At 71.2% G+C, this 111618-nt stretch carries 105 protein-coding genes and 1 pseudogene (1 of these 106 only partly in view); 52 read left to right on the plus strand and 54 right to left on the minus strand.

Translation table 11 applies throughout. The features are described from left to right. Nucleotides 1–47: 47 nt before the first annotated feature. Nucleotides 48–500: a MarR family winged helix-turn-helix transcriptional regulator gene (locus KME79_RS19000; RefSeq protein WP_219545575.1), complete on the minus strand. Its 453-nt coding sequence runs from the start codon at nucleotides 498–500 to the stop codon at nucleotides 48–50. 62 nt (nucleotides 501–562) lie between these two features. Between KME79_RS19000 and KME79_RS19005 the strand changes: the two genes are divergently transcribed. After that, nucleotides 563–1684, plus strand: a complete 1122-nt coding sequence (locus KME79_RS19005) for an FAD-dependent oxidoreductase (RefSeq protein WP_148034061.1) — start codon at nucleotides 563–565, stop codon at nucleotides 1682–1684. Between the two features lie 233 nt (nucleotides 1685–1917). Continuing rightward, complete coding sequence (locus tag KME79_RS19010; RefSeq protein ID WP_219545576.1) at nucleotides 1918–2961, plus strand: WD40 repeat domain-containing protein; 1044 nt, start codon at nucleotides 1918–1920, stop codon at nucleotides 2959–2961. A 32-nt stretch (nucleotides 2962–2993) separates the two neighbouring features. Here KME79_RS19010 and KME79_RS19015 read toward each other — a convergent pair whose 3' ends face one another. Next, entirely contained in the window at nucleotides 2994–3593 is a 600-nt protein-coding gene (locus tag KME79_RS19015; protein WP_219545577.1) for a dihydrofolate reductase family protein, read from the minus strand. A gap of 173 nt (nucleotides 3594–3766) precedes the next feature. Between KME79_RS19015 and KME79_RS19020 the strand changes: the two genes are divergently transcribed. After that, a complete protein-coding gene (locus KME79_RS19020) occupies nucleotides 3767–4240 on the plus strand; it encodes a hypothetical protein (RefSeq protein ID WP_219545578.1) in 474 nt (157 codons plus the stop codon). Here the strand turns inward: KME79_RS19020 and KME79_RS19025 are convergent, their stop codons facing one another. Continuing rightward, nucleotides 4241–4495: a hypothetical protein gene (locus tag KME79_RS19025; protein ID WP_219545579.1), complete on the minus strand. Its 255-nt coding sequence runs from the start codon at nucleotides 4493–4495 to the stop codon at nucleotides 4241–4243. Nucleotides 4496–4642: 147 nt separating this feature from the next. Between KME79_RS19025 and KME79_RS19030 the strand changes: the two genes are divergently transcribed. Further along, nucleotides 4643–5797, plus strand: coding sequence for a DUF418 domain-containing protein (locus KME79_RS19030; protein ID WP_308248973.1), 1155 nt, complete (start codon nucleotides 4643–4645; stop codon nucleotides 5795–5797). A gap of 63 nt (nucleotides 5798–5860) precedes the next feature. Then, nucleotides 5861–6460: a TetR/AcrR family transcriptional regulator gene (locus tag KME79_RS19035; protein ID WP_219545580.1), complete on the plus strand. Its 600-nt coding sequence runs from the start codon at nucleotides 5861–5863 to the stop codon at nucleotides 6458–6460. Between the two features lie 4 nt (nucleotides 6461–6464). Here the strand turns inward: KME79_RS19035 and KME79_RS19040 are convergent, their stop codons facing one another. Genes KME79_RS19040 through KME79_RS19050 form a run of 3 tightly spaced genes read right to left on the minus strand, consistent with a single transcriptional unit; the run spans nucleotide 6465 to nucleotide 9645 of the window. After that, nucleotides 6465–7670, minus strand: a complete 1206-nt coding sequence (locus KME79_RS19040) for a CoA transferase (protein WP_308248974.1) — start codon at nucleotides 7668–7670, stop codon at nucleotides 6465–6467. Next, nucleotides 7667–8818 carry an acyl-CoA dehydrogenase family protein gene (locus KME79_RS19045; RefSeq protein WP_219545581.1) on the minus strand — a complete coding sequence of 384 codons (1152 nt, stop codon included), beginning with the start codon at nucleotides 8816–8818 and terminating at the stop codon, nucleotides 7667–7669. The genes KME79_RS19040 and KME79_RS19045 overlap by 4 nt, the downstream gene beginning before the upstream one ends. Before the next feature lie 32 nt (nucleotides 8819–8850). After that, nucleotides 8851–9645 (minus strand): enoyl-CoA hydratase/isomerase family protein, encoded by a 795-nt coding sequence (locus KME79_RS19050; protein WP_219545582.1) that lies wholly within the window; start codon nucleotides 9643–9645, stop codon nucleotides 8851–8853. A 95-nt stretch (nucleotides 9646–9740) separates the two neighbouring features. On the opposite strand from KME79_RS19050, the gene KME79_RS19055 reads away from it, so the two are divergent. Continuing rightward, entirely contained in the window at nucleotides 9741–10538 is a 798-nt protein-coding gene (locus KME79_RS19055) for an acyl-CoA thioesterase (RefSeq protein WP_219545583.1), read from the plus strand. Here the strand turns inward: KME79_RS19055 and KME79_RS19060 are convergent. Continuing rightward, on the minus strand, nucleotides 10522–11070 hold the full coding sequence (locus KME79_RS19060; RefSeq protein ID WP_219545584.1) for a YceI family protein: 549 nt from the start codon (nucleotides 11068–11070) through the stop codon (nucleotides 10522–10524). The genes KME79_RS19055 and KME79_RS19060 overlap by 17 nt on opposite strands. 59 nt (nucleotides 11071–11129) lie before the next feature. On the opposite strand from KME79_RS19060, the gene KME79_RS19065 reads away from it, so the two are divergent. The 6 genes and pseudogenes from KME79_RS19065 to KME79_RS44960 form a co-directional block, all read left to right on the plus strand. Continuing rightward, nucleotides 11130–11558 (plus strand): GNAT family N-acetyltransferase, encoded by a 429-nt coding sequence (locus KME79_RS19065; protein ID WP_219545585.1) that lies wholly within the window; start codon nucleotides 11130–11132, stop codon nucleotides 11556–11558. A gap of 75 nt (nucleotides 11559–11633) precedes the next feature. Then, nucleotides 11634–12455 (plus strand): hypothetical protein, encoded by an 822-nt coding sequence (locus KME79_RS19070; protein WP_219545586.1) that lies wholly within the window; start codon nucleotides 11634–11636, stop codon nucleotides 12453–12455. A 25-nt stretch (nucleotides 12456–12480) separates the two neighbouring features. Beyond that, a complete protein-coding gene (locus KME79_RS19075; protein ID WP_219545587.1) occupies nucleotides 12481–13071 on the plus strand; it encodes a hypothetical protein in 591 nt (196 codons plus the stop codon). A 98-nt stretch (nucleotides 13072–13169) separates the two neighbouring features. After that, complete coding sequence (locus tag KME79_RS19080) at nucleotides 13170–13577, plus strand: DUF2267 domain-containing protein (protein WP_148034047.1); 408 nt, start codon at nucleotides 13170–13172, stop codon at nucleotides 13575–13577. Between the two features lie 80 nt (nucleotides 13578–13657). Continuing rightward, complete coding sequence (locus KME79_RS44955) at nucleotides 13658–14266, plus strand: hypothetical protein (protein ID WP_246640086.1); 609 nt, start codon at nucleotides 13658–13660, stop codon at nucleotides 14264–14266. Then, nucleotides 14184–14591 (plus strand): annotated as a pseudogene (locus tag KME79_RS44960) (molybdopterin-dependent oxidoreductase); the annotation flags it as partial. The gene KME79_RS44955 and the pseudogene KME79_RS44960, both read left to right, overlap by 83 nt. 536 nt (nucleotides 14592–15127) lie before the next feature. Here KME79_RS44960 and KME79_RS19090 read toward each other — a convergent pair. Beyond that, complete coding sequence (locus KME79_RS19090; protein ID WP_219545588.1) at nucleotides 15128–16261, minus strand: L-talarate/galactarate dehydratase; 1134 nt, start codon at nucleotides 16259–16261, stop codon at nucleotides 15128–15130. Between the two features lie 149 nt (nucleotides 16262–16410). Between KME79_RS19090 and KME79_RS19095 the strand changes: the two genes are divergently transcribed. Beyond that, nucleotides 16411–17628, plus strand: a complete 1218-nt coding sequence (locus KME79_RS19095; RefSeq protein ID WP_246640087.1) for a serine hydrolase domain-containing protein — start codon at nucleotides 16411–16413, stop codon at nucleotides 17626–17628. Here KME79_RS19095 and KME79_RS19100 read toward each other — a convergent pair. Then, complete coding sequence (locus KME79_RS19100; protein WP_219545590.1) at nucleotides 17618–18331, minus strand: SIR2 family NAD-dependent protein deacylase; 714 nt, start codon at nucleotides 18329–18331, stop codon at nucleotides 17618–17620. The genes KME79_RS19095 and KME79_RS19100 overlap by 11 nt on opposite strands. A gap of 138 nt (nucleotides 18332–18469) precedes the next feature. Between KME79_RS19100 and KME79_RS19105 the strand changes: the two genes are divergently transcribed. From KME79_RS19105 to KME79_RS19115, 3 genes are all read left to right on the plus strand, one after another. Next, on the plus strand, nucleotides 18470–19402 hold the full coding sequence (locus KME79_RS19105; protein WP_219545591.1) for a hypothetical protein: 933 nt from the start codon (nucleotides 18470–18472) through the stop codon (nucleotides 19400–19402). A 66-nt stretch (nucleotides 19403–19468) separates the two neighbouring features. Continuing rightward, nucleotides 19469–20218 (plus strand): MerR family transcriptional regulator, encoded by a 750-nt coding sequence (locus KME79_RS19110; protein WP_148034040.1) that lies wholly within the window; start codon nucleotides 19469–19471, stop codon nucleotides 20216–20218. Further along, nucleotides 20215–20820, plus strand: a complete 606-nt coding sequence (locus KME79_RS19115; protein WP_219545592.1) for a hypothetical protein — start codon at nucleotides 20215–20217, stop codon at nucleotides 20818–20820. Before KME79_RS19110 ends, KME79_RS19115 begins: the two co-directional genes overlap by 4 nt. Here the strand turns inward: KME79_RS19115 and KME79_RS19120 are convergent. The 6 genes from KME79_RS19120 to KME79_RS19145 form a co-directional block, all read right to left on the minus strand. Continuing rightward, nucleotides 20817–21443 (minus strand): TetR/AcrR family transcriptional regulator, encoded by a 627-nt coding sequence (locus tag KME79_RS19120; RefSeq protein WP_219545593.1) that lies wholly within the window; start codon nucleotides 21441–21443, stop codon nucleotides 20817–20819. The genes KME79_RS19115 and KME79_RS19120 overlap by 4 nt on opposite strands. Further along, on the minus strand, nucleotides 21440–22051 hold the full coding sequence (locus KME79_RS19125) for a DUF998 domain-containing protein (protein WP_219545594.1): 612 nt from the start codon (nucleotides 22049–22051) through the stop codon (nucleotides 21440–21442). Before KME79_RS19125 ends, KME79_RS19120 begins: the two co-directional genes overlap by 4 nt. A 71-nt stretch (nucleotides 22052–22122) precedes the next feature. Next, nucleotides 22123–24630 carry a glycoside hydrolase family 9 protein gene (locus tag KME79_RS19130; protein WP_219545595.1) on the minus strand — a complete coding sequence of 836 codons (2508 nt, stop codon included), beginning with the start codon at nucleotides 24628–24630 and terminating at the stop codon, nucleotides 22123–22125. A 98-nt stretch (nucleotides 24631–24728) separates the two neighbouring features. Next, a complete protein-coding gene (locus tag KME79_RS19135; protein WP_246640088.1) occupies nucleotides 24729–25892 on the minus strand; it encodes a macrolide family glycosyltransferase in 1164 nt (387 codons plus the stop codon). Nucleotides 25893–25901: 9 nt separating this feature from the next. After that, the gene (locus KME79_RS19140; RefSeq protein ID WP_219545596.1) at nucleotides 25902–26429 is read right to left on the minus strand and encodes a hypothetical protein; all 528 of its coding nucleotides are present in this window, start codon (nucleotides 26427–26429) and stop codon (nucleotides 25902–25904) included. 32 nt (nucleotides 26430–26461) lie between these two features. Further along, nucleotides 26462–27448, minus strand: coding sequence for a hypothetical protein (locus KME79_RS19145; RefSeq protein WP_219545597.1), 987 nt, complete (start codon nucleotides 27446–27448; stop codon nucleotides 26462–26464). A gap of 135 nt (nucleotides 27449–27583) precedes the next feature. Between KME79_RS19145 and KME79_RS19150 the strand changes: the two genes are divergently transcribed. After that, on the plus strand, nucleotides 27584–29230 hold the full coding sequence (locus tag KME79_RS19150; protein ID WP_219545598.1) for a hypothetical protein: 1647 nt from the start codon (nucleotides 27584–27586) through the stop codon (nucleotides 29228–29230). Nucleotides 29231–29434: 204 nt separating this feature from the next. Here KME79_RS19150 and KME79_RS19155 read toward each other — a convergent pair whose 3' ends face one another. Genes KME79_RS19155 through KME79_RS19175 form a run of 5 tightly spaced genes read right to left on the minus strand, consistent with a single transcriptional unit; the run spans nucleotide 29435 to nucleotide 36074 of the window. After that, nucleotides 29435–30658, minus strand: coding sequence for an acyl-CoA dehydrogenase family protein (locus KME79_RS19155; RefSeq protein ID WP_219545599.1), 1224 nt, complete (start codon nucleotides 30656–30658; stop codon nucleotides 29435–29437). A 9-nt stretch (nucleotides 30659–30667) separates the two neighbouring features. Then, nucleotides 30668–31645, minus strand: coding sequence for an ABC transporter ATP-binding protein (locus KME79_RS19160; protein ID WP_219545600.1), 978 nt, complete (start codon nucleotides 31643–31645; stop codon nucleotides 30668–30670). Further along, nucleotides 31635–33515 (minus strand): dipeptide/oligopeptide/nickel ABC transporter permease/ATP-binding protein, encoded by a 1881-nt coding sequence (locus KME79_RS19165; protein WP_308248975.1) that lies wholly within the window; start codon nucleotides 33513–33515, stop codon nucleotides 31635–31637. The genes KME79_RS19160 and KME79_RS19165 overlap by 11 nt, the downstream gene beginning before the upstream one ends. Further along, entirely contained in the window at nucleotides 33508–34449 is a 942-nt protein-coding gene (locus KME79_RS19170; protein ID WP_308248976.1) for an ABC transporter permease, read from the minus strand. Before KME79_RS19170 ends, KME79_RS19165 begins: the two co-directional genes overlap by 8 nt. Then, nucleotides 34446–36074 (minus strand): ABC transporter substrate-binding protein, encoded by a 1629-nt coding sequence (locus tag KME79_RS19175; protein ID WP_219545601.1) that lies wholly within the window; start codon nucleotides 36072–36074, stop codon nucleotides 34446–34448. The genes KME79_RS19170 and KME79_RS19175 overlap by 4 nt, the downstream gene beginning before the upstream one ends. 139 nt (nucleotides 36075–36213) lie before the next feature. Between KME79_RS19175 and KME79_RS19180 the strand changes: the two genes are divergently transcribed. Further along, nucleotides 36214–36852: a TetR family transcriptional regulator gene (locus KME79_RS19180; RefSeq protein ID WP_148034025.1), complete on the plus strand. Its 639-nt coding sequence runs from the start codon at nucleotides 36214–36216 to the stop codon at nucleotides 36850–36852. Here the strand turns inward: KME79_RS19180 and KME79_RS19185 are convergent, their stop codons facing one another. The 3 genes from KME79_RS19185 to KME79_RS19195 are packed head-to-tail and all read right to left on the minus strand — an operon-like array spanning nucleotide 36853 to nucleotide 40652. Further along, nucleotides 36853–37761, minus strand: coding sequence for a rhamnogalacturonan acetylesterase (locus KME79_RS19185; protein ID WP_219545602.1), 909 nt, complete (start codon nucleotides 37759–37761; stop codon nucleotides 36853–36855). It abuts the gene before it with no gap. An 18-nt stretch (nucleotides 37762–37779) separates the two neighbouring features. Further along, a complete protein-coding gene (locus tag KME79_RS19190; RefSeq protein ID WP_219545603.1) occupies nucleotides 37780–39300 on the minus strand; it encodes a long-chain-fatty-acid--CoA ligase in 1521 nt (506 codons plus the stop codon). Further along, complete coding sequence (locus KME79_RS19195; RefSeq protein WP_219545604.1) at nucleotides 39297–40652, minus strand: PucR family transcriptional regulator; 1356 nt, start codon at nucleotides 40650–40652, stop codon at nucleotides 39297–39299. The genes KME79_RS19190 and KME79_RS19195 overlap by 4 nt, the downstream gene beginning before the upstream one ends. A gap of 209 nt (nucleotides 40653–40861) precedes the next feature. On the opposite strand from KME79_RS19195, the gene KME79_RS19200 reads away from it, so the two are divergent. From KME79_RS19200 to KME79_RS19220, 5 genes are read left to right on the plus strand one after another with little or no spacing between them, the layout of a single operon-like run. After that, on the plus strand, nucleotides 40862–41620 hold the full coding sequence (locus KME79_RS19200; RefSeq protein WP_148034021.1) for an ABC transporter ATP-binding protein: 759 nt from the start codon (nucleotides 40862–40864) through the stop codon (nucleotides 41618–41620). Then, nucleotides 41617–42327 (plus strand): ABC transporter ATP-binding protein, encoded by a 711-nt coding sequence (locus tag KME79_RS19205; RefSeq protein ID WP_219545605.1) that lies wholly within the window; start codon nucleotides 41617–41619, stop codon nucleotides 42325–42327. Before KME79_RS19200 ends, KME79_RS19205 begins: the two co-directional genes overlap by 4 nt. A gap of 2 nt (nucleotides 42328–42329) precedes the next feature. After that, nucleotides 42330–43211, plus strand: a complete 882-nt coding sequence (locus tag KME79_RS19210; RefSeq protein WP_219545606.1) for a branched-chain amino acid ABC transporter permease — start codon at nucleotides 42330–42332, stop codon at nucleotides 43209–43211. Beyond that, nucleotides 43208–44233, plus strand: coding sequence for a branched-chain amino acid ABC transporter permease (locus tag KME79_RS19215; RefSeq protein ID WP_219545607.1), 1026 nt, complete (start codon nucleotides 43208–43210; stop codon nucleotides 44231–44233). The genes KME79_RS19210 and KME79_RS19215 overlap by 4 nt, the downstream gene beginning before the upstream one ends. 6 nt (nucleotides 44234–44239) lie before the next feature. After that, nucleotides 44240–45526: an ABC transporter substrate-binding protein gene (locus KME79_RS19220; RefSeq protein WP_219545608.1), complete on the plus strand. Its 1287-nt coding sequence runs from the start codon at nucleotides 44240–44242 to the stop codon at nucleotides 45524–45526. 69 nt (nucleotides 45527–45595) lie between these two features. On the opposite strand, the gene KME79_RS19225 is transcribed toward KME79_RS19220, so the two are convergent. Together KME79_RS19225 and KME79_RS19230 are read right to left on the minus strand one after the other, a co-directional pair. Next, entirely contained in the window at nucleotides 45596–46492 is an 897-nt protein-coding gene (locus KME79_RS19225) for an NAD-dependent epimerase/dehydratase family protein (RefSeq protein WP_219545609.1), read from the minus strand. 22 nt (nucleotides 46493–46514) lie between these two features. Further along, nucleotides 46515–47078 carry an ArsR/SmtB family transcription factor gene (locus KME79_RS19230; protein WP_219545610.1) on the minus strand — a complete coding sequence of 188 codons (564 nt, stop codon included), beginning with the start codon at nucleotides 47076–47078 and terminating at the stop codon, nucleotides 46515–46517. Between the two features lie 121 nt (nucleotides 47079–47199). Here KME79_RS19230 and KME79_RS19235 point away from each other — a divergent pair, with 121 nt between their 5' ends. Then, nucleotides 47200–49716, plus strand: a complete 2517-nt coding sequence (locus tag KME79_RS19235) for a M28 family peptidase (protein WP_219545611.1) — start codon at nucleotides 47200–47202, stop codon at nucleotides 49714–49716. A gap of 212 nt (nucleotides 49717–49928) precedes the next feature. Here the strand turns inward: KME79_RS19235 and KME79_RS19240 are convergent, their stop codons facing one another. Both KME79_RS19240 and KME79_RS19245 read right to left on the minus strand, forming a co-directional pair. Next, nucleotides 49929–51425 (minus strand): M28 family metallopeptidase, encoded by a 1497-nt coding sequence (locus tag KME79_RS19240; protein ID WP_219545612.1) that lies wholly within the window; start codon nucleotides 51423–51425, stop codon nucleotides 49929–49931. A 217-nt stretch (nucleotides 51426–51642) separates the two neighbouring features. Continuing rightward, nucleotides 51643–53118, minus strand: a complete 1476-nt coding sequence (locus KME79_RS19245; RefSeq protein ID WP_219545613.1) for an alkaline phosphatase PhoX — start codon at nucleotides 53116–53118, stop codon at nucleotides 51643–51645. Between the two features lie 127 nt (nucleotides 53119–53245). Between KME79_RS19245 and KME79_RS19250 the strand changes: the two genes are divergently transcribed. Continuing rightward, entirely contained in the window at nucleotides 53246–54916 is a 1671-nt protein-coding gene (locus tag KME79_RS19250) for a DUF4434 domain-containing protein (protein ID WP_219545614.1), read from the plus strand. Between the two features lie 76 nt (nucleotides 54917–54992). Beyond that, nucleotides 54993–56345 (plus strand): trypsin-like peptidase domain-containing protein, encoded by a 1353-nt coding sequence (locus KME79_RS19255; protein WP_219545615.1) that lies wholly within the window; start codon nucleotides 54993–54995, stop codon nucleotides 56343–56345. On the opposite strand, the gene KME79_RS19260 is transcribed toward KME79_RS19255, so the two are convergent. The 4 genes from KME79_RS19260 to KME79_RS19275 are packed head-to-tail and all read right to left on the minus strand — an operon-like array spanning nucleotide 56337 to nucleotide 60776. Further along, entirely contained in the window at nucleotides 56337–57716 is a 1380-nt protein-coding gene (locus KME79_RS19260; protein WP_148034906.1) for a glycoside hydrolase family 5 protein, read from the minus strand. The two genes, KME79_RS19255 and KME79_RS19260, sit on opposite strands and share 9 nt — an antisense overlap. A gap of 2 nt (nucleotides 57717–57718) precedes the next feature. Then, the gene (locus tag KME79_RS19265; RefSeq protein WP_148034009.1) at nucleotides 57719–58537 is read right to left on the minus strand and encodes a carbohydrate ABC transporter permease; all 819 of its coding nucleotides are present in this window, start codon (nucleotides 58535–58537) and stop codon (nucleotides 57719–57721) included. Next, nucleotides 58534–59502 (minus strand): carbohydrate ABC transporter permease, encoded by a 969-nt coding sequence (locus tag KME79_RS19270; RefSeq protein ID WP_219545616.1) that lies wholly within the window; start codon nucleotides 59500–59502, stop codon nucleotides 58534–58536. Before KME79_RS19270 ends, KME79_RS19265 begins: the two co-directional genes overlap by 4 nt. Further along, nucleotides 59499–60776, minus strand: a complete 1278-nt coding sequence (locus KME79_RS19275; protein WP_219545617.1) for an extracellular solute-binding protein — start codon at nucleotides 60774–60776, stop codon at nucleotides 59499–59501. Before KME79_RS19275 ends, KME79_RS19270 begins: the two co-directional genes overlap by 4 nt. Before the next feature lie 161 nt (nucleotides 60777–60937). On the opposite strand from KME79_RS19275, the gene KME79_RS19280 reads away from it, so the two are divergent. Beyond that, nucleotides 60938–61951 (plus strand): LacI family DNA-binding transcriptional regulator, encoded by a 1014-nt coding sequence (locus KME79_RS19280; protein WP_148034006.1) that lies wholly within the window; start codon nucleotides 60938–60940, stop codon nucleotides 61949–61951. A gap of 40 nt (nucleotides 61952–61991) precedes the next feature. Next, the gene (locus KME79_RS19285; RefSeq protein WP_219545618.1) at nucleotides 61992–62489 is read left to right on the plus strand and encodes a DUF6789 family protein; all 498 of its coding nucleotides are present in this window, start codon (nucleotides 61992–61994) and stop codon (nucleotides 62487–62489) included. On the opposite strand, the gene KME79_RS19290 is transcribed toward KME79_RS19285, so the two are convergent. Further along, the gene (locus tag KME79_RS19290; RefSeq protein WP_219545619.1) at nucleotides 62459–63262 is read right to left on the minus strand and encodes an aminotransferase class IV; all 804 of its coding nucleotides are present in this window, start codon (nucleotides 63260–63262) and stop codon (nucleotides 62459–62461) included. The two genes, KME79_RS19285 and KME79_RS19290, sit on opposite strands and share 31 nt — an antisense overlap. Before the next feature lie 57 nt (nucleotides 63263–63319). Here KME79_RS19290 and KME79_RS19295 point away from each other — a divergent pair, with 57 nt between their 5' ends. Continuing rightward, nucleotides 63320–63685, plus strand: coding sequence for a nucleotide pyrophosphohydrolase (locus KME79_RS19295; protein WP_219545620.1), 366 nt, complete (start codon nucleotides 63320–63322; stop codon nucleotides 63683–63685). Nucleotides 63686–63711: 26 nt separating this feature from the next. Next, the gene (locus KME79_RS19300) at nucleotides 63712–66846 is read left to right on the plus strand and encodes an AfsR/SARP family transcriptional regulator (RefSeq protein ID WP_219545621.1); all 3135 of its coding nucleotides are present in this window, start codon (nucleotides 63712–63714) and stop codon (nucleotides 66844–66846) included. Between the two features lie 3 nt (nucleotides 66847–66849). Here the strand turns inward: KME79_RS19300 and KME79_RS19305 are convergent, their stop codons facing one another. Next, on the minus strand, nucleotides 66850–67272 hold the full coding sequence (locus tag KME79_RS19305) for an SRPBCC family protein (protein WP_219545622.1): 423 nt from the start codon (nucleotides 67270–67272) through the stop codon (nucleotides 66850–66852). 114 nt (nucleotides 67273–67386) lie between these two features. On the opposite strand from KME79_RS19305, the gene KME79_RS19310 reads away from it, so the two are divergent. Continuing rightward, on the plus strand, nucleotides 67387–68073 hold the full coding sequence (locus KME79_RS19310; protein ID WP_219545623.1) for a type I phosphoribosyltransferase: 687 nt from the start codon (nucleotides 67387–67389) through the stop codon (nucleotides 68071–68073). Here the strand turns inward: KME79_RS19310 and KME79_RS47430 are convergent. Next, on the minus strand, nucleotides 68070–68420 hold the full coding sequence (locus tag KME79_RS47430; protein WP_219545624.1) for a ClpX C4-type zinc finger protein: 351 nt from the start codon (nucleotides 68418–68420) through the stop codon (nucleotides 68070–68072). The two genes, KME79_RS19310 and KME79_RS47430, sit on opposite strands and share 4 nt — an antisense overlap. A gap of 150 nt (nucleotides 68421–68570) precedes the next feature. On the opposite strand from KME79_RS47430, the gene KME79_RS19320 reads away from it, so the two are divergent. After that, nucleotides 68571–69389 (plus strand): alpha/beta hydrolase, encoded by an 819-nt coding sequence (locus KME79_RS19320; protein WP_219545625.1) that lies wholly within the window; start codon nucleotides 68571–68573, stop codon nucleotides 69387–69389. Here KME79_RS19320 and KME79_RS19325 read toward each other — a convergent pair. From KME79_RS19325 to KME79_RS19340, 4 genes are all read right to left on the minus strand, one after another. Next, a complete protein-coding gene (locus KME79_RS19325) occupies nucleotides 69375–69869 on the minus strand; it encodes a hypothetical protein (protein WP_219545626.1) in 495 nt (164 codons plus the stop codon). The genes KME79_RS19320 and KME79_RS19325 overlap by 15 nt on opposite strands. Nucleotides 69870–69937: 68 nt before the next feature. Then, complete coding sequence (locus tag KME79_RS19330) at nucleotides 69938–71074, minus strand: aromatic ring-hydroxylating oxygenase subunit alpha (RefSeq protein ID WP_308248977.1); 1137 nt, start codon at nucleotides 71072–71074, stop codon at nucleotides 69938–69940. A 163-nt stretch (nucleotides 71075–71237) separates the two neighbouring features. Next, the gene (locus KME79_RS19335) at nucleotides 71238–71999 is read right to left on the minus strand and encodes an SDR family NAD(P)-dependent oxidoreductase (RefSeq protein ID WP_246640089.1); all 762 of its coding nucleotides are present in this window, start codon (nucleotides 71997–71999) and stop codon (nucleotides 71238–71240) included. Between the two features lie 267 nt (nucleotides 72000–72266). Then, nucleotides 72267–72725, minus strand: coding sequence for an ATP-binding protein (locus tag KME79_RS19340; protein WP_219545627.1), 459 nt, complete (start codon nucleotides 72723–72725; stop codon nucleotides 72267–72269). A 189-nt stretch (nucleotides 72726–72914) separates the two neighbouring features. Here KME79_RS19340 and KME79_RS19345 point away from each other — a divergent pair, with 189 nt between their 5' ends. Further along, nucleotides 72915–73211 carry a putative quinol monooxygenase gene (locus KME79_RS19345; RefSeq protein ID WP_246640090.1) on the plus strand — a complete coding sequence of 99 codons (297 nt, stop codon included), beginning with the start codon at nucleotides 72915–72917 and terminating at the stop codon, nucleotides 73209–73211. Continuing rightward, nucleotides 73208–74410 carry a helix-turn-helix domain-containing protein gene (locus KME79_RS19350; RefSeq protein WP_219545629.1) on the plus strand — a complete coding sequence of 401 codons (1203 nt, stop codon included), beginning with the start codon at nucleotides 73208–73210 and terminating at the stop codon, nucleotides 74408–74410. The genes KME79_RS19345 and KME79_RS19350 overlap by 4 nt, the downstream gene beginning before the upstream one ends. Nucleotides 74411–74711: 301 nt before the next feature. Here the strand turns inward: KME79_RS19350 and recQ are convergent, their stop codons facing one another. Then, nucleotides 74712–76520, minus strand: a complete 1809-nt coding sequence (recQ, locus tag KME79_RS19355) for a DNA helicase RecQ (RefSeq protein WP_219545630.1) — start codon at nucleotides 76518–76520, stop codon at nucleotides 74712–74714. Nucleotides 76521–76652: 132 nt separating this feature from the next. Between recQ and KME79_RS19360 the strand changes: the two genes are divergently transcribed. Further along, a complete protein-coding gene (locus KME79_RS19360; RefSeq protein WP_148033994.1) occupies nucleotides 76653–76898 on the plus strand; it encodes a type B 50S ribosomal protein L31 in 246 nt (81 codons plus the stop codon). Nucleotides 76899–76967: 69 nt separating this feature from the next. Then, on the plus strand, nucleotides 76968–77171 hold the full coding sequence (locus KME79_RS19365; RefSeq protein ID WP_148033993.1) for a DUF3040 domain-containing protein: 204 nt from the start codon (nucleotides 76968–76970) through the stop codon (nucleotides 77169–77171). On the opposite strand, the gene KME79_RS19370 is transcribed toward KME79_RS19365, so the two are convergent. From KME79_RS19370 to KME79_RS19380, 3 genes are all read right to left on the minus strand, one after another. Continuing rightward, nucleotides 77142–77399 carry a DUF6343 family protein gene (locus KME79_RS19370; protein ID WP_148033992.1) on the minus strand — a complete coding sequence of 86 codons (258 nt, stop codon included), beginning with the start codon at nucleotides 77397–77399 and terminating at the stop codon, nucleotides 77142–77144. The genes KME79_RS19365 and KME79_RS19370 overlap by 30 nt on opposite strands. A gap of 17 nt (nucleotides 77400–77416) precedes the next feature. Continuing rightward, nucleotides 77417–78121: a maleylpyruvate isomerase family mycothiol-dependent enzyme gene (locus tag KME79_RS19375; protein WP_219545631.1), complete on the minus strand. Its 705-nt coding sequence runs from the start codon at nucleotides 78119–78121 to the stop codon at nucleotides 77417–77419. Nucleotides 78122–78214: 93 nt separating this feature from the next. Then, on the minus strand, nucleotides 78215–78955 hold the full coding sequence (locus KME79_RS19380; protein WP_219545632.1) for a hypothetical protein: 741 nt from the start codon (nucleotides 78953–78955) through the stop codon (nucleotides 78215–78217). Between the two features lie 185 nt (nucleotides 78956–79140). On the opposite strand from KME79_RS19380, the gene KME79_RS19385 reads away from it, so the two are divergent. Further along, the gene (locus KME79_RS19385; RefSeq protein ID WP_148033989.1) at nucleotides 79141–80013 is read left to right on the plus strand and encodes a sugar kinase; all 873 of its coding nucleotides are present in this window, start codon (nucleotides 79141–79143) and stop codon (nucleotides 80011–80013) included. Here the strand turns inward: KME79_RS19385 and KME79_RS19390 are convergent, their stop codons facing one another. Beyond that, a complete protein-coding gene (locus KME79_RS19390; protein WP_219545633.1) occupies nucleotides 80014–82950 on the minus strand; it encodes a discoidin domain-containing protein in 2937 nt (978 codons plus the stop codon). It lies immediately after the preceding gene. A gap of 157 nt (nucleotides 82951–83107) precedes the next feature. Between KME79_RS19390 and KME79_RS19395 the strand changes: the two genes are divergently transcribed. From KME79_RS19395 to KME79_RS19425, 7 genes are all read left to right on the plus strand, one after another. Beyond that, nucleotides 83108–84097 (plus strand): LacI family DNA-binding transcriptional regulator, encoded by a 990-nt coding sequence (locus KME79_RS19395; RefSeq protein ID WP_219545634.1) that lies wholly within the window; start codon nucleotides 83108–83110, stop codon nucleotides 84095–84097. 93 nt (nucleotides 84098–84190) lie between these two features. Continuing rightward, nucleotides 84191–85531, plus strand: a complete 1341-nt coding sequence (locus KME79_RS19400) for an ABC transporter substrate-binding protein (RefSeq protein WP_246640091.1) — start codon at nucleotides 84191–84193, stop codon at nucleotides 85529–85531. Between the two features lie 3 nt (nucleotides 85532–85534). Continuing rightward, nucleotides 85535–86401 carry a carbohydrate ABC transporter permease gene (locus KME79_RS19405; protein ID WP_219545636.1) on the plus strand — a complete coding sequence of 289 codons (867 nt, stop codon included), beginning with the start codon at nucleotides 85535–85537 and terminating at the stop codon, nucleotides 86399–86401. After that, on the plus strand, nucleotides 86398–87330 hold the full coding sequence (locus KME79_RS19410; RefSeq protein ID WP_219545637.1) for a carbohydrate ABC transporter permease: 933 nt from the start codon (nucleotides 86398–86400) through the stop codon (nucleotides 87328–87330). Before KME79_RS19405 ends, KME79_RS19410 begins: the two co-directional genes overlap by 4 nt. Before the next feature lie 2 nt (nucleotides 87331–87332). Next, a complete protein-coding gene (locus KME79_RS19415; RefSeq protein ID WP_219545638.1) occupies nucleotides 87333–88844 on the plus strand; it encodes a glycoside hydrolase family 13 protein in 1512 nt (503 codons plus the stop codon). Between the two features lie 24 nt (nucleotides 88845–88868). Then, nucleotides 88869–89396 carry a carboxymuconolactone decarboxylase family protein gene (locus KME79_RS19420; RefSeq protein WP_219545639.1) on the plus strand — a complete coding sequence of 176 codons (528 nt, stop codon included), beginning with the start codon at nucleotides 88869–88871 and terminating at the stop codon, nucleotides 89394–89396. A gap of 461 nt (nucleotides 89397–89857) precedes the next feature. Continuing rightward, nucleotides 89858–90952, plus strand: a complete 1095-nt coding sequence (locus tag KME79_RS19425; protein WP_219545640.1) for a HigA family addiction module antitoxin — start codon at nucleotides 89858–89860, stop codon at nucleotides 90950–90952. Nucleotides 90953–91037: 85 nt separating this feature from the next. Here the strand turns inward: KME79_RS19425 and KME79_RS19430 are convergent, their stop codons facing one another. Further along, nucleotides 91038–91562 carry an NUDIX hydrolase gene (locus KME79_RS19430; protein WP_219545641.1) on the minus strand — a complete coding sequence of 175 codons (525 nt, stop codon included), beginning with the start codon at nucleotides 91560–91562 and terminating at the stop codon, nucleotides 91038–91040. 87 nt (nucleotides 91563–91649) lie between these two features. Next, entirely contained in the window at nucleotides 91650–92453 is an 804-nt protein-coding gene (locus KME79_RS19435; RefSeq protein WP_219545642.1) for a glycerophosphodiester phosphodiesterase family protein, read from the minus strand. Between the two features lie 246 nt (nucleotides 92454–92699). Between KME79_RS19435 and KME79_RS19440 the strand changes: the two genes are divergently transcribed. Further along, entirely contained in the window at nucleotides 92700–93875 is a 1176-nt protein-coding gene (locus KME79_RS19440; protein WP_219545643.1) for an outer membrane protein assembly factor BamB family protein, read from the plus strand. A 26-nt stretch (nucleotides 93876–93901) separates the two neighbouring features. Here KME79_RS19440 and KME79_RS19445 read toward each other — a convergent pair whose 3' ends face one another. Continuing rightward, nucleotides 93902–95110: a hypothetical protein gene (locus KME79_RS19445; protein WP_219545644.1), complete on the minus strand. Its 1209-nt coding sequence runs from the start codon at nucleotides 95108–95110 to the stop codon at nucleotides 93902–93904. A 124-nt stretch (nucleotides 95111–95234) separates the two neighbouring features. On the opposite strand from KME79_RS19445, the gene KME79_RS19450 reads away from it, so the two are divergent. Further along, nucleotides 95235–95717 carry an FBP domain-containing protein gene (locus KME79_RS19450; RefSeq protein ID WP_219545645.1) on the plus strand — a complete coding sequence of 161 codons (483 nt, stop codon included), beginning with the start codon at nucleotides 95235–95237 and terminating at the stop codon, nucleotides 95715–95717. Here the strand turns inward: KME79_RS19450 and KME79_RS19455 are convergent, their stop codons facing one another. The 6 genes from KME79_RS19455 to KME79_RS19480 form a co-directional block, all read right to left on the minus strand. Beyond that, nucleotides 95718–96965, minus strand: a complete 1248-nt coding sequence (locus tag KME79_RS19455) for a phospholipase D-like domain-containing protein (RefSeq protein ID WP_219545646.1) — start codon at nucleotides 96963–96965, stop codon at nucleotides 95718–95720. It abuts the gene before it with no gap. Nucleotides 96966–97041: 76 nt separating this feature from the next. Further along, nucleotides 97042–98037, minus strand: a complete 996-nt coding sequence (locus tag KME79_RS19460) for a LacI family DNA-binding transcriptional regulator (RefSeq protein ID WP_148033977.1) — start codon at nucleotides 98035–98037, stop codon at nucleotides 97042–97044. A 33-nt stretch (nucleotides 98038–98070) separates the two neighbouring features. Then, a complete protein-coding gene (locus tag KME79_RS19465) occupies nucleotides 98071–99441 on the minus strand; it encodes a GH1 family beta-glucosidase (protein WP_219545647.1) in 1371 nt (456 codons plus the stop codon). After that, entirely contained in the window at nucleotides 99438–100241 is an 804-nt protein-coding gene (locus KME79_RS19470; protein ID WP_148033975.1) for a carbohydrate ABC transporter permease, read from the minus strand. Before KME79_RS19470 ends, KME79_RS19465 begins: the two co-directional genes overlap by 4 nt. After that, nucleotides 100238–101194, minus strand: a complete 957-nt coding sequence (locus KME79_RS19475) for a carbohydrate ABC transporter permease (protein WP_148033974.1) — start codon at nucleotides 101192–101194, stop codon at nucleotides 100238–100240. The genes KME79_RS19470 and KME79_RS19475 overlap by 4 nt, the downstream gene beginning before the upstream one ends. Continuing rightward, entirely contained in the window at nucleotides 101191–102492 is a 1302-nt protein-coding gene (locus tag KME79_RS19480; RefSeq protein ID WP_219545648.1) for an ABC transporter substrate-binding protein, read from the minus strand. The genes KME79_RS19475 and KME79_RS19480 overlap by 4 nt, the downstream gene beginning before the upstream one ends. A 341-nt stretch (nucleotides 102493–102833) precedes the next feature. Here KME79_RS19480 and KME79_RS19485 point away from each other — a divergent pair, with 341 nt between their 5' ends. Together KME79_RS19485 and KME79_RS19490 are read left to right on the plus strand one after the other, a co-directional pair. Next, entirely contained in the window at nucleotides 102834–103463 is a 630-nt protein-coding gene (locus tag KME79_RS19485; protein WP_219545649.1) for a TetR/AcrR family transcriptional regulator, read from the plus strand. Between the two features lie 92 nt (nucleotides 103464–103555). Beyond that, nucleotides 103556–105121, plus strand: coding sequence for a long-chain-fatty-acid--CoA ligase (locus KME79_RS19490; RefSeq protein WP_219545650.1), 1566 nt, complete (start codon nucleotides 103556–103558; stop codon nucleotides 105119–105121). Nucleotides 105122–105180: 59 nt separating this feature from the next. Here the strand turns inward: KME79_RS19490 and KME79_RS19495 are convergent, their stop codons facing one another. After that, nucleotides 105181–106092, minus strand: coding sequence for an alpha/beta hydrolase (locus tag KME79_RS19495; protein ID WP_219545651.1), 912 nt, complete (start codon nucleotides 106090–106092; stop codon nucleotides 105181–105183). After that, the gene (locus KME79_RS19500) at nucleotides 106089–107156 is read right to left on the minus strand and encodes an LLM class flavin-dependent oxidoreductase (protein ID WP_219545652.1); all 1068 of its coding nucleotides are present in this window, start codon (nucleotides 107154–107156) and stop codon (nucleotides 106089–106091) included. Before KME79_RS19500 ends, KME79_RS19495 begins: the two co-directional genes overlap by 4 nt. 813 nt (nucleotides 107157–107969) lie before the next feature. Between KME79_RS19500 and KME79_RS19505 the strand changes: the two genes are divergently transcribed. The 4 genes in view from KME79_RS19505 to KME79_RS19520 are tightly spaced (at most 50 nt apart) and all read left to right on the plus strand, a layout consistent with a single transcriptional unit that may run on beyond the window. Then, on the plus strand, nucleotides 107970–108851 hold the full coding sequence (locus tag KME79_RS19505; RefSeq protein WP_219545653.1) for a branched-chain amino acid ABC transporter permease: 882 nt from the start codon (nucleotides 107970–107972) through the stop codon (nucleotides 108849–108851). Next, the gene (locus KME79_RS19510; RefSeq protein ID WP_246640093.1) at nucleotides 108848–110689 is read left to right on the plus strand and encodes a branched-chain amino acid ABC transporter ATP-binding protein/permease; all 1842 of its coding nucleotides are present in this window, start codon (nucleotides 108848–108850) and stop codon (nucleotides 110687–110689) included. The genes KME79_RS19505 and KME79_RS19510 overlap by 4 nt, the downstream gene beginning before the upstream one ends. Next, nucleotides 110686–111384, plus strand: a complete 699-nt coding sequence (locus KME79_RS19515; protein WP_219545654.1) for an ABC transporter ATP-binding protein — start codon at nucleotides 110686–110688, stop codon at nucleotides 111382–111384. The genes KME79_RS19510 and KME79_RS19515 overlap by 4 nt, the downstream gene beginning before the upstream one ends. A gap of 50 nt (nucleotides 111385–111434) precedes the next feature. Then, nucleotides 111435–111618 carry the start of an ABC transporter substrate-binding protein gene (locus KME79_RS19520; RefSeq protein ID WP_219545655.1) on the plus strand. The gene runs 1043 nt beyond the window's last position, so the window shows 184 of its 1227 coding nt (coding positions 1–184); it begins with the start codon at nucleotides 111435–111437; its stop codon lies off the right edge, out of view.

A 111618-nucleotide genomic window follows, 5' to 3' on the forward strand; every position in this document is an offset into this window, starting at 1 on the left:
CTCTCCCCCCACCCCCCCCTCTTCCGATCTCGCCTGGGAAGAGCCGCTCATGCCGGCTTCCCGCGCAGCTCCCTGGTGGCCGCGCGGTGGGCCTCGCCGACGCGGGCCAGCATGTCGAGCAGCAGCGGCGCCTGCTCCCGGGTGTAGTGCGCGCCGAGCGTCGCCAGGTGCCGCCTGGACGACTCGCAGGCGGCCTCGTAGTCGTCGAGCCCGCCCTCGACCAACTGCACGGTGACCATCCGGCGGTCGCGTTCGCCGCGCACCCGCCGCACGTAGCCCGCCTTCTCCAGCCGGTCGATCAGCCGGGTCGTCGAGGCGGACGGCAGCCCGAGCTCCTCGGAGAGCGCGCCCGCGGTCATGGGCCCGCGCGTCTCCAGCAGGATGGCGGCGGCGACGTCGACCGGCTGCAGGCCGAGCCGGTCGGCCACGGCCTCGTTGTGCAGCAGGACCGCGACCAGGAACTCGCGGAAGATCGCGTCCTCGGGTTGCTTGTGGGGCACTTTCCCAACCTACTCCACCCCGGAGTACCTTCGAATCGAAGATACTCCGAGTTGGAGAAGATATGGACATCCTTGTCATGGGAGCCGGCGTCGGGGGCCTCGCCGTCGCCCGGGTGCTGCTCGCCGCCGGGCACCGGGTGCGCGTGTACGAGCGGGCCGCGGAGTGGCGTACTGGCGGCGCGGCCTTGATGATCTTCAGCAACGGCGCCGCCGTGCTGCACGACCTCGGCGTGAGCCTCGACGACGTGGGCGGGCGCGTCGACCGGATCGACGCGATGACCGCCGGCGGCCGGCTGCGCGTCAGCATGGACATCGCCCACGCCGCCGCCCACCACGGCTTCGAGACCAGGGCCGTCTCCCGCCGCGACCTCATGGAACTCCTCGCCGACGGCCTGCCCGGCGACCTCGTCCAGTACGGCAAGGCCTGCCAGGACGTCACCCAGGACCACGACCGGGTCACCGCGACCTTCGCCGACGGATCGACGGCCACGGGCGACCTGCTCATCGGCGCCGACGGCCACCACTCGGCCGTGCGGCACCGGCTGTGGGGCGACGCCGGCGTCCGACCGGCCACCTTCGGCACCTGGCAGGGTCTCAGCCCGATCGACATCGAGCTCACCCGTACGCACCGCCACCTCATGATCACTGGACGGGAGGGCGCGTGCGGCCTCATCCCCGCGGGCAAGGGCATGCTGCAGTGGTGGTTCGACGTGCCGTGGTCGCCCGGCGACCGGCGGCCCGCCGCGCCGCTGGCCGAGCTGCGGCGCCGGTTCGGCCACTGGGCGTCACCGGTGCCCGAGGTGCTCGCCGCCGCCACCGAAGCCGATCTCACCTTCTTCGGCCACCACTGGCGCAAGGTCGGCCCGGTGTGGGGGAAGGGCCGCGTCACCCTGCTCGGCGACGCGGCCCACATCATGCCGCCCACCCTGGGCCAGGGCGCCAACCAGACCCTGGAGGACGTCTGGGTGCTCGGGCGCGAGCTGGCCCGGGACGGCGACCCGGCGGTACGGTTGCGCGCCTACGAGAAGGCCCGGTACCCGCACATCTCCCTGGTTTCCCGGATGGCCAAGCGCAACCCGGCCAACTGGCGCATCCCACCGCTTCTCGGCAGGCTGATCCCGGAGACGTCCCAGACCGCCATGCTCGCCCGCTACAGCAACCGCCTCACCGCGCGATCCCGCTGAGGTGCAACCTTCCGCCCGGCGGACCGCGGTGGGAACGGGCGAGAGGAGAGCATCTTGGATCGTCACGAAGGCTTCCGTGAAAGCTCGGCAGGAAGGGCAACCCCGAGGCGTACACCCGCAAGGCGCTCGTCAACCAGTACATCTCCTGGACGCGCCGCGCGCGCCCGGAGTTACCCAGCGCCCACCCGCCCGAAGCGGGCGTCTCCCACGACGAGGCAACGCTGGACCGCATCATGCTCCGCCGGGCGCTGGCCCAGCTGACCCGCAAGCAGCGGGCCGTGATCGTGCCGCGCTTCCGGGAGCACCTGACCGAGGCGGCGGTCACGGCGCTGGCGGTGACGACGGCGGGCGCGGTGGCGGTCTGGCCGCACCCCGCCGGCATCGTCGCGACACAGGGGCAGGACATGCCGGACCTGCGGGGCAAGGTCGGCGCGATCCGCTACGCGTACCAGACGCCGTGCGAGGTCGACGAGATGACGCGGCGCTCCGACCGCAGTGCCGTGGAGTGGCGGGTGGTCACCCAGAAGGGGACGTACCGGCTGCCGCAGGCGCTCACCTCTTCCAAGAAGGACCCGCGGGTGCCGGTCGCGATCAGCCGGGACGGGCGGAGGCTCGCCTACTACAGCCGCGACGCCGGGGCGCACGTGATCAGGGACATGGCCGGAGGCGAAGAGGTGGTCTCCCCCGTCAAGGAGGCGGAGGAGCGGATCGGCGCCGGATCCATGCTGGTGATCTCCGACGACGGCCGCTACCTGGCGTTCGACCCGCGCGAGGGCAGCAAGGACCCCGGCCTGCTCATCGACGTGCGCACCGGGACACGGTCGATCCCCGGCGTGTACGAAGTGGTCGGCATCAAGGACGGCGCCGCCTCGCTCGTCCGCTACCGCAAGACCGACCTGTGGGTGACGCCGGTGACCGGAGGCGGCAAGCCGGTGCGGTTCGACGGCGTGTTCATCATGTTCAGCGAGCTCGCCCCGGACGGCCGCACGGTCGTCGCCGTCGAGTTCGACGAACTCGAGCCGGGCAGGCTCACCCTGCTCGACGCCAGGACCGGGCGGACCCTGCGCAAGGTCTCGATGCGTGGCCTGCCGCCGGGCGACCAGATCGACGGGACCGGCATCTGGCTGAGCCGGGACGAGGTCACGGTGATCGCGGGCAGCCGGGAGCTCGTCGCGTACGCCCTCGATGTCACCACGGGGCGCACGCGGCGCCTGGCCTCGTACGGAAACGAGCGCAGGTCCCTGACCCTGCCCGGGGTCAACCGGGCATTCAGATAGCCGGGCGGGGCGGCGCGCGCCCCGCCCGTCCGCTACCTCACCGGCCGGTACGTGAGGTGGGTGACGAGCGCGGTGCGGGAGGGCTCGCCGAGCGGTTCGAGGTCGATGTCCGCCAGGCCGTCGAACAGCCGCTCGCCGCGGCCCAGGAGCACCGGCGCGACGTGCAGGCGCAGCTCGTCGATCAGCCCCGCCGCCAGGTACTGGTTCACCGTCATGCCGCCGCCGGCGATGGCGACGTCACGGTCGCCCGCCGCCTCGCGCGCCAGGCGCAGGGCCTCCTCGGGACCGCCGGTCACGAAAGTGAACGTGGTGCCGCCCTTCATCGGCAGCGGCTCGCGCTCGTGGTGGGTCAGCACGAAGACCGGCGCGTGGTACGGGGGCTCCTCGCCCCACCAGCCGCTCCACTCCAGGTCCCAGGCGCCGCGGCCGGGGCCGAACATGTTGCGGCCCATGATGAAGGCGCCGGCGGCGGTGATGGCCTCGATCTCCGCCTTGTGGAGCTCCGGCTCGTCGACCATCCACCGGGTCAGCCGCCCGTTCTCTCCCTCGCCGAACGGATTGTCCAGGCTCTGGTTCGGCCCGGCCACGAAGCCGTCGAGGGACATCGCCATGTCGCAGGTGACTCTGCTCATCTCATCGCCTTTCGGTTCCAGGCGCTCCTTCTCGCGCCTGTCACCGGGTGGTCGGAGCCGCCCGGCGGTTCTCTACATCCGGCGGGGGAGCATGTTCCCCCGTGCGGGGGAGGCCGGGGCCGGGAGGCCCGCCGATCCTGGAAACACCGCACTCGAACTCCAGGGAGCTACCCATGACCGTGCGCCAGGCGCGCTGGCCCGCATACACGACGGCGGTGCTGTTCCTCGGCTACGCCGCGGGCAAGGCCGTCTACGCCGCGCAGGGCAAGCTGGGTTTCCCCGGCGGCCCGGTGGTTCCGGCGGCCGACTACGAGCGCTACGCCCGCGAGATGATGGACGTGGCGGCCGCGCAGTGGATGGCGGCCGCCAACGGCCTGCTCGGCGCGGCCCTGGTCCTGCTGACGGTGACCGGGGCGGGCCGCCGGGTGCCGCGCGCGCTGATGCTCCTCGTGCTGGCCGTCGCGCTGGCGGGCGTCGGCGCCGGAGCCGTGATCATGGTGGCGGACGGGTTCGTCGGCATCGGGATCGGCTGGCAGTGGCACCACGGCGTGATCGGGATCGCCGCGCTGGGGCTCCTGGCCGCGACGACCCGCTCCTACGCGCGCGCGACCCGGCCGGGGCATGCCGAGCTGACCGGCCGGTCGTGATCAGACGGGTTTCGCCACGTCGGACGGCAGGAGCTGTTCGGTGAGCAGGCGGCGGACGTTGGCGTGATCGGCCAGCTCCCCGTCCGTCCGCCCTTCGGCGCCGGCGATCAGGTCGCCGGGCGGCCGGACCGGCTCCGCCTGCGCCCGCTCGCTCCACTCGGCCGGCCCCCGGTAGACGAGCCCGGCACCGTTCAGGTGCCGGTTGAGACGGAGAGCGAGCATCGCGTTTTCCTGCTGCCATTCCTGTTCGTCCATGCCCGCCACGCTAGTTGCACCGAACGCGCCCGGGCCGAAGGTGCATCTAGGTCTACCCCTGTCGTATTTCTAGCCGGATTCCCCGAGGGTGATCGCGTCCGTAGCGTCGGGGCCACGAGAACTTCATCGGAGAACGGGGTGCTTCCTGTGTTGCAGACGTCCGAACCGGCCAGGCCGGCGACCGCGGCCAGGGCCCTGGCCCCTGACCTGGCACGCGGTTTCATGCTGCTGGCCATCGCGTTCGCGCACGCGCCGCTGTTCGTGGTGGCCGTCGACCGGGGCTCCGCCGCGGCCAACGCGGTCTCCGAGTTCTTCCACGTGCTGTTCGTCAACAACCACGCGCGGCCGATGTTCGCCTTCCTGTTCGGCTACTCGCTGGTCCAGCTCCTGAACAGCCGGACGAGGCGTGGCGCCGACTGGGTGACGGTCCGCAAGCTGCTGCGCCGCCGGGGGTGGTGGCTGATCGCGATCGGGTTCGCGCACGTGGCGCTGCTGGTCCCGATCGACATCCTGGCGCCGTACGGGCTGGCGGCCGTGGTGCTGACCGGGATGCTCCGGCGTGGGGACAAGGCGCTGCTGTGGACGGCGGGGACGCTCATGGTGCCCGCCACGGCCGTGGTCGGGTTCGCCATGTGGGTGGCGCTGATGCAGGGGCTCTCCACCTTCTCCCTCGGCACCATCGCCGCCGGGGCGCGGGGCTTCGGCGAGCTGTTCGTCACCAGGATGGTCGGCTGGCCGTTCGGCCTGGTCCTCGGCACCGTCATGGTGCTGCCCGCGGTGCTCTTCGGGGTGTGGGCGGCCCGGCGGCGCATCCTGGAGGAGCCGGAGCGGCACCGGGGGTTCCTGGTCCGCTTCACGGTGATCGCCACGGTCGTCTCCGTCGCCGGTTCCGTCCCCGCCGCGCTCATCCAGACCGGGCTGTGGACCGGGGCGTCCGGCCCGGCCGTGGTGGCGGCCTCGGTCGCGCAGCCGCTCACGGGATACTTCGGCGGCATCGCCATGGCCTGCGCCGTCGGCCTGATCGCCCCGCTGGCCGCCCGGGGCCGCGGCCCCCTGATCACCGCCGTCGAAGCGCTCGGCCGCCGCTCGATGAGCCTGTACCTGTTCCAGTCGATCGCGTTCCTCGTGGTGTTCTTCCCCTTCGGGCTCGGCCTGCAGGACGACCTCGGCATCGCCGGCGCCACCGGCGTGGCCGTGGCCACCTGGCTCGTCTCACTGCTGATCGCCGACCTGATGCGCCGCGCCGGCCACCGCGGCCCCGCCGAGATCCTGCTGCGCCGCCTGGCCTACCGCCGCACCTGACGCCCTGCGAGTACGACGAGAGCCTTCCGGAGGGTGATGGCTTCATCACTTAAGGTGATGGTCATGGATGCGGAGACGGACCGGCTGATCGGCGTGGCGACGAGGATGTTCGCCGAGGTGGGATACGACTGGACGTCGATGCGGATGATCGCCGAGGCGGCGGGGACCGACGTGGACCGGCTGGTCGAGGCGGTGGGCGAGAAGCCGGAGCTCTACCACGAGGTGATGGTCCGCGCCGTCAACGCCGAGCGGGCGGCCATGGAGCCGGCGCTCAGGTCCTTCGTCCCCGGGGTCCAGGGTGCGCTCGACCTGGTCGACGCCTATCTCGACTACAACGTCGCGCACCCCGGGCATCTGTCGCTGTGGCTGCACCGCTGGACGGGCGACGCCGCCGACACACCCGACCTGGAGGGCATGTTCTCGCGCCCGCTCGCCTTGGAGGTGGCGGAGACCATCCGGGACCTGACGCCGGACGACGTGGACGGCGGCCACCTCGTCTGGACCGTGGTGTGGTGCGTCTACGGGTTCCTGTCGGGCGGCATGCGTCACGTGTCGCCCGACTGGCCGCAGAAGCGCGGCGAGCCGGTCCAGCCGGACGTGGTGGAGTCCTTCCGCGCCTACCTGCACACGCTGATCCGCCGCATGATCGCGCCCGCCGGGTGACGGGTCAGCCGATCGCGCCCTGGTCGCGCAGCGCCGCGAGGCGCGCCGCCGAGTAGCCGAGCTCCTCCCGCAGCACCTCGCCGGTGTGCTGGCCGACGGACGGCGCCGGGCGCGGCGGGCCCTGCTCGCCGTCCACGACCACCGGCGAGCCCGCCGAGAGGTGCGGGCCGACGCCGGGCTGGTCGAGCATCCCCAGGACGGGGTTGCCGGCCAGCAGCGCGCCGGGGTCCGTGGCCAGCTCCTCGAACGTCCGGTACGGCGCGTACAGCAGCCGCCTGGCCGACAGCGCCGCGTCCACCTCGGCGAACGGCCGCCCCGCGAACCACGGCTCCAGCAGCCCGCCGATGACCGCGCGGTGCGCGTACCGGTCGGAGTCGCGGCGGAAGTCGGCGCCGAGCGCCCGCTCCACCGCCTCGACCGCGGCGGTCAGTCCCGTCAGGGCGAGCAGGTCGGACCAGTGGCGCGAGGTGAGCACCACGAGCATGACGCGCCGGCCGTCGGCGGTGCGGAAGTCGCGCCCGTAGCCGCCGTAGAAGTGGTTGCCGTCCTTCGTCCGCGGCTCGCCGCCGAGTTGGGCGTCGGCGAGGTAGCCGAGGTTGGCGACCATGGACAGCGCCACGTCGCGCAGCGCGACCGTGATGCGCCGCCCCTCGCCGGTCAGCAGCCGGTGCCGCTCGGCGGCCAGCAGCCCGGTCGCCAGGTAGAGCCCGGCCGCGATGTCCCAGGCCGGCAGCACGTGGTTGACCGGCCCCGCCTCCCCGGCCGGCCCGGTCACCGCGGGCAGCCCGGTCTCGGCGTTGACCGTGTAGTCGACCGCGGTGCCGCCGTCGCGCCTGCCGGTGAGCAGCGCGTGGATCAGGTCCTTGCGGCGCTCGCGGAGCTTCTCGTACGAGAGCCCCGGCAGATCGGCGTTGGCCACCACGACGCCGCGCCGCTCGACCAGGTCGGCGATGACCGCACGGCCCTCGTCGGAGCGGAAGTCGACCTCGACGGCCCGCTTGCCCTTGTTGAGCCCGGTCCAGTAGAGGCTGGTGCCGGACGGGCCGAGCGGCCACCGGGAGCGGTCGGCCTGGCCGCCGATCGGCTCCACCCGGACCACGTCGGCGCCGAGCTGCGCCAGCGTCATCCCGCACAGCGGCGTGGCCACGTATCCGGACAGCTCGACGACGCGCAGGCCTTCCAGCGGGGCGGACATTCCGGCCGGGGTCACGCGCGTGCCCCGCGCATCAGCTCGCGCCCGACGATCAGCTTCTGGATCTCGCTGGTCCCCTCGTACAGGCGCAGCAGGCGCACGTCGCGGTAGATGCGCTCGACCGGCACGCCGCGCATGTAGCCGCTGCCGCCGTGCACCTGGACGGCCAGGTCGGCGACCCGGCCCGCCGACTCGGTGCAGAACAGCTTGGTGGCGGACGGCGCGAGCCTGCGGTCCTCGCCGGTCAGCCAGAGCCGGGCGGCCTCGGCGGCCATCGCCCGGCCGGCCATGCACAGGGACTTCTGCTCGGCGAGCATCGCCTGCACGAGCTGGTAGTCGCCGACCGGCCGGCCGCCCTGCCGGTTGTGCGCGGCGAACGCCACCGACTCGTCGAGCGCCCGCTCCATCAGGCCGACGGCCATCGCCGACATGTGCAGCCGGCCGCGCGCCAGCACGGTCATGGCCGCCCGGAAGCCGGCGTCGACCTCGCCGCTGACCAGCGCGTCCGCGCCGACCCTGACCTCGGTGAACGTGACGTCGGAGGTCCAGGCGCCCTCCTGGCCCATCTTCGAGTCCTTGGGCCCCACCGCCACCCCGGGAGCGTCGGCCGGCACCAGGAACACCGCGATGCCGCTGCCCGCCGCGTCCGCGGGGCGGACCCGGGCGAACACCACGAACAACCCGGCGATCGGGGCGTTGGTGATGAACCGCTTGCCGCCGTCGATCACCCAGCCGTCGCCGTCGGGCGCCGCCGTGGTCTTCAGCCCCGACGGGTCGGAGCCCGCCTCCGGCTCCGTCAGCGCGAACGCCGCGGTGACCTCGCCGGAGGCCAGCGACGGGAGCCAGCGGCCCTTCTGCTCCTCGGTGCCGAACCCGACCAGGACCTGGCCGGCGATGCCGTTGTTGGTGCCGAACATCGACCGGAACGCGAGACTGGTGTAACCGAACTCGAAGCCGAGCCGGACGTCCTGGGTGATGTCGAGCCCCAGCCCGCCGTACTCGGCGGGGATGGCGTAGCCGAACAGGCCCATGTCGGCCGCCTGGCGGCGGAGGTCGTCGGGGATCGCGTCGGAGTCGGCGATCTCCTGCTCCCTCGGCACGACCCGGTTGCGGACGAACTGGCGTACCTGCTTGAGGATCTCTTCGAACTCGTCGGCTGCGACCATGCTCCTGACCTATCGAATAATGTTCTGCCGTGTCAACGGTTGCGGTAGTCGCCGGGCCGCTTCTCGCGGAACGCGCTCATGGCCTCCGCGTAGTCGTCGGTCGCCTGCACGATCGCCATGTGGGAGGAGATCAGGTCAAGGCTGGTGCGCAGGTCGGTGCGCATCGACTGGTGGACCGCCCGCTTGATCATCGAGATCGCGATCGGCGGCTTGGCCGCGATGCCCCTGGCGAACTCCATCGTCTCCGCCATGAGCGTCTCGTCGTCGTAGACCCGGTTGACGATGCCCAGCCGCAGCGCCTCGTCGGCGTCGACGAAGTCGCCCGTCATCAGCAGCTCCATCGCCTTGGCCGGGCCGACCAGCCGAGGCAGGAAGTACGCGCCGCCGTCGCCGGGGACCAGGCCGATGCGGATGTAGCCCTCGGAGAACCGGGCCGACCGGGCGGCGAACCGCATGTCGCACATGAGCGCCATGTCCATCCCGGCGCCGACCGCGACCCCGTTGACCGCGGCGATCAGCGGCTTGTCCAGGTCCTCGACCGCCCGCGCGACCTTGTGGACCCGGTCGGTCAGCATGCGCTTGCGCTCGATCGGCGTCGCCTCGATCTCGTCGAGCGCCTTCAGGTCGACGCCGCTGCAGAAGCCCTCGCCGGTGCCGGTCAGCACGACCACCCGGACGCCCTCGTCGTCCTGCGCCTCGCGCAGCGCCCGCGCCCACGCGTCGATCATCGGCCAGGTGAACGCGCCCAGGGAGCGCGGGCGGTTCAGCCGGATCACCGCCACCCCGCCGTCGACCTCGTAAACCAGCTCGTCCTCGGCCTCGGCCACCGGACACTCCTCTCATTCCGGACAACCCGCCGAGCTTCTCACAGCGGCCACCCCCGGCTCGCGCCAGGTCCGCCGCGTCCTCTACCGTCTGCCTCATGCCGACCTTCAGTCCCGTGGCCGCTCCCACCGTGCTCGACCTGCTGACACTGGAGAAGCTCGAAGAGGACCTCTACCGGGGCACGACCGTCTTCGAGGAACCGTTCCCGCTGTACGGGGGACAGGTGGCCGCGCAGGCGCTGGCCGCGGCGGGCGACACGGTGGAGCCCGACCGGTTGCCGCACTCGCTTCACGGCTACTACCTGCGCAGCGGCGACGCGGCCCGGCCGACCGTGTTCCGCGTCTACCGTGACAGGGACGGCCGGTCGTACTCCGCCCGGCGGGTGGTCGCCATCCAGAACGGCAAGGTCATCTTCAACATGTCGGCGTCCTTCCACGTCCCCGAGGCCGGCGCGGACGTGCAGATCCACCCCGCGCCCGACGCGCCGGACCCGGACGGGCTCGAACCCGTGCGCCTGCCCCGGTTGTTCTCCATGGACAGCCGGCTGCCGCCGCAGCCGTACGAGGCGGCCGAATGGCCCACCCGGTTCTGGGCCCGCTGCACCCAGGACCTGCCCGGTGGTCAGCTCCTGCACGCGTGCGTGCTCACGTACCTCTCCGACATCTCCAGCGGGGTGACCGGCGTCCCGCACGGGGAGGGCGCGCGTTCGGGCTCCAGCCTGGACCACGCGGTCTGGTTCCACCGGCCGGCCCGCATGGACGAGTGGGTGCTGATGGACCTGGTGCCGCACACCGTGTCGGCCGGGCGCGGCTGGTACACCGGCACCATCCACACCCGCGACGGCCGGCTCGCCGCCAGCATCACCCAGGAGACGCTCTTCAGGAAGCCGCGCTGACCAACTCGACGTCGAAGCGCACCTTGACGTCGTCGTCCAGCTTGAGCGCGCCGAAGAACGCCGAGTACGGCTTGACGCCCCAGTGGCTCTGCGTGACCGTCGCGCCGCCCCGCACCCGCTCGCCGTCGAACCGGCAGTCGAGGGTGAGCGGCCGCGTCTGGCCCGCCATCGTCAGCTCGCCCTCCACCCGGAACGACTCCCGCGTCCCGGTGACCTGCCGCGACCGGAACGCGATCGCCGGGAACCGGCCGGTGTGGAGCACCTTCTCCTGGATGTTGCGCGCGATGTCGCGCCGGTCGGAGTCGGTGAGCGGCTTCACCCCGCCCGCCCCCGACACCACCCGCAGCGACCCGGCCTCCACCTCGACGCTCACCCGGCTCGCGCCCGGGTCGTCGAGGTCGACCACGGCCTCGCCGCGCCATCGGTCCGCCTCGATCGTCAGGTCATGACCGGCCTTGGCGCCCAGACCGGTACGCCTCGTCTCGACCAGCAACTGCCCCGTCTCCGGACCCAGCGTGTATGAATCCCCCATACCCCGCACGCTACCCACCGTTGCGACGACAAGACCGACGCCTTCCGTAGGGTCGTGGCATGAGTGTCGTGATCGAGGCCGTGCGTGAGGCGAGTGACGAGGTCGTGGCGGCGTTCGGGCGGCTGCTGCCCCAGCTCTCCGCCGGGGCGGCGATCGACCGGGAAGCGGTGGAGCGGGTGGTCGGCTCCGAGGGGAACACGGTGCTGGCCGCGCGGGCCGGGGGTGTCGTCGTGGGCCTGCTCACGCTGGTGATCTACCCGCTCGCCTCCGGGGTGCGGGCGCGGATCGAGGATGTCGTGGTGGACGGGGCGGCGCGCGGTCAGGGGGTGGGGGCGGCGCTCACCGGGCGGGCGCTGGAGCTGGCCAGGGAACGGGGGGCGCGCACGGTCGACCTGACGTCCCGGCCGGAGCGGGAGGCGGCGAACCGGCTGTACGAGCGGGCGGGGTTCCGGCGGCGGGATACGGCGTCGTACCGGGTCGTTCTCTGAACGGGGCTGGAACGGCTGGGTCGCATGATCGGAAAGCTTGGGTCGCTGTGGTGAAATTTCAGCAGAATACGGGATATGTCGTTTTCAGCGGGCGACGATCCGCCATCCCGGGACGACCACGCTCTCGATCCCGCAAGGGAGGAGCGGGGCGGGAGGTTCAGGAAGGTGCTGCGGCGGGCCGGTGGGAGGTATGCGCCCGCTGACTTCGGGGTTCCCCCGTACGCGCCGGACGGGCCCGCGCCGCGGTTGTACGCGCCGGAGCGCGAGACCGACAGGAGGCGGCGGGGTGCGCTGGCGGTCGGCCTGGCCGTCACCGCGGCCGTGCTCGCCGTCGGCGGGGCGGTGGTCGCGGCGATCACGTACCAGCTGCACGCGATCCCGGCGCCGCCCGCCGATCCCCCCACGCTGACGCCGCACCACACGACGGCGGCCCCGGTGGACACGCGGCTGAGCCACGAGGAGTTCGGCGACCGTGACCTGGGCCGAAAGCTCACGGCCGCCAAGGTGGGCGGCTGGGACCACCCCACCTGCGACCCCGTCGACGGCAGGGGCCGTGTGCTGGGCAGGAACCACTGCGACCACGCCGCCCAGATCGCCTACTCCGCCCGGGACGGGAAGCTCCGCGCGGTCCAGCTCCTGCTGGCCTTCCCCACCGAGCACCGCGCCCGGGCCGCCGCCGTCAGCCTGTCCAAGCGGACGTCGGACGCGATCCGCTGGCGGCGGGGCGGCACGCATGCCAGGTACGCGTACGGCAAGGCCGGTGTGGCGGGCGCCGGCCCGTACGTGGTGGTCACCGTGGTCACCGCGACCGGCCGGGCCGGCGAGCAGGCGCCGGCGTTCCACCGCGTGCTCCACTCGGACACCGTGCACCGTTTCGCGGCTCTGAACAGATCCTGAAGGTCGAGGCTCTAGCGTGCTCACCGTGAGCCGGAAATCAGCGATCACGAGCGTCCTGGCCCCCTCCTGGCGATCACGCTCGCCGCCTGCGGCGCGACCGGAGGTACGGATCGGCGGCGAGGTCGTCCCCGAGGTGACGATCCCGGGCGTGGACCTCCCCGCCCAGCGGATCCCCGCCCAGTGCACCGAGATCAAGCCCGCGCCCGGCGGCTGCCTGGGGGCCGCGTCGATCCCGCCGGTGTCGATCCCCGCCGTCGAGATCCCGCCCGTCGAGATCCCCGGCCTGGACGCGGGCGGCATCAAGCTCGACCCAGTGCGCGCCGAGGGCGAGAGCGCGCCCGCGCAGCACGCCGGGGGCGTCTCGACGCCGGAGGTGTGCCAGGCCGAGCCGAAGGACGGGGGCGTCGCCCTGTCCGTGGTCAGGCCTCCCCTCGTGCGGGCGCCGCTGGTCCGGCCGCGTCTGATGCGCGGCAACCTGATCAGGCCGTACGCCTGCAACGACCGGAACGAGTGCGTCCCGGCCGTCGAGGTGCCCGCGCTGGAGGTGCCCGCCGTCGAGGTGCGGGCCGTCGAGATCCCCGCCGCCGAGATCAGGGCGTACGAGGTCGGCTCCTAGATCGTCAGTGCTGGTGGAGCTTTACCGATTTCTGGTGTCAGCCCCTCTGTGATGGTCCGGTGACCGGGTAGCCGCTGGTAAGGACAAAGGGGGAAATCATGAGACATGACGACTTCGTTGGCCAAGTACAGGCCCGAGCCCGTCTGGGCGACCGGGCACACGCCGAGCGGGCCATCCGGGCGTCGCTGGAGACGCTCGGCGAACGGCTGCCGGAGAGCCTGGCCGACAAGCTCGCAGCCCAGCTGCCACACGAGATCGGCGAGAACCTGCGCCGCACCGAGGTCTACGGCGGCCTCGGCACCGGGGAGCACTTCGGCCGCGAGGAGTTCATCCGCAGGGTGGGCGCCAGGGCCGGGGTCGACGATCGAAGAGCGGTGTTCCTCGCCCGGGTGGTGTTCGAGGTCACCGACGAGGCCACCCAGGGCCGCATCATGACCAAGGTCCGCGAGAGCCTCACCGAGGAGCTGCGCGAGCTGGCCACCGCGGGCAGCCAGGGACACCTCTGACAGGTCCGTGTTCCCGGCGCCGGTCAGGGTAGCTGCCCCGGGCATCCCCCTGACCGAGCGTCGTGGAAAGGACCGCCGACATGTCCGATCGCATCGCAGATCCGTGGGGGAGGCGCACCCCCTACGGCCCGCCCTCGGCGGCCGAACGGGTGGCGGCGTCGCTGCCCGGACCGGTGCGCCGGGTGCTGCCCCGGGAGATCGGACAGCGCGCCACCTGGCCCGTACGGGTGGACATGTTCCTGGAGGAGGGCGTCGCCGAGGCCGACGTGGACCGCTGGGTCCGGGCGGCCTCGATCCTGCACAGCAACGGCGACGCGATGGACATCGCGGTCGCCGGAGGACGGATCGTCGGCGTGCGCGGGCGCGCCGGCGACCGCGTCAACCGGGGCAGGCTCGACCCCAAGGACCTGTACGGCTGGCAGGCGAACAACAGCCCCGACCGGCTCACCCGGCCGCTGGTCAGGCAGGACGGCCAGCTGGTCGAGACCGGTTGGGACGACGCGATGGGCCATGCGCAACTGGGACAACCCGCACATCGACGAGCTGGCCCGGCTGTGGAACGTCGACTCGTCCGTCATCCCGCACTGGGCGCCGCCGACGCACGCCATGCAGATCTTCCGCTACGCCGAGCAGGGCTCGATCAAGCTGCTGTGGATCTCGGCCACGAACCCCGCCGTCTCCCTGCCTGACCTGGCGCGCATCCGCCGCATCCTGGCCCAGGAGAACCTGTTCGTCGTCGTCCAGGACATCTTCATGACCGAGACGGCGATGCTGGCCGACGTGGTGCTGCCCGCCGCCACCTGGGGGGAGAAGACCGGCACGTTCACCTGCGCCGACCGTACGGTGCACCTGTCGGGCGAGGGCGACCTGGTGCGGGCGGAGTCGCCGCGCGGCGCGCTGGAGGCCAGGGCGCGGGTGTGCGGCACCCGTAAGGGCACGGTGTTCGTGCCGTTCCACTACGGCTACTGGGACCGGGACGAGTCAGGGCCGGGCGACGGGGCGGCGCGCGCCGCGAACGAGCTGACGATGACGAGCTGGGACCCGGTGTCCAAGCAGCCGATCTTCAAGGTGGCCGCGGTCCGGCTGAGCAAGGTGGCCGCGGCGGAGGGTGCGGTGTCGGCCGCGCCCACCGTCGGCAATCGGCCGGCCGACCCGCGCGTCCCGGTCACCGCCGGCCACAAGGACGAGCCGGACGTGTTCCACGTGTGCGAGCGGCTGGCCGCCCAGTGCGACGCGCACGCCGGCCGGCTGCGGCCGTTCGCCGAGCGCTACTCGGAGGAGTCGCCGGACGAGCCGGAGCGGCTGCACTCCACCCTGTTCTCCGGCTCCCGCACCGGCGGGCTCGGGCTGCTGCGCGACCTGCACGACCTCTACCTGATGGCGGCCGAGTGCGACATCTCGTGGACGCTCATCGGCCAGGCCGCGCAGGGCGCCAGGGACCGGGAGCTGCTGGGCGTGGTCTCCGTGTGCGAGAGCGAGACCGCCGCCCAGATGCTGTGGCTGCGCACCCGGATGAAGCAGGCCGCGCCGCTTGACCCCCGGCCCGCCGATCAGGCCGGGCGGGTGAACTCGCGCCGCTCGGCCGTCCACCCGGCCGCCTGCTCGCTCAGCGTGAGGCCGAGCCCCGGCCGGTCGGGCACGAGCATGCGCCCGTCACGGATCTCCAGCCGCTCCTCGAACAGCGGCTCCAGCCACTCGAAGTGCTCCACCCAGGGCTCCTGCCCGTACGCGGCAGCGAGGTGCAGGTGGATCTCCATGGCGAAGTGCGGGGCGAGCTGCACCCGGTGGTGCTCGGCGAGCGCGGCCAGGCGCAGGAACGGGGTGACGCCGCCGATCCGCGGCGCGTCCGGCTGCAGGATGTCGGCGCCGCCCGCGCGCAGCAGCTCGGCGTGCTCGGCGACGCTGGTCAGCATCTCGCCGGTGGCGACGGGCGTGTCGAGCGCGGCGGCCAGCGCGGCGTGCCCGGCGTGGTCGTGCGCGTCGAGCGGCTCCTCGATCCACACCAGGCCGAACTCCTCCAGCGCCCGCCCCATCCGGGCCGCCGCCGGCCGGTCCCACTGCTGGTTGGCGTCGACCATCAGCGGCACCTCCTCGCCCAGCAGCTCGCGCGCCGCCCGCACCCTGGCCAGGTCGGCCCGCCCGTCGGGCTGGCCCACCTTGATCTTGATGCCGCCGATGCCGCGCTCCAGCGCCGCGGCGGCGTTCTCCAGCACCCGCTCGATCGGGGCGTGCAGGAAGCCGCCCGAGGTGTTGTAGCAGCGCACCGAGTCGCGGTGCGCGCCCAGCAGCTTGGCCAGCGGCAGCCCGGCCCGCCTGGCCTTCAGGTCCCACAGCGCGATGTCGAAAGCGGCGACGGCCTGGATGGACAGCCCGCCGCGGCCCACGGACGCGCCGGCCCACACCAGCTTCTCCCACAGCCTGGGGATGTCGTTGGCGTCCTCGCCGATCAGCTCGGGGGCGATCTCGCAGGCGTGCGCGTACTGGCCGGGGCCGCCCGCCCGCTTGGAGTAGCAGAACCCGATCCCCTCCAGGCCGCCCTCGGTGGTGATCTCGGCGAACAGGAAGGCGACCTCGGTCATCGGCCGCTGCCGCCCGGTGAGCACCTTGGCGTCGCTGACCGGTGTGTCGAGCGGCAGGTAGACGGACGACAGGCGGACCCGGGCGATGCGGTCGAGGGGATTCATGAGGGGATCATACGAATCCGGTTGTCATGGCGCGGGGATGACAGGTGTCATGCCCGGCCGGTGACTGAGCGGACTGGCCCCGGCGGCCCATGATCGACCAGGCTCGTGCGTGACGTTGACGCCGAGTCCGGAGGTAGCAGATGTCGATCATGACACGCGTGCTCGCGGGGGTGAGCGCGCTGCTCGTGGCCGGGGCGGTCGCCGTTCCCGCCCAGGCGGCCGTGCCCGGCGGGGGCGAGCTGCGGGAGTCGCTGGACGCCGTCCACGAAGCAGGCATGTACGGGGTCTACTCCGCGGTACGCGACGGGCGCGACACCTGGAAGGGCGCCTCCGGCGTGGCCGACGTGCGCACCCGGCGGCCGGTGAAGCCCGACATGGTGCACCGGGTGGGCAGCATCACCAAGACGTTCACCTCGGTCGCGGTGCTCCAGCAGGTCGAGCGCGGCACGGTAGAGCTGGACGCGCCGGTGAGCCGCTACCTGCCGGACCTGGTCCCCGGCGACCGGATCACGGTGCGCATGCTGCTCAACCACACCAGCCACATCGCCGACTACATCCCCGGCGCCTTCCCCTCGCTGCTGGAGGGCTCCACGGCCAGCCTGGACGAGCACCGCTTCCGCCGCATCGAGCCCGAGGAGCTGGCGCGTCTCGGTCTCCAGGCCGCGCCGACGGGGCAGCCGGGGGCGACGCCCGGCTCGTACTCCAACACCAACTACATCCTCGCCGGACTGCTGCTGGAGAAGGTCACCGGCACGGACGCCGAGGCGTACATCACCCGCCACGTGATCCGCGAGGCCGGGCTGCGGCACACGTCGTTCCCGCGCACGCCGCGCATCCCCGGGCCGAGCTCCGGCGCGTACGAGTCCATGTACGGGCTGATCGACCCGCCGCGTGACTACGGCGTCTACGACATGTCGTGGGCGGGGACGGCCGGGGCCGTCGTGTCGACCATGGACGACCTCAACCGCTTCTACCGCGCGCTGCTCCAGGGCGAGCTGGTCGGCGCCGCCCAGCTCGCCGAGATGCGGCGGACCGTGCCCGTGTCCGCCGGGGGCGGCATCATCGAGTACGGTCTCGGCCTCTACGCGCTCGACCTGCCCTGCGGCCGCTTCTGGGGCCACGACGGCGGCGTCTTCGGCATGATCACCCAGTCGCTGTCGAGCCCCGACGGCAGCCGCCAGATCTCCGTGGGCCTGAACCGCGCCAAGTACCAGACCGTCGACGAGAACGGCCAGATCGTCCCCCACCCGATCGACGCCGCCTTCGTCGGCCACCTCCTGCTCGCGCTCTGCGGGCCGGGCCAGGCCAGGACGCTGTCGACGCCCGTCACCCCGTTCCCGGCGGACCGGCTCCAGCTCAGCCGATGAGCCGCGCCACCAGCCGGGGCACCGCCTCGCCGATCGGGTCCCTGATCACCTCGTCGGCCAGGTCGTCGTACGGGGTCGGCCCGGCGTTCACGATGACCAGCCGCGCCCCGTTGCGCTCGGCCAGCGCGGCGAGCGACGCGGCGGGCATCACCTGCAGCGACGTCCCGACGGCGACGAACACCTCGGCCCGCTCGGCGGCCTCGGCCGCCTCGGCGATCACGTCCTGAGACAGGTTCTCGCCGAACATGACCGTGGTCGTCTTCAGGATCCCGCCGCACTCCCGGCAGGCGGGATCCTGCTCGCCGTCGTCGATCCGGTCCAGCGCCTCGTCCAGCGTCGAGCGGTCGCCGCATCCGACGCACACCACCCCGAACATGTTGCCGTGCAGCTCCAGCACCCGGTCAGGGCTGGACCCCGCCCTCTGGTGCAGGCCGTCGACGTTCTGCGTGATCAGCCGATCGAGCCGCCCGGCCCGCTCCAGCTCCACCAGCGCCCGGTGCGCGGCGTTGGGCTCGGCCGTGCGCGCCGGGCTGCCCCGGCGGAACGCCCAGGACCGGCGCCGGATCTCGGGATCGGCGAGGTAGTAGCCGATGGTGACGAGCTTCTCGTGGTCGGGGTCCTGGCGCCACAGCCCGCTGGGACCGCGGTAGTCGGGGATCCCGGACCCGGTCGAGATGCCGGCCCCGGTCATGACGGAGATCATCACCCCATGGTAGGGACAACCGGTAGTCCGGCATCAGCTGTGCCTGTTAACGGCCCCGAATAGGGACTATGTAAGAAATGAACTGCTTTCATGTCTATGTCCGATAAGTCTTACGTGTAGGGCTTCTGTGCCATGGGCATGACCATCACGCTCAATGCGACTCATTTCACCATCAGTCCGATTCGGGGGAACGGCTCGATGTATATAAACGGAATTCGCGCCATCGTCGGAGGCGCCGTTCTCTCGGCCGCCGCGCTCGCGGTCGGAGCGCCGGCGGCCGGCGCGGGGGCGAGCGTACCGTGCTCCGGGCGCGCACTGGTGAAGGCGATCGACAACGCCGCGTCGGGCGCGACGCTCTATCTGACGCCCGGCTGCAGATACGTCCTGAACGACTTGACCGGCCCGCTTCCGGCCATCGACGCGCCCCTCACCATCCGCGGGGGCAACAGCACGATCCAGCGGGACCCGGCGGCCGATGCGTTCCGCCTGTTCACCGTCAACAGCGACTTCAACCTCGACCGGGTCAAGCTCCTCGGCGGTGACGCGAGGACCTCCCCAGGGGGATTCGGCGGAGCCGTCGCCGTCAACAGTGGGACCACGAACCTCAACAGAGTGTTCATCCGGAACAACACCGCCACCTTTTCCGGTGGTCTCGGCGGCGTCGCCGGAGCCGTCGTCAACGTGTCGAACAGCAATATTCAGAACAACACCGCGACCAGGAACGGCGGCGGTGCGGCCAATGACGGGAGAATGACGTTCATCGACACCGTCGTCAACAACAACCGCGCCGGGGAGAAAGGCGGAGGAATAGCCAGCGACGGAATCCTGGTGGTGACCGGAAGCGTCGTCAACGACAATACGGCCGGCACCGTCGGAGGGGGCGTGGCGAACATCGGTCCCGGCACCGCGTCCATCATCCGCAGCATCGTCAACGGCAACACGGCGAACAACGCCCCGGGAGGCATCGACAACGAGGGCGCCCCCGGCGCCGTGACGCTGACGCGGTCGATCGTGCGGGGCAACACCCCCACCAACTGCGCGCCCACGTTCGTCCAGGGGTGCGTCCACTAGGCTGAGCGAGTCCCCCCGATCATCCCGGCTTGACCTTGACGTAGCGTCAAGGTCTCTAATGAGGGCATGCGGATCGGCGAGCTCGCCGCGCTGGTCGGGGTGTCCACCCGGACCGTGCGGCACTACCACCAACTCGGGTTGCTGCCCGAGCCGGCGCGGACGGCCGGCGGCTACCGGGACTACCGGTTGCGCGACGCCGTGCTGCTCGCCCGCGTCCGCCGGCTGGCGGAGCTGGGGCTGTCGCTGGACGAGATCCGCGACGTGCTCGCCGACGACCGGGGCAGGGACCTGCGAGAGGTGCTCCTGGAGCTGGACTCCGACCTGGCCAGGCAGCAGGAGCTCATCGCGGCGCGGCGGGTCCGGCTGGCGGCTCTGCTGGAGGAGGGGGAGCTGCGGGCCGACTCGGCGGTCTCCCCGGACATGGCGGCGGTGCTGCGCGACCTGGACACGGAGGGGTCGACGTTCGCCGAGATGGACCGCGAGATGCTCACGCTCATGGACACCGTCGCCGACCCCGGGATGCGCGACGAGATCGTCGAGCTGATGCGGCCGCTCGCCGAGCCGGGCATGCGCGAGCGCGCGCACGAGCTCTACCGGCGCCTCGACGGGCTGGCCGACGCCGAGCCGGGCGATCCGCGCGTCCGCGAGCTGGCCGCCGACCTGGCCGCGCACATGCCGGACGAGCTGGTGCGCGGGGTGATCGAACACCTGCCGCCGGCGGGCGGGCCGTGGCTCGACGCCATGCTCGAAGAGCTGACACCCGCGCAGGGCGAGGTGTTCCGGTTGATGGTCGACATGCTGAAGGAGCAGGCGTGAGGGTGCTGCGCAGGATCGCCGGGTTCGACGCCAAGGGCATGGCCAGCCTCGCGCTGTGGGTCGCCCGACGCAGGGACGGCGTGCCGCCCGGCGCGCTGGCGGTGTCCTACTCCAGGGCCCAGTCCGCGACGATGATCCTCCTCCTGGTCATGATGGCCGTCGAGGTCGTGGTGGTGGAGGTGGTGCTGCGCGCCTTCGACGTGCCGGCCTGGATCCGCGTGCCGATCCTGGTCGCCGACCTGTACGGGCTGCTCGTCGGGTTCGCGGTGGTGGCCGCCTGCGTCACCCGGCCGCACGTCGTCACCGGCCGCGAGCTGCGGATCAGGTACGGCGCCTTCTTCGACCTGCGCATCCCGCGCGAGCTCGTCGCCTCGGTGCGCACGGTGCGCTCCTACAACGAGGCCGGCCTGGTCAGGGTCGAGGACGAGCGGCTGACCGTGGCGGTGGCGTCGCAGGTGAACGTGGTGGTCGAGCTGTCGGAGCCGGTCACCGCGGTCCGCCCGCTGGGCGCCGAGGCGGAGGTCACCACGGTGCGCTTCTTCGCCGACGAGCCGGCCACGCTGGTGGCGGCGCTGCGCCCGGCCCAGGAGAAGGCGGTCTAGCCCGCGCCGATGGCGTGGTCGATGAAATCGAGGAGCACGGCGGTCTGCTGGTCCAGGTCGACGCCGGGGTCCATCGCCCATGACTCCAGCACGCCGTCGACGCAGCGCACGATGATGTTGGCGACGCCGCGCGGGTCGAAGGACCGCAGCTCGCCGTCGCGCTGGCCCTGGGCGAGGATCTCGGCGATCCCGTCGACCTCCTCGGCGAGTTCGTCCGAGTAGGCGTACGAGCCGTCCTCGCCGCGGTGGTTGGCCATGATCTCGCTCATCGCGAGGAACTCGACGCGATGGGCCTGGAAGAACTCCAGCTGCGACCCGATCCACGCGCGCACCCGCCCGGCGGCCGTCTTCTCGGCCGCGATCCGGGGCTCCATGTGCTGCCAGCCCCGGTCGAAGAGCCGGGTCACCACCAGGCGGAGGATCTCGTCCTTGCTGCCGAAGTGGTAGCTGATCACGCTCTTGCTGATGCCGGCCTTCTCGGCGATCCGCGCGAACGAGGTGTGGGCGTAGCCCACCTCGGCCACCACTTCGGCGGCGGCCTCGACGATCTGGGCCCGCCGGGCCTGCTCGATGAAGGACGGCCGCTTCCGTCCCGGCGGCTCGTGGCCCTCCGGCCCGCTCATCCCGACACGTCCGCCGCGTGGGCGAACAGCAGCCCGAGCCAGACCCAGCCCACGACGATCGTGGCGCGCTGCACGAGCCCGGCCTTCGGGTGGTCGGTCTCCCACGCGTGACCGAAGGCCAGGAAGCCGGCGGTCCCGGCCGCCGCCGTGAGGGCCGAGTACCACTTCCACCCGGTCTCGGGCAGGACGAACGCCGCGATCAGCGCGGCGGCGGGCAGCGCGAAGAAGACCAGCGCCCCGGCGTAGTCGTGCAGCTTGTGCGCCTTCGACACCTCCGTGGGCGTCTCCTCGGACGTTCCCGGCGGGTAGCCCCGCATGGGGTCCATCGGGAAGACGCCCGAGGCGACGAGCGAGAGCCCGAACACCCCGATCACGACGGCGAGCGGCACGCTGCCGAGCGCGCCCGCGACGGCGACCGCGCCCGCCGTGATCGCCGCGCCGCACACGATGAAGTTGGCCCCTTGCACCCATCCGCGCGGCCCGAGGGCCAGCGCGCTCACCGCGTGCCGGACCGGCCGGTATCCCGGCCGGGTCCAGCCGTCCAGCACGAACGTGACGACGAACAGCCACGAGCCCAGCGTGCCCAGCCACAGGACCGTCGTGGTCATGAGCCCAGTCCGTCCGTCTTGATTTCAGGTCGCATGGCCTGATTTTAGACCAGTCGGACTGATCTCGCGTTCTAGCGGCAGCGGTCTCCGTTCACGTGGAACACCTCGGGTGACGGGTTCGGGCCGGCGGGGGCGGTGCCGGCGAAGCCGAAGGCGGCCGTGGCGCCGGGCCGCAGCTTGCCGCGGCCCTTCGCGGTCACGACCGGCCCGTCCTGGGAGACGGCCGCGCCCCAGGAGCCCCGGACGCGCTGGGCGCCGGGGAACGACCAGCGCAGCTTCCAGCCGTCGAGCGACTTGCCGCCGGTGTTGCGCACGGTGACGTGCGCGACGAAGTTCCGGCTGCCCTGCGCCGTGTAGCGGACGTCGCAGCCGGCGTGACCGGACCGGTCGGCCAGGAACGCGGAGATCCAGGCCAGCGGGGCGTTCCAGTTGATGGTCAGCTCGTTCGTGGCCCACGACTCGATGTGGTCGACGTAGCAGAACTGCGGCTCACAGCCCTGGAGCAGCCGCTGGGCGACCGGGTCCTGGATGGCCGAGTTCGGCCCGCCGGAGAGCGTGCCGCGTGGCGGGTTGGGCAGCGACGCGTCGAGCTGGCGGGCGTACCAGCGGCTGTGCTGGTTCTGGGACGACACCTCGCCGTAGCCGGTCACGTACGACTGGTTGAGCGCGTTGCGGCCGAGGATGTAGTCCATGCCCTCGCGCACACCGGCGCGGTACTTCTCCTTGCCCGTCAGGTCGTAGGCGACGGCCATCACCACCATGTTGTTGAGCACCAGGTTGTTGGAGCCCCAGTCGTAGTCCGGCGGCCCGTACGGCTGCCCGTAAGCCTGGTCGCGCTGCACGGCGAGATACTTCTCCGCGCCCTCCAGCACCGAGCGGCGCACCCGCTCGCGGTCCCGGATCGCGTTCGGCACCGTCGCCAGCTCCAGGCGGCCGAGCTGGGCGGTGTTGCCCCAGTCGAAGCCGCGCTCACGCCAGATGTCGCCGGTGTGGTGCGGCGAGGCCAGCACGAACTGGGCGAACTCCTTCTCGCCCGTGGTGATGAACAGCTCGGCGGCCGCCCAGTAGAACTCGTCGCTCACGTCGGTGTCGGAGTAGGCGCCGCCGCCCACGCCGTCGTTCGGGTCGGCGAGCAGGTCCGGGTTCGCCACGGCCGCGGCCCACGCCCGGCGGGCCGCCGCCAGGTTGCGCGCGGCGAACGCGGCGTCGTACGGGGCGAACACGCGGGCGGCCTGGGCGGCGGTAGCGGCCAGGTTGAGCGTGGCGGCGGTGGACGGCGGGTGCAGCTCACGCGGCTGCGGGTCCAGGTGCGGCATCAGCGGCAGCCCGGTCCACTGCGCGTCGTGGATCTTGTGGTGCGCCATGCCGGCCAGCCGCTCGCCCTGCGGGACCTGCATGCTCAGCAGGAACTCCTGCTCCCAGCGGGCCTCGTCCAGCACGTCGGGGACGCCGTTGCCGCTCTCCGGGATGCGCAGCTGACGGTCCGCGAAGGCGGCCTTGTCGCGCTCGTACAGGCTCATGAGCTGGTGGACCGAGATGCCGCCGTTGACCACGTACTTGCCGTGGTCTCCGGCGTCGTACCAGCCGCCGCTGACGTCGAGCGAGTAGTCGCAGACGCCCGGCTGGCAGGGGACGGAGGTGTCGCCCCGGTTGGGCGCCGTGCCGACGTGGCCGGCCGGACGGCCGTAGCCGGGCCGCAGGTCGTCGCGGATCTCGATCCCGCTGCGCTGGGTGTAGTAGAACTTCAGCGCGTCCACCCGCATCTCGTCGTACAGGTTCTCGGCGATGTCGAACGGGCGGCTGGTCTCGCCGTCGGCGGTGAGCGTGTAGCCGGCGCCCGGCTTGCGGTGGCCGCTGAAGTCGATGCTCTGCACGTTCTGTCCCGAACTCGCGTCGACGCCGCGCGGGTCGCTCTTGCCGCGTGCGACGGTACGGCCCGACGCGTCCTTCAGCTCCCACTTGAGCGGCTCGGTCGCCTCGGTGACCACGGTCGCGTTCTTGGGGCCGGACGGCAGGTAGCCGACCATGTTGACGCGCACGCGGGGGCCGGTGTCCGGCTCGTACTCCTCGGGCTCCGCGCCGCCCCGCAGCGACACGTCGTCCATGCAGAACCTCCAGGGCTCGGCGCTGCCGCCCATCTGGAAGGCGACCTGGGCGTTCGGCAGCGAGACGGGGGCGGTGAAGGTGTAGCGGTAGACGTTGCCCGACACGCTCATCTCCGGCGCGGCCGACAGGTACTGCGTCCACGGGTCGACCGGGAGCTGCACCAGCGCCCTGCCGACCTTGGCCGGCGTCGCCGAGGCGTAGAACGAGAACGCGTACGTCTCGCCCTCGACCAGCGGCAGGTTGTCCTGGCCGATGATGACGTCCCACGGGTTGGCGGTGCCGCCGGGGACGTCCACGCACATCCGGCCGTCGTCGACGCCGAGCGTGAGGTTGCCGGTGCCCCACCAGGGGCCGGTGCCTTCGTCGAAGGTGCCGTTGACGATCTGTTCCGGGCCCTCGTCGGCGGCGTGCGCGGGAGTGGCCAGGGCGAACGCGGTGAGTAAGGCCAGTGCGGCGGCCAGGCGTCGAATCATGGGGATCCTCGGGTTTTGGGAGCGCTCCCAGGATCTTCTGGTGTCAGTGCCGCCCCGTCAACGGACCGTCACATCCGCCCTGGTCGGCGGTGAAACTTTCACACCCTGGTTAGTTCGGCCTCGATGAGGTCGGCGGCCCGGATCGTGCCGCCCTCGGCACGGGACTCCTCGCGCAGCCGATCGAGCCGCCCGGCCACCTCCGGGTCGGCGGTCAGCTCGGCCAGGGCGCTCCTGAGCGCGCCGGCCGTCGCGTCGGCCGTGTCGATCCGGCGGGCCACGCCCAGCTCCACCAGCCGGTCGGCGTTCATGAACTGGTCGACCGCCTGCGGCACCGCGATCATCGGCACCCCGGCCAGCAGGCCCTCGCCGCACCCGCCCATGCCCGCGTGCGTGACGAACGCGTCCGCCCGCTCCAGGATCGCCTGCTGCGGCACCCAGGAGTGGACCTCCACGTTGCCCGGGATCGGACCCAGCTCGGCCGGGTCGGTGTGCTTGCCGATCTGCAGCACGACGTGCCAGCCGGGCAGGTCGCCGAACGCGGCCAGGCACTGCCGGTAGAACTCCGGCTGCCGGGTGTAGGCCGTGCCCAGCGAGATCAGCAGCACGTTCGCCGCCCCCGCCGGGCGCTCCCAGGCGCCGGTGGGCTTCTTGCACGGGCCGACGAACGTCACCCCGGCGTGCACCCGGTCGGCGTGCGGCTGCATCGCCCGGGGGATCAGCGCCAGGCAGCGGGCCGGGCGGCCGGAGAAGGCGTCGGCGTCGGTCGTGGTCGCGCCGTTGCCCGCCAGCCACTCGGCGAACCGCGCCCGGTAGGCGTCCGCGCCGGGCAACTGCCACAGGTGCGCCGCTACCTCCTCGTCGTAGCCGTCCCAGCCGACCATGGAGGGGGAGAGCTGCACGAGCGGCCGTCCCTGCCGTTCGGCCAGCGCCCGCGCCGCGTACCCGCCGATGTCGTACAGGTAGAGGTCCGCAGGGTCTTTGTCGTACGCGGCCTCCAGCTGCGGCAGCAACTGGATGTTGTCCTCCAGGAAGATCCGCATGGCCGCGATCGGGTCGTCCGGCCAGTCGTGGTCGGCGACGGGCAGCGTGGAGGTGCAGGGCACCAGCTCGGCGCCCGCGCCGGTGACCATTTCGGCCACGACCGGGTCGTTGGCGTAGGTGACGCGGTGCCCACGGGCCACCAGCTCCCCGATCACCTCGATGCTCGGCAGGACGTGACTGATGGCGGGGATGCCGACCATCGCGATGTGGGCGCTGCTCATACGGTGATCCTATTGAGCGTGCTTCCGGGTCAACGTCCACGTCAGCACGGCCACCGTCGCGGCCGCCGTCAGGACGGCGAGCGCGACGGGGAACACGGGCTCCGAGGGCTGCGTCGCCCGCGGAGCGGCGCCCGCCGCCATGGCCGTCGGCCCCTCACCCGGCGCCAGCACCTCGTTGCCCGAGCAGAGCGACGTGGTCAGCCCTTCGTCCCCCTCGCGGGCGAACACCAGATAACGGGTCCCCTCGGTGAACGCGTAGCCGCAGGCGGGCCCCTGCGCCCTGGTCACCACCTCGAACTCGTCCCGCTCCTGGCCCTTGTACACGCGGTCGGCCCGCAGCGTCGCCGTCACCCGCCCGCCGTTCAGCATCGGCTCGTCCACCCGTACGGCCGTGGCCGTCGCGGTGAGGACGACGTCGGCGTCACGCATCCGCTCGGCCGGCTCGCGCGACGCGCACGAGCAGGCGTGCGCCGTGCCCCCGCCCGCCACGAGGAACCCCGCCACCAGCGTCAGCACGGCCAGAAATCGGATCATCATGCCTACCGGAACGTGCCGCGGGCGGGATCGGTTCAGCGGACGAAGTTGACCCGCTCCAGGTGGGGTTCGTACTCGGCGGGCCCGGCGACGAGCTTCTCCCTGATGAGGTCCAGGGTGGCTCCGCTGGACAGGGAGACGCGCTGGAAGATCTGCGTCCTGCCGCGCACCCGCATCACGATGACATGCTTCTCGTCGTACCAGCCGGCGAAGGACTCGGCGTGTCCGCCGACGCGGTGCACGACCCTCCCCGTCGCGGCGTCGACGACGCCGATCCGGCGGCCCTTGTCGTTCTCGCCGAGGACGGTGGCGAACAGGCGGCCCGAGGGAGAGGCGACCGTCACCGCCGCCCATTCGTCGAACGCGCCCACGCCCTTGTAGAAGCGTTGCCGCCGGCCGTCCATGTCGTAGACGGCGACCCCGCCCTTGTGGTCGTGCCGGGCCATCACCCGTCCGGGGCCGGCGAAGAAGAAGCGGAAGCCGCGGCCGATGTCCCAGTCCGCCACCCGACGCTGAGGGCCGGTCCTGACGAGGCGGGGGACGCGGTCGCGCGCGTCCAGCGTGACGAAGCCGATGACGGTGAGAGCGCCGTCGCGGTGCTTCCGGTACGCGGTGAGCAGCAGGGTGCCGCCGTCCGCCGACCACTCGGGCGAGGTCACCGGAGCGGGCATCCTGACGGCGTGCGTGCGGCCGGTACCGCGGTCGATCAGGTCGATCTTCCCGGTGGCCCGCCACAGCCGTCGGTCGGGTACGCCCGCCACCCACCGGCCACCGGGCGCGACCAGCGCCTCCCGGTACCGGGTCTTGACGAACGTCCTCCCCTCGCGCAGGTAGCCGTGGAAGGCCTGGCCGGCGTCCCAGATCAGCGAGTACGAGGCCAGCCGCACCGGTAGCCCGTCGTTGACCGTGCCGACCGTCCCAGCGAGCCTCACCCACGGCTTCTCCCCGGCGGCGGCCGACGGCGCCCCCGCCACCCCGACCACCAGCGCCATGAGCACGGCGGCCACGGATCTCTTCAGCATGTCGCCCCCTCTTCGATCACCTGCTTAGACCCGTGATCAAGAGGGGTGGTTCGGGGGGTGCCCGATCCGTCGGGAACATGATCGAATCACCGCTAGGGTTGGGCGCTCCTGTCGGGAGATGCGAGGAAGTGACCGATGCGCCGCTACAGGTTCGGCTGGGTCGCCGCCGTGGTAGCCGGGGGATTCGTCGTCGCGGTCGTCGTGTCGGGGGCCGTCGCCGCGGTGACCGATGACGGCGGCCATCTCTGGCTCCTCACCGGCGTCCTAGGCCAGGGTCCTGGCGGGTGGGCGACGGTGCTGCCGATGGTGGCACTGGGGGTGTTGCAGGGCTGGGGGTTGTGGCAGATCCTGCGCGGGCGGTCCATGACGGGGAAGGCCGAGCCGGCCGGGGACGCTCGTCTCCTGCGGGCCGTCCTGTACGCGTCGCTGCTCTTCGCGTTCGTCCCCTCGCCGTGGTGGGTCGGCATCCTGGAGGACGCCCTGCGGGTGGCTCTGGTGGTGCTGCTCTACCGGGTGCTCAACCGCGCCTCCACAGTGGTGCGAACGGTCGCGCTGGTGGCGGGGGTGTACGGTCCGGTGGCCGGGCTGGCGCACATGGCGCTCGACGTCGGCCTACTCCGGCTGTTCGGGTTGCCGTCGCTCGTCTGGATCGTGCTGACGCTGGTCGCCCAGGGGAGGGACGGCCGGTGGAGCCGGGCCACGGTGTGGTCCGGAGCGGTGCCGGCAGCGGACTTCTTCTGGCCGGTGGCTGTTTCCACCCTCGTCCCGGACGACCCTGCCACCTTCTACTGGGGCTCGATCGGTAGCCGGGCGTTCGAGGTGTTCGGGTTGGTGTGGCTGGCCCGTACCGCGCACGAGCTCGGGAGCCGGCCGGAGGAGCCAGGACGCGGGCACGATCCTCGCGGACCGTGGAGGACAGCGCTCGCCGGTACCGTCGCGATCGCCGTGCTCGTCCTCGTCCCGGTGTCAGACCACGTGCCCGGACCTGTCACCACGGCAAGAGCCTGCGAGCGGGCGGAAGAGGACCGGCGGTGGGACGCCTCGGCTCCGCCGATCACCGGTGAGCGGGCGTTCGTGTGCGAGGTACGCACATCAGGCAAGCCGTCGTTCGCGCAGGACATGCCGGACGGCAGGCTGATCGTCTACGGGCACCGTCTGTGCGGCGCCTACACCCGCGCCGACCCGCGCGGGCTGGCAGGGCTGCGCGAGAGCGACGGTCTCGACCCGGTGGACCTGGCGACCCTCCTGGCGGGCATCTGTCCTCGCGCCGCCGCCACGCTGAAAGCGGCGGCCGAGGCCGAGCAGCGGGAACTGCTGGCTTGGGAGGCGGCGGAGCAGCGCGAATGCGCCAAGGTGCCCCGCCACCGCCCTTTGATCAAGCCCGTGAAGGCGACGGTGGTGAAGAGTCCCATCTGGCCGGAACTGCCCCTCCAGGCGTACGAGGAGGGAGCCGGGACCGACCCCTTCGAGGACGACCTGATGGACCGCGCGCAGGAGAACGACCTGGTCGCCTCGGCCCCCGGCCACCTCATCGTCTTCGCCGGCACCTCAGTCCGCTCCTGCGTCACCGTCGAAACGTACGCCCGCCGCCCGCCGATGGAGACCAAGGGCTGGGCACACGTCGTCGAGGTCGGCTACCACAGCCCGGAAGGCAGCATCGTCCTGCACGACGGGCTGGCCGGCGCCTTGCTCCCCGACCTCGCCGCCCACGGCAAGGGCCACTACCGGATCCGCGTCCATGCGAGCCTGGAAGAGCGTGTCAGAGTCGTGTGCGTTGATTGAGCATGAAAGCGCAAAGGCCGGACGCCCGATTCCATCGGGAGGCCCGGCCTCACTTCCGTCACCCACCGGGGGTGCGGCGTTTTCCAGTATGCCTTACCGAGAGTGACCGGACAACCCCGTTCCCGGTCCATGGCCTCAGCAGGTTCCCATGACAATCCGGGTGACGGCCGCCGCCCGGTGGCAGGTGGGGCGGCGGCCGTCGGTTCAGAGGGGCAGATCACCCGTGGCCGAGGTGGTGGAGCCGGTGGCCTGGTAGGCGGCGATGGTGCGTTCGGCGATGCGCATCTGGTGGATCTCGTCGGCGCCGTCGGCGAAGCGGGCCCAGCGGGCGTGCTGGAACATGTGGGCCAGCGGCGTGTCGGTGGAGTAGCCGAGCGCGCCGTGGACCTGGATCGCCCGGTCGATGATGCGGTTGAGGCTGTTGGCCACGAAATGCTTGGCCATGGACACCTCGGTGCGGAAGTCCTCACCGCGGTCGATCTTGTAGGCGGCGTGCAGCACCATGAGCTTGCACTGGTAGAGCTCCATCGCGGAGTCGGCGATGAGCCACTGGACGCCCTGCTTCTCGGCCAGCAGGGAGCCGTGGCTGTGCCGGTTGAGCGCCCGGTCGACCATCATGTCCAGGGCCGTCTCCGCCTGGGAGATCCAGCGCATGCAGTGGGCGAGCCGGGCCGGGCCGAGGCGATACTGGCCGAGGCGGTGGCCGTTGCCGCGTCCGCCGAGTATCTGGCTGTCGGCCACCCGCAGGTCCTCGATGACGATCTCGCTGTGGCCGGTCGAGCCGTGCATGGTCTCGACCTCGCGGACGTCGTTCCAGCCTTCCTGCGGGAGGTCGATGAGGAAGGCGGTGTTGGCGCCGCGGTGGCCTTCGGGGACGTCGTCCTCGGTCCTGGCGATGAGGATGGCGAAGCTCGCCCGGCGGGCGTTGGAGATGAACCACTTGTGCCCGTTGATCACCCATTCGTCGCCGTCCTTGACGGCGCGGGTCTGGATCAGGGTGGGGTCGGAGCCGGCCACTTCGGGCTCGGTCATGGCGAAGCAGGACATCTGCTGGCCTTCGAGGAGCGGCCGGAGATACTTCTCCTTCTGCGAGTCGTCCGCCCAGTGCAGCAGCGTGTGCATGTTGCCCTCGTCGGGGGCCTGGCAGTTGAGCACCCACGGGCCGAGCCGGGTCTTGGCCGCCTCCGACTGCACCATGGCCAGCTCGACGTGGCCCAGCCCCATGCCGCCCCACTCCTTCGGCATGTGCGGCAGCCACAGGCCCTCCGCCTTGGCCTTCTCGCGCAGCGCGAAGATGCCGCGCAGGTAGGCGTCCCGGTCGCGCTCGCTCAGCTCGTCGCTCGCGGGGATCACGACCTCCTGGATGAAGGCGCGTACCCGCTTGCGGATCTCCTCGTGCTCCGGGGCGAGGGTGAAATCGATGGCCATGGCATTCTCCTAGAGGTCGGGGAAATGGCAGGCGACGTAGTGGTCGCCGCCGTTCACCGGGCGGATCTCGGGCTCCTCGCGCGCGCACCTCTCGGCGGCGCGCGGGCAGCGGGTACGGAAGCGGCAGCCGGACGGCGGGTCGACCGGCGACGGCGGCTCGCCGCTGATGAGCCGGTCCGCCGGCGGCAGGTCGAGCCCGCTACCGGGGATGGCGGCGAGCAGGGCCTTGGTATACGGATGGGCGGGCCGGGCGATGAGGTCCTCGCTGGGCGCGAGCTCGCACGTCTTGCCGAGATACATCACCAGGATCCGGTCGCTGACGTTCTTCACCACGGCCAGGTCGTGCGCGATGAACACCAGCGTCAGCCGGTAGCGCTCCTTCAGGTCCTCCAGCAGGGCGAGGATCTGCGCCTGCACCGACACGTCGAGCGCCGACACCGGCTCGTCGCAGATCACCACCTCCGGCTCCAGCACCAGCGCCCGCGCGATCGAGACGCGCTGGCACTGCCCGCCGGAGAACTCGTGCGGCCGCCGCACCGCCGCCGTCGCCGGGTCCAGGCCGACGGCCTCCAGGACCTCGTCGACGTCGAGGGCGCCGCGCCCCCACACCTTCGGCCCCTCCTCGACGATCTCGCGGACGCGGCGGCGCGGGTTCAGCGACGAGATCGGGTCCTGGAAGATCATCTGCAGCCGCCGCCTGACCCGGCGCAGCGCCTCGCCGCGCAGCGAGGTCAGGTCGAGCCCGTCCAGCCGCACCGAGCCGGCCCGCGGGCGCGGGAGCTGGATGAGCGCCCGCGCGGTGCTCGACTTGCCGCAGCCGGACTCGCCGACGATGCCCAGCGTCTCGCCCTTGGCCAGGTCGAAGCTCACGCCGGAGACCGCCCTGACCGTGCGGCCGCGCCCGGCGGGGAACTCCACGTACAGATTCTCGACCTGGAGCAGCACTTCGTCACGCGGGCGCAGGTGCGCCGTCCCGCTACCGGCCATGGCTCTCGGCTCCTTCCGGCGCGCCGGCGACCGCGGATCCGGTCGGGTGCCAGCAGGCGTAGAGATGGTCGTGGTCGCCGGTCAGCGGCGGGGCCTCCGCGCCGCACCGGTCCTGGGCGTACGCGCAGCGCGGCCGGAACGGGCAGCCCGGCGGGACGTCGGCCAGGTCGGGCGGGCGGCCGGGGATGACCCGCAGCCGGTGGTGCGACGGGTCGGTGAGCCGAGGCGCCGCCTGCAGCAGCGCCTCGGTGTACGGCATCCGGGGCCGGGCGAAGACCTGCTCGGCGGGGCCGTGCTCGACGACCTTGCCCGCGTACATGACGATCACCTCGTCGGCCCACTGCCGCACCACCGACAGGTCGTGGCTGACCAGCACCACGGCCATGTCGCGCTCCTCCCGCAGCCGGTGGATGAGGCGCAGCACCTGGTCCTGGATGGTGACGTCGAGCGCGGTCGTCGGCTCGTCGGCGAAGAGCACGTCGGGGCCGCAGGACAGCGCCATGGCGATGGTGACCCGCTGGCGCATCCCGCCGGAGAGCTGGTGCGGGTAGCGGCCCAGCGTGCGGGCCGGGTCGGGGATGCCGACGGAGGCGAGCAGCCGCGCCGCCTCCTCGCGGGCCCGCTTGCGGCTCATGCCCAGGTGCACCCGGAGCGGCTCGGTCACCTGGGTGCCGATGGTGCGGACCGGGTTGAGCGCGGTCATCGGGTCCTGGAAGACGGTGCCGAGCCGGCGGCCGAGCACCTGGCGCATCTCCTCGGGCGTGAACCTCGTCAGGTCGTCGCCCTCCAGGCGGACGTGCCCGCCCCTGGACACGTCGGCGGCGGGCAGCAGGCCGAGGATGGTACGGATCAGCATCGACTTGCCGGAACCCGACTCGCCCACGATGGCGAGGGTCCTGCCGCGCTCCAGCGTGAAGGACACCCCGTCGACGGCCTTGACCGTGCCGCGCGGCGTGTGGATGTGCGTGCGCAGGTCGTCGACCTGCAGCAGGGCGCCGGTGACGGGCTCCGCCCCGGGGCCCGCGGGCAGCGGCGCGGACTGCCGGGCGGGCTCCAGCCCGCTCTGCCGCACGTCGGTCAGCGCCCGCAGCCGGTCGCCGACCAGGTTGAACGACAGCACGGTCAGGAACATGACGATCGAGGGCGCCAGCACCACGTGCGGGGCGGTCTCCATCAGCGTGCGGCCCTCGTTGATGAGCCCGCCCCAGGTCGGGGTGGGAGCCTGCACCGAAAGCCCGAGGAAGGCCAGGCTGCCTTCGGCCACGATGACCACGGCCATGCCGATGAAGGCGTAGGAGGCGGCCGGCACCGCGACGTTCGGCATGATGTCGCGCCACAGGATGCGGCGGTCCCGTACGCCGAGGACGCGGGCGGCGAGCACGAACTCCCGCTCGGCGAACGACAGCGTGGCGCCCCGGATCAGCCGGACCCAGGCGGGGATGCCCAGCACGCCGAGCACGATGAGCACGTTGCGCAGGCTGGCCCCGGCGAAGGCCACCACGGCCAGCGCGAACACCAGCGAGGGGAAGGCCAGCGCGATGTCGTTGACCGCCATGATCACCGCGTCGGCGAAGCCCTTGCGGTATCCGGCCAGGACGCCGAGCGGGGCGCCGAGCCCCAGGCCGAGCACCACCGCGCCGATGCCGACGCCGAGTGAGACGCGGGCGCCGTGCACGACGCGGCTGAACACGTCGCGGCCGAGGCCGTCGGTGCCGAAGGGGTGCTCCGCGCTCGGGCCGGACCGGGGCGGGCCGACCAGCGTCTCGTCGTAGCCCGGGATGGGCAGCAGGTCGGCCAGCGCGGCCGCGGCCACGACCAGCGAGATCCACGCGGTCGCGATCCAGAATCCGGCTCCGAAGCGCCTACGCACGACGGATCCTCGGGTCGACGGCCGCGTACACGACGTCCACCAGGAAGTTGACCAGCACGTAACCGACCGAGATCAGCACGACGCCTCCCTGCACGGTCAGATAGTCGCGGGAGAAGATGGAGTCGACGATGAGCCGCCCGATGCCGGGCAGCCCGAAGAGCGTCTCGATGATCACCGTGCCGCCGATGAGCGCGCCGAGGTTGAGCCCCACGGCGGTGATCAGCGAGATCGCCGAGGGCCGCAGCGCGTGCCGCCACAGGATGCGGCGCGGCGACAGGCCGCGGGCCCTGGCGAGGGTGATGTAGTCCTCCTGCAGGGTCGCGATCAGGTCGGCGCGCAGCAGCCGCGCGTAGACGGCGAGCTGCCCGCAGCCGAGCGTGATCGCGGGCAGCAGCACCGAGGTCAGGTTCCAGCCCAGGTCCACCGAGATGGGCGTCCACCCGGTGGCGGGCACGACCTGCCAGGTCACCGCGAAGATCAGGATGAGCAGCACGCCGAGCACGAACACCGGCGTGGACAGCAGCGCGAAGCTCATCGCGGTGAGCGCCTGGTCGAGCGCGCCCCCGGCCCGGCGGGCCGCGGCCACGCCCACCGGGATCGCCAGGCCGAGCGCCACGAGCTGCGCGGCGACGAGCAGCTCCAGCGTGACCGGCAGCCGCTCGGCCAGCTCGTCGGCGACCGGCACCCGGGAGATGTAGGAGGTGCCCCAGTCGCCGGAGAGCAGGCCGCTCAGCCAGTCGGCGTAGCGGACCATCAGCGGCTGGTCGAGCCCCATGTCCGCGCGGAGCTGCGCGCGGGCCTCCTCGGTGGCCGAGATGCCGAGGATCTGCGTGACGGGGTCGCCCGGCAGGAGGTTGAGCAGCCCGTAGGACAGGAACGTCACCACGAGCAGCACCACCACGAGCCGGACGAGCCGGTGGACGACGAGGATCACTGTGTGCTGATCCAGACCCCGGAGAACGGGTGGTAGGGGATCGGCGCGCCGGTCAGCGGGAGGCGCTTCTCCCCGTCGGGCAGCATCTGCTCGTCGATGCCGCGGACCTTGGTCTTCGCGATGATCGCCCCCGTGGTGAGGTGGTCGAGGAAGACGTACGGCACCTGCTCGCGCAGCCGCTCCTGGACCGTGGCGTACGCCTGCTTGCGGGCGGCCTCGTCAGGGGAGACCCGGCCGATGTCGAGCGCCTTGCTGAGCTGCTCGTCCTTGAGCCGGGTGAAGTTGAGCGAGACCTTGCCGACGGGCTGCGCGTAGGCCTGGTGCAGCCAGATGTACTCGCCGTCGGGGTCGGAGGAGGAGAACGCGGTCCACACGGTGGCGTGGTAGTTGCCGATGACGGCGCGGTTGATCAGGTCCGGCTGGTCGGCCTGCTTGATCGTCACGTCGATGCCGGCCTTGCGCCACATGTCCTGGACCAGTTCGACGCCCTGCATGGTGTTGGGGTCGGGCGTGGAGATCACCTCGAACTCGACCGGGCCCTTCTCCGCCTCCACCTCCTTCACCAGGGCGGTGGCCTTGGCCAGGTCGAAGGCGGGGTAGGCGCCCTGGTCGGAGTACCACTTGGAGTCCTTGGTCCAGGGACCGTCGGCCGGTTCCGTCAGCCCGCCGCGCAGGGTCGAGACGACGGCGTCGCGGTCGGTCGCGTGCGCGAGAGCCCGGCGCACCCTGACGTCGTCGAGCGGCGGGACGGCGGTGTTGAGCATGAACGTGTACTCGGGCGCCGGCATGCCCTGCGTCCGGTACACCGCGTAGGCGTCCTTCTGCTCGCCGTACTTGACGATGTCCTCGTCGCGGGTGGTGCCCATGGCGTCGACGCCGCCGGCCTCCAGCGTCTGGGCGCGGGTCTGGCTGTCGGGCAGGATGCGGAACTCGATCTCGTCCAGGTACGGGAGACCGCTGCGCCAGTAGCGGGGGTTCTTGGTGACGACCATCCGGCTGTCCGGCACGTACTCCTTGAACACGAACGGCCCGGTGCCGACCGGCTTGAGGCTGGCGGCCTGGGGGTCGGCCAGCGACGCGGGCGGCACGATCATGCCGACCTGCGCGGCCAGGTAGTAGGGGAAGGCCACCCAGGGCTGCTTGAGCTTGACCGTGACCGTCATCGGGTCGGTCAGCTCGATGGAGTCGAGCGGCTGGAAGACGGCCGTGTTGAGCGGGGACGCCTTCTGCGCCTCCAGGTTGGCCTTGACGATGTCGCCGGTCAGCGAGATGCCGTCATGGAAGGAGATGCCGTCCCTGATCTTGATCGCCCATTCGTCGTACGTGTCGTTGGGGGTGAGCGACTCCGCCAGGTACGGCTTCCAGGCGCCTTCGGCGTCCATGCTCACCAGCGGTTCGATGATCGTGGTGACCATGCTGTAGCTCTGCGCCGCGAACTGGTCGGTCACCGGGTTGAGCCCGTTGGCGTCGGCGCTCAGCGCGTACACGAGCTTGCCGCCCGCCTTCGGCCCCGACGAGTCCGACGGCGACTCGCCCGCCGGCGCCGCGCCGGGCCGCTGCCCGCTGCACGCCACCAAGGTCACAGCCGCCAGCACGAGGGCCAACGGCCTGGTCCAGCGTTTCATCCACGCCTCCTCCCGGTCATCCCCCGAGAGCAATTTCACCGATAGTACTATCGGTGAAACTTCGCACAAGCGCCAGAGGGCGGATCGTTACCGGGGATCGGTCCAACTACAGTTATCGGTGGACGAGAGAAGGTAACCCGTGACCAACACACCGCTCACCAGGAGCGAGGCCAAGGACCTGACCAGGCGGAGGCTGATCAGGGCCGCCCTGGAGATCCTCGACAAGGAGGGTGAGGCGGGCCTGACGACGGTCAAGGTCGCCAAGGCCGCGGGCATCGCCCAGTCCAGCTTCTACGTGCACTTCAAGGACAAGCAGGATCTCCTGCGCGCCCTCGGCGACGAGGGCGGCGAGCGCCTGCGCCGCGCCATGCGCGAGGCCCGCCGCCAGGCCCGCGAGGCGCCCACCGAGCTGGAGAGCCACCGCGACACCTTCCGCATCCCGCTCGACGCCATCTCCCGGCATCCGGAGCTGCTGCGCATCCAGCTGCGCGCCCGCCACGACCCGTCCTCGCCGCTGCGCGAGTTCGCCACGGAGACCGCCAAGGCCTACCGCGACCACCACGCGGCCGACCTGGCCGCGCTCGGCTACACCGCCGACAACGAGCGCGACCGCCGCCGCCTGGAGATGATCGCCGAAGGCATCAACGCGGCCACCAACGCCCTGGCGATCGGCCACATCGAGGGCCGCTACCCGGAGATCGAGGAGGCCGTCGACGTGCTGGTCGCGCTGTCGAGAGGCGCGCTGCGGTGGCTGCGCGCCACCCAGACGGGCTCCTGATCAGATCATGTACGGGGCCACCAGCCCGAGCCTGCGCAGCCCGGCCGCGACCAGGTCGGCGAAGAGCGTCGCACCGTGCTCGGAGGTGTGGGTGTCGTCGCCCTTCTCCCGCGTGAGGTAGAGGCGCTCGGACCCCTCGGGGCCGAGCCCTTCGACCAGCGCGCGGCTCTCGGCGGTGAGGTCGATCAGCGCCACCCCCTGGGCCGCGGCCACCGCGCGCACCTCGGCCGGCAGGTCGACGCCGAGCCCGTTGACGATCAGCCCTTCCTGGTCGAGGCATCCGCCCCGGAACCGGCGCCGCACCACGGGCGTGACCAGCACCGGCGCGGCGCCCCTCGCCTCGATGCCGTGCACCAGGCGGGTGAGGTTGGCGCGGAACTCCACCGCGCTGGTGTGCTTGTCGTTGTGGCCGAACTGGACCAGGGCCACGTCGCCGGGGCCGAGCTGGTCGCGCATCGCCGCCCACATGGCCGGCTTGGCCAGGAACGACGCCGACGACTCGCCCGAGCCCGAGTGGTTGACCACCGACAGCCCGCGCCGGAAGTGACGCGGCAGCCGCTGCCCCCAGCCGGTGTAGGGGGCCGTCGCCTGGTCGGTGACGGTCGAGTCGCCCGCCAGGAACAGGCTCCGCCCCCTGGCCGGGCTCAGGTGCACCGAGCTCACCTCGGGATCCGGGCCGGTGAACGTGAGGGTGAGACCGGGGCTGCCGTCGCCGTCGAAGCCGTTCTGCTGGCTCTCCGGGGTGCGGACGTTGACCGTGAAGTCGCGGCGCGCGGGCCGGTCGCCGGGCGACGCCCACACCATCAGCCGCCTGGCCTCCGCCAGCACCTGGGTCGTGGCGCCGCCGATGACCACGCTGACGTCGTAGTGGCCTGGCTCCACGTCGAAGATGTGGGTGATCGGCTTCACACGGGCCCTCCTGCGCGGTCAGCCGCGAGCTGCACGCCCGCTGGCACGGGCCGGCGGGGGGAGCGTGCTGAGCGGCAGCGCGATCGCACGCTTGAGGATCTTACCGGTCGGGCTCACCGGAAGTTCGTCGAAGACCGAGATGTGGCGGGGATACTTGTACGGCGCGACCCGTTCCTTGACGAAGGCGCGTAGTTCGTCCGGATCCACGGGCTCCCGCAGCGCCACCACGGCGGCGATCTCCTCGCCGAGCTCCGGATGCGGCACCCCGATGACCGCGGCCTGCCGCACCGCCGGGTGCTCGTACAGCACCTCCTCCACCTCGCGCGGGTAGACCGTGTAGCCGCCGCGCAGGATCACGTCGCGGCGCCGGTCGACCAGGAAGAAGAACCCGTTCTCGTCCACCCGGCCCAGGTCGCCGGTGTGGAACCAGCCGTCGCGGATGGCCTCGGCGGTGGCGGCCGGATTGTTCCAGTAGCCCTTCATCACGTTCGGGCCGCGCACCACGATCTCGCCGATGTCGCCGCACGGCACCTGGCGCCCGTCCTCGCCGACCACCCGCATCTCGATGCCGCGCACCGGCCAGCCGATCGAGCCGGGCCGCCGGCCGTCGCCGCCCCTGTTGGTGGCGGCCACCGCGGAGGTCTCGCTGAGCCCGTACCCCTCGACGATCGCGCAGCCGAAGCGCTCCTCGAAGGCGCGCAGCACGTCGAGCGGCAGCGGGGCGCCGCCGGAGACGCAGATGCGCAGCAGCGACAGGTCGGCGGCGCCCGGGTGGTCGAGCAGCGCGATGTACATGGTCGGCACGCCCTGGAAGACCGTCACCCCGTCGCGGCGCATCATCTCCAGCGCCCGGCCCGCCTCGAAGCGGCTCATCAGCGTCAGCCGCGCCCCGGCGTGCACGGTCGCGTTGAGCGAGCACGTCTGGCCGAAGGAGTGGTAGAGCGGCAGCGCGCCCAGCACCACGTCGTCCACGCCGAGCGCGTGCATGCGGGCGATGGTCGCGGCGGTGCCGCCCAGGTTGCCGTGGGTCAGCTCGATGCCCTTGGCCCGGCCCGTGGTGCCGGCCGTGTAGTGGATGACGGCGGTGTCGCCGTCGTCGCGCGCGGCCACCCCGGGGTCGGCGGCCAGGCCGCGCAGCAGCCGGCGGAACTCGTCGGGCACCACGAAGAAGCAGTCGGTGCCGGTGGCGGCGGCGCCGGCCTCGGCGGTCTCGGCGAAGGCGTGCCAGGCGATCAGCAGGCGCGGCCCGCAGTCGCTCACGTACGCGGCGATCTCGCGCTTGCGCAGCAGCGGGTCGAGCGGCACCACGACGGCGCCCATGCGCAGCACCCCGTAGTAGACCGCGGCGAACTCCGGCACGTTGGGCAGCATGATCGCCACCCGGTCCCCGGTCCCGATGCCGCGGCCGCGCAGCAGCGTCGCCACCCGCGCGGACATCGCGTCCAGCGCCCGGTAGCTGAGCACCGCGTCGTCCAGCGTGATGACCGCTCTCTCACCGAGTCGCTCGGCGGAGGTGTGGAGCCGGTCGGCGAGGTTCATGGGAACGACCGTACGTCCGAGGTCCCCCGGTCCTCATTGGTCGCGGTGGCCAGTCTTTTCCGCTCGGGATTGGTGGGAGGCAGGGAGTCCTGCAGCGCGATCGCGACCAGCAGCTCGACGAGGTCGTTGATGTGGCGCAGGCTCCGGCCGGTGCGCTCCTGGATGCGGCGCAGCCGGTACTGAGCGGTGTTGGGGTGGATCTGCAGCCGCTCGGCGGCGGTGCGCAGGTTGAGGTCGGCGGCGGCGAACGCGCGGATGGTGGCGGTGAGCACGCCGCCCCTGGCCCGGTCCTCGTCCAGCAGCGAGGTGATGCGCGGGTCGACGAGGTTGCGTGCGGTGTCGTCGGCGCCCAGGGCGAGGTACTGGAAGGGGGTGATGCGCGGCAGCGCGGCCACCCCGCCGTCCTCGGGCAGGAAGTCGATCACCGCCCGAGCCTCCTGGTAGGCCTGCGGGATCCGGGCGATGCCCCCGCCGGCCGTGCTGATGCCCATCGCCAGCACGATACCTTCGGCCAGCAGCGACTCGCGGAGCGCCTGCAGCCGGTCGCACAGCTCCTCCGGGTCGCCGTTCTGGCCGAGCACCGGGACGGCCACGATCTCCGACTGGCGCACCACCGACAGGGTCCGCCCGCCGGTCCCGGTGTTCAGCCTCGCGAGCGCCGCGCACGCGGCGTGCCGGGCGTCGGCGCCCCGGTCCGGCCCGCGCGGCACCGCGGTGCGCGGGCCGAGCACCACCGCGACCACCACGAGCAGCGGCGTGCGGGTGTCCTCGCACAGCCCGTGCGCCTGCGCGGCGGCGAGCTGCGGCCCGCGCGTCGGCACCGCGCCGGCCAGCAGCGTCTCCAGCAGGTCCCGGGTCTCGCGGACGGCCTCCGCGGCCGCGTACTGCTGGAACTCCATGTACGCGTGGGCGGCGTGCGTGCTGGCGAAGTCGCAGTACCGCATGAGCGGGGCCGCCAGCGACAGCGCGGCCTCGCGCCCGGCGGCGGTGTGACCCGCCCTGGCCAGCACCGACTCCCAGAACACCTGCTGGCCGACCCTGAAGGCGTTGATGTAGTCGGCCAGCGCGATCCCGGCCCTGGCCCGGCGCATCGCGGCCTGGCGGACGTAGGCGATGTCGTCCGGCTTCACCGTCCTGTCCTCGAACAGCACGGCGAGCTTGCCCCGGTAATGGCGCACCACCTGGTCGCGCACGTCGGCCAGGAACTCCTCGCTCTGGGCCGCGTAGGCCGGGATCTCGGCGCGCATCGTGACCACGGCCGCCCCGGCGAGCTTTTCGACGTCGGAGAGTAGTTCGGAGAGGATCCGCGCGCGCTGCGCCCGGACCGGCTCCGCACCAGTGAACGTTTCCATACCGGAACCACTGGACATGTCCGGGATGATCCCCGGTGGTTGCGGGGAGGTCAACGGCTCGTAACCGCTCCGAGACAGTCGCTGTGTCCTGTGGACAACCTTCGGTGCACATGTTGGGTCGCCGTGCCCAATGCGGCCGGAGACGGGCCGAACCTACGCTGACCCCAACTTCAGAACATTCTTCCGCTCGCTGTGCCCCAGGAGGCCGGATGCTGGAAGTACACGATCTTACCGTCCGGTTCGGCGGCATCACGGCGCTCGACGGCGTCGGGTTCTCCGTGGGGAACGGCGAGATGGTGGGCCTGATCGGACCCAACGGCGCCGGCAAGACCACCCTGTTCAACTGCCTGACCCGGCGCTACCAGGCCGACGCGGGGCAGGTGCGCTACGAGGGCGAGGACCTGCTCGCGGTGCCGCCGCACGCCATCGCGGCGCTCGGCATCGCCCGCACCTTCCAGAACCTCGGCCTGTTCCCGCGCATCTCCGTACGGGACAACGTGCTGGTCGGCGCGCACCACCGGGGCAGGGCCGGGTTCCTCACCGCGGCGCTGCGGCTGCCGGGCGTGCGCGGCGAGGAGCGGCGGCTGCGGGCCCAGGCCGACGCCGTGCTGGAACGGCTGGGCCTGTCGGCCGTCGCCGACCACCCGGCCGCCGGGCTGCCCTTCGGCACGCTCAAACGGGTGGAGCTGGCCAGGGCGCTGGCCGCGGAGCCGCGGCTGCTGCTGCTGGACGAGCCGGTCAACGGGCTCAGCTCGGCCGAGGTCGAGGAGTTCGCCGGCACCCTGCGCGCCATCCGCGACGACCTGGACCTGACCGTGGTGGTGGTCGAGCACCACATGGGCTTCGTCATGAGCACCTGCGACCGGATCGTCTGCCTGGACTTCGGCAAGAAGATCGCCGAAGGCCCCCCGGCCGAGGTCCAGCGCGACCCCGGCGTCATCGAGGCCTACCTGGGGACGGCGGTATGAGCGAGCTGGTGGTCTCCGGGCTGAACGCCGGATACGGCGGCGCCCAGGTGCTGCACGACGTCAGCCTCACCGTGGGGGAGGGCGAGATCTGCGCGATACTCGGCCCCAACGGGGCGGGCAAGACGACCCTGCTCCGGGCGCTGTCCGGCATGGTCAAGGGGCGCGGCGGCGTCCGGCTCGGCGACGCCGAGCTGCTCGGCCGCTCGCCCGACGCGCTGGCCAGAATGGGCGTCGCGCACGTGCCGGAGGGCCGGGGCACGTTCATGCCGCTCACCGTCGAGGAGAACCTGCGCCTGGGCGCCTACACCCGGCGCGACCGCCTGGAAGAGGACCTCGACCGCATCTACGGCTACTTCCCCGCGCTGAAGCCCCGGCTCAAGCAGGCGGCGGGCAGCCTGAGCGGCGGCGAGCAGCAGATGCTCGCCCTCGGCCGGGCGCTCATGCTGCGCCCCCGGCTGCTCCTGCTGGACGAGCCGTCGCTCGGCCTCGCCCCGCTGATCACCCGGGAGCTGTTCCGCATCGTGCGGACCATCAACGAACAGGAGCGCACCACCGTGGTCGTCGTCGAGCAGAACGCCCATCTCGCCCTGGGCATCGCCCAGCAGGCGCACGTCCTGGAAACCGGGCGGATCGTGCTCTCGGGCACGGCGGCGCAGATCCAGGAGGACGAGCAGGTCGCCCAGTCCTACCTCGGCTACCGGGTCTGACCATGACCGGATTCCTGCAACAGGTCATCCAAGGGCTGAGCACCGGCGCCATCTACGCCAGCCTGGCCCTCGCGCTCGTGCTGATCTACCAGTTCACCGGGATCGTCAACTTCGCCCAGGGCGAGCTGGCCATGTTCTCCACCTACATCGCCTGGCAGTTCACCGCGGCGGGCATGCCGTTCTGGCTGGCGCTGGTGCTCACGCTGGTCGTGTCGTTCGCCGGCGGCATGCTCATCGAACGGGTGATCATCCGGCCGGTCGAGGGGGCGCCGGAACTGACCCTGGTGATCGTCACCGTCGGGCTGTTCATCTTCGTCAACGCCGCCGCCGGATGGATCTGGTCGTTCCTCATCAAGGACTTCCCGAACCCGTTCCCCGGCGGCGCCTTCGAGGTGGGCGGGCTGACCGTCGGCTTCCAGACGCTGGGCGTCTTCGCGGTCGTCGGGATCGTCATGGGCCTGCTCTACCTGCTGTTCCAGCACACCAAGATCGGGCTCGGGATGCGCGCGGTGGCGACCAACCCGGTCTCCGCCCGGCTGGTCGGCATCCGCGTCGGCGTGACGCTGGCGCTCGGCTGGGGGCTGGCCGCCACCGTCGGCGCGGTGTCCGGCGTGCTCGTCGCGCCGCTGCTGTTCCTGGAGCCGAACATGATGGGCGGCGTCCTGATCTACGCCTTCGCCGCCGCCACGCTCGGCGGCTTCGACAGCCCGGCGGGGGCGGTCGCCGGCGGGCTGATCGTCGGCGTGGCCGAGACCCTGGCCGGCGCCTACGTCGGGGCCATCGGGCCCGACCTCAAGGTCGGCGTGCCGCTGGTCATCATCCTGGGCGTGCTGCTGCTGCGGCCCCAGGGCCTGTTCGGGCGAGCGGTGGTGGAGCGGGCATGAGCGAGTCGACACAGGTCACCAGCAGGGCCGGCGCGCCTCCACGGGGGCAGGCGCAGGCGCCGGGCCGAAGGGTCCGCCGGCAGTGGATCGTGGCCGGCGTGCTGCTGGCCGCCGCGATCTACGCGCCGTTCCAGCTCGTGCCGTTCCACGTCTTCCAGCTCACCATGGTGCTGGTCTACGCGGTGGCGCTGCTCGGGCTGAACGTCCTGGTCGGGCACGCCGGGCAGATCTCGCTCGGGCACGGCGCGTTCTTCGCAGCCGGGGCGTACGCGGCAGCGATCATGATGTTCCACTGGGAGCTGCCGTACCTGGCGACGCTGCCCGTGGCCGCCGCCGTGGCGTTCCTGCTGGGGCTGGTGCTGGGCGTGCCCGCGATGCGGCTGCGCGGCCTCTACCTGGCGCTCGTCACACTGGCCATCGCGATCTTCCTGGTGCCGCTGCTCAAGCGGTTCGAGGAGGTCACCGGCGGGTCCATGGGGCTGTCGCTGGCCAAGCCGGCGCCGCCCGCGTGGAGCGGCCTGGCCGAGGACCAGTGGCTGTACTTCCTCGCCCTGGCCGTCGCCGTGGCGGCGTTCCTGCTGGCCGCCGGGCTGCTCCGGTCTCGGGTGGGGCGGGCGCTGCACGCCGTGCGCGACAACGAGATCGCGGCCGAGGTCATGGGGGTGCGGCTCTCGTACTACAAGACGCTCGCCTTCGCCTGGAGCGCGATGTTCGCCGGGGTGGCGGGCTGCGTCTACACGTGGGTGATCGGGTTCGTCTCGCCGGACTCGTTCCCCGTCACGCTGTCGATCACGCTGCTGGCGGGCATCGTCGTCGGCGGTCTCGGGTCGCTGTCGGGCCCGGTGCTCGGCGCGCTGTTCGTGATGTTCGTGCCCAGCCTCTCGCAGGACATCAACGAGGCCGCGCCCGGCGTGATCTTCGGCCTGCTGATCATCGCGGTGATGTACGTGGCCCCGACCGGCCTGGCCGGCCTGGCGGGGCGCGCGGCCAACTCTCTCAAGAAGACCCTCCGGAAGGGGTAACACGACATGCGTTTTACTGCGATCGGCCGTACGGCGGTGACGGCCACCCTGGTGATCGCCGCGGCGGCCTGCGGGGGTCGAGGGGAGACCGGAGAAGGGCAGGCGACGACCAGCGCCGCCCAGGGACAGTGCCAGGGGCAGCAGACCACCGGCATCACGGACACCACGCTCAAGCTCGGCGGCATCTACCCGCTGTCGGGGCCGGCGTCCGCCTACGGTGACATCCCCAAGGGCATCAAGGCGTACTTCGACTACGTGAACGCGGAGAAGGGCGGCATCGACGGGCGCAAGGTCGAGCTGGTCGTCCGCGACGACGGCTACCAGCCGCCGAAGGCCGTCGAGGAGGCGCGCAGGCTGGTCGAGCAGGAGCAGGTGTTCGCCCTCTTCCAGACGCTGGGCACCCCCTCCACGACCGCCACCTGGGACTACACCAACCAGCGCAAGGTGCCGCAGGTCTTCGTCGCCACCGGCGCCTCCCAGTGGGGCACCGACACCGAGCACCCGTGGACCATCGGCTGGCAGCCGAACTACGTCTCCGAGGCCCGGGTCTACGCCCAGTACCTCAAGACCGAGAAGCCCGGCGCCAAGGTCGCCGTCCTCTACCAGAACGACGACTTCGGCGAGGACCTGTTCGGCGGCTTCAAGCGGGCCATCGAGGGCACGGACGTCACCGTCGTGGCGGAGCAGAGCTACGAGGTCACCGACCCCAGCATCGAGCCGCAGATGCGCAACCTGGCCGAGTCGGGCGCCGACGTGTTCCTGAACGTCACCACCCCGAAGTTCGGCTCGCAGGCGCTGGCCGCCGACGCCAAGAACACCAAGTGGAACCCGCTGCACATCGTCAACAACGTCGCCGCCTCCGTCACGGTGCTCAAGCCGGTCGGCTTCGAGAACGTGCAGGGCGTCGTGTCGTCCTCGTACTACAAGGACCCGAACGACCCGCAGTGGGCGGACGACGCGGAGATGAAGCTCTACAAGGAGAAGATGGCGCAGTACGCGCCCGGCGCCGACCCCAACATCCCGTACCACACCTTCGGCTGGGCCGTCGCGAGCAGCTTCCACAAGGCGTTGGAGGCCGCGCCCTGCAAGACCCGCGAGGGCCTGATGGAGTCGGTGCGCAACCTGAACAACGTCCAGGTCGACATGCTGCTGCCCGGCGTGACCATGCAGACCTCGGCCGACGACGCCTTCCCGATCGAGTCGATGCAGCTCATGGAGTTCAAGGGTGAGCGCTGGGAGGTGTTCGGCGAGGTGATCGACACCCGTAAGGAGTTCGGTCCGCTCAGCAACTGACGCCGGTCAGGGGCCGTCCGCCTTCGGAGGCGGACGGCCCTTCGGCGTCCGGCGGTCAGAGGCGAGGCGTCACGGGCGCGCCTTCTCCGGCAGCGGCCGCCCGTCCTCGCCGAGGTAGTCGCGCCAGGAGCGCGACGGCCGCCAGCCGAGCAGGCGGACGGCCTTCTCGCAGGAGATGCCGGACGCGTCGGGCCTCGACAGCGGCCTGATCGGGATCGCCTCGCCGTAGACCCTGGTGATCAGGTCGGCAAGCCCCCGGTTGGCCGCGTTGTCGGGCGAGGCGATGCAGAACACCTCGTGACCGGGCAGCCCGGACTCGACGGCCAGCACGATCGCGTCGGCCAGGTCGTACACGTCGATGTAGCTCCACAGCCCCGCGCTCGGCTGGTAGGGGTCGCGGAGCTGCGGCCCCAGGTTGCGGGCGTAGTTGCCCTCGTGCTGCACCCAGCTCGGCCGCAGCGACACGCACGGGATGCCGGTGCGGCGCACCGCGGCGTCCATGAGCTGCTCGCCGAAGTGTTTCGAGAGCGCGTACGGATCCTGCGGCGCGACCGGGTGGTCCTCGTCGATCGGCGCGTACGACGGCAGGAACGGCCGGTCGGCGAAGAAGAAGCCCGGCACGGTCTCGCTGGAGATGTTGACGAACCGCGTCACGCCGAGCGCCACCGCGGCCTCGATCATGTTGAACGTGGCCATCAGGTTGTTCTGGAACACCACGTGCGGCGGGTTGTGGGTGGGGTCGGGGATCGCGGCGGCGTGCACCACCGCCTCCGCCCCGCGCACCACCGCGAACGCCTGGCCGGCGTCGGTCAGGTCGGCCTGCCGGTAGCCGGGCTCGGCCGGGTCGGGCCGCTCCCAGACCGGGCGGGTGACGTCGACCGCCGTCACCTCGTGGCCCGCGCCCATCAGCGCCCGCACGGCCGCGCGGCCGACCTTGCCGTGCGCTCCCGTCACGACGACCCGCATCGCACCCTCTTCCCGTGATGGCTCACCCGCCGGACTCCGGATAGGCGAAGAAGCGGGTCTGGACGCGCCGCGCCCCGGGGCCCGCCTCCTCGGCCGTCTTGTCGTACTTGCCGAGGAGCGCGATGTATTCCTCGAAGAACTCCGCCAGCTCCTCCAGCGTCACCCGGATCGTGCCCCGCGAGTAGGGGAAGGCGTCGCCCCAGCCGCCGGGATCGACCGCCGCCTGCGCGCGGCGGAACGCCTGCATGTCGTCGGTGATCGCGCGGGCGTTCATCTCGTCGATGATCGCCCTGGTCTCCTCGTCCTGCTCGCTGCGGAGCGGGAAGCGCAGGTCGGCGGGGACGAAGCGCCACCAGCGCTCGCGGCCGTGCGCCTTCTCCGGCAGCTCCTCGACGAAGCCGTGCTTGGCCAGCTCGCGCAGGTGGTAGCTGGTGGCGCCGGTGTTGAGGTCGAGCTCGCGGGCCAGCTCGGCGGAGGTGGCGGGGCCGTGGGCGCTGAGGTGGTTGAGGATGCGCTGGCGGCGGGGGTGGGCGAGCGCGCGCAGCGCCTCAAGGTCGTCGAGCTTGCGCGTGCCGTGCTCAGCCATGGCGTCAACCTAACTGTCGCGTGAGTTCTGTGCAACTTTGCCCGCTGCTAGCTGGGGTTCGGGGGTGAGTTGTGCACAAGCCAGCTTGCACAAGTCATTGTGCACAGTTCATTATGCATCTATGGATGCTCTCTCCCGGCGGCTGCCGGCCGCCGTCGCCCTCGTCGCCGTCACCCTGCTCGCGGTCGCCGCCTGGCTGGCCGAACTGCCGCCCGCCCCGGCCGGGCGGGACGCGCCGCCCGGCTCGTTCAGCGTCGAACGGGCCTGGCCCGTCCTCGAACGCATCGCCGGCGAGCCCACGCCCGTCGGGTCCGCCGCCGGCGACGCCGTCCGCGACCATCTCGTGGCCGAGCTGACCCGGCTCGGGTTACGGCCCGAGGTGCAGACGGGGGCCGGCGCGCACCCGTTCGGCGGGGACATGGTGGCCGGGGTCACCGAGAACGTGATCGCCGTCGTCCCCGGCGCCGACTCCACCGGCCGCGTCGTGCTGGCCGCCCATTACGACTCCACGCCCACCACGCCCGGCGCCAGCGACGACAAGGCGTCCGTGGCCGCCATCCTGGAGATCGCCCGCGCCCTGCGCGCCGGGCCTCCGCTCCGCAACGACCTGGTGCTGCTGCTCAGCGACGGCGAGGAACCCGGGCTCATCGGGGCCGAGGCGTTCCTCCGTCACCCCATGGCGCGGGACGGCGGCGTCGTGGTCAACCTGGAAGGGCCGGGGAACGCCGCCCCGTCGTCCGTCTACAACGTGACCCCCGGCGGCGGCGCCCTGGTGGGGGCGTTCGCGCGGGCCATGCCGCACCCGGTGGGCGAGTCCGCGCTGGTGGGCGCCTACCGGGAGACCGGCTTCCACTCCGACCTGACCGTGCTGGAGGAGAACGGGTGGATCGGGATCGACCTGGGGCTCGCCGGCGGGCGCGCCTACTACCACCATCCCCGTGACACCCCTGCCGCCCTCGACCGGGCGGCGCTGCAGATGCAGGGGGACAACGCGCTCGCCATGGTCCGCGAGCTCGGCTCGGCCGACCTGCGTGAGCTTCGGCAGCCCCGGGACGAGGTGTTCCTCACGATTTTCGGCGTGGTGTTCCGCTACCCGGCGGGACTCGCCACCCCACTGGCTGTCCTGGCCGCCCTCGCCGTCCTGGCCCTCGCCGCCTACACCCGCCTCTCGGCACGGCCCCGGAGGGCGGATTCTTCCGACAGTGGTACGGCTGTGACGGTGCCGCGGTTGGTCGCCGGGATGGTCGCCGTGCTCGGGGTGCTGGTCGTGGTCACCGGGCTGAGCATGGGGTTGTGGCCGGCGCTCGTGGCTGTGGAGCCGGGGTACGGGGATCTGGTCAGCGATCCGTACCGGCCGGAGCCGTATCGACTGGGCCTGGTCATGATGGCGGTGGCCGTCGTGTGGGGGGCGTACGTGGCGCTGCGGCGGTGGCTGAACGCGGTGGTCCTGACCGTCGGGGTGCTGTTCTGGCTGGCGGTGCTCGGGGTCGCGGCGGCGCTGCTGATGCCCGGGGCGTCGAGCTACGGGTCGCTCACCGCGATCGCCGGGGCCGCGGGGCTCGCGGGCGCGCTGGCGCTGCGGCGGCGGCCCGTGCTGGGGACGGTCGTGCTGGCGTGCGGGGTGGCGCCGGCGGTCGTGATGTTCAGCGTGGGGGCGCGGTCCATCAGCACCGCGATCGGGCTGGCGATGGCCGCCCCCGCAGGTCTCTTCTACGCCTTCGCCGCCCTGTCGGCGCTCCCCCTGCTCGCCGCCGTCACCCCGGGAGGTGGCCGGACCCCGGCGGCAGTTCCTGCGCGCGGCGAAGCCCCGGCGGCCGTCCCTGCGAGGGACGGCGCGCCGGTCCAGCCGACCGGCGTCGGGCGCCGGTCGGGCCGGGAAGGTGGTCCGGGTGTGGACGCCGGGTGGCGGTCGGGCGCGGAAGGCGGTTCGGGTGTGCGGTTCTGGCGGTGGGTCGGGGTGTGGGGTGGGCCTGTGGTGGCGGGGGTGCTTGCTCTGGTGCTGGGCGGGGTGGGGCTGGGGGTCAACCGGTTCGGGGAGGAGCGGCCCCGGCTGGCGCATCTGGCGTACGTGCTCGACGCCGACGCCCGGCAGGCCGCGTGGGTGAGCATGACCGAGCCGCCGCACCCGTGGGCGGCCGAGCGGGCGCCGGACGTGCCCGCCTCCTGGGATTTGCCGCTTCCGTACCGGCAGGTGCCCGCCCGTGTCGGGCCCGCGCCCGCCACAGGGCTGCCCGCGCCCGAGCTGACCGTGCTGGAGGAGCGGCGTGACGGCGGCGAGACCACACTGCGGGTACGGGTGCGGTCCCAGCGGGGGGCCTACCAGCTGAACCTGCATGCCGACGTCGCGGTCATCGGTGGCTCGTTCGAGGTGCCCGGGCTGGCGCCGGTGACGCTTCCCGCGTACGAGCCGGAGGGCGGGGCGTGGCCGTTCGAGGTGCAGTTCTTCGCCCCGCCGGAGGAAGGGGTGGAGTTCACGCTCCGGTTCGCGGGCGCGACGCGGCCACGGCTGGCGGTCGCCGACATCACGCTCGGCCTCGACGGCGTCCCGGGGCACCGGCCGCGCCCGGCGGGGGTGGTCATGACCCCGTCCGGCGGCGGGCTCCCCACCGACTCGGTGACGGTGGTCAGGGTGCTCTGAGGGTCCGAGGCTTCGAAGTCAAAAGCTGAAAATCTTTTTGGGAAACCCCTCGGGCCGGGCGCCGTGAGCAAGCCTTCGGCCTGCCCGGCCCGCCGTGGTCCGGGGAGAACCAGGACCCGCTGTTCCACCTCGGAAGTCCGCTGAGGAGGGTCCTGACCGGCGACATGGAACGGCGGGGTCCTGTGAGGGCAGGGCCCCGCCGTTCCGGGGCGTCAGTTCTGGGCGGTTGCGGAGGAGAGGGCGGCGCGGGCGCCGGCCGGGCGGTCCGGGATGGTGCGCAGGTCGAACGCGTACCGGGCGGTGGAGTCGGCGATCGCGTCGGAGTTCACGTCCAGCGCGAACGCGTTCACGTTGGTGAGGGTGTCGCAGGCCAGGTGGTAGCAGGGGTCGTAGGCCTGGCCCGCCGTGCCGCCCCACAGGGCCGCCTCATCCGGCGTCTTGATGCCTTCCGCGCCGGTGAAGATGCCGCCGGAGGGGATGCCGACCGCGATGAACGGACCGTAGTCGGAACGGCCGTCGAAGTCGGTGCCGCGGGTCGGCACCTTGCGGTCCTTGAAGAACTTCTCCAGCCGCGCCTCGATCTGCGCCGATCCGGGCGGGCCCGCGGGAGCGCCGGTGGCGTCGGAGTCGTCGCCGTCGTAGAGGAACAGGCCGTAGTTGGGCGAGGCGACCATGTCGAAGTTCAGGTAGACCCTGATCCGGTCGCGCTGCGCCTGGGTCAGGCTCTCCACGTACTGGTCGGAGCCGAGCAGGCCGATCTCCTCGGCGGCCCAGAAGGCGAAGCGGACCTTGTTCTTGACCGGGAAGTGCCGCATCTGCAGCGCGGTCTCCAGGATGGCGGCGCTGCCGGAGGCGTTGTCGTTGATGCCCGGGCCCTCGGGGACGCTGTCCAGGTGGGCGCCGACCATGACCACGTCGCGCGAGTCGCCCCAGCGGCTCTCGGCGATCACGTTGTCGTTGGTGCCGAGCGTGAGCGTCGCGTCGACCGCCAGGCGCACCGGCGTGGCCGTGGTGGCCAGCGCGTTGCCGACGGCGAAGTCGGCGTAGATCATCGGGATCCCGGCCCGCCACTCGCCGATGTCCAGCGGGTTGGCCTCGGTCCGGCCCGGCTGGCCCTCGTTGAAGACGATGATCGCGGACGCGCCGGCGAACCCGGCGTTACGGACCTTGGTGGCGAACGGGCAGGTGCCGCGCTGGATGAGCGCGATGTTGCCCGCGGTGAACCCCGCGAAGTCCGCCATCTCGCAGCCGCTGGTCGAGGTCGGCGTGGGGGCCGGCGGCAGGGTCAGGTCGACGCCCTGCACCGGGGCGGTCACATCGCCGGCCGGCGACGGCTGGAAGGTGAAGAAGTCCTCGTTGGGCGTGTAGTCCGCCAGGACGGGCGGGCTGTTCTCGACCCAGCCCGCCACGAAATTGATCGGCTGCAGAGTGACCTTGTAACCGGCCTTGCGGAGCTTGTCGGCGACGTAGTCACGGGACGCGTCGTAACCGGAGGTGCCCGCCGCCCGGTTGCCCCCGTTGGCGTCGGCGATGGCCTGGAAGGCCTTGAGATGCTTACTGACGTTGGCGCCCTTCACCTGCTTCACCAGCAGCTTGGCGAAGACCTCGTCGAGCCCTCCGGCGGCCTGGGCCGGAGACGTGAGGGAGAGCGGGAGAGCGAGTGCCGTGACCAGGGCGAGGGCACGGACGACGCCTCGGCGAATTGTCATGTCGCACTTTCCATGTGACGGCAGTGGAGTCGTGCGCCCGTCTGGGCGCGGGGCCATCTCAGGGGATGGCTAGAGGGAGATCCGCACGGCAACTCATGCCCCCGAAGCGTGCTGAACGGAACGTATGCCTGCTGGCAGCCTCTGAGAAGGCCCAGTCAGCCCATCACATGCGGCAGATTTGGGACACTCTCGCAGTTGACGACCCCGCGTACGCGGTCTATAGGGGCCCTCGCCGCCACGGGCCCCTGATCGCGTAGGTGCGCCCTGGCGGATCGAGCGAGGCCGTCGAGCCGAGCTGGTTGACGAAGAGCACCGACCCGTCGGGGCTGAAGCACGCCCCGGCGAACTCGCTGTCGTCGGCGATGTTGACCGCGAACTCGAAGGGCCGGCCGCGGCGCGGGTCCAGCCCGATCAGCCGGTTCACGTTGGCCAGGCCGGGGGCCAGCGGGTGCGGGTCGGCGTCGGCGTCGGAGGCGTCGTCCTCGCACAGCACGATGCCGCCGCGCGGGGTGAACGTCAGGTTGTCCGGCGAGTCCAGCTCCTTGCGCCCCGGCGACTCGTACACCAGGACCAGCGTCCCGCCGTCGCGGCCGGGGATGTACCGCCAGACCTGGCCGTACCCCTCCACGTAGCCGTCGGCGCCCGGCGCGTCGCCGTTCTTGGCGTCGCCGCCGCTGGTGGAGTTGAAGAACACCGAGCCGTCGCCCCACCAGCAGCCCTCCAGCCGGTTGAACTTCGCCCCGCCCTTGGCCAGCCCCTGCTGCGTGCAGGTGGGGGCGCCGCCCTCCAGGTCCGGGTCGGGGTCGTCGACGCGCACCCACTCGACCGGCAGCCGGGCGCCCATCCGCTGGCCCTCGCGGCAGTCGTAGCCGTCCACGCCCTTGATCTTGAGCATCTCCAGCACGCCGCCCCGGGCCAGGTTCTCCGGGTCGCGCGGGCGGAACCGGTAGAACCCGTCGGGCTTGCCCGAGTCGTCCTCGGTCTCGTACACGTACCCGGTGCGCGGGTCGACGGCGACCGCCTCGTGCGAGAAGCGGCCCATCGCGGTGAGCGGCATGGACGCGGCCGGTCTGCCGGGGGAGGGGCCGCGCAGCGGCACCTCGAAGATGTAGCCGTGCTTGCGCTGCCATCCGCCCGCCGGCCCCGCGGTGGTCTCCTCGCAGGTCAGCCAGCCCCGGTCGCCGAGCATGCGGCCGCCGGCGCAGTTGATGATCGTGCCGTTGAGGCTGACGAAGTGGCGCAGGACCTCGCCGCTGCGCAGGTCCACCTCCAGCGTGGTGGTGCCGCCGACGCCCAGCGCGTCGTACCGGGCCGAGCCGGGCACGTGCACGCGGCCCTCGGGCGTGCCGGGGGCGGTGCGCACCTCGTGGTTGCGGATCAGGCGGACGGTGTGCCGGCGGGTGCCTGGGAAGGCGGCCATGCCGTCGTGCGCGATGGGCGTGAGCACGCCGTCGGACATCGGGGTGCCGGTCTTGCCGAGCACCACGTACGAGAACCCGGACGGCAGGGCGAGCAGCTCCTCGCCGGTGTTCGCGCTGGGGGCGCGGCGGAGCGGGCCGTAGCCCTCGCCGCCGGTGGCGGCCTCGCGGCCCGTCTCGGCCCAGGAGGCGTGCGCGGCCAGGGTCTGGACGGCGACGGCGGTGGCCAGGGCGCCGCCGGTGGAAAGGAAGGATCGTCGATCGAGCGCGGTCATGGGGAGTTCACCTCGCTGACAGCTCGGGTTCACAAAGCGTAGACGCCGGATTCGAGGGCAAGGAGGCCCAACTTGATCGGGCCGCGCGAAGTAGCGTGTGAACCGTTCCCGGCGCGAAGGGGCAGGTGTGCTGCAGCGGATCCTGCGGATGGCGGTCGCCGTCACGGTGGTGGTGCTGGCCCTCGTGCCCGACAGCCTGGTCGGCCGGGTGGCCGGGGCGGGTCCCGGGGAGTGCCCGCCGCGCGACACCCGGGTCCTGGCCCGCTACCCGATCACCGGTTACTGGATGATCCCGCGCTCCGACGCGTGCGTGACCCGGCGGATGGTCGAGGCCATCCACGGGGTGGGCGCCGACACGCTGATCACGTTCGGCGCGCGGCTGCTGCCCGCGTCCGTCGGCCCGGACGGGCGGGTGGGCGGCGCATTCGACGACTGCGTCGAGGACGGCAGGACCTGCTACCAGGCCGCCCGCGACACCGGCAGAACGATCCGGCAGGTCTACACGTACACGGCGAGCGAGCACTTCGGGGCCGGGGTGCTGCGCTGTCCCGGCCTGGACCGGCGAATCGAGAACGGCGGGCGCGTCTACTACCGGCTGATGCTCGGCGACTCGTGCGAGGCGTCCACGTACGACCTGCTGCTGGTCGCCGCCGACGGCGACGGCGTGGGGCACATGATGACCGAGGCCGCCGCGCAGGGCATGAAGGTCTTCCCCGGCCTGCCGGTGCCCCCCAAGGACGGGGCCAAGCCGTGGCTGCCCGACCTGGCCCACCTGCCGGCGCTCAACGCCTTCACCGCGCGGGTGGTCGCCGACTACCGGCAGCGGTACGGGGCCTCGCCCGCGCTCGGCGGCCTCTACCAGTCGTTCGAGCTGGCCATGCGGGGCCGGGCCGGCGACGACCCGATCATCGCCCTGTACGCGGCGCAGCACGAGGTGGTGGCCGGCGCGTGGCCCGGGGTGACGATCATGGTGAGCCCGTTCTGGGACGCGCGCCGGGGCCGCGGCTTCCCGCCGGAGCAGGTGGAGAAGGGGTTCGACGAGATCGCGGCCACCCGGGCGGGGGCGCCGATGGTCATCGCGATCCAGGACGGGCGCGGGGTCGGCAAGGTCCCGGTGCACGGGCCCGACGAGGCGGACGCGCCGGTGGACCCGCGGCTGGAGCCGGTCGCGGGCAAGGTCACCAACCGGCAGGCCTACTACGGCTCCGCCCGCGACTACATCGAGGCCGCGGCCCGGCGGGTGACGCCCGGCGTGCGGCTGTGGGTGAACGTCGAGGTGTTCGAACCCACCCAGGTGGCGGGCGAGTGCGGCCGGGCCGACCCGTTCCCGCTGCGCGGCCGTACCACCAAGGCCCGGGTGGACGAGCAGGTCGCGGCGGCCGCCGCGCACGGCACCAAGATCATCGCGTACGGCTGGGACCCGTTCCTGACCTGCCGTGACGACCCGTCGGCGCCGTCGCTGGCCGACGAGCTGGCGGCCGGCTGGCAGGAGCCGATCGTGGTGCGCGCGACCCCGGCCGTGCGGGACGGGGTGGCCGGCGTCCTGGTCGAGGGCTACCACCTGGGGGGCGGCACGCTGCGCTTCGCCTACCACCGGGCGGGCTCGGGGCCGGCGACGGTGGAGGCGCCCCAGGAGTGGCACGACCCCGGCACGGGCCGGGACATCCCGTTGGAGTCCGCGTGGGCTCCCTTCGAGCCGGAGGATCCGGATCCGGCGCGGCCGTGGGTCACCATCACGGCCACCAACGGCGCCGGGCACACCGCCACGTCCGGTTACGCCATGGCCGTCAGCCCGTGATCTCGCGGCGTCGCTCACTTATCGTGTCGTCGTCGTGACTTAATGTGCTTCTGGGATTCGTTCTGGAGGGGGACCGATGTCACGCCGAAGCACCCTGGTCGCGCTGGTGACGGTGAGCACCGCGCTGGTCGCGCCGCCCGTGGAGGCCGCCGCCGCGCCGCCGCCCGTGCCGGGAGCGGAGGTCTCACCGGTCATGGATCCGCAGCGGGCGATCGACTACTGGACCGCCAGGAAGCAGTCCAGGGCCGACGCCGTCGACCTGCCGGAGAACGTCGTCATCCCGCGGTCGGCGGGGTCGAGGGTGAGCGTGCCGCGCAACGAGCGGCTGACGCCCGGCTCCGACGCCAACGGCTACGCCCGCGTGCGCAAGCCCTACCGGCGGACGCTGGAGAGCAGGGCCACCGGCCGGCTGTTCTTCCTGGACGCCGCCGGTCACCGCAGGTCGTGCAGCGGCGCGGTGGTGCGCTCCGCGCGCAGGCTGCTGGTGGCGACGGCCTCGCACTGCGTGTACGGGGTGGCCGGGCGGGGCGGGCGCGCCACCTGGTCGGAGCACATCGCGTTCGTGCCCGCGTACGACGGCAAGGCCGCGAGCCTGCGCGAGCGCGCCCCGTACGGCGTGTGGGGAGCGCGGCGCGTCTACAAGCCGCGGTCCTTCACCGGCGTGTCGCCCTACGACTGGGACTCCATCTACGACCTGGCGCTGGTCGAGGTTGGCAGGCGGGGCGGCGCGACGCTGCAGGGGACGGTGGGCGGGTTCACGCCGCTGCGCAACGAGGGCGGCCGCCACACCGTCGCCAGCCTCGGCTACCCGAGCGACGCCCCGTACGACGGCACCCGCCAGCTCTGGTGCCTGGCCCGCACCCGGCCGTGGGCCGGACACGCGGTGCGCGGCGAGACCGGCGGGCGGCTGCGCACCGACAACTGCCACCTGTACGGGGGCAACAGCGGCGGCCCCTGGCTGACCAGGGACGACGGCCTGCTGATCGGGGTGCTGACGTCCGGGGCGAACGACGAGGCCGGCCACGGCTACGCGGTGGCCAACCCGCTCGGCCGGGACAGCTTCGGCGCGGTGGTGCGCCGGGCGGACCCGGCGGGCGTGTACGACGCGCTGTCGGTCGAGGGCTCGGGCACCGCCCGCGAGGTCACCGCCACCGTGACCATGAGAGGGCTGATGGCGGCGGCCCAGGTGCCGGTCACCTTCACGCTCCCGCCCGGCTCGCGGGCGGGGGACGCGCCGGGCTGCGAGGGCGAGGGGCGGCGGGTGACGTGCACGCTCGCGCTGATCCGCCCGGGTGAGTCGGTACGGGTGAGCGTCCCCGTCCGGATCCCGCGTGATGACCGGCCGAGCGCGACCGTGACCGTCGGCTCCACCTTCCTGGACCCGGACCCGCGCGACAACAGGGACACCTTCCGGCTCGCGTCACGGTGACGCGGCCCCGTCCAGGGCGGCCCCCAGCAGGTCCAGCAGGGGTTCCCGGCGGCGGCAGTTCTCCAGCGCGAACGAGTCGGCCAGCGCGATGAGCTCGGTGTCGTCGAGGCCCCTGAACAACTCGGCGTACTCGGGCAGCAGCGCCTGGGCGATGAGGATGTGCCTCACCAGGTCGTCGGTCTGGTAGCGGGCGCCCCACGGGTACGGGTCCCAGGCGGGGAACTCGGTCTCCACCAGCGCGTGCAGCGGGGCGAGCGCCTCGGCGCCCTCCTCCATCGTGGAGCCCCATCGGTCCGCGCCGAGCCGCCGCTTCTTGTCGATGAACGGGCCGAACCTCTCCAGGTACGGCCCGCCCGCGCACACCAGGCCCTGCAGGCCGACGTCCTTGTAGGTCCACAGGGACCAGCCGGCCTCGTGGCGGTCGTAGATCTCCAGCTGGTCGCGCAGGATCTGGTAGCGCTCCCCGTCCCGCTCCGGGTCCCCGGTGTAGACGGGCCCGAACTCGCCCACCCACAGCGGGGTGCCGGTCTCCCGCTGGAACCGCGACCGCTGCTCGAACGTGCGCTCCAGCTCGTCCTTGTCACACCAGCGGCCCTGGGTGTAGCCGGGATAGCCGCCGCCGTGGGCGAACCCGGCCAGGGCGTAGTCGTGACAGACGAACACCGTGTTCTCGTACACCTCCCTGAAGATCGAGAAGTCGGTCGAGTAGGTGTTGCCGTCCAGGAACAGCACGTGCCGGGGATCGGCCGCGCGCACCGCCTTGACCAGCCGGTCGTAGAACGGGCCGATGACCTTGCCGGTCGGGTCGCCCGGCTCGTTGACCGGGTTGTAGCCGGCCACCCACGGGTTGTCGCGGTAGTGGTCGGCGATGGCCTCCCACAGGTGCACGGCCCGGTCCTGGAAGTGCCGGTGCTGCCAGAAGGCGGCCACGTGCGTCGGGTTGTCGGAGTGCCAGTGCTGGTTCTGCGAGCCGGGCAGCGCGTGCAGGTCGATCACGCTGTAGATGCCGTGCGCGCCGAGCAGGCCGATCACCCGGTCCAGGTGGCGGAAGCCGTACTCGATGATCTCGAAGGGCCGGTCGTCCGCCTCGAAGTGCCGATAGCTGATCGGGATGCGGACGCAGTTCATGCCGAGCCCGGCCAGCAGCGCCGCGTCCCGCTCGGTGAAGAAGGAGGTGAGCAGCCGCTCGAAGAAGAGCGCGGCCCGCTCCTCGCCCAGCACCTGACGCACCGCCGCGCGCATCGACGCCTCGTTGGCCGGATAGCCGGTGATGAAGTTCTCCATGTTCATCCAGCCGCCCAGCCCGACCCCGCGCAGGCGTACGGGCCGGTCGTCGGCCGTGCGGAGCCGAGCTCCGGAGACGTGCAGCATGGTCACCCTTTCGTCGCTCCCGCTGTGAGACCACCGATCAGGTGGCGTTCCGCTATGGCGTAGAACCCCAGCGCCGGCACCATGGCCAGCACGAGGTAGGCGAGGACCCGCGCGGTGTCGGAGCTGTACTGGCCCTGGAACTGCTGCACGCCGAGCGGGAGCGTCCAGCTCAGCTCGTCGCTGAAGACGACCAGCGGGAGCATGAAGTTGTTCCAGCTCCCCACGATCGCCAGCACCGACACGGTGGCCAGCGCCGGGCGGGCCATCGGCAGCAGGATCCGCCAGAAGAAGCCGAACGGCGAGCAGCCGTCGATCGTGGCCGCCTCCTCGATCTCTCCCGGGATGCTCCTGAAGAACTGGCGCAGGATGATGATCGTCAACGGCAGCCCGAACGCGGCCTGCACGAGGATCACGCCCAGCGGGTTGTCGATCAGGTTCAGCGTGCGGAGCATCACGAAGATGGGCAGGATCGCGACCGCGAACGGGAACATCAGGCCCGCCGTGAACAGTGTGAACAGCGCCTCCCTGCCCCGGAAGGCGAAGCGGGCGAAGACGAACGCGGCCAGCGCCGACAGCGCGACGACCAGCACGGTGGTCGCGACGGCGATGAACGTGCTGTTCCAGACCTGGCGCCAGAACGACCCTTCGGCCAGCACCTCGGTGTAGTTGCCCGGCTCCCACGGGCTGGGCAGGCCGAACGGGTTCACCGAGAGCTGCTGGGTGCTCTTGAAACCGCCGAGCAGCGCGTACACCACGGGGATGAGGATGAACGCGCCGACGACCCAGGCGATCGCGTGCAGGGGCAGGGTCGTGCGCTTCATCGTTTCCCTCCCATGGCGGTGGTCGCGCCCTCCAGGTCACGCCGCATGACCAGGCGCTGGTACGCCAGGGCGAAGACGAGGCTGAGCCCGAACATCACCACGCTGATGGCGCTGGCGTAGCCCACCTGGGCGCGCTCGAAGCCGAGCGTGAACATGGTCACGGCGAGCGTCTCCGACGCGTGCGCGGGCCCGCCTTCGGTGAGGATCCACACCAGGTCGAAGAGCTGGATGGTGTAGATGACGGAGAGGAACACGCTGATCCTGATCGTGGGGCCGAGCAGGGGCAGCGTGACGTACCGGAAGATCTTCCAGCCCGCCGCTCCGTCGATCTTGGCGGCCTCGATCAGCTCGTTCGGGATGTTCTGCCGCCCGGCGAGGTAGATCATCATGTGGAAGCCGAAGTACTTCCAGGTCATGACCACGAAGATCGACCAGAGCGCGCTGTCCGGGTGCGACAGCCACTCCGACTCCAGCCCCAGCGGGCCGAGCAGTTGGTTGGCGATGCCGTTCTCCGGCGACAGGATCAGCGAGAACAGCACGCCGGTGATGACCTCGGACAGCACGTACGGCGCGAAGAACACCAGCCTGTAGAGCGCCCGCCCCCTGATGCGCTGGTGCAGCAGCATCGCGATGCCCAGCGCGAACGGGAGCTGGATCACCAGGGTCGCCACGATCAGCAGCAGCAGGTTGCCCAGGTCGGTGTAGAAGATGTCGCTGGCGAAGAGCCTGGTGAAGTTGCCGAAGCCGATGAAGTCGGTGGGCAGGCCGCCGAAGCCGTTCCACCTGAACGCGCTGGCGTAGCCGGCCACCAGGATCGGGGCCACCACGAGCAGCAGGAAGAGGGCCAGCGCCGGCAGCACGAACAGGGCGATCGTCAGCCGGTTGCGGGGTCTTCCCCGCCTGCGGCGGCGGCGCGGACCGGCCGGAAGCGTCTCCGCTTCCGGCCGGCGGGTCACGGTCGTCATTCGCTCTCGCTCTTGGCCACTTCGGTGATGTCCTGCGCCACCTGCTCCGGGGTCTTGGCGCCCGCGAACAGCTCGGCCACGCTGTCGTTGACCTCGGCGCCGACGGCGGGCGGGTACGCCTGGTCCAGGTAGAGCTGGAAGCCCGTGGCGCTCGCCAGCGACTCGGCGACGACCTTGAGGTTCTCGTCCTTGACCGCGCTCTCCACGCCCTTGAGGACGGGGAGGACGGCGCCGGACTCGACGGCCTTGGTGTGGTTCTCGGTGCTGGTGAGGAACTTCAGGAAGTCGAGGGCCTCCTTGGGCGCGTCGGCGCCCAAGGCCATGCCGCCGCCTCCGCCGAACGCCTCGGTGATGGCGCCCTTACCGCCCTCGACCTCGGGGAACGGGAAGAAGCCGAGGTCCTCGCCGAGGCCCTCGCCGGAGTCGGCCTGCACGGTCGGCGCCCACTGGCCCATCAGCTCCATCGTGGCCTTGCCGTTGGCGACGCTGGCGGACTGGCCGTCGGGGGTCGAGTAGCCGGCCCCGAGGAAGCCGCGCTGGAACGGCTCCAGGTCGACCAGCGCCTTGAGCTGCTGTCCGGCCTGGACGAACTCAGGCTTGGTGAAGTCGTGGTCGGTGCCGGCCTGCTGCAGCGCCGGCAGCCCGGCGATGCGCATCGCGAGGTAGGCCCAGTAGTAGTGGCCGGGCCACTTCTCCTTGCCGGCCAGCGCGATGGGGGTGATGCCGGCGGCCTTCAGTTTCTTGACGGCGTCGAGGAAGCCGGTCCAGGTCGTCGGCGGCTCGGCGATGCCCGCCTTCTCGAAGTGCTTCTTGTTGTACCAGAAGCCGACCATGCCGATGTCCGTGGGCAGCGCGTACGTCTTGCCGTCGAACTGGTACGCGGCCATGGAGGCCGTAGTGAAGTTCGTCAGATCGACGTCGGCGCTGATGTCCTTGATGAGCCCGGCGTCGACCTGCTGCTTCAGCACACCGCCGCCCCAGGTCGCGAAGACGTCGGGCGCCTTGCCCGACTGGGTCAGCGTGGTCAGCTTGGCCTTGTACGCCTCGTTCTCCAGAACCGTCATCTTGACGGTGATGTTCGGGTTGGCGGCCTGGTATTCCTTGGCCCGGGTCTCGTAGATCGTCTTCAGCGGGTCGGACGTCGACAGGTGCCACCACTCCAGGGTGACCTTGCCGGGCGCACCGCCTTCCTCGGGTTCAGTGGTGGCGGTCTGCCCGCCGCCGCACCCGGCCACCAGGACGGCTGCCGCTATCAACGCACAGGTTCTCTTCATAGGGGTTCCCTCCTCGGCTGGCGAAAGTTTCGTGAACCCCCCGATATTTTCATTGACCGGAGCATAGGTATATGGCTGACAAAGCGTCAATAGCCGCGTCGGTCGCGATCGGATCACGACCGGTTATCCGGATTCCGAAAGTTTCGGCTAAACTCCGGATCATGTCTGGGAAGAGGCGGGTGACGATCGCTCTGATAGCCGAGGAAGCCGGGGTGTCGATCCCCACGGTGTCCAAGGTGATCAACGGCCGGCCCGAGGTCGCCCCGGCGACCCGCCATCGCGTCGAACGGCTGCTGCACAAGCACGGCTACCAGCGGCGCATCAGCCAGGACGAGACCCCGGCCGGGCTGGTCGACCTCGTCTTCACCGAGATGGAGTCGCCCTGGGCGATGGAGATCGTGCGCGGCGCGGAGAGCGCCGCCCACGAGGCCGGGGCCAGCGTCGTCATCACCGTCCTGCACACCCACGCGGGGCCGGGCCGCGACTGGCTCGAACGGCTCGCCGGCCGCCGCACCGACGGCGTGGTGATCGTCGCGTCGAAACTGTCGTCCGGCGTGCAGGACCAGCTGAGCGCCCGCTCGCTGCCGTTCGTCGTGGTCGACCCGGAGGGCGAGCCCGCCCCCGGCGTCGTCTCCGTCGGCGCGACCAACTGGAACGGCGGCCTGGCCGCCACCCGCCACCTGCTGGAGCTCGGCCACCGCCGCATCGGCATGATCAGCGGGCCCGCCGACATGCTGTGCAGCCAGGCCCGCATCGACGGCTACCGCGCCGCGCTGGAGACGGCCGGGGTGCCCGCCTCGCCCGAGCTGATCCGCCGCGGCACGTTCATGGTCGACTCCGGCCACGACCACGGCCACGCGCTCCTCTCGCTCGACGACCCGCCGACGGCGATCTTCGCGGGCAGCGACATGCAGGCGTTCGGCGTCCTGGAGGCGGCCCGCCAGCGCGGCCTGCGGGTGCCCGAGGATCTCAGCGTGGTCGGCTTCGACGACATCCCGCTGGCCAAGTCGGCCTGGCCGCCGCTGACCACGGTGCGCCAGCCGCTGCAGGAGATGGCCGCGCTCGCCACCCGCACCGTGCTGGCCATGCGGCGCGGCGAGACGCCCGAGGCCCGCCGCGTCGAGCTGGCGACCGAGCTGATCGTGCGCGAGAGCACCACCCCGCTGCCCGCCTGACCCGGGTTTCGGCCCTGGCGGCGCGGGCAGCCGCAGGGCCATGATGCGCAGACTCGCGAACGGTGCCATCAGCGGCGCCGCGGCCACCATGACGATGAGCACGGTCATGCTGGCGGGCCAGAAGGCCGGCCTCATGCCCGGCCAGCCGCCCAAGCACATCGTCCGCGGCCTGCTCCCCGGCAGCAAGGCCCGCCACAAGACCGGCGAGGGCGTGCTGGGCGCGGTGGCCCACCTCGGTTTCGGCGTCGCCTCCGGCATGGCCTTCGCCCTGCTGTCGCGCCGGCCGCGCCGCAGGGTGCCGCTCGGCGTCGGCTACGCGCTGCTGATCTGGGTGGTCAGCTACGAGGGCTGGGCGCCGCGGCTGAGCGTCCTGCCGCCCATCGACCGCGACCTCCCGGGCCGCCCGGCCGTGATGGCCGCCGGCCACATCGTGTACGGGGCCACGCTCGCGGCCCTGCTCAACCGCCTCGAACCCGGTGAGAAGCCACCGGTGCAGGAGGAGGCCGCTCAGAAGGAGTCCCAGCCCGCGCTCTCGTAACAGCCGGTCACCCGCGCCATCAGCGCCTCGTCCACCTCGATCCGGTGACCGTCCACCCGGTCCACGGCCACCACCCCCCACGAGTTCGCCAGGAACACGGCGGGGAACTCCGTCAGGTCGGCCACCCGCAGCACCCGCCGCTCGCACGGCACGCCGGCCCGCGCCAGCTCGCCCTCCAGCAGCCGCATGGTGACGCCGCGCAGCATCGGCGCGTCCGGCCAGATCACCCGGTCGCCGTCGAAACATCCCAGGTTGGTGACCGCCCCTTCCGAGATCACCCCGTCGTCGGACGTCAGCAGCGCCTCGTCGTACCCCTCCCGCTCGGCGAGCCTGCCCAGGTAGCCCTGCGGGAAGCCGCCGGTGTGCTTGATGTGCGGCAGGAACCGCTGGTAGCGGACCGACCTGAGCCTCTTCGGGGTCGCCGCGAGCCGCACCGGCGGGCCGGACACCGCGATCACCCGCACCCCGCCGGCGTCGCACACGAACACCCGCACGCTCGCGTCCACCGCCTCCAGCGCTCGGACGGAGGCCCGCACCAGGTCCAGGTCGAGCTCCTGGCCGAACAGCTCACGGGTGGCGCCGCTCAGCCGGTCCAGGTGCGCCGCCGGCCCGCGCACCTTCCCGCCCCGCACCTGCATCGCCGTGAAGTGCCCGTATCTCGCGGACATGGCGAGCGCCACGTCGCCGGCCTCCGCCGCCCGCCCGTCGATCACCGCACCCATCAGGCCCGCCCTCCCACGCCGCTCCAGGATCATTATCCCGAGCTGAAACATTCAGCGCACCTTCCTCGAAAGTTTCGCACCAGGCGAGGACTCGTAAGGTCGTCAACCATGACGACGGACTTGGACGGGCTGGCGGAGCGGCTGCGGGCGTTCGCGCGGGCCCGCGACTGGGAGCAGTTCCACACGCCGAAGAACCTGGCGATGGCGCTGGCGGGCGAGGTGGGTGAGTTGGTGGCCGAGCTCCAGTGGCTCACCCCTGACGAGTCGCGCGACCCCGGCCCCGAGACCCTGTCCCGCATCACGGCGGAGCTGGGCGACGTCACCGCCTACCTGGTACGGCTCGCCGACGTCCTGGGCGTCGACCTGGTGGCGGCGGCCCACGCCAAGCTGGACGCGGGCGAGCGCCGCTACGACCCCGCCCGCTACCGCGGCTCCGCCAGGAAGGCCCCGCACCTCCCGCCGGACGTTTTCTGACGGACCCGGCGCGTAGGGTGACGGGCATGCGTTTCGGGGTGCTGGGCCCGCTGGCCGTCTGGACCGACGCGGGAGAGCCCGTGACGGTGCCGGGGCTCAAGGTGCGCGCGCTCCTCGCCGACCTGCTCGTGCACGACGGGCGGCCGGTCTCCACCGACCGCCTGCTCGACGACCTGTGGGGCGACGACCAGCCCGGCAACCCGACGGGCGCCCTCCAGGTGCGGGTCTCCCAGCTGCGCAAGGCGCTGGAGGACGCCGAGCCCGGCGGCAAACACCTGGTCGTCTCCAAGGCCCCCGGCTACCAGCTCGCCGCGGGCCGGCAGGTCGACGCCGCCCGCTTCACCGACCTGCTGGCCCGCGCCGAGGCCGCCGACGACCCGCGCACCCGCGCCGGCCTGCTCGCCGGCGCGCTCGACCTGTGGCGGGGCCCCGCCTACGCCGACTTCGCCGACGAGGAGTTCACCAGGGCCGCCGTCGTGCGGCTGGAGGAGCAGCGCCTCACCGCGCTGGAGCTGCGCGCCGAGGCGCGGCTGGAGCTGGGCGAGCACGGGCTGCTGGTGGGCGAGCTGGGCGACCTCGTCTCCCGCCACCCGCTGCGCGAGCGGCTGCGGGCCGCCCACATGCGCGCCCTCTACCGCGCGGGCCGCCAGAGCGAGGCGCTGGCCGGCTACGCGGAGCTGCGCGAGAGGCTCGCCGAGGAGCTCGGCCTCGACCCGGGCCCCGAGCTGGCGGCCCTGCACCAGGCGATACTCGGCCAGGACCCGGCGCTGAGCGGCCCCGCCGAGCGCCCGGCCACCAACCTGCCCGCCTCGCTCAGCAAGCTCATCGGCCGGGGCGACGCGCTGGCCGAGGTGCGGTCGCTCGTGCGGGAGGAGCGGCTGGTCACGCTCACCGGCACCGGCGGGGTCGGCAAGACCCGGCTGGCGCTGGAGGTGGCGGGCGAGCCGGCCGAGGAGTTCCCCGACGGGGCGTGGCTGGTGGAGCTGGCCCCGCTCGACCGGCGCACGGCGTCGCTGCCCGAAGCCGTCATGGCCGCGCTCGGCATCCGCCAGGACGACGCCGCCGCGCCCGCCGACCGGCTGGCCGACGCGCTGCGGGCCCGCCGGATGCTGCTCGTGCTCGACAACTGCGAGCACGTCGTCGAGCAGGCCGCCGAGCTGGCCGCGCGGCTGCTGCGCGCCGCCCCCGGCCTGCGCGTCCTCGCCACCAGCAGAGAGCCGCTGGCGGTCGACGGCGAGGTGCTGTGGGCGGTGCCGCCGCTCAACCTCCCCGGCAGCACCGACCTGGCGGTCATGGCCAGGTCTGACGCGGTGCGGCTGTTCGTGGCGCGGGCGGCGGCGTCGGCGCGCGGGTTCGCGCTGAACGCGGGCAACGCGCAGGCGGTGGCGCAGCTCTGCCGCCGGCTCGACGGCATCCCGCTGGCGCTGGAGCTGGCCGCCACCCCGGTGCGGGTGCTCGGCGTGCGGGGCGTGGTGGACCGGCTCGACGACCGGTTCAAGCTGCTCGCCTCCGGTAGGCGCGGCGCGCCCGCCCGCCAGCAGACGCTCATGGCCGTCATCGGCTGGAGCTGGGACCTGCTCACCGAGCCCGAGCGGGCGGTGCTGCGGCGGCTGGCCGTGCACGCCGACGGCTGCACCATCGAGGCCGCCGAGGCGGTGAGCCCCGATGAGGACGTGCTCCACCTGCTGGCCCGGCTGGTGGACCGGTCGCTGGTGGTGGTCGTCGACGGCGCCGCGGGCGTGCGCTACCGGCTGCTGGAGTCGGTGGCCGAATACTGCCTGGCCCGCCTCGCCGACGCGGGCGAGCTGGAGAGCGCGCGAGCCGCGCACGCCCGCCACTACCTGGCCCTCGCCGAGCAGGCCGCGCCACACCTCTACGGACACGAGCAGCGGGCCTGGCTGCAGCGGCTCGACCAGGAGGGCGCCAACCTGCGCGCCGCCCTCGACACGGCCGTCGAGCAGGGCATGACGGACGTCGCGCTGCGGCTGGTGAACGCGCTGGCGTGGTATTGGTTCCTGCGCGGCCGGCTCGCGGAGGGCCGGCGGTCCCTGGAGACGGCGCTGGCCGCGGCCGGGCCCGACGGCGGTGACCCGTCCGCCCGCGCCGCTGGATGGCTGGCCGGGTTCACCGCGCTGCTCGGCGAGGAGGTCGACTGGGAGCCGGTGTTCGCCCGGATCGACGACCGCGCCGCGCGGGCCAGGGCCACGCTCTTCGTCGGCCTGGTCGTCCTCGACCTGCCGTCGAGCGAGGAGCTCGTGGGCAGGGCGCTGAAGGAGTGCCGCGCCCTCGGCGACCGGTGGGGCGTCGCCGCCGCGCTCAGCAGGCAGGCCAGGACCGCCTTCGCCACGAGCGACCTGGAGACGCTCAAGGAGGTCGGCGAGGAGAGCGCCCGGATCTTCCGCGAGCTGGGCGACCGCTGGGGCCTGCTCCAGGCCACCGAGTGGCTCGCCGGGATGGCCCAGACGGTCGCCGACGGCGAGCGCGCCAAGGAGCTGTTCGCCGAGGGCCTCCACATGGCCGAGGAGCTGGGGCTGTGGCCCGAGGTCGCCCGGCGCACCTCGTGGCTCGGCTGGCTGGCCATGTACGAGGGCGACCACGCGCGTGCGATGGAGCTGTGCGGCAGGGCCATGCGGCTGGCCGTCTCCCACGGCTACCAAGAGGGCCGGATGATGTCGGAGATGGGGCTCGCCTTCGCCGCCCAGAAGGCGGGCGAGCTCGACCTGGCGGAGCGGCACCTGCTCAACCTGCTCGACGGCGTCCCGCGCGGCCCCGGCGTCGAGCCCGCCCTGCACCTGCCGACCACCCTGGGCGCGCTCGGCTACGTCACCGAGCAGCGCGGCGACTGGGCCACCGCGCTGGCGCTGCACCGTGAGGCCTACGACGCGTGCCGCAAGCTGGGCGACCCGCGCACCACCGCGTTCACCGTGGAGGGCATGGCCAGCGCGCTGGCCGCCGGCGGCTCCCACCCGGCCGCGGCCCGCCTGCTCGGCCTCGCGGCGGCGGCCCGCGCCCGGCACCGCACGCCGCCGGTGCCCTCCGAGCAGGAGGAGATCCAGCGGGTCGCCGAGGCGTGCCGGGAGGCGCTGGGCGAGCCGGCGTACGCGGCCGCGTACGCCGAGGGCGGCAAGCTGGAGCTGGACGAGGCGACCGCGGCGCTCTGAGCGTCAACCGGTCAGGTGCTCGTGGAGCCGGTCGAAGAACTCCATCCAGCCCTGCCTCGACTCCTCGCCCGCGTTCGCCCCGTGCTCGCGGAAGGTCATCGCGGTCCTGCCGTCGTCGTCCGCCAGCCCGATCGTCAGCACCGAGACGGGATCGTCCGGTTCGCCGGTGGTGAAGACGAGCCGCGCGGGCGGCGCCACCTCGCGGTAGGCGCCGTCGAACGTCACCTCGAAGCCCTCCTCGGCGGTCAGCGTCACCTGCCATCGGCCGCCCGGACGGGCGTCCAGGACGATCCGGTCCACCGGCGCGGCCATGAACCGCGGCCCGAACCACCGGGCGAACCGCTCCGGCGTGGTCCAGGCGGCGAACACGTCCTCGCGGGGCACGTCGAACACGCGGATGATCTCGTACGAGGCGGTCTGCGTCATGGTGGCCTCCCTCTCCATGTCGGCGAGGGCCCACCATGACCGGGCGGGCTTACGATCCCCTTCACCCGGTCTTAAGGGGCAGGACTGTGCTATCGCAGACGCTAGGCTGCGCGGGTGGACAGCGCAGAACTCAAGGAACGCGTACGCGAGCTGCGGGCCGAGGGCCGCTCGCCCAAGGAGATCGCCCGCGCGCTCAAGGTGCCGCCGTCGGCCGTCGCCCCGCTGGTGCGGGCCATCGCGGCCGAGAACGCCGGCGGCGGGGACGACCGTGAGGCCGAGCTGATCGGCTGCTGGATGAGCGTCGGCTGGAGCAACGGACTCGGCGTCGACCCCGCCCGAGGCTGGACCGACGAGGCGCCCGACGCCGAGGGCGGCAAGGTGTCGGTGCTGGTGGTGAGGCGTCACAACTGGGACAAGCTGACGGTCGTCGGCTGCCTGGCCGACGTCTACTGCACCGGCATCAAGCACATCATCGGGCCCGACGTGGTCGACGAGCGGGAGCTGCGCCGGTTCAGGGAGTTCTTCTTCTCCGACTACAAGGGCTTCCAGGAGGTGCCCGTCGAGCTGGCGCGTCACCTGGTGTTCGGCGCCGACGACTACGCCCGCTCGCTGGGGGTCGAGTCGCACGAGGAGTTCGGGCAGATCTCCGACGTGCTGGGCGGCTGGGAGGGGCCGTCGGCGATCACGTTCGGCCGCCGGGGGAGGCCCTACTACGTGCCGGACACGTACGACGACCCGCAGAAGGTCGTCCACATCCTGCGCCGCAAGCTCTCCTACGACGAGTTCGACTACGACATCTAGCTCTTCTCGCCGGAGAACCTCTCCCACGCCGACTGCCGAGCCGTGCCCATGGCGGCGCCGATCCGCGCCCATGAGACGCCCCGGTCGCGCAGCCGGTCGACCCAGACCTGGAGGTTGGCGTCGACCTGGGCGCTGACGGCGGCGACGCGCGGCAGGAAGTCGAGGATCTCCTGGTCGGACATGGTGTCCGCCCAGGGGATCTCGGCGGTGGACGACGACTCGCGCGGCATCTCGAGTATGGCGTTGCACAGCCCGACGCACTCGTCGCAGATGTAGACGCCGGCGCCGGCGATGATCTTGCCCACCTCGTCCTTGGACTTGGTGCAGAACGAGCAGCGGATCTCCATGGAAACCTCCTTGAGCTGTCAGGTGTGACCTGACATGGAGGCTAGACTGTCAGGCTCGCCCTGACAACCCCTCGGTGGCCGCTTCCCGGATACGGTGGCTTTACCTGCCTGGCAGCCCCGGCCGGGGGCGTACGCACGAAGGAGCACGACATGGCCGAGTCACGGGAGCACAGGTTCGTCGGCACGCGAGGTGAGAACGTCGTGCGGGAGTGGCCGCACGAGCGTCCCCGCTACGTCGCCGTCCTCGTGCACGGCTACGGCGAGCACATCGGCCGGTACGAGCACGTAGCCGACGCCCTCGTGCGCCACGGCGCCGCCGTCTACGGCCTCGACCACATGGGACACGGCAAGTCGCAGGGCGAGCGGGTGCTGATCGAGGACTTCGAGGACGTGGTGACCGACGTGCACGCGGTGGACGAGCGCGTCCGCGCCGACCATCCCGGCGTGCCCGTCGTGCTGATCGGCCACTCGATGGGCGGCCTGATCGCCGCCCGCTACGCGCAGCGCTACGGCGACAGCCTGGCCGCGCTGGTGCTGTCCGGGCCGGTGATCGGCTCCTGGGAGGTCATCCCGCAGCTGCTCGCGCTGGACCCGATCCCGGAGGTGCCGATCGACCCGGCCACGCTCTCCCGCGACCCCGCCGTCGGCGTCGCCTACGCCGAGGACCCGCTGGTGTGGCACGGCGCGTTCAAGCGGCCCACGCTGGAGGCGCTCGCCACCACCATCGAGGTCATCGCCAAGGGCGGCACCTTCGGCCCGCTGCCCACGCTGTGGATCCACGGCTCCGACGACCGGCTCGTCCCGCTGGCGGGCACCCGGCCCGGCATCGAAGCCGTCAAGGGCGGCGACTTCACCGAGATCATCTACCCGGAGGCCCGCCACGAGGTCTTCAACGAGACGAACAAGGACGAGGTGCTGGCGGACGTGACGACGTTCGTCGACCGCGCCCTCGCCTCACGCCACCCGTAGCCAGGCGTGCCCCGAGCCCCGGGTCCTGGACAGCTCCACCTTCCAGCACCCGGGCGCGGGGAACACCCACCCGGTGCCCCACTCGTAGCCGGGCCGCCGCCAGTTGGACCCGCCGTGGTCCTCCAGCCAGACGAGCTCGGCCCGCTTCCCGCCGGGCCCCGTCGCGGAGACCTTGAGCGGGCCGTCCCCGGTCATCCGCCACACGATCTTCACCTCGGCCCCGGCCTCGAACGGCACCTCGGCGAACAGCAGCCCCCACAGTTCGGCGTCCTCGGAGGTGCCCCGCACCTCGGTGAAGCCGTCGGCGGGAGTGAGCAGTTCGGTCCCGTTGCACGTCTCCCCGGTCTTCACGGCGCCGGCCACCGGCCCGTCCGTGCCCGGTGGAGGCGCGTGCGTGGACTCGCCCGTACCCGTCGTGCCCGCCGCGCACCCGCCGACGAGCACGATCACCGCCACCACCGCCATCGCCAACGCCCGCACCGACGCTCCTCCCGGCCGTTCCGTCCATCCCTTCCTCTACACGCGGACGGCCGGAAAGGTTCCTGCGTTCAGGGGGAGCGTTCGAGTTCGCGGCGGTAGGCGTCGAGGACGAGGCCGTGGAAATGGTGGACCGCGTGCTCCGACAGGCCGGACCCGCCGGGATCGTAGACGATCTTGCCTTGGGTGAACGCGGGGCTGCGCATCCCGCGCTGGACGCTCTCCACCAGGGCGATGTCCTCCCTCTGGAGCACCTCGTCGATGTAGCGGATGCTGTCCACCTCGGCCTCGTCGGGCTGGGCCGTCTCCAGGTAGAAGTCCCAGGTCTCGCGGGTCCGCTCCGGGCCGTCGGGGACGATCTGCAGCACCATGAAGTTGCCCCGGCCGGGATAGCGCAGCAGGCAGGTGTTGGGCCACAGCCACCAGACCGCGTGCTCGGTGACCGTCGCCCCCGACACGTCGTAGGCGGAGTTCTCCGCCTGGCCGGCCTGGGCCATGTGGCTGGACCAGATCCCGTGGGTGGTGACCTCGTAGGTGCTCATGTCGACCAGGGACACGAAGTCCTTGTGCGCCACGTGGCAGTGGTAGCACTCCAGGAAGTTGTCGACGACGTTCTTCCAGTTGGAGGCGATGTCGTAGGTGAGCCGGCGGGCGAGGGTCAGCTTCGCCACGTCCGGCGCCCGCGCCAGGATCTCCGCCTCCAGGTCCCCGGCCTGTTCGGTCAGGGGTGCGGCCCGGGGATCGAGGTTGACGTAGACCATGCCGCCGAACTCGCCGGCCTGGACCTGGTCCAGGCACACGGCGGAGGCGTCGAACCCCGGCATGTCGCCGGTGTTGCGCGCCCGCCGCAACCGGCCGGTCAGGTCGTAGTTCCAGGCGTGGTACGGGCACACGATGCTGCGCCGGACACCGGACCCCGTCAGCAGTTCGTGCGCCCGGTGCTTGCACACGTTGTAGAACGCCCGCAGCGCGCCGGCCTCGTCGCGGACCGCGACGACCGGCAGACCGGCGACCGTGCCCGTCACGTAGCTCCCCGGCTCCCGCAGCTTCTCCACGTGACACAGCCACTGCCACGTACGAGCGAAGATCGCCCGCTGGTCGACGTCGGACCAGCGCGGATCGGTGTAGGCGTCGGCGTGCAGGGACATCGACAGGGCGGGGTCGGGGTCGTATCCGGCGGAGATGTGATCGAACGGATCAGGTGTCACCGTACCTCCAAGACCTGACACCGGCGCACGGGATCCGCGTGGCGACACCCGAATCCGGCGCCAACTCAATCGAGGCTAATGATCCTTGAGGCGAACAATCAACCCTTTGATCACTTAATCGGCGGCCTCGCGGTTTTCCGCCCGTTTCGCAGGCGCTGCTGCCTCAATCCCGGGCCTCGGGGTCCAGCCCGAGCACCGAACGCCCCCCGTCCACCGGCAGCGTCACCCCGTTGACGAAGGACGCCTCCGGCGAGAGCAGGTACGCGACCGCCGCCGCGATCTCACCGGCCGTGGCCACCCGGCCGAGCGGATGCAGCCGCGCCATCTCCCGCTCGACCCCGGCCGCCGCCTCCGCCGGCTGCCCGGCCAGGAACTCCTCGTACCGTTCCGTCGCCACCGACCCGGGGGCGACGGCGTTGACCCGGATCCCCCGCTTGCCGTACTCGACGGCGAGCGCCCTGGTCAGCCCCTCTATCCCGGCCTTGGCCGTGGCGTACGGCAGGCTGCCCGGCACCGCGCGCCGGGCCTGGTGGGAGGTGACGTTGACGACGGCGCCGCCGGTGCCGGCATCCAGGAAGCGGCGCACGGCGACCGCGCAGCCGACGACCGCCAGGTCCAGGTTCGCCGCGATGAGTCCGCGTACCTCCTCAATGGGCGCGCTGTGCACGGAGGCGTCACGGAAGACGGCGGCGTTGTTCACCCAGCCGGCCAGCGTGCCCGCCTCCTGCGCCAGGTCGGCGGCGCGGCCCGCGACACCCTCGTCCGCCGCGTCGCCGACCACCCCGACCACCCGCTCGCTCGTCCAGCCCAGCGCATCGGGGTCACGCTCCACGACCACCACCGTGTGCTTCTCTCCCAGCAGGCGCTCCACGACAGCCCGCCCGATCCCTCTGCCTCCACCGGTCACCACATACGAAAGGCTCATGATTGGACGATATGTGGATCTAGCCCACACCCATCCCCTTCTTGCGGGCGGTCCCAAAGCATCGGCTTCGCCCACCAGCGCTCCGCGCCCGACAACTCAGGCCGCGCCCATTGGGGGGCGCGCCCCCCAAACCCCCATCTCAAACCCCGCTTCGCCGCTTCGTAGAAGACCTGGGCCTGATCAGCTGGGACAAGACCACCCGCGTCCGCTCCGGCTGTGCCGGTGGACCCGTGACCGCACCGAGTTGAAGCAGGCCATCGACGTGCTTCACCGGCGGTTGTGTCCAGTCGTCCTCGCACTCGTGACCTGGGACTCCGGCGCGAGCCGCAGGAGGGCCCAGACGGTCCGGCCGTGTCCGTCGCCGCGCACACCCCAGCGGGTGGTGAGTCGCTCGACGAGATGGAGGCCGCGGCCGTTCAACTCGTGGTCCTGGGCCTGGTGCAGTCGGGGGACCGATGGGCCGCCTTCGTCGAGGACGGCGAGGACCACCAGGTCGTAGCGTGTGTGGACGGCAATGCCGAAGGTGCCGCCCGCTGCGCCGCTGCGGGAGTGGCGGACGGCGTTGGTGGCCAGTTCGGAGATGACGAGCGCGGCGATGTCGGCTCCGGCGCGGTCGGCCAGGTAGCTGGTGACGAACCGGCGAGCTTCGCGGACCTGGGTGGTGACTCCCGGGAAGGTACGGCACGCGGGGTGGGTCGTCGTGTGGAGGTTCGTGGTTCGATCCATGGCGGCTTACCTCGTGTCCGTGCAGGTCAACGGCCTAAGATGCTCTGACTGGTACTGAAAGTACTGGGGCTATACCTCAAGTACAAGCAACTTTGTGTACTTGCACCGCACAATAAGTACTGGTCTGCTGGACCAGCCAGCACCACAAGCAGGTAACCGCGGCCCAGGAAGGTGTACATGTTCGGACTCATGGTGCGATTCACCTGCAAGAACGAGACGAGCGCCGCAGCATTCGACCAGCTCGTCAGCCAAACCATCGAAGCCATCCGCCACCATGAGCCCGGCACCCTCGTCTACACCGCACACCGGGTCGACGGTCAGCCGCTTCAGCGGATCTTCTACGAGCTCTACCGTGACCGGGCCGCCTTCGAAGCCCACGAGCAGACCGAGCACACCAAGCGCTTCCTCGCCGCCCGCCGAGAACTGCTCGCCGCGGTCGAGGTCGACTGGCTGGAGCTGCAGAGCGGGAAGGGCGCCGAGGCGTGAGCACCGAATACCAGCGAGCCCTGGGCAGACGCATCGCTCAGGAGCGCAGACGGCGCGGCCTGTCTCAGCCGGAGCTGGCCAGGTTGATGGACCGGTCAGTGGCGTGGGTTTCCCAGGTGGAGCGCGGCGTGCGCAAGATCGACCGGATGTCGGTCCTGGAAAAGCTCGCCGAGACGCTGGATGTGCCGCTGTCAGAGTTGGCCGCCGAAGCGCCGGTGGTCGCCGCCGTCAGCGACGAGATCCCCGGTGCCGCAGCCCTGCGCCTCGTGCTCTCGGGCGCGCATTCGCTCCAGGCCATGCTGCGGCGAGTCCCGGCACCGGCCGGCCAGCAGGTGAAGGCTCGGGTGGATCACGCCTGGGAGCTGACCCACGAGAGCCGCTACGACGACCTGGCCGACCTGCTGCGCGACCTGGTGCCCACGTTGGAGAACGCCGCCCGCAGCGCCCCGGCCGCACAGCAGGCCGAGATGTTCGAGCTGCTGGCCACGACCTACCAGGCGTGCTCGGCGTCACTGGCCAAGCTCGGAGAGCCGGAGGCGGCGTGGATCGCCGCCGACCGGGCCATCAGCGCGGCCGAGCGGGCAGGCAACCCGCTGCTGATGGCAGCCGGCGCCTTCCGGCTGGGATTCGTCTTCCTGAGAGCGCGCCACTTCGACCAGGCCGAGGAGACCGCCCGCACCGCCGCCGAAGCGCTGTGGCATCTGGCCGAGCAGGGCGAACCGGAAGCGATGTCTCTATGGGGAGGGCTCACGTTGCAACGCGCCGTCGCCGCCGCCCAGCTGAACCAGGCCGAGACCGCATATCAGCACCTGGCCCAGGCACGGGAGATGGCTGAGCGTCTGGGCGACGGACGCAACGACCACAACACCGAGTTCGGCCCGGCCAACGTCGTCCTCCACGAGGTGGCCGTCGCAGTGGAGTTGGGCGACGCCGGTCACGCGCTACGGGTGGGGGCCGCGCTGGACGCATCGGCGCTCTCCGGCGAGCGACGCGCCCGGCTCCTGATCGACCTCGCCCGCGCGCACGCCCAGCGCCGCCAGGTGGATGAGGCGGTGATCGCGCTGCTGGAGGCCGAAACCATCACGCCGGAGCAGATCCGCAACCATCGGATCGTCCGCCAGGTCGTCACGGATCTGCTGTCGATGCAGGATCCCGCCTCGCCTGAACTGCGGGGACTGGCTGACCGGGTGGGAGCGTAGGAATCGGCGCCGGGACATGGGTCTAGTTATGGCTGGGATAGAGGCTCACGAGCTGAGACCACTATCCGGCTCGACGGTCTGAGTGGCCTATTCATAGGGGAGAGGCCCTGCCCAGCTTCCACCCCGACCGCGATCGACCACCTCACATCCGGGGGTGCAGGGGGCCGGGAGGCCCCCGCCCAGGGGTGCGGGGAGCTCGGCTCCCCGCTGAGAGGAGCCCGAGCCGGTTCGCGCGAAGCGCGCCTCCCGGCGAGGACCACGCCTGGGACGGACCGGCAAAGGACCACGCCTGGGACAGGGGTCAGGAGTCGGACAGGGTGGCCAGGACCTGGTCGCCGTACTTGGCCAGTTTGTTCTCGCCCACCCCGCTCACCGTGCCCAGCTCCTCCAGTGACGACGGCCCCAGTGTCGCGATCTCACGCAGCGTGGCGTCGTGGAAGATGACGTAGGCCGGGACGCCCTGCTCCTTGGCCGTGGCCGCGCGCCAGGCCCGCAGCCGTTCGAAGATCGGGGCCGCCTCCGGGGGCAGGTCGGCCGCCGGGCGGGACTTCGGGGCCGACGCGGCCTTGGCCGGGCGGCGGGGGTCGCGGCGCAGGCGGACCTCGTGCTGGCCGCGCAGCACCGCCGCGCTGGCGTCGGTCAGGACGAGGGCGCCGTAGTTGGGCTCGACCGCGAGCAGGCCCTGCGCCAGGAGTTGCCGGGCCACGCCGTGCCATTCGGCGTTGCCGAGCTCGGTGCCGATGCCGAAGACGGTCAGCGAGTCGTGGCCGTGCTGCAGGACCTTGGCCGTCGTCTTGCCGAGCAGGATGTCGACGATCTGCCCCACGCCGAACTTCTGCCCCCGCTCGCGGGCCAGCCGCAGCACCGTGGAGAGCACCTTCTGCGCCGGCACGGTGCCGTCCCAGGACTCGGGCGGCGTCTGGCAGGTGTCGCAGTTGCCGCATGGGGAGCCGCCCGCCTGGCCGAAGTAGTCGAGCAGCATGACCCGCCGGCACGTCACGGTCTCGCAGAGGGCGAGCATCGCGTCGAGGTGGAGGGCCTGGCGGCGGCGGTGCTGCTCGTCGCCTTCGAGGGCCATGCGCCGGTGCTGGACGACGTCCTGCAGGCCGTACGCCATCCACGCCGTGGCAGGCAGCCCGTCGCGCCCGGCCCGCCCGGTCTCCTGGTAGTAGCCCTCGACGGACTTGGGCAGGTCGAGGTGGGCCACGAAGCGCACGTCGGGCTTGTCGATGCCCATGCCGAACGCGATCGTCGCCACCACGACCAGCCCTTCCTCGCGCAGGAAGCGGGCCTGGTGGTGGGCGCGGGTGCGGGCGTCGAGGCCGGCGTGGTAGGGGAGCGCGGGGATGCCGTTCTCGACCAGGAACGCGGCGATCTTCTCGGCCGACGAGCGTGACAGGCAGTAGACGATGCCGGAGTCGCCGGGGTGCTCGGCGCGGAGGAAGTCGAGGAGCTGCCGCTTGGGCTCGCTCTTGGCGGTGATCCGGTAGTGGATGTTGGGGCGGTCGAAGCCGGCGACGAAGTGGCGGGCCTCGCCCTCGCGCAGGCCGAGGCGCTCGGCGATCTCGGCGTGGGTTGCCGGGGTGGCGGTGGCGGTCAGCGCGATGCGCGGCACCTCGGGCCACTGGGCGTGGAGCTCGGAGAGCGCCAGGTAGTCGGGCCGGAAGTCGTGGCCCCACTGGGAGACGCAGTGGGCCTCGTCGATGGCGAACAGCGAGATCGCGCCCTTCTTCAGCAGCCGCACCGTCGACTCCAGCCGCAGCCGCTCGGGCGCGAGGTAGAGCAGGTCGAGCTCGCCCGCCAGGAACTCGGCCTCCACCAGCTGCCGCTCGTCGAAGTCCTGCGTCGAGTTGAGGAACCCGGCGCGCACCCCGAGCGCGGTGAGCGCGTCCACCTGGTCCTGCATGAGCGCGATCAGCGGCGAGATGACCACGCCCGTCCCGGGCCGGACGAGCGCGGGGATCTGGTAGCACAGCGACTTGCCGCCGCCGGTCGGCATGAGCACGAGCGCGTCGCCGCCCGCCGCCACATGCTCGATGATCTCCTGCTGCCCCGGCCGGAACGTGTCGTAGCCGAACACGCGGTGCAGGACCTCGGTGGCTGTATTCATGCGGCTACCTTACGTGTTCGGAATCGCTCTCGAGCCGGGTTCGCCCACGGCGATCGTAGCCGCTGCGCATCGTCCTCCCTTGCCCTTTCGCGGTGTGGGAATGAAAACCGTTCCCGTCTGGTTGACGGGCACATGAAGAAGAACCTGCATCCCGCGTACCGTCCCGTCGTCTTCCGCGACCCGAGTGCCGGGGTCGCCTTCCTCACCCGGTCCACCGCGACCGGCACGGCCACCGTCGAGTGGGAGGACGGCCGCACCTACCCGGTGATCGACGTCGACGTGTCGTCGGCGAGCCACCCCTTCTACACCGGCCGCGGCCGCGTCCTCGACAGCGCGGGCCGGGTCGAGCGCTTCAACAAGCGTTACAGCAGGCCGTGACCCCGTACTGAACGGCCCGTCCCTGGGTAGCAGGGGCGGGACCGGCGGTGGGAGCGGTGGTGATGGCATATGGCCCTGTCGGAGCGGGAGCGCCGCATCCTTGAGGAGATCGAGGATGCCCTGGAACGCGACGACCCCAAGCTCGCCAGGCGCGTGTCGGGGGTCGCCTCCGGGACGGGCCGTCTCCGGAGGCTGCTCCTGAGTGGTTGGTTCATGGTCGCGGTCATCGTCGTGACAGTCGCCCTACTGGTGCTGGCGGTCGCGCTGGCGTGAGAGGCGGCGCTGGATGATGACCAGGTCGACGGCGGCGAAGACCGCGACGGCCGCCGCGATCGCGGCCTCCCATGCCCACACCTGCTCGCCCGTGCTCATCGCCTGCGTGATGAAGTAGACCGCCGCCGCGGTGCCCAGCACGAGCGCGGCCAGGGACAGGATCCGGCGCAACCGGTAGGGGCTGCGCGCGGTCAACGGCTCCGTTCCCGCGCGGTTGCGCAGCCACATGGGGATTCACACTCCTCTCAGGCGAGACAACGCAGCGCCGACACGAGCCGCGGGCTGAGCCCGTTGCCCGGAGGGAGCCGGCCCACCGTCGCCTCGACGAAGTCGGGATAGGACAAGCTGGCTTCGGCGTCGCCGAAGTGCACCCAGATCTGCTCGGCCGTCTGCTCCACCTGCACGCTCGGGTCCTGCTCGGCCAGCGCGAACCGGCCGACCGCGACCCGCCAGAACGTGCGGTCGTCCGCCTCGTCCGGGCGGACGGGCGCGCCCACGTCGTCGGCGTGCGTGGCGTACTCGGAGTCGTAGTGGAAGGCCTGCTCACCCACCGGATAGGGGCCGGCCATGGTCTCCAGGAGGGCGTCGCGGCCGAGCGCGCGCATGCGGCGGCGGGTGTCGCCGTTCTTGTCGCGCCACTCCCGCAGCACCTCTTCGACGGGCAGGTCACGCCGCTGACGGACGCACCACTCGTTGAACTCGTTGTAGCCGCCGATGCCCTCCGCCTCCATCAGCAGCCGCAGCTCGCCGAGGGTGCCGTCGAGGCAGGCCTGGTTGTAGAGCTCCTCGCCGGCCAGGTGGCCGAGCACGTCGCGGACGGTCCATCCGGCGGCGCGGGAAGGGCGCCGCCAGCCCTCCTCGTCCAGGCCGGAGAAGAACCAGTCCAGCCGGGACGCCTCGGCGTCGAAGATGTCGAACGGGTCGTACTCGCGCAGCAGATCCTCTGGCATATCCGGTCGCTACCCGCAGGATCCCGGAACTCACCGGGCCCGGGCACGGCGAAGGCCCGGCCGGAGCCCGGCCGGGCCTTCACTCAGTGGTGCTTACCGGCGCCAGCTGTAGACGCGCACGTAGTCGGTGCGGCTGGTGGCGTCGTCGAGCTTCCTGTCGCCCTTGAAGACGGCCTTGTAGCTGCCGCTACGGTAGGCGCGGTCCTTGGCGTAGAACTTGCCGTGACGGTCGGTGCGGTCGGAGGCGACCCACTTCCAGCCGCTGAAGCGGTTGGCCTTGTAGTAGACGTGGACCTTCTCGTAGCGCACGGCGCGCCAGTGGTCACCGCGCTCGGCCAGCAGGCGGCCGGAGAAGTAGACCGGCTTGCCCTTGCGGACCTTCGACGGCGAGGCGTCGAAGCTCAGCCGGGTGTCGGCCTTGCTCCAGCCCTTGCGGACGTCGACGTAGAAGAACGACGTGTCGTGGGCGACACGCTTGCCCTCCTTGTCGAAGGCGGTGGCGATGGCCTTCCACTTGCCTTCGGGGTCGTGCGAGGTGAACGGCACCGAGAAGCGCCAGTTCTCCAGGGGCTTGACTTCCTTGCCCCGCAGGGTGCGGAACTTGCTGTCGGCCGGCTCGACGCTGAGCTCGACCTTCTCGACGTCGGAGCTGGCGCCCACCTTGAAGCGGGCGACGGTCTCGCTGCCGTGCTTGACGACGACAGGGTTCGGCGAGACGTCGAGGATCTCGACCTTAGGCGCCTTGGTGGTGGTGGCGGCGACGGCGCTGCCACCAGACATCAGCATGGTCCCGCCCGCGAGAGCGGCGACCAGGCCTACGGCGATCTTTCGCATGAGGGTGCTTCTCCCCGTAAATCTTGTGGCACCGGCCCGGGATGACCGGTTCCCTTTACTGCTTAGAGCCACACTAAGGGGGAAAGGTTCGCTAAAGTTACGGGAAAATTTTGATCACGGTGGTCACCTGCACTGATGGAAAAAAATCCGTTTTGAGGCCACCTGACCGACTAGGCTCGGAGCTCATGACCGACGTCTACACCCTCGGAGAGGCGCTCGGGGTGGTCTCCAGCGGCCGGGTCCGCCACGAGACCGAGGCCAGGCTGGACATCTGCGGCCCCGAGTTCACCCTGGCCGTGGCCCTGGCGCGGCTCGGTCACCGCTGCGCCTTCGCCGGCAAGGTCGGCTCCGACGAGCTGGGCGCCCGGGTGCTGACGGTGCTGCGCGGCGAGGGCGTCGACGTCACCGACACGCGCGTCACCGAAGGGGTGCCGACCGGGCTGCTGCTGCGCGACGCGCGGGTGGGCCGCGAGCCGCTCGTCACCCACTACCGCGCCGGCTCGGCGGGCTCGACGCTGTCACCCGGCAACGTGCCGATCGACCGGGTCGGCGCCGCGCGGATGCTGCACGTCACCGGCGTCACCGCGGCTCTGGGCAGGGATCCGCACGACGCCGTGCTGGCCGCCGTGAGCGCGGCCAAGAGCGCGGAGGTGCCGATCTCGTTCGCCGTCGAGTACCGCCCCGAGCTGTGGGCGTCGGTGCGCGAGGCGGAGGAGGTGCTCACCGAGCTGGCCTGCCAGTCGCACCTGCTCTTCGTCCGCCAGGACGAGCTGGACCTTGTCAAGCCCGCGCTCACCCCCGAACGCGAGGTCGTGGTCGCCCGCGGCGCCAAGGGCGCGAGCGTGCGGGCCGACCGGATGCGCTACGACGCCCCCGGCCCGCAAACGCCGGTGGTCGACTACGGCGGGGCCGGGGACGCGTTCGTGGCCGGTTACCTCAGCGCGGCCCTGGACGGGCTGACCCCGCCGGAGCGCCTGGGGCGCGCGACGCAGCTGAGCGCCGCCGCCGCGTCCACCGCCAGCGACTGGCAGGGCCTGCCGGCCAGGGGCGAGCTGTAGCTACTCGATGTTCAGGGTGAACGTCGAGGTGGTGTTCTTGATGTTCTGCGCGTTGTCGGCGAAGCGCAGGCCGCGGAACGTGGCCGAGCCGACGGCCGGGCCCTGACCCTGCTCCGGCAGCTCGTTGACCCAGATGCCGAAGCCCGACTTGGCGTCGTAGGCGTCGCCGCTCCTGCGCGCCCCGGTGATCGACACGTCCGTGAAGACGGTGTCGGTGACCGGGTTCACCGGCCGCGCGCCGTCGTACATGGTCTGGAACATGATCCCGCTGTACGTGGGATCGACGATGTCCAGATTGCTGACCCGGATGCCCTGGAACGTCGTCGACGCCGAGAACAGCCACATCGCCGGGAAGGTCTGCGCGCCCCAGAAGTGGCCGCCGGCCCGGACGAGCGAGATGTTCTCGAACCGGGTGGGCGGGTTCGCCCCGAAGCCGTGCATCGGGTAGCCGAAGTCGAGCGAGCTGATCGTGACGCCCGAGTAGACCAGCGTGTCGGCCACGTAGATGTCGCGGAAGGTGTTGCCGTACCCGCCGTAGACGGCCACGCCCGCGGCCCGCCAGGTGAGCAGCGAGGTCAGGTTCTCGTAGACGTTGCCGTGCTGCTCACCCGCGTTGTTGTCGGTGGCGGAGAACAGGGCGAAGCTGTCGTCGCCGGTGGACCGGGTCTCCACGTGGGTGACATGGTTGCCGGTGCTGCCGTTGGTCATGTTGAGCCCGTCGGCGAACACGTTCCTGATCCGCGAGTTCCTGATCGTCATGTCGTCCGTGTTCGAGCCCCAGTACATGCAGACCTGGTGCTCCACCCACAGGTTCTCGATCGTCATGTCCGCCACGTTCGTGAAGTCGAACACCTTGCCCGGCCCGTCGATGCGCGAGGTGTAGTTGCCGAAGTAGGCGAAGCCCGCGAACGTCGAGCCGTTGGCCGTCGCGTCCGCGCGGAAGCCGACGTCGGTGTTCGACTGCCCGGCCGGCGCGTGGAAGCGGGTGTACCAGGGCCCGGCGCCGACGATCCTGACGGCCTTCCCGTACACCTGGAACTTGCCCGTCGTCTGGTAGCTGCCCGGCGGCAGGTAGACGCCGGTGAGCGCGCTGTCCATGCGGGCCCGGTCGAGCGCGTTCTGCACGTCCTGGTGCCCGAACCCGGTCGGTACGGCGTACTTCGCCGGGTCGGGGTTGCCGATGGGGGAGACCTGCTCGAAGTCGACGAAGTCGATCGTGTAGGTGGAGGTGTTGGCCGCGTCCTTCTGCAGCCTGATCTTGCGGCCCGCCGGGACCGTGGTGTCCAGCATCAGGTTGGCCTCGTCGTAGACGTGCCGCGGCGGGCCGGAGCCGGGGTTGTCGTCCGGGCTCGCCTCGGGGCCGTACAGCCAGGCGAAGCGCGAGGTCAGGTTGATCGCCTTGTGGAAGGCGCCGTCGACGTACACGTTCAGCGTCGCGTCGAGGCCGCCGCCGCCCGGCGCGTCCGGGATCGAGAAGCGGGTGACGAGCGTGTTCGTGGCCGCCTTGGTGGTGAACTCGACGTAGGAGCCGGTGGCGGCGAGCGTCACCGCGCGGCGGCCGGACGCCTCCCCGGCCAGGTCGCCGATCGTCCTGTTCGGGCCGATCCGGGTGGCGCCGCCGCCGACGACCGCCTCCTCGGCCTCGTACGTGTCGTACGGCATGTTCGCGCCCCTGCCGATGGACAAGGGGTGCGTGCTGGTGTTGTTGTCCCGCTTGTCAGGCAGTTCCCTGGGGTCGTCGGCGAGCACCACGCGGACCGTGTGCCGGCCGTCGGCTGCGGTCCAGGTGCCGAGCGGGACCGGGGCGGTGGTGGCTCCCGGCGCGATGACGCCGCTGGCGGAGCCGGTCAGCGTGCGGACGGTCGCGCCCGAGCCGTCGAGCACGGCGAGCGTGATGCCGTGCGAGCCGGCGCCGGAGGCGATGGTGCCCTGGTTCCTGATGGCGACGGTGAAGGTGACGGTGTCGCCGGGGTCCGGGTTGCCCGGCGTCCAGCCGACGTCGGCGACCAGGTCGGCGGTGTCGGGGAGCGGGACGGCCGTGCCGAACACCTGGAACTCGGCCACCTGCCCGCCGGGCGCGCCGGAGTTGGCGGTGATCCGCAGCCGCACGTCGGCGGCCCGCGCGGTGACCGGGATCGTCACGCTGTTGCCGGTGGCGGGGTCGAAGACGTACGCGGCGGGCGCGACGAGGCGGGAGAAGCCGGCGGCGCCCCGCGCGCGGCCGAGCACCTCGACGGTCTGGGTGCGCCTGGCCCAGACCGCGTCCGGGTTCAGCTTGAGCACCACCGAGGTGAGGTCGGCGTCGCCGCCGAGCGCGACGGTCAGCGTGTTCGGGTAGGTCTGGCCCTCCCAGTACGTCCTGACGTCACCGTCGTTGGCGTTGCCGGCCACGTACGTGTGGGTGTGCGAGGAGGCGGCGATCCCCTTGCCGGCGGCCAGGTTCGTGCCCGGCTCAGGGCCGGGGCCGCCGCTCTCCCCGTACACCTCGAACTCGGCGAGCTGGGCGGCGGGCCAGCCGGTGTTCGCGGTGAACAGCAGCCGGACGTACCGGGCGCTGCCGCTCAGCGTGATCGTGGCGGACGGCGCGAAGCCGTACGTGGCCGACGGCTTGAGCGTGGTGAAGCCGGAGCCGTCCGCGCTGCCCTGGACGGTGAGCGTCTGGGTGCGGCTCGGCCAGCCGGCCGGCAGCTTGAGTGTGAGGCCGGTGAGCGTGGCGGCGGCGCCGAGGTCCACCTGGACCCACTGCGGGAACTGGCCGTTGGCCGACTCCCAGTAGGTGGCCTGGTCGCCGTCGGTGACGTTGGCGGCCCGGTAGACGTCGGTGAAGCCGCTCGCGGTGGCGGCCTTCCCGGCGGCCAGATTGGTGGCGGCGGCGGCCGGGGGCGGGGCGATGAGGAGTCCTAGGACGAGGGTCAGGGCGGCTAAGAGTGCGCGCATGGGGGGTGGCCCTTCGCAGGAGTACAGTTGGCCGCACCATAGGCTTTCCAGCAGATGTGAGCAATATCTCGACTGGATTGCGCAAGAAATGAATGCTGCTGTGATGCTCACGTAAGTACTTGCAATGGTTTGCGCTGACAGTCGTATAGTTTGCGTCATGACGCGACGACTCGCAGAGGTGGCCAAGAAGGTCGGGGTGAGCGAGGCGACCGTGAGCCGCGTGCTCAACGGCAAGCCGGGGGTGTCCGACGCCACCCGCGAGGCGGTGCTCACCGCCCTCGACGTGCTCGGCTACGAGCGCCCCACCCAGCTGCGCGGCGACCGTGCCCGGCTGGTCGGCCTGGTCCTCCCCGAGCTGCAGAACCCGATCTTCCCCGCGTTCGCCGAGGTCGTCGGCGGCGCCCTGGCCCAGCAGGGGTTCACCTCCGTGCTCTGCACCCGCACGGTCGGCGGCGTCTCCGAGGCCGACTACGTCGATCTGCTGCTCCAGCAGCAGGTCAGCGGCGTGGTGTTCGCCGGCGGCCTGTACGCGCAGGCCGACGCCGCGCACGGCCACTACGAGCTGCTGCACGAGCGCAAGCTGCCCACGGTCCTGGTCAACGCCGCCGTCGGCCACCTGGACTTCCCGCAGGTGTCGTGCGACGACGTGGTGGCGGCCGAGATCGCGCTGGGCCACCTGCGGGCCCTCGGCCACGAGCGGATCGGCATGGTGCTCGGCCCCAGGGACCACGTGCCCTCGCGGCGCAAGCTGGAGGCGTTCCAGGCCGGGGGTGGCGACGCGGACCTGGTCGAGCACACCATGTTCTCCCTGGAGGGCGGGCACGCGGCGGCCGCCCGGCTGGTCAGGCGCGGGGTCACCGCCGTCGTGTGCGCCAGCGACCTGCTCGCGCTCGGCACGATCAGGGCCGCCCGCCGCGCCGGGCTGAGCGTGCCGCGCGAGGTGTCGGTGGTCGGCTTCGACGACTCGGCGCTGATGAACTGCACCGAGCCGCCGCTCACGACGGTCCGCCAGCCGATCGACGCGATGGGCCGGGCCGTCGTCGACCTGCTGGTGGCGCAGATCGACAAGGCCGTCGTGCCCGCGGACGAGCTGCTGTTCGAGCCTGAGCTGGTGGTGCGCGCCTCCACGGCGCGAGTCCGTACGTGATGTAGTCGTTATCTTGCAATCTTCAGTCTGAATATTGCGGAGATAAGTCGCTGATCCTATGGTGTGGGCAATTCGCATCAGAAGGGTCAGATCATGAAGAGATCCGCTGGGCTCTTAGTCGCATCCGCGCTCGGACTCGCCGCCTGCGGCTCCGGGCAGCAGGCTCCCCCGGCGGGCGGGGCCGGCCAGGTCACCATCACCGTCGCCTGCCAGCCCGCCAAGTCCGCGCCCAAGGAGCGCCAGGCGTGGGACGACGACGTGGCCGCGTTCATGAAGGCGAACCCAGGCGTCACCGTCAAGAGCACCGACCAGCAACCCTGCTTCGACCCCAAGACGTTCGGCCCCAAGCTCGCCGGCGGCCAGATGGAGACCGTCTTCGTGGTCCCCGTCACCAACTACGACGACGTGATCAGGCAGGGGCAGGCCCTCGACATCACCGCGTACACCGGCGAGATCAAGAACTGGGACGACCTGCGCCAGGACGTGCGCGACCTGGTGACCAAGGACGGCAAGGTCTACGGCGTGCCCAACGTGCACTACGGCGTCGGCCTGGTCTACAACCGCAAGCTGTTCGCCGAGGCCGGCCTCGACCCCAATACGCCGCCCACGACCTGGGCCGAGATCCGTGAGGCCGCCAAGAAGATCGCCGCGCTCGGCCCCGGCCACGTCGGCTACGGCGAGTACTCCGGCGGCAACACCGGCGGCTGGCACTTCACCCAGGCCATCTACGGCCGGGGCGGCAGCATCCTGACGGACGACGGCAAGAAGGCCGCCTTCAACTCGCCCGAGGGCAGGGCTGTCCTGCAGACGCTGCACGACATGCGCTGGGTCGACGACAGCATGGGCACCAAGCTCCTGGTCGGCTGGGAGTCGCTCATGGTGGCGATGGGCAGCGGCAAGGTCGGCATGATGCTCGGCGCCCCCGACGTGGTCACCGACGTGGTCGGCAAGTTCAAGGGCAGCGTCGCCGACTACGGCATCACCGGCTTCCCCGAGGCCAAGGCGTCGCTGAGCGGCGGCGAAGCGTTCATGATCAACCCCAAGGCCACGCCCGAGGAGGCGAAGGCGGGCATGCGGTGGCTCGACTTCCGCTTCAACACCGTCGGCAAGGGCCGCTTCGACTTCGCCCGCGGCAAGGCCATCGGCAACCCGGTCGGCGTCCCCGACAACGCGGTCTACGGCGACTCGCCCACCGGCCAGGCCATCCAGGCCGACCGGGTGAAGAACGCCTCCCTGCCGGTCGAGAACTACGACCCGTACGTCAAGGCCTCCGCCGCCATCCCGCCCAAGGCCGAGCCGGTCCACGCCCAGGAGATCTACGCGATCCTCGACGTGGCCATGTCCGGCGTGCTGTCCGACGAGGACGCCGACATCGACAAACTGCTCGCCGACGCCGAGACCAAGGTGAACGCCGTGCTGGCGGCCAAGGGCTGACCCATGGCTGTTCTGAGGCGCAACCTGACGGCCTACGGGTTCCTGTGCGCGGCGCTGTTCTGCTTCGCGGTGTTCGCCTGGTATCCGATGATCAGAGAGTTCATCCTGAGCTTCCAGGAGACGAACCTGATCGATCCGCCCACCTGGGTCGGGCTGGACAACTTCGAGTACGCCGTGGGATACCCGGGCTTCACCGAGGCATGGATCGCCACCCTGCAGTTCACGTTCCTCGCGCTGGTGTGCGGCTTCGCCGTGCCGTTCGTCGTCGCGCTCGTGCTCAACGAGCTGCGCCACGCCCGGGCCTATCTCAGGTTCGTGGTCTACCTGCCGGTCATGCTGCCGCCGATCGTGGCGGTGCTGCTGTTCAGGTGGTTCTTCGATCCGGGGCCCGGGCTGTTCAACCAGCTGCTCGGGCTGGTCAACCTGCCCGGCCTGGCCTGGCTCGACTCCCCGGCCACCGCGCTGATCTCCCTGGTCATCGTCTCGACCTGGATGAACATGGGCAGCGCGACCCTGATCTACCTGGCGGCGCTGCAGAACATCCCGCCGGAGCTGTACGAGGCGGCCGAGCTGGACGGGGCCGGGATCCTCAAGCGGATCAGGCACGTCACGATCCCGCAGACCAGGCTGATCCTGCTGCTCATGCTGATGCTGCAGATCGTGGCCACCATGCAGGTCTTCATCGAGCCGTACATGCTCACCGGCGGCGGGCCCGCGGGCTCGACCGTCACCGTCGCCTACATGATGTTCCAGTTCGCCTTCACGAACCAGAACTACGGCGTGGCCGGCGCGCTCGGCATGATGCTCATGATCGTGCTGCTCGTCTTCGCCGCGTTCCAGCTCCGGCTCACCCGGGAGGACAAGGCATGATCTCCGTCGGCGCCCGGGCCGCCGCCGGCCGCAGGCGGGCGGCCCGCCGCCCGAAACCCATCGACACCGGGCAGTTCCGTACGATCATCTCCCCGCTCCAGCTCAACAGCCGATGGGGACGGCGCGTCTACTGGGCCGTGCTCGTCACGGTCGTGGTGACCTTCACGCTGGCCTTCGTCTTCCCGCTCTACTGGATGATCACCGGCGCCATGAAGACGGGCGAGGAGATCGCCCAGATGCCGCCGACGCTCTTCCCCGCCGACCCCACCCTCGACGCCTACGCCGAGGCGTGGAACCTGTTCGACCTCGGCACGCTGCTGTGGAACACCGCCTACTACTCGCTGGGCGGCTGGGTCTTCTGCATGCTCGTGGACGTGTCGGCGGCGTACGCGCTGTCGAGGCTGCGGCCGATGTTCGGCGGGGTGATCCTGGGCGCGATGCTGGCCACGCTGATGATCCCGGCCATGGTCGTGCTGATCCCGCTCTACGTCACCGTCGTCGACCTCGGATTGTTGAACAATCCCTGGGGGCTGTGGTTCCCCGCGGCCGCCAACGGGTTCAACATCTTCCTGCTCAAACGGTTCTTCGACTCGATCCCGCGCGAACTGATCGAGGCCGCGCGGATCGACGGCGCCGGCGCCTTCCGGGTGCTCTGGTCGGTGGTGCTGCCCGTGTCGCGGCCGATCCTCGGCGTGGTGTCGATCTTCACCATCGTCACCTCGTTCAAGGACTTCGTCTGGCCGCTGCTCGTCATGACCGACAGCGACAAGATGACGCTCAGCGTCGGCCTGTCGCAGACCGCCGGCATGGTCACGCAGAACGCCGTCATGGGCGGCCTGGTCGTCGCGAGCATCCCGACGATCATCGTCTTCTTCGTCTTCCAACGTCACATCATGGCGGGTCTCACCGCCGGATCTATCAAAGGGTGATCATGTCGAAAACGTGGTGGCGGGGGGCCGCGATCTACCAGGTCTACCTGCGCAGCTTCGCCGACGGCAACGGCGACGGCGTCGGCGACCTGGCCGGGCTCCGGTCCCGCCTGCCCTACCTGAAGGACCTCGGCGCCGACGCCATCTGGCTCAACCCGTGGTACCCGTCGCCGATGGCCGACGGCGGCTACGACGTGGCCGACTACCGCGGCATCGAGCCGGTGTTCGGCACGCTCGCCGAGGCCGAGACGCTGATCGCCGAGGCGCACGAGCTGGACCTGAAGATCATCATCGACGTCGTGCCGAACCACAGCTCCACGGCCAGCGACTGGTTCCAGCAGGCCCTGGCCGACCCGGCCGCCCGCGACCGGTTCTGGTTCCGCGACGAGCCGGGCGACTGGCAGTCGATCTTCGGGGGTCCCGCCTGGACGCAGGTGCCTGACGGGCAGTGGTACCTCCACCTGTTCGCCCCGGAACAGCCCGACTTCAACTGGGACAACCCTGACGTGCACCGGGAGTTCGAGGACGTGCTGCGGTTCTGGTTCGACCGCGGCGTGGACGGCGTCCGCATCGACTCGGCCGCCCTGCTCCACAAGTCCGACACCGCGTGGGAGGACCTCGACCCCGTCCACGACGTCTACCGCCACTGGCGGACCATCGCGGACTCGTACGAGGACCGCGTGCTGATCGGCGAGCTGTGGCTGCCCGACCAGGAACGCTTCGCCCGCTACCTGCGGCCCGACGAACTGCACACCGCCTTCAACTTCGACTTCCTGTCATGCCCCTGGGACCCGGAGGAACTGCGCCGCGTCATCGACCTCACCCTCACCACGCACGCCACCGTCGGCGCCCCGCCCACCTGGGTCCTGTCCAACCACGACGTGACCCGCCCCGTCACCCGTTACGGCCGCGCCGACACCAGCTTCGCCCACGGCGGCGCCCTCCACGGCACCCCCTCCGACCCCGAACTGGGCTACCGCCGCGCCCGCGCCGCCGCCCTCCTGGCCATGGCCCTGCCCGGCGGCCTCTACGTCTACCAAGGAGAGGAGCTGGGCCTGCCCGAGGTCGAGGAGCTGCCTGACGAGCTGCGCCAGGACCCCATGTACGCCCGGTCCGGCGGCACGAACCCCGGCCGCGACGGCTGCCGCGTCCCCCTGCCCTGGTCCGGCGACGAGCCGCCGTTCGGCTTCGGCGGGCCGTCGCCGTGGCTGCCGCAGCCGGAGAGCTGGCGCAAGCTCACGGCCGAGGCCCAGCTCGCCGACCTGGACTCGATGCTCAACCTGTACCGCACGGGCCTGCGCCTGCGCCGGGAGTGCTTCGGCGACGGGACGCTCACCTGGCTCCCGTACGGGGACCGGGTCCTGGCCTTCACCCGCGACTCGGGCGTCACCTGCGTCGCCAACCTCGGCCCGGAACCCGTCCCGCTGCCGGACGGGGCGGTGCTCCTGGCGAGCGGCCGGCTGGAGGACCGCCTCCTGCCCCCGGACACCACCGCCTGGCTGCGCACCCCATGATCGGGGCGGGCTAGCATCGGTGCGGTGAAGCGCCTTCGCCCGATGCCGCCCGCCCAGCTCGACGCCGACGCCCGCGCCCTCTACGACCGCATCAACGCCGGCCCCCGCGGCGCCTCGATGCTCGACGACCAGGGCGCGCTGGTCGGCCCCTTCAACGCCATGCTCCTCAGCCCCGCCCTGGGGGACCCCCTCCAGGAGCTGGGCGCCGCCATCCGCTACCGCTCGTCCTTGACGGACCGGTGCCGCGAGCTGGCCATCCTGATCGTCGCCGCCCACTGGTCCAGCACCTTCGAGCTCCAGGTCCACGAGAAGATCGCCACCGGCCTGGGCTTCACCGACGCCCAGCTCGCCGCTGTCCGTACGGGAGAGCCGCTCTCTTTGGAGGACCCGGAGGAGGCCGCCGTCCTCCGCGTCACCCGCGCCCTGGTGACGAACGGGGACCTGGACGACGAGGAGTACACCCTCCTACCGGAACCGGCCCTCTTCGAGCTGACCACGCTGACCGGCTACTACGCCACGCTGGCCCTCCAACTCCGCGTCTTCCGCGTCTGACCGCCTCTAGCCGTCGAGCTGTCTCCACGGTGGCGCCCGTGATGGCCGGCGCGGGGATGACTGAGCTTGATCATCTGTAGCCCGCTTGGGACTCCAGCTGACGATCCCTCTGATGATTACTTAAAGTGATGTTGATGTTCCTCTCCTGTGCCTGTCCGCCCGGGAGCTGGTCAGGGCCTATGGTCGTGAGGGGGCTCGCAAGGTGGGGCAACGTCTGCAGGCGCTGCGGGCTGCCGAGACTCTCGACGAACTCTTCACCATGCCAGGGCGGTGCCACCCCCTGCGAGGAACGTACGCCGACTGCTACGCCATGGATCTCCATCAGGGATGGCGGATGGTGTTCAGGCTCATGACGTCGGAGGAGAAGAAGGAACGGGGGATAGAGGAAGGGGCGGCAGCTCTGGTCATAGAGATCGTCGACTACCACGGCTGATCAACGCAGTTCGAGAGGAGCGTGAGGGATGGCGGCCATCGATTTTCACACGTCCGGCGTTCCCGATTACGCCGTGCCTCCAGGGGAGACGATCCGCGAGTTCCTTGACGATCTCGGTATGAGCCAGCGTGAGCTTGCGGCACGGCTCGGCCTGAGCCCGAAACACGTCAACCGACTCATTCAAGGGTTGGTGCCGCTGAGCAGCGATGTCGCTCAGCGGCTTGAATTGGTAACCGGCATGCCTGCTCGGTTGTGGAACCGTCTTGAGGCGGACTACCAGTCTGCGCAGCAGAGGCTGCGGCTTGAAGGCGAATTGGCGGCGGCGGTTCCTTGGGCGAGAAGCATGCCCGTTCGTGAGCTGGTCAGGCGAGGGATTCTTCCTGAAGAGCCCAAGGATGACCTTTCCCGCGTGCAGCAATTGCTGGCCCTGTTCGGTGTCGCTCACCTGTCCACGTGGCAGGATCTCTACGAAAGCCCCGTCGCGTCCTTCCGTCAGACCAGATCGTTCGAGGCCATCCCGAGCGCGGTCGCCGTGTGGCTCCGTCTCGGCGAGCTCGCTGCCCGTGATGTCGAGTGCCGGGAGTTCGACGCGGCAGGGCTTCGCGCTGCTCTGCCGCGGCTACGTCAGCTGACTACTCAGCCGCGCGGACTCATCGCCCCGATCATGCGTGACATCTGTGCCCGGCATGGTGTGGCCGTTGTCTTCGTACGCGAAATCACCGGCGCGCGGGCCAGTGGAGCCACCTGCTGGCTTTCCCCGGGTAAGGCCATGCTCCTGCTCAGCCTCCGGTATCGGACGGATGACCATTTCTGGTTCACCTTCTTCCACGAGATGGGCCATATCGTCCTGCACGGGAAGAACGACATCTGGATCGAGGACAGCGTGTCGGCCGATGACCCGAAGGAAGCGGAAGCGGATCGATTCGCCTCTGATCTCTTGATCCCGCGGACGCTTCTGCCCAGACTGTCTTCTCTCAAGTCCCTTGGCTCGGTTGAGGAGTTCGCGCATGAACTGGGCATCGCGCCGGGGATCGTCGTCGGGCGCCTTCAGCACGACGGTTTCTGGCCTGCGAGCCAAGGCAACAGGCTGAAAAGAAAAGTGGATCTGGAGAGCGACTTCTAGGAGCATGTTCACTGGATGACGTCCTCGCCGAGTTCGGTTACCCCGCGAACAGCTGTAGATGATCTGGACGATGATGCGGCAGCGCCTACACCTCGGTGAGCAGGTAGAGCAGTGCGTTCATGCTCGTCCCGCTCACGATGTCGCGCTTGTCGATCAGCCGCCGGATCTCGGAGAGCGGCACCCACTCGATGCGCTCGGCCTCCCACGGCTCGGTGGGCGGGCCGATGTGCCGGGCGGTGTCGGCACGGAAGATGTGGTGCTCGGAGTCGGAGATGCCGCTCGTCGGCTGGGTGTAGAGCAGCGGACGCAGCGGGCCGGGACGCCAGCCGGTCTCTTCCTCGACCTCGCGGGCGGCGGCCGCGATCGGCTCCTCGCCCTCGTCGACCTTGCCGATCGGGATCTCCCAGCCCCACGTGTCGGTGATGAACCGGTGCCGCCAGATCAGCAGCACCCGGCCCCGCCCGTCGGTGACGACCGCCCCGGCCCCGGGCGCCGTGCGGATGAGCCGGTGATCGAGGTGTCTGCCGTCCGGCAACTCCACATCGGCCACCCGGACGTCGATCCAGCGGTCAGAGTAGAGCGGTTGTTCCGAGTGGACCTGCCAGCGCATGCGGCTGCTCCCAGCGTGGACGGCTGCGTCGGCACCACGCTACAAGGAACCCTGGTCACCTCAACGCGTTGATCACCGTAGCTGCCATCAGCCGCACTTGCCGGCGAGCCAGGCGCGATATTCCCTCGGGTAGTTCGTCATCACGCTCTTCGGGGCCTCGTTCAGCACCTGCTGCCATCGGTTCACGTTGCCGCTCCACGCGGGCGGCGGCTCCTCCCAGCCCACGCCGTCGGTCCAGCGCGCCTCGGAGCCCTTGAGCAGGCCGGGGTGGCGTCTGGCGAGCTCGGCCTGGATCCAGGAGTCCTTCGAGTAGACGAGGATGCGCTGCGCGGCCTGGCGTTCGACGATCGGGTCGGAGATCTCCTTCCAGGCCGCCGTCGCGTAAGTGGGGTCGGACAGCGCGCCCCTGGCCTCGGGTTTGACCTCCAGCAGCGCGACCAGGCCGCGTGAGCGCACGTGGTCGAGCCACTGCCGCAGCGTGTAGACCTGCTCTCCCTGGTACGGGCCGCGCGCGACGCGCCGGTCGCGCAGGTTGTCGCTGCCGGCCGTCCACCAGAGGGCGGTGATGTTCTTCCTGGTGCCCGTCAGGCCGTTCGTGGTGGTGTTGTGCCACATGACGGCCTTGGTGCCGTGTCTGGTGAGCTGGACGTCGCCTTCCACCCCGTCGGCGCCCCAAGCTTTCTGGTCGTCCAGGGCGCGGACGTTGTTGGGCTGGCGGATCTTGTCCCGGTCCCACGGGTTGGAGCCGGAGGGGTAGCCGCCGTGTCCGAAGACCTGCGGGCAGGCGACCACGCGAGCCGCATCCGTACGGGCGTGCGCCGAGGGCGGGACGGCCGCCCAGGTGATCGCGGCCAGTGATGCGGCGATGGCCGCGTTCGTCCTGATCGTCATAAGGGTCCGACTCCGTACGTGATCGAGGGGGTGATCCGCAGGCGCAGCGTACGTGCCGGGCACCACGTGATCAAGAGGGCGTCGGCACGGCTCCGTCAGGTTGCCTCGCCCACCGATAGACGTGAGAATCACTGACCCATGGCTGTCTTAAGGATCACAGGCACTGTCGCGATACTCTGCCTTGCGCTCTCGTCAGGCTGCGGATTGCTGCCCGGGACACCGAACACGTCCGAAGGCCCGCACCGGGTGCCGGTCGAGTCACCGGCCCGGCCCGGTGACGACGGCGCCGGTGCGCCGGAGGCCCTCTCGCATCACTGGGTCGGCCTCAACCCGGTCTGGACGGTCGAGCAGATCGACAAGACGCCCCAGTACTACGGTCTGGTCTCCGACGGCGTCCGCTTCGTCGCGATGCGTAAGGAGATCAAGGGTGGTGCGCGCGGCGAGTTGACCGGCTACGACGGCGCGACCGGCAAGCGGCTGTGGCAGCGGGAGCTGGCCTGGAGCGGTTCGAGCGCGCCGGTCGCCGAGGACGAGACGATGGTGGTCGCCCTCGGCGACGAGGTGGACAGCAGGATCGAGGTGCCCGCGGAGTTCGTGGCGCTCGACACCACCACCGGCGAGGAGCGGTGGCGTGCCAAGGTGCGGCAGCGCGCGTTCATGACCTCCCACCTCTTCCTGCCTGCGCCCGCGCAGGGCGCCATCCTGGACGGCGTCTTCTACTACGCCGACGGGGCCAAGCTGTACGGGCGTGACCTCGTCACCGGCAAGGTGCGGCACCAGCGCACCAGCAAGACGCACCTCGCCGTGGCGGGGCCCGTGGCCGCCGGGGATCGGCTGGTGGTCCTGGTCCGGCCGGACCCGTTCAGGCATCAGGAGAACCTCGACGGCAACGTCCGCAGCGCGGCCGTGCTCAGCAAGACACTCACCCCTGTGCACCAGCTCGACCTCCCGAAGGGAACCGAGGCCACTCAGGTGACCTCCGGCGGCGACATCGCCGTCGTCAGCGAGGGCGGCGGTACGAACCGGCACATGTGGGGCATCGACTCCCGTACGGGCAAACAGCTGTGGAACCAGCCGCTCGGGAAATCCCAGTTCGTCGGCCCGCCGGTGGGGAACGTCCTGCCCCTCATGGACTCTTCGCGCAACCACGAGCAGCAGTTCGTCGGCCACGACCTCCTCACCGGCCGGAGGCTGTGGAAGCTCGCGCCCCGCCAGGCCGAGAACCGCGTGGACAGGAGCCGGGCGATGGGCGTGGCCGACGGCACGCTGTTCGGCCTCGGCCACGGCGTCGAGATCGTCGATCCGGCCACCGGGAAGATCACGTTCGCCGCCCAGTTCACCCCGCGCGGCGGCGGCCTGGTCACCGCCGCCGGGGGACGCGTCGTGATCTACAACCACGACGGGCTCATGGGCTTCGACTGACGCTCCCGGGACGATTCGACGGATCGCTAAGGGAATGAACGGCGGCGGCGGAGGAGCAGGCCGCCCGCGCCGGCGGCCAGGACGAGAGCCGACCCGGCCAGGACGAACATCCGCCCGTCGGGGCCCGCGTCGCCGCCGGCCCCGGTCGCGACCCCTTCACGAGGGGTGATCGACCTCCGGGGTTCCTCGGAGTCGTCCTCGGTGGGGGTCACGGTGACGACGGCCGTCTTGGTCGGGGTGGCGGAGGCGGAGGGCGAGGCGGAGCCGTCGCCGACGGTCAGGGTGTAGGTCTTGAGCGAACCAGGGCTGGTCGGCTCGCACTCGATGAGAGGCTCCGTGGGCCGCGGCCCGAAGTTGACGGAGGCGGGTTTCACGGTCGCGGTGCCCGCGCGCCCCGAGGTCGTCTTCATGTCCACCGAGGCCGGCAGCGCGATCGGCTGACCGACGGCGACGCCGCTCAGCTCGCCGACGCCAGTGGCCGAGGTGAGCCCGGTCAGGCCGGAGATCGACGCGTACGCGTACATCTTGAGACCCGTCGTCGGCAGCCCGTTGGGCGCTTCCAGCTCGGCGCCGCTCTCGTACGTGCCCTTCCACCCGATCGTGAACTGCTCGCCGACCTTGGGGTTGGCGGCCGGCAGCGTCAGGGTGGTCCTGATGCGGACGGTCTGGGGCGCGCCGGAGGTGGGGGTGCAGGTGTAGTCGACCACGTCACCGGTGCCGCCGCCTCCGTCCTGGCCGACCGTGACGGTCACGCTCTCGGTGCCGGTGGTGGTGCACGTCGTCACGTCGGTGGGGGTGACGGCCAGGGCGAGCTTGAGGCTGCCGGTCTCGGTGGAGGGCTTGATCGTCACCTGGCCGCCGGTGGCGGCGGTGATCTGTACGGTGCTCGTCACCTGGCCGGTGGGCACCGCGGTGGTGCCGGGCGTGACGCTCGCGCCGGTCTTCGACAGGTCGGCGTGGGTGCCGCCGGTGACCGCGAGCTTGCCGTTGACCTGGACCTGGGTGGTGGGGGTCGGCGCGGTGCGCAGGGTCAGCGCGGGGATGGCCCACTTCGCCTCGAACGAGCCGCTCGCGGTGTCCGGCACGACGATCGGCACGCTCAGCGTGGTGTTGCTGAAGGGGCCTCCGGAGCAGGTGTACGCCACCGTCAACGTCTTGTCGGCCGCCTGCGCGGGTGCGGCGGCGGACAGGAGCACCAGGCCGATGGCCGATGCCACCACGGCGAGCTTCGGCACGATCCGTCTCCCTGTCGATGGGATGAAAGGACCGCACCACGATGGCATCCTTTGGTCACATCTGTATCGAGATCAGCATCCTTCGGCAAATAATCGCTTGCCTGGGCCTCCTAGCCTGGAATTCATGAGACCTCTCACCGAACCCCAGATTCGCACCTCGTTCGTCAACTGCACCAAGGGTGAGGCGTCCCGTCTGCACGTGCCGCGTGACCTGCCCGGCCAGCCCTGGGACGACCTGGACTTCCTCGGCTGGCGCGACCCGAAGGCCCCCGACCGCGCCTACCTGGTGGCCGAGCGCGACGGCGGCCCGGTCGGCGTCGCGCTCCGCCTCGTCACCGCCCGCCACGGCCACCAGCGCCGCAGCATGTGCTCGCTCTGCCTCACCACCCACACCGGCAGCGGCGTCGCCCTCGTCTCGGCCCGCAGGCGCCGCGGCGAGGCCGACTCGGTGGGCGTCTACGTGTGCGCCGACCTCGCGTGCCCGCTGTACGTGCGAGGCAGGCGCAAGCCGGAGTTCGGCGAGCGCCTGGAGGAGTCGCTGACCCTGGACGAGCAGGTCGACCGCATGACGGCCAACCTGCATGCCTTCCTGGACCGCGTGGCCTGATCAGGTGCGGTTCTTGCAGGTGTCGCGCACCTTGTAGAAGTACGACAGGTACTCGGTGTGCACGTCCCGCCCGGAGATCCTGATCTGGGCGTCGTCCGCGTTCTCCAGGTGGGTGAAGTTGGCGCTGCCGGTGTAGACGCGGGGCGTGATGTCGTCGTCGTAGAAGCCGTCGGTCATCATCAGCTTCAGGTGCGGCACGACCGAGCGGCCGCCGGCGGTGAAGCGGCAGGGGGTCACCTGGATGCGGCGGCCGTTGACGGTCTTGGCCAGCTCGGCGCGGATGGTGGCGTCGGCGTTGCCGGTGCCGTCGGCGCTCTTGTAGTAGACCAGGTCCACCCAGCAGTTCTCGCCCCGCAGCCGGACCAGCTCCTGGGCGATGGCCAGCCGGTGCTGGTTGAAGTGGGTCAGCACGAGCCTGATGTCGGTCTGGCGGTAGACCCCGTCGGTGTCCTGGTAGCGGCACTCGACGAGCTTGAGGATGTTGGCGATGGGGTCGCCGCTCGACCTGGCGCGCGGGAAGAACGTGGCGCGGTACTTCGAGCCGGTCGGGGTGGTCCAGTAGTAGGCGGGGTTGGGCGCCTGCCGCCGGCCCAGCCGCAGGTCGTCGAAGTACGTGTAGTAACCGTTGTAGACGGCGGCGTCGGTCAGGGTGAACGCGTCGTTGTAGGAGTTGTACAGATACCAGTCGGACAGGTTGGACGAGGTCTGGAAGACGACGTTCCCGTGCGTGGTCCCGTTCACCTCGATGCCGGAGAACAGCGCGAACTTGCTGTGCAGGTAGTCGCGGCCGATGCAGCCGCGGTCGACCGCCGACGGGTTGGGATACTCGCAGCCGATCACGTACGAGCCGGCGCTCTCGTTCGCGCCGAGCACGGCCTTGAGGCGGGCGGTGATCTCGTCGTTGGCCCCGTTCTCCATGTCGTCGAGGATGACCTTGACGCGGACGCCGCGCTGGTGCGCCTGGATGAGCGCGTCGGCCACCTCGGTGGAGCGCTGGCCGGGGGAGAACTGGTGGTTGACGAACCTGATCTCGCTGGCCGTCCTGGCGGCCCTGATCAGCCGGATGAGCTGGTCCATCACGGCCGACTGCTGGGCGCTGGGCGTGCCGGGCACGCCGGAGTCGGCGACCGGGTCGTTGAACACGGGCGCGTTCAGCACCGGCGGGCCGGTGACGTCGGCGGACGCGCTGCCGGCGGGTAACAGGGCCGCGGCCAGGCATAAGGCCACGAGCGTGGCGATTTTCTTCATGAAGAGCGCCTTTCTGCGTGACAGTTTTCGCTGCTCGACTGTCATACGCGGAAAGATCGCCTGTCAATGGCCCCTGTCAGGTGGACTCGCGGATCACCAGCTCCGTCGGGAGGACGACCGGCTCGGCCGGGAGTCCCTCGAACAGGTCCAGCAGCAGCCGTACCATCGCCGCCGTCTGCTCGATGACCGGGTGGCGGATCGTGGTCAGCGGCGGCTCGGTGTACTTGGCCGCCTCGATGTCGTCGAAGCCCACCAGCGCCACGTCGTCGGGCACCCGCCGGCCCGCCTGCCGCAGCGACTGCAGGGCGCCCACCGCCATCAGGTCGTTGGCCACGAACACCGCGTCGAGCTGCGGGTCGTCGCCGAGGAGTTGCCGCATGGCGACCGCGCCGGACTCGCGGGTGAAGTCGCCCACGGCGACGATCGAGCGGCGGTCGGAGTCGCGCAGCACGTTGCGGTAGCCGGTGAGCCTGTCCTGCCCGCCGATCATGTCCTGCGGCCCCGCGATGGTGGCGATGCGCCTGCGCCCCTGCTCCACCAGATGGCGCACCGCGGTCTCGGCCCCGCCCACGTTGTCGTTGTCGGCGTACGGGATGTCGACCGGGACGGCGGGCCGGCCGTACGAGACGACCGGGACGCGCAGCCGGGACAGCGCGCTCGGCAGCGGGTCGGCGCCGTGCATGGAGATGAGCATGACCCCGTCGACGTGCCCGCCCGCGATGTAACGCTCCACCCGGGCGTGGCTCTTGGCCGACGAGGCCAGCATGAGCACGACCTGCTTGTTGACCGTCTCCAGCTCCAGGCTGGCCGAGCGGATCACCGTGGAGAACAGCGGGTCCTCCGAGAACACCCTGGTCGGCGGCTCGGAGACGACCAGGGCGATCGAGTCGGTGCGCTGGGTGACCAGGCTGCGCGCCGCCGAGTTGGGCACGTAGCCGAGCTCGTCGATGGCGCGCAGCACGGCGTCGCGGATCTGCGGGGCCACCGTCGTCTGGCCGTTGACGACACGGGACGCGGTGGCCCGCGAGACGCCCGCGCGGGCCGCGACCGCTTCCAGGGTGGGACGTCTCATGGCAACACCAAAAGGGAGGGCACGGAAGGAAATCTACAGGCGGTTCGCGGCGATCACATCGCGATACCACAGCGCGCTGTCCTTGAGGACCCTGGCCTGCGTCGCGTAGTCCACGTGCACGATGCCGAACCTGCGCCGGTAGCCCTCCGCCCACTCGAAGTTGTCGAGCAACGACCAGACGAGATAGCCCCGGAGGTCGGCCCCCGCCTCGATGGCCCGGCCCACCTCGCGCAGGTGGCCGCGGAGGAAGGACACCCGGTCCGCGTCGTGGACCCTGCCGTCCTCCACCACGTCGTCGAAGGCCGCGCCGTTCTCGGTGACCATGAGGCCCACGTCCGGATAGTCCTTCGACAGCCGCACCAGCAGCCGCGACAGGCCGTCGGGCACGATCGGCCAGCCCATCGCGGTGACCGGCGCGTCGGCGGGGGCGAAGCGGATGTCCTCCGAACCCGGCCAGGCCGCGTCCGCCGGCAGCCCGGGCCCCGCCTCGACCACGCACGGGTTGTAGTAGTTGATCCCGATCAGGTCGATCGGCGCGTTGATCGCCTCCAGGTCGCCGTCCAGGATGTGGCCGGTGCCGCCGTTGCGCCCGGCGGCGGCCAGCACCTCCTCCGGGTAGCGGCCGTGGAGCGCGGGGTCCAGGAACTGCCGGGTCAGCAGCGCGTGGACCCGGTCGACGGCCGCCGCGTCGGCCTCGTCCGGCACCGCCTCGTGGTCGTTCACCTGGGCCGGGGTGAGCACGGGGGAGGAGTTGACGACCAGCATGATGCTGGCCGCGCCCGCCTCCCGCAGCCGGGCCGCCGCAAGGCCGTGGCCCAGCAGCAGGTGGTGGGCCGAGCGCATGGCGGAGGCCGGGTCCTTGCGCCCGGGCGCGTGCACGCCGTTGCCGTAGCCGAGGAAGGCCGCCACCCACGGCTCGTTCAGCGTCGCCCAGTTCTGTACGCGGTCGCCCAGCCGGTCGTGCACGACGGCCGCGTACTCGGCGAAGCGGTGGGCGGTGTCGCGGTTCGCCCACCCGCCCCGGTCCTCCAGCGCCTGCGGGAGGTCCCAGTGGTAGAGCGTGAGGTACGGGGAGATCCCGGCCTCCAGCAGCTCGTCCACGAGCCTGTCGTAGAAGGCCAGCCCGCGCGGGTTCGCCGGCCCGCGCCCGTCGGGCTGGATGCGCGGCCAGGCCACCGAGAACCGGTAGGCGGCCAGGCCCAGCTCGCGCATGAGGGCGACGTCGTCGCGGTATCGGTGGTAGTGGTCGCAGGCGACGTCGCCGGTGTCGCCGTCGGCCACGTTGCCGGGGGCGTGGGAGAAGGTGTCCCAGATCGACTGGCCTCGCCCGTCCTCCTTGACCGCCCCCTCGATCTGATAGGAAGCCGTAGCGGCACCCCAGACGAAGTTTTCCGGGAAAATCATCCCTTGACCGCTCCTTGCATGATTCCGCCGATGATTTGCTTGCCGAACAGGGCGAAGACGATGACGAGCGGCAGGGTCCCCACCGCCGTGCCCGCCAGGCCCAGTACGTAGTCGTTGACGTATCCGCTGGCCAGCGTCGACAGCGCCACCTGGACCGTCGGGTTGTCCGGGGTGAGTACGACGAGCGGCCAGAAGTAGTCGTTCCAGGCCGACATGAACGTCAGCATGCCCAGCACGGCCGCCGCGGGCCGGGCGGCGGGCAGCACGACGTGCCAGAACAGCCCCCAGGTCGTGCAGCCGTCGACCCGCCCCGCCTCCAGCAGCTCCGTCGGCAGCGCCCTGCTCAGGTACTGCGTCATGAAGAACACGCCGAAGGCGTTGACCAGCGCCGGCACGATCAGCGCGTAGTTGGTGCCGGTCCACTCCAGCTTGATCATGAGCATGTAGAGCGGGATGATGCCGAGCTGGGCCGGCACCATCATGGTCGCGACCGTGATCACGAGCATGATGTTCTTGCCCCTGAAGCGCAGCTTGGCGAAGGCGAACCCGGCCAGCGTCGAGAAGAACATCACCGCGATCGAGATCGACCCGGCCACGATGAACGAGTTGAGCAGCGCCAGCCCGAACGGCACCGTGTCGAAGACCCGGGCCACGTTGGCGAAGAAGTTGCCGCCGGGCAGCAGCGGCGGCGGCACCTGGGCCAGCGCCGAGTTGTGCCGGGAGGCCACCACCACGCTGTAGTAGAGCGGGAACGCGGAGAAGAACGCCACCGCCGTCAGCGTCAGATAGCGCAGCTTCATATCACTCCGCCCTTCACGCGCCTGGTCACCAGGTAGTTGATGCCGGCGACGACCACGACGAACAGGAACATCACCCACGAGGCCGCCGAGGCGTAGCCGAAGTCGAACTTGGTGAACCCGTGCTCGTAGACGTAGAGCGCCAGCGTCTGGAACTGCCGGTCGGGCCCGCCCGTGACGAGGCCGCCCCCGCCGCCGCTGCTGGTGCCGAAGAGCAGCGGCTCGGCGATGACCTGCATGGCGCCGATGGTCGAGACGATGACCACGAAGATGATCGTCGGCCGGATCATCGGCACGGTGATCCTGACCAGTTGCTTGAGGTTGCTCGCCCCGTCCAGGGTCGCGGCCTCGTACAGCTCGCGCGGCACGGCCTGCATGGCGGCCAGGAAGATGAGCGCGTTGTAGCCCGTCCACCGCCACATGATCATCACCGAGAGCGCGAGGTGCGAGGTCGCGGTGCCGGCGGCCCAGTCGATCTGGCCCACGCCGAACCACGACAGCACCCAGTTGATCAGGCCGAAGTCCCGCCCGAACAGCTGGCTGAAGATGACCACCACGGCCACGACGCTGGTGACGTTGGGCACCAGCAGCGAGACCCGGAAGAGGGTCTGGAAGCGCAGCCGCCTGTTCAGCAGGTGCGCCAGCCAGATGGCCAGCACGAGCTGCGGCGCGGTCGACAGGATGCCGATCGACAGCGTGTTGAAGGTGGCGTTCCAGAAGTAGTCGTCGGCCAGCAGCGTCCCGTAGTTCCGCATCCCGACGAAGGTCTGCTCCTCGTCCAGGAGCGTCCACTCGTGCAGGCTGACCCAGGCCGTGTAGGCGAGCGGGAACAGGCCGAACGCGGCGAACAGCAGGAAGAAGGGCGCCACGTAGGCGTACGGCGACACCCTCGTGTCGAGGGTGTGCCGCACACTGGTCCTACGCCTCCGCCCTACAGCGAGAGGGAGGGTGCTCATTTGATCTTCTTGACGTCCTCGAGCACCTGCGCCCACGCCTCGTCCGGGGTCTGCTTGCCCTGCTCGACCCGGCCCAGGCCGTTGCCGATGGCGACCCGCACGTCGGCCTCCTTCGGGCCGAGGTGCTGCGGCTTCAGCGCCTTGGCGGCCTCGGAGTAGATCTTGCCGATCGGGGCGTCACCGAAGAACGGCTTGGTGAACGACTGGATCGACGGGTCGTCGTACAGGGCGGGGATGGACGGGAAGGTGCCCTCCTCCTTGAAGACCTTGGCCTGGTTCTCCTTGGAGGTCAGGAAGTCGATCAGCTCGGCGGCCTCCTTCGGGTGCTTGCTCTGCGCGGGCACCATCAGGTGGGAGCCGCCGCTGTTGCCGGAGCCGCCGGGCACGGTGGCGATGTCCCACTTGCCGGAGGCGTCCTGGGCCTGCTCCTGGATGAAGCCGGTCATCCAGGCCGGGCAGATGATGGTGGCGAACGAGCCCTTGGCGAAGCCGGTGTTCCACGGCGGCGAGAAGGCCGCGAGCTTGGCGGTCAGGCCCTCGGTGGTGATCTGGTTGGACAGGTCCCAGGCCCTCTTCACGTCCGGGTTGGAGTCCACGATGATCGTGTCCTGCGCGTCGTAGAGCCCGACGGGCGCCTGGTTCACCATGGCGCGGAAGATCTCACCGGGGGAGTCGACGAACTTGGCGCCCTCCACGTTCGCGGCGGCGAACTTCTTGCCGGTGGCGATGTAGTCGTCCCACGTCGGCCAGAGCTGCCCGACCTCCTCCCGGTCCTCGGGCAGCCCGGCCTTCTTGAACAGGTCCTTGCGGTAGCACATGGCCAGGCCGCCGACGTCGGTGCCGAGGCCGAGCAGCTGCCCGCCGTCCTTGCTGAGGCCCTGCTGCCACTTCCAGTCGAGGTACTCCGGCTGCCGCTTGTCGAGCCCGAACTGCTTGAGGTCGGTGAACTTCTGCGGCTGCGCGGTGAAGGTGCTGATGTAGCCCACCTCGACGCCCTCGATGTCGGCGGCGCCTGCGTTCGTGGCCAGCCGCTTGACGAGGTTGTTGTGGTGGTCGTTGAACTGGGTGACGTTCTCGACGATCTCGACGTTCGGGTGGGTCTTCTTGTACTCCTCGTAGAGCGGCTTGAAGCCGAAGTCGCCGAAGAGGTTGACGGTCAGCTTGATCTTCTCCGCGGGCGCGGCGTCGGCGCCCGCGGTGTCGCCGCCGCCACCCCCGCCGCCACCGCACGCGGTGGCGAGGCCGAGCAGGGACGCGGTGATCAAGGGTACGGCGATGCGCCGGAAACGAGGAGCCATGGAGCCCTCCGGGACTGGGAGCCATAGGGGAGTGGTGAGAGAGCGCTCTCCGAAAACTTTCAGACAGATCCATGCGGGCTGTCAACGGCTGCGGAGTAACGATCGCCGTTACCGAGAGAGCGATCTCAGGGCTGGTGGACGGTGCTCGGCCGATCTTCGTGATTTACTGGACCTCATCGGCCTGTCGCCTGATCGGCGGCCGGACGCCCACCTTCTCCCAGGCGTGACGTCAGTGTGCCGCCGGCGGGCGGGCGCCGGACTCGTTAATAAGCACGCGCTCACATTATCTGAAGTACGATGACAGCGGCATCGCCGTCGGGCAACGCTCGGATTGAGGAGTCATGGGCCAGAAGACCAAGAGTGCGGGCCGCCCACGTCGCAGCAACGTGCGCGGGGAGAACACCCGGGCGCGGTTGATCGACGCGGCACTTGAGTCCTTCTCCACGCGGAGCTTCCACGGCACCGGGACGCGCGACATCGCGGAGGCGGCCGGCATGAGCCAGGCGGCGATGTACGTCCACTATCCGACGAAGGAAGACCTGCTCTACCAGATCTCCTATGACGGCCATCTGGAGATCGAGGGCGTCGTGCTCGACGCCGTGGCCCGCGGCTCCTCGCCCAAGGAGCAGCTCGCCGAGGTGATGTACGACTTCACCGTGTGGCACGCGCGCTCGCACACCCGGGCCCGCGTCATCAACTACGAGCTGGGCGGGCTGACCCCCGAGCACCGGGAGGAGATCGCCACGTTCCGTCGCAGGCTGGAGGCCACGATGCGGCGGATCCTGGTGGCGGGCGTGGAGGAGGGCGGCTTCCTCGTGCCGGATCCGTCCATGACCGCGCTGGCGCTGCTGTCGCTGGGGATCGACGTCTCGCGGTGGTACCGCGACAACGGCCGGTGGACGCCCGAGGACATCGGGGAGCGGTACCGGTACCTGGCCCTGCGGATCGCGCTCGGGTTGCCACAAAAATAAGCAATCGATCGTTTACTTGCGCATCCGATTACGGCAAAGTGGTGCCGCGGGTGCGGCGAGCGTCGCACCTTGAGGGGTTCCAGGAGGGACAGATGGCCAACCTCGCCGTGATGCTCGAAGGCGCCGCCGCCACTCACCCCGACCGCGTGGCGGTCATCCAGGGTGATTCAGAACTCTCGTACCGGGACGTGGACGCGGCCGCGCGGAGAGTCGCCGGCGTGCTGGTCTCGGCGGGGATCCGTCCCGGTGACAGGGTGGCGTTCTCATGCCCCAACGTCGCGGAGTTCCCGATCGTCTACTACGGCATCCTCAAGGCGGGCGCCGCCGTCGTACCGCTGAACGTGCTGCTGCGCGGCCGTGAGATCGCCTATCATCTCGCCGACTCCCGGGCCAAGGTCTACATCGCCCATCGCGGCACCGCGGCGCTCCCCATCGGCGAGGAAGCCCTGGAAGGATTCCGGGCCACCGAGAGCTGCGAGCGGCTCTTCCTGGTCGGCGCCGAGCCCGGGGCCGTCCCCGAGGGCGCCGACCGGCTTGAGGACGCGATGGCCGACGTCCGCGACGTGTTCGACACGGTCGAGGTGGACGACGAGGAGACCGCCGTGGTCCTCTACACCTCCGGCACGACCGGTCAGCCCAAAGGGGCCGAGCTCCGCCACAGGAACATGCGTGACAACGCGTACTCGGTCTCCAAGGTGTTCGCGTGCGACGCCGCGCGTCCCGACACGTACCTGGCCGTGCTTCCGCTCTACCACAGCTACGGGCAGACCGTCGTGCAGAACATCGGGTTCGCCTTCGGCGGCACCATCGTCATGCTGCCGCGGTTCGACGCGCAGGAGGCGCTGGAGCTGATGCGGCGCCACCGGGTCACGTTCTTCTCCGGCGTGCCGACCATGTACTGGGGGCTGATGGCGGCGGCGAACGAGTCCGTCGACGTGGCGCAGGTCGCCCGTGATCTACGCGTCGCCAACTGCGGCGGCGCGCCGCTCCCGGTCGAGATGCACCGGCGTTTCGAAGAGCGGTTCGGCGTGACCATCCTCGAAGGCTACGGACTGTCGGAGACCTCGCCGGTGGCTTCGTTCAACCCCTTCGGGCGCGAGCCGAAGGTCGGGTCCATCGGCGTGCCGATCCCGGACGTCGAGATGAAGCTGATCGGCGACGACTGGTCGGACGTCGATCCTTCGCCGGGCACGGTGGGGGAGATCGCGATCAGGGGCCACAACGTCATGAAGGGCTACTTCGGGCGGCCGGAGGCCACCCGCGCCGTCATCAGGGACGGGTGGTTCCGCACCGGCGACCTCGCGCGCAGGGACGAGGACGGCTACTACTTCATCGTCGACCGGTCCAAGGACCTCATCATCCGAGGGGGCTACAACGTCTATCCCCGTGAGGTGGAAGAGCTCCTCATCCAGCATCCCCGCGTGTCCCTGGCGGCGGTCGTCGGCGTCCCCCACGAGGCGCTGGGCGAGGAGGTCATCGCGGTGGTGGTCCGCGAACCCGGGGCGGACGTCACGGAGGAGGAGCTCGTCGCCTGGGGGAAGGAGCGGCTGGCCGCCTACAAGTACCCCCGTCAGGTGCGCTTCGTGACGGAGATGCCGCTGACCTCGACCGGCAAGATCCTCAAGCGGGAGCTGAAGGAGATGATGGCCGGCGCCTGAGACGCCGCAAGGGCCGCGCGGGCGGAACCGCGCGGCCCTTGCCGTCCGTTCGGCGGGCTCTACCGGGGGCGCCGCGCCGGCAGTCCTTCGGCCAGCGCGCTGCCCGCCTCCTCCAGGTACGTCTGACAGGCCGGCACGGCGGGCGCGAGCCCGATCACGGGGTGGATCTGGCCCCGGGCCTCGATGACCACCGTCTCGACCCCGGCGTCGCGGAGCCGGTCGGCGAGGGCGAGCCCTTCGTCGCGGAGCGGGTCGTACTCGGCGACCATGAGCACCGTGCGTGGCAGCCCGGTCAGATCGGCGACCGCCGGGTCGGGCGCTCCCGAGGCGTGCTCGTCCTCGGGGCCGAGGTAGAGATCCCACATCCAGGCCATCTGGGAACGGCGCGGAATGTGGTCGTCGCCCATGGCCCGCCAGGACGGCGAGTCCATCCGCCGGTCGACCGGGGGGCAGGCGAGGAACAGCCCGGACAGCTCGGCGCCGGTCTGGAGAGCGGCGCCGAGCACGACGTGCGCGCCCGAGCTCTCACCCGCGAGCAGGAGCCGCCCCGCGTCCACGCCGTGCTCGCCGGCGGCGGACGGAAGCCAGCGCAGCACCTCCAGCACGTCCTGCACCGCTGCCGGATGCGGATACTCCGGGGCGAGGCGGTACTCGACGGACAGCACGGCGCACCCGGTCGCCAGCGCCAGCCGGCGGCACGTCTCGTCGGCGGAACCGACGCTGCCGAGTATCCAGCCACCGCCGTGCGCGAAGACGACGACGGGCGGCGTGCCCTCGGCGGCAGGCCGGTAGAGCCGCACCGGCACACCGCCGGCCGGCCGGGTGGCCAGGTCGACGACGCCGGCCACGGGGGTCACCACCGGCCGTGGCCGGGAGGCCATGACGCTCCGCGCCTTCTCCAGGCCGACCTGGTCGAGCGGCGGGGCCGCGTTCGTCGCGTCGAGGATCGCCCGGGCGGCAGGGTCGATCATGAACCGGTGGCGGCGGACCGCTGCTCGACCACGTCGCGGTAGGGGACGGCGGAAGGCTCGCGGTCGCCGAAAGTCTGGATCGTCGGCAGCACGTCCTTGGCGAAGAGCCGCATGCTGGTCTCGACCAGGTCGAACGGCATGTCGCCGAAGCTGTGCAGCGTGATGAGGTGGCCGACGTCGGCGACCTCCTGGAGCTCGCGGATCTGCTCGGCAACCGATTCCGGGGACCCGAACAGGCCCGCCGAGGCCTGGTCCTCGTAGCCCTTCTTGACGACGAGGGCACGCTCGTCGTCGGTGGCGTCGGGCATGAAGTACTCCGAGCCGAGCTTGTCGTAGTGCCAGGTGGTCATCGCGCTGGTCTTCCGCCAGTACTGCTCGCCGATCTCCCTGGCGCGCTCGTCGTCCTCATGGACGTACACGGTGGTGGCGATCGCCGAGGTCGAGGCCGGCCAGCCGTGGCCCGACCGGATCTCGTTGAACGCGCCCAGTTGCTCGCGCAGCGCATCCCATCCCCGGTAGTTGGTGAAGAGCGGGGCCGCGCCGCTGTCGGCTGACATGGTCATGGACTCCGGGGAGGCCCAGGTCATCAGCAGGTTCTCGGTGAGATCCGGGCTGAGCGGGCGCGGCCGGATGCTGGTGCGGGGGATCCGGAAGTGCTCGCCGTCGAAGGAGAAGAACTCCTGGGTCAGCGCGAGCCGCACGATCTCCAGGCATTCGAGCATCCGCTCCCGCGAGGTCTCGTACGGCACGCCCAGGGTGTTGTACTCGCGGGCCGCGAAGCCGCGCCCGACGCCGATGTTGAGCTTGCGGCCGTCGAGCAGGACGTCGAGGATCGCCAGGTTCTCCGCCAGCTTCAGCGGCTCGTGCCACGGCAGCACCAGCACCATCGTGCCCAGATCGATCCGCTTCGTGCGCCCCGCGATGTACGACAGGATCTGCGTGGGATTCGCCGTCATCCCGTACGGGGAGAAGTGGTGCTCGATCGTCCAGAACGAGTCGAACCCCAGCGGCTCCACCAGATCGGCCATCGCGATCTCACGGCGGAACTGGTCGGCATCGGACACCGGGTAGCTCTTGTCGAAGTGACCTTGACGCGTTCGCTCTTCGAACTCTGTGACGTTGCCGAACCAGGACGAAACTCCTACCTTCACCGCACACCTCAATCGTTCGTGGACCCGGGCGACAGTGCGACCATACGCAGGATCCCCATTTCTGAGCAAGTGCTCATTTAGGTTCGCTGAGCAGGGCGGCGATGAGCTGGGCAGAGGTCCGATCCCTGACCTGATCGGGTGAAGATCTGCGAGGCCGGGTCGTCTCCGCGCCGGATTCGGAAGATGTCGGACGTGGCGGGTGAGGGTGGTGCTCTCCGTGCCCCGCCGGAGAGGCCGCCGCGCGGTGATCGAGGCCTCGCGGGCGGTTCCGGCGGTGCGGGCGCGGTTCCGGCCTGCCGGGACGCCGGCGGCTTCCTTGTGGTCGATCGATCAGGGAATAGCCGAGTTGTGGCATTCCCGCCGGTCGGCGGCCTGGGGCGGGGGTTCCGGCGCGTGGCGCTTCGGGGGCCGGGCTCGATCGTGCGGTCCGGAAAGGGCCTACCGGGTGATCTGCATGCCGGTCCGGCGCGCCGCTATTCGATCTCGGACCTCGGTATGTGGTCCGGCTGCCTCCGGTGGGCCGGCACCGGCGCGGATGGCGTCGTGGCTGGGCATTCGCTCAGTGATGGGCGGGATCCTGGGCGGCCCTTGATGCTTCTGTTATGTGGGTTCGCCTGGGACGCATGCTTGACGCGAGATATCGGTCACACCTAGCGTTATCACTCGCTTAGGAAATCTCGCCTCAGGTTGGGCGCGGTGTGTCGCGCCAAAGGGAGATCGACGGCCGTGACCGATTTCATCAACAATGTACTAATACCTGGCGCGGCGGGAGGAGCGACAGCCGGGCTCTTCGCCCTGGCTTTCGTGGTGATGTACCGGACGACCGGTGTCCTGAACTTCGCCCATGGTCAGCTGGTGATGCTGATGCCGCTGGGCGTGCTGGTCGTCAGCGACCTGTGGGGCCTTCCCGTGGTCTTGGGCCTGGTCGTCGCCGTGCTGGTCCTCGCGGCGGTGGTCCTCATGGAGGAACGCGTGGCCATCCGGCCCTTCGTGCAGAGCGGCCACGCGATGCCGTGGATCCTGTCCACTCTCGGGTTCTCGGTGGTCCTCGCGGAGCTGATGGCCATCCCCTACCGGGCGCAGCCGGTGCGCTTCCCCTGGGGCATCTCGGCCAAGGCCCACGATCTCGGAGGCATCCAGGTCTCGTGGGCGGAGATCGCGATCGTGGTCGCGTTCATCCTCCTGGTGGCCGCGCTCACCATCTTCGACCGGAGGACCACGACCGGCCTCCGCCTCCGCGCGGTCGCGCAGGACAAGGACGGCGCGGCCGCGATCGGGATTTCGCCCGGCGCCGCATCCCGGCTCAGCGCCCTCATCGCCGGCGGGATCGCCGCGATCACGGGACTTCTCATCGTCTCCACGCAACTGGTCTCGCCGGAGCTCGGCCTGACCTTCCTCTTCAACGGGTTCGTGGCAGCCGCGGTGGGAGGTCTCGACAGTCTGCACGGAGTGATCGCCGGTGGATTCATCGTCGGCATCGTCGGACAGACGGCGGCGACGTACATGGGAGGTAACTACGTGCAGATCGCCATGTTCTCCGTACTGCTGGTCGTGTACCTGACCCGGCCGCACGGACTCTTCGGCCGAGCCAGCGTGCGTGCGGTATGAGCGGCATGCCGGGCCTCGCCCAGCGGATGAACCGCGGGCTCCATGACGCCTCCGAGCGCGTGGCGGCCACCCCCTTCGGGCGGCCGGTCGTGCACGCACCCCTGGTCTTCGGGCTCCTCCTCGTCGCCTACGCGGTGCAGGGGCCGGGATCGTTCGCCACCTACACGATCCTCACCATCCTCATCTACGGCATCGCCGTGCTGGGACTCAACATCCCGGCCGGGTTCGGCGGAGCGCTGTCGCTGGGGCAGGGCGCCAGTTTCGCGGTCGGTGCCTACACGGTCGGAGCGCTGACGGTCGACAACGGCTGGCCGTTCTGGGCCACCCTGCCCGTGGCCGCCCTCGTGGGCCTGGTGTTCGGGCTCGTGCTGGGCGCTCCGGCCGGTCGGCTGGGGGAGATCGGGCTGGCGCTCATCTCCCTGGGAGCCGTGCTCATCACGCTGGACCTCATCGTGGCGCTCGACGGGATCACCGGCGGTGTCACCGGTCTGTCTCCCATCGGGCTGATCACCGGGTTCGGCGCGGAGCCGACGTACTCGCTCTGGCTGCTGCCGGTGCTCGTGACGGCCAGCGCCCTGGTGGCCTACCTGCTGCACTACGCCGTCCGGGTGTCGCTGATCGGCCGCTCGGCGATGGCGACCCGCGACGAGCCGATCGGCGCCACCGCGCTCGGCATCTCGGGGTACCGGTCCAAGGTCGTCACCTTCACCCTGGGGTCGGGGTTCGGCGCCTACGCCGGCGGGCTGTTCGCCTACATGGCGCAGTACATCTCGCCCGACGCCTTCACCGCCCACCTGAGCATCCTGCTGCTGGCGATGGTCATCCTGGGCGGGGCCGGCTCCATCTACGGGCCCCTGCTGGGCGCGGTGATCCTCGTACTCCTCCCACAGGCGCTGGCGGCGTACGCGCACGTGAACACCATCATCTACGGCGCCACCCTGATGGCGGTCGTGCTGCTGCGGCCGAGCGGCCTCATCTCCCGGACCGCCGCCCCGGTGCGCGACCGGCTGCGCGCCTCCGCGGACGATCCGTCCGGAGCCGAAGAGCGGGAGAAGCCCGAGCCGGCCGCGGCGGCGGAGCGGATCAGGAACGCCGGGCCGGACGCGGGCCTCCAGGTACGGGGGATCTCACGTTCGTTCGGCGGCCTCAAAGCACTCGACTCGGTCTCGCTCGGGGTGCGCCCCGGTGAGGTCCTCGCTCTCATCGGCCCCAACGGGTCGGGCAAGACGACAGTGATCAACGTGGTCACCGGCCTGTATCCCGCCGAGGAGGGCCGGATCGTCCTCGACAGCGAGGACATCACCCGGCTCAAGGCCCGCCGCATCACCGAGCTGGGCGTGGCCAGGACGTTCCAGACTCCCAAGACGTTTCCCGGGCTGAGCGTCGCCGAGCACCTGTTCCTCGCCAAGCGGCTGCAGCCGCCGGGACAGGTGGTGGGCGAGGACCTCGACCCGTGGGTGCGCCGCCTGCTCAAGCTCGGCGGGATCGACCCGGACGATCCGCGCATGATGGCCCGTGAGACCGGCCAGCTGGGGCACGGGCAGCTCCGGTTTCTGGAGATCGCCATGGCGATCCGCCACTCGCCGCGCCTGCTGCTGCTCGACGAGCCGGCGGCCGGGCTCTCGCAGATCGAGATGCAGGGGCTGGAGCAGGTCACCCGCGAGCTCGCGGACCTCGGGATCGCCGTCATCGTGGTGGAGCACCACCTCGATCTCGTCACCCGGCTGGCCGACCGCGTCGTCGTGCTCGAACTCGGCAAGGTCCTGTGGGAGGGCCGGCCGGACGAGCTGATGGACGCCGAGGCGGTCCGGGTCGCCTATCTGGGAGGTGCGGGATGAGTGCCGCGCTCGTGGTGGAGAACCTCGGTGTCCGGTACGGCGGCGTGACGGCCCTGCGGGACGTCAGCCTCTCCGTGGACGAGGGCCAGATCCTCACGGTCCTCGGCGCGAACGGAGCGGGCAAGACGTCGATGCTGCGGGGGATCAGCGGGCTGGTGTCGTCCACCGGGACCGTGACGCACCACGGCAGGACCCTCGGCCGCCTCGACGCCGCCGCCCGGGCCCGCGCCGGCCTGGGCCACGTACTCGAGGGGCGGCATGTCTTCCCCGACCTCACCGTCAGGGAGAACCTGCACCTCGGCTCGCTGCTGTCGCCCAAGCCCGCCGAGGGCGTCGAGAGAGCGCTGGCGCTGCTGCCCGAGCTGGAGGAGATGGCCGGCCGCAAGGCGGGCAGGCTCAGCGGCGGGCAGCAGCAGATGCTCGCGATCGCGCGCGCGATCAGCGGATCCCCGTCCGTCCTGCTGCTCGACGAGCCCACGAACGGCCTGGCTCCGATGCTGGTCCAGCGGACGATCGACGTGATCGGCGCGATCCAGGAGCTCGGGGTGGCGGTGCTGCTGGTCGAGCAGCGCGTCGAAGTCGCCCAGGCCCTCGGCAGCGAGGTGCTCGTCCTGCAGCGCGGCGAGGTCGTCGGCACCGCGCACGGAACGGATGACGACCTCGAAGACCGTATCCACACCGCCTATCTGGCTTGACCCAACCCAACCGTCCGGTCATCGGGGACCTAGCAACACAGGAGAACAGGATGAAAAGAGCGTTCAGGCGCGCCAAGCGTGGCGTCGCGCTCGCAGGGGCGGCGGTCCTCATGACCTCGTTCCTCGTCGCGTGCGGAGAGAGCGGTGACGGAGGCGGCTCCGGCGCCGCCGAGACCTACACCATCGGCTACGTGGGCGCGCTCACCGGACCGTTCGGCGCGTCCGGCGTGATCG

Source organism: Nonomuraea harbinensis (assembly GCF_019396385.1).
Classification (GTDB): domain Bacteria; phylum Actinomycetota; class Actinomycetes; order Streptosporangiales; family Streptosporangiaceae; genus Nonomuraea; species Nonomuraea ferruginea.

Bases quoted from the DNA above. Each gene is read 5' to 3' on its own strand.
- KME79_RS19365 (WP_148033993.1), top strand. From the start codon at position 76,968: ATGGCCCTGTCGGAGCGGGAGCGCCGCATCCTTGAGGAGATCGAGGAT.
- KME79_RS19340 (WP_219545627.1), bottom strand. From the start codon at position 72,725: ATGGATCGAACCACGAACCTCCACACGACGACCCACCCCGCGTGCCGT.
- KME79_RS19290 (WP_219545619.1), bottom strand. From the start codon at position 63,262: ATGTTTCAGCTCGGGATAATGATCCTGGAGCGGCGTGGGAGGGCGGGC.
- KME79_RS19320 (WP_219545625.1), top strand. From the start codon at position 68,571: ATGGCCGAGTCACGGGAGCACAGGTTCGTCGGCACGCGAGGTGAGAAC.
- KME79_RS19515 (WP_219545654.1), top strand. From the start codon at position 110,686: ATGAGTGCCGCGCTCGTGGTGGAGAACCTCGGTGTCCGGTACGGCGGC.
- KME79_RS19360 (WP_148033994.1), top strand. From the start codon at position 76,653: ATGAAGAAGAACCTGCATCCCGCGTACCGTCCCGTCGTCTTCCGCGAC.
- KME79_RS19190 (WP_219545603.1), bottom strand. From the start codon at position 39,300: ATGAACCTCGCCGACCGGCTCCACACCTCCGCCGAGCGACTCGGTGAG.
- KME79_RS19405 (WP_219545636.1), top strand. From the start codon at position 85,535: ATGGCTGTTCTGAGGCGCAACCTGACGGCCTACGGGTTCCTGTGCGCG.
- KME79_RS19470 (WP_148033975.1), bottom strand. From the start codon at position 100,241: ATGAAGCTGCGCTATCTGACGCTGACGGCGGTGGCGTTCTTCTCCGCG.
- KME79_RS19305 (WP_219545622.1), bottom strand. From the start codon at position 67,272: ATGACGCAGACCGCCTCGTACGAGATCATCCGCGTGTTCGACGTGCCC.
- KME79_RS19105 (WP_219545591.1), top strand. From the start codon at position 18,470: ATGACCATCACGCTCAATGCGACTCATTTCACCATCAGTCCGATTCGG.
- KME79_RS19285 (WP_219545618.1), top strand. From the start codon at position 61,992: ATGATGCGCAGACTCGCGAACGGTGCCATCAGCGGCGCCGCGGCCACC.
- KME79_RS19205 (WP_219545605.1), top strand. From the start codon at position 41,617: ATGAGCGAGCTGGTGGTCTCCGGGCTGAACGCCGGATACGGCGGCGCC.
- KME79_RS19410 (WP_219545637.1), top strand. From the start codon at position 86,398: ATGATCTCCGTCGGCGCCCGGGCCGCCGCCGGCCGCAGGCGGGCGGCC.
- KME79_RS19235 (WP_219545611.1), top strand. From the start codon at position 47,200: ATGGATGCTCTCTCCCGGCGGCTGCCGGCCGCCGTCGCCCTCGTCGCC.
- KME79_RS19480 (WP_219545648.1), bottom strand. From the start codon at position 102,492: ATGGCTCCTCGTTTCCGGCGCATCGCCGTACCCTTGATCACCGCGTCC.
- KME79_RS19295 (WP_219545620.1), top strand. From the start codon at position 63,320: ATGACGACGGACTTGGACGGGCTGGCGGAGCGGCTGCGGGCGTTCGCG.
- KME79_RS44955 (WP_246640086.1), top strand. From the start codon at position 13,658: ATGTCCGATCGCATCGCAGATCCGTGGGGGAGGCGCACCCCCTACGGC.
- recQ (WP_219545630.1), bottom strand. From the start codon at position 76,520: ATGAATACAGCCACCGAGGTCCTGCACCGCGTGTTCGGCTACGACACG.
- KME79_RS19400 (WP_246640091.1), top strand. From the start codon at position 84,191: ATGAAGAGATCCGCTGGGCTCTTAGTCGCATCCGCGCTCGGACTCGCC.
- KME79_RS19265 (WP_148034009.1), bottom strand. From the start codon at position 58,537: ATGAAGCGCACGACCCTGCCCCTGCACGCGATCGCCTGGGTCGTCGGC.
- KME79_RS47430 (WP_219545624.1), bottom strand. From the start codon at position 68,420: ATGGAGATCCGCTGCTCGTTCTGCACCAAGTCCAAGGACGAGGTGGGC.
- KME79_RS19130 (WP_219545595.1), bottom strand. From the start codon at position 24,630: ATGATTCGACGCCTGGCCGCCGCACTGGCCTTACTCACCGCGTTCGCC.
- KME79_RS19390 (WP_219545633.1), bottom strand. From the start codon at position 82,950: ATGCGCGCACTCTTAGCCGCCCTGACCCTCGTCCTAGGACTCCTCATC.
- KME79_RS19230 (WP_219545610.1), bottom strand. From the start codon at position 47,078: ATGGCTGAGCACGGCACGCGCAAGCTCGACGACCTTGAGGCGCTGCGC.
- KME79_RS19435 (WP_219545642.1), bottom strand. From the start codon at position 92,453: ATGACGATCAGGACGAACGCGGCCATCGCCGCATCACTGGCCGCGATC.
- KME79_RS19135 (WP_246640088.1), bottom strand. From the start codon at position 25,892: ATGAGCAGCGCCCACATCGCGATGGTCGGCATCCCCGCCATCAGTCAC.
- KME79_RS19220 (WP_219545608.1), top strand. From the start codon at position 44,240: ATGCGTTTTACTGCGATCGGCCGTACGGCGGTGACGGCCACCCTGGTG.
- KME79_RS19080 (WP_148034047.1), top strand. From the start codon at position 13,170: ATGAGACATGACGACTTCGTTGGCCAAGTACAGGCCCGAGCCCGTCTG.
- KME79_RS19125 (WP_219545594.1), bottom strand. From the start codon at position 22,051: ATGACCACGACGGTCCTGTGGCTGGGCACGCTGGGCTCGTGGCTGTTC.
- KME79_RS19475 (WP_148033974.1), bottom strand. From the start codon at position 101,194: ATGAGCACCCTCCCTCTCGCTGTAGGGCGGAGGCGTAGGACCAGTGTG.
- KME79_RS19495 (WP_219545651.1), bottom strand. From the start codon at position 106,092: ATGATCGACCCTGCCGCCCGGGCGATCCTCGACGCGACGAACGCGGCC.
- KME79_RS19300 (WP_219545621.1), top strand. From the start codon at position 63,712: ATGCGTTTCGGGGTGCTGGGCCCGCTGGCCGTCTGGACCGACGCGGGA.
- KME79_RS19260 (WP_148034906.1), bottom strand. From the start codon at position 57,716: ATGCTGCACGTCTCCGGAGCTCGGCTCCGCACGGCCGACGACCGGCCC.
- KME79_RS19195 (WP_219545604.1), bottom strand. From the start codon at position 40,652: ATGGAAACGTTCACTGGTGCGGAGCCGGTCCGGGCGCAGCGCGCGCGG.
- KME79_RS19510 (WP_246640093.1), top strand. From the start codon at position 108,848: ATGAGCGGCATGCCGGGCCTCGCCCAGCGGATGAACCGCGGGCTCCAT.
- KME79_RS19160 (WP_219545600.1), bottom strand. From the start codon at position 31,645: ATGGCCGGTAGCGGGACGGCGCACCTGCGCCCGCGTGACGAAGTGCTG.
- KME79_RS19270 (WP_219545616.1), bottom strand. From the start codon at position 59,502: ATGACGACCGTGACCCGCCGGCCGGAAGCGGAGACGCTTCCGGCCGGT.
- KME79_RS19090 (WP_219545588.1), bottom strand. From the start codon at position 16,261: ATGAATCCCCTCGACCGCATCGCCCGGGTCCGCCTGTCGTCCGTCTAC.
- KME79_RS19280 (WP_148034006.1), top strand. From the start codon at position 60,938: ATGTCTGGGAAGAGGCGGGTGACGATCGCTCTGATAGCCGAGGAAGCC.
- KME79_RS19460 (WP_148033977.1), bottom strand. From the start codon at position 98,037: ATGAGACGTCCCACCCTGGAAGCGGTCGCGGCCCGCGCGGGCGTCTCG.
- KME79_RS19210 (WP_219545606.1), top strand. From the start codon at position 42,330: ATGACCGGATTCCTGCAACAGGTCATCCAAGGGCTGAGCACCGGCGCC.
- KME79_RS19100 (WP_219545590.1), bottom strand. From the start codon at position 18,331: ATGATCTCCGTCATGACCGGGGCCGGCATCTCGACCGGGTCCGGGATC.
- KME79_RS19060 (WP_219545584.1), bottom strand. From the start codon at position 11,070: ATGGGGGATTCATACACGCTGGGTCCGGAGACGGGGCAGTTGCTGGTC.
- KME79_RS19225 (WP_219545609.1), bottom strand. From the start codon at position 46,492: ATGCGGGTCGTCGTGACGGGAGCGCACGGCAAGGTCGGCCGCGCGGCC.
- KME79_RS19370 (WP_148033992.1), bottom strand. From the start codon at position 77,399: ATGTGGCTGCGCAACCGCGCGGGAACGGAGCCGTTGACCGCGCGCAGC.
- KME79_RS19385 (WP_148033989.1), top strand. From the start codon at position 79,141: ATGACCGACGTCTACACCCTCGGAGAGGCGCTCGGGGTGGTCTCCAGC.
- KME79_RS19120 (WP_219545593.1), bottom strand. From the start codon at position 21,443: ATGAGCGGGCCGGAGGGCCACGAGCCGCCGGGACGGAAGCGGCCGTCC.
- KME79_RS19175 (WP_219545601.1), bottom strand. From the start codon at position 36,074: ATGAAACGCTGGACCAGGCCGTTGGCCCTCGTGCTGGCGGCTGTGACC.
- KME79_RS19200 (WP_148034021.1), top strand. From the start codon at position 40,862: ATGCTGGAAGTACACGATCTTACCGTCCGGTTCGGCGGCATCACGGCG.
- KME79_RS19380 (WP_219545632.1), bottom strand. From the start codon at position 78,955: ATGCGAAAGATCGCCGTAGGCCTGGTCGCCGCTCTCGCGGGCGGGACC.
- KME79_RS19155 (WP_219545599.1), bottom strand. From the start codon at position 30,658: ATGGCCATCGATTTCACCCTCGCCCCGGAGCACGAGGAGATCCGCAAG.
- KME79_RS19150 (WP_219545598.1), top strand. From the start codon at position 27,584: ATGCGCCGCTACAGGTTCGGCTGGGTCGCCGCCGTGGTAGCCGGGGGA.
- KME79_RS19145 (WP_219545597.1), bottom strand. From the start codon at position 27,448: ATGCTGAAGAGATCCGTGGCCGCCGTGCTCATGGCGCTGGTGGTCGGG.
- KME79_RS19415 (WP_219545638.1), top strand. From the start codon at position 87,333: ATGTCGAAAACGTGGTGGCGGGGGGCCGCGATCTACCAGGTCTACCTG.
- KME79_RS19430 (WP_219545641.1), bottom strand. From the start codon at position 91,562: ATGCGCTGGCAGGTCCACTCGGAACAACCGCTCTACTCTGACCGCTGG.
- KME79_RS19335 (WP_246640089.1), bottom strand. From the start codon at position 71,999: ATGAGCCTTTCGTATGTGGTGACCGGTGGAGGCAGAGGGATCGGGCGG.
- KME79_RS19455 (WP_219545646.1), bottom strand. From the start codon at position 96,965: ATGAAGAAAATCGCCACGCTCGTGGCCTTATGCCTGGCCGCGGCCCTG.
- KME79_RS19110 (WP_148034040.1), top strand. From the start codon at position 19,469: ATGCGGATCGGCGAGCTCGCCGCGCTGGTCGGGGTGTCCACCCGGACC.
- KME79_RS19450 (WP_219545645.1), top strand. From the start codon at position 95,235: ATGAGACCTCTCACCGAACCCCAGATTCGCACCTCGTTCGTCAACTGC.
- KME79_RS19275 (WP_219545617.1), bottom strand. From the start codon at position 60,776: ATGAAGAGAACCTGTGCGTTGATAGCGGCAGCCGTCCTGGTGGCCGGG.
- KME79_RS19065 (WP_219545585.1), top strand. From the start codon at position 11,130: ATGAGTGTCGTGATCGAGGCCGTGCGTGAGGCGAGTGACGAGGTCGTG.
- KME79_RS19095 (WP_246640087.1), top strand. From the start codon at position 16,411: ATGACACGCGTGCTCGCGGGGGTGAGCGCGCTGCTCGTGGCCGGGGCG.
- KME79_RS19010 (WP_219545576.1), top strand. From the start codon at position 1,918: ATGCTCCGCCGGGCGCTGGCCCAGCTGACCCGCAAGCAGCGGGCCGTG.
- KME79_RS19015 (WP_219545577.1), bottom strand. From the start codon at position 3,593: ATGAGCAGAGTCACCTGCGACATGGCGATGTCCCTCGACGGCTTCGTG.
- KME79_RS19490 (WP_219545650.1), top strand. From the start codon at position 103,556: ATGGCCAACCTCGCCGTGATGCTCGAAGGCGCCGCCGCCACTCACCCC.
- KME79_RS19070 (WP_219545586.1), top strand. From the start codon at position 11,634: ATGTCGTTTTCAGCGGGCGACGATCCGCCATCCCGGGACGACCACGCT.
- KME79_RS19055 (WP_219545583.1), top strand. From the start codon at position 9,741: ATGCCGACCTTCAGTCCCGTGGCCGCTCCCACCGTGCTCGACCTGCTG.
- KME79_RS19045 (WP_219545581.1), bottom strand. From the start codon at position 8,818: ATGGTCGCAGCCGACGAGTTCGAAGAGATCCTCAAGCAGGTACGCCAG.
- KME79_RS19140 (WP_219545596.1), bottom strand. From the start codon at position 26,429: ATGATGATCCGATTTCTGGCCGTGCTGACGCTGGTGGCGGGGTTCCTC.
- KME79_RS19215 (WP_219545607.1), top strand. From the start codon at position 43,208: ATGAGCGAGTCGACACAGGTCACCAGCAGGGCCGGCGCGCCTCCACGG.
- KME79_RS19240 (WP_219545612.1), bottom strand. From the start codon at position 51,425: ATGACAATTCGCCGAGGCGTCGTCCGTGCCCTCGCCCTGGTCACGGCA.
- KME79_RS19425 (WP_219545640.1), top strand. From the start codon at position 89,858: ATGGCGGCCATCGATTTTCACACGTCCGGCGTTCCCGATTACGCCGTG.
- KME79_RS19345 (WP_246640090.1), top strand. From the start codon at position 72,915: ATGGTGCGATTCACCTGCAAGAACGAGACGAGCGCCGCAGCATTCGAC.
- KME79_RS19020 (WP_219545578.1), top strand. From the start codon at position 3,767: ATGACCGTGCGCCAGGCGCGCTGGCCCGCATACACGACGGCGGTGCTG.
- KME79_RS19025 (WP_219545579.1), bottom strand. From the start codon at position 4,495: ATGGACGAACAGGAATGGCAGCAGGAAAACGCGATGCTCGCTCTCCGT.
- KME79_RS19375 (WP_219545631.1), bottom strand. From the start codon at position 78,121: ATGCCAGAGGATCTGCTGCGCGAGTACGACCCGTTCGACATCTTCGAC.
- KME79_RS19485 (WP_219545649.1), top strand. From the start codon at position 102,834: ATGGGCCAGAAGACCAAGAGTGCGGGCCGCCCACGTCGCAGCAACGTG.
- KME79_RS19035 (WP_219545580.1), top strand. From the start codon at position 5,861: ATGGATGCGGAGACGGACCGGCTGATCGGCGTGGCGACGAGGATGTTC.
- KME79_RS19465 (WP_219545647.1), bottom strand. From the start codon at position 99,441: ATGATTTTCCCGGAAAACTTCGTCTGGGGTGCCGCTACGGCTTCCTAT.
- KME79_RS19005 (WP_148034061.1), top strand. From the start codon at position 563: ATGGACATCCTTGTCATGGGAGCCGGCGTCGGGGGCCTCGCCGTCGCC.
- KME79_RS19255 (WP_219545615.1), top strand. From the start codon at position 54,993: ATGTCACGCCGAAGCACCCTGGTCGCGCTGGTGACGGTGAGCACCGCG.
- KME79_RS19245 (WP_219545613.1), bottom strand. From the start codon at position 53,118: ATGACCGCGCTCGATCGACGATCCTTCCTTTCCACCGGCGGCGCCCTG.
- KME79_RS19395 (WP_219545634.1), top strand. From the start codon at position 83,108: ATGACGCGACGACTCGCAGAGGTGGCCAAGAAGGTCGGGGTGAGCGAG.